This is a genomic window from Nesterenkonia pannonica (assembly GCF_019575955.1).
Lineage (GTDB): Bacteria > Actinomycetota > Actinomycetes > Actinomycetales > Micrococcaceae > Nesterenkonia > Nesterenkonia pannonica.
In genome coordinates this window covers 978,093-1,087,594 of sequence record NZ_CP080575.1, presented here as the reverse complement: position 1 = coordinate 1,087,594, position 109,502 = coordinate 978,093, and the positions used below count along the sequence as shown (strand labels likewise).

111 protein-coding genes, 1 tRNA gene, 1 other RNA gene and 42 pseudogenes are annotated in these 109,502 nt (G+C 66.4%); 80 read left to right on the top strand and 75 right to left on the bottom strand.

Annotated features, from left to right (window positions below; translation table 11 throughout):
• Window positions 1-49: 49 nt before the first annotated feature.
• The 6 genes and pseudogenes from K0H76_RS07995 to K0H76_RS07970 all read right to left on the bottom strand — a co-directional run bounded on the left by K0H76_RS07995 (window position 50) and on the right by K0H76_RS07970 (window position 4,427).
• On the bottom strand, window positions 50-898 hold the full coding sequence (locus tag K0H76_RS07995) for a type II secretion system F family protein (RefSeq protein WP_258935061.1): 849 nt from the start codon (window positions 896-898) through the stop codon (window positions 50-52).
• Between the two features lie 93 nt (window positions 899-991).
• A complete protein-coding gene (locus tag K0H76_RS07990; protein ID WP_258935060.1) occupies window positions 992-1,264 on the bottom strand; it encodes a hypothetical protein in 273 nt (90 codons plus the stop codon).
• A 3-nt stretch (window positions 1,265-1,267) separates the two neighbouring features.
• Window positions 1,268-2,068, bottom strand: a complete 801-nt coding sequence (locus K0H76_RS07985; protein WP_258935059.1) for a type IV pilus twitching motility protein PilT — start codon at window positions 2,066-2,068, stop codon at window positions 1,268-1,270.
• A complete protein-coding gene (locus K0H76_RS07980) occupies window positions 2,026-2,478 on the bottom strand; it encodes a hypothetical protein (RefSeq protein ID WP_258935058.1) in 453 nt (150 codons plus the stop codon). Before K0H76_RS07980 ends, K0H76_RS07985 begins: the two co-directional genes overlap by 43 nt.
• Complete coding sequence (locus K0H76_RS07975) at window positions 2,475-2,885, bottom strand: hypothetical protein (protein WP_258935057.1); 411 nt, start codon at window positions 2,883-2,885, stop codon at window positions 2,475-2,477. The genes K0H76_RS07980 and K0H76_RS07975 overlap by 4 nt, the downstream gene beginning before the upstream one ends.
• Window positions 2,875-4,427, bottom strand: a pseudogene (locus K0H76_RS07970) (type II/IV secretion system protein). Before K0H76_RS07970 ends, K0H76_RS07975 begins: the two are co-directional and overlap by 11 nt.
• Before the next feature lie 271 nt (window positions 4,428-4,698).
• Here K0H76_RS07970 and K0H76_RS07965 point away from each other — a divergent pair.
• The 5 genes from K0H76_RS07965 to K0H76_RS07945 all read left to right on the top strand — a co-directional run bounded on the left by K0H76_RS07965 (window position 4,699) and on the right by K0H76_RS07945 (window position 8,300).
• Window positions 4,699-6,309 carry a DUF1684 domain-containing protein gene (locus tag K0H76_RS07965; protein ID WP_258935056.1) on the top strand — a complete coding sequence of 537 codons (1,611 nt, stop codon included), beginning with the start codon at window positions 4,699-4,701 and terminating at the stop codon, window positions 6,307-6,309.
• On the top strand, window positions 6,225-6,827 hold the full coding sequence (locus K0H76_RS07960) for a transporter substrate-binding domain-containing protein (protein ID WP_258935365.1): 603 nt from the start codon (window positions 6,225-6,227) through the stop codon (window positions 6,825-6,827). Before K0H76_RS07965 ends, K0H76_RS07960 begins: the two co-directional genes overlap by 85 nt.
• 35 nt (window positions 6,828-6,862) lie before the next feature.
• Window positions 6,863-7,387 (top strand): 1-acyl-sn-glycerol-3-phosphate acyltransferase, encoded by a 525-nt coding sequence (locus tag K0H76_RS07955; RefSeq protein ID WP_258935055.1) that lies wholly within the window; start codon window positions 6,863-6,865, stop codon window positions 7,385-7,387.
• Window positions 7,360-7,563, top strand: a complete 204-nt coding sequence (locus K0H76_RS07950) for a hypothetical protein (protein WP_258935054.1) — start codon at window positions 7,360-7,362, stop codon at window positions 7,561-7,563. Before K0H76_RS07955 ends, K0H76_RS07950 begins: the two co-directional genes overlap by 28 nt.
• A gap of 305 nt (window positions 7,564-7,868) precedes the next feature.
• Complete coding sequence (locus tag K0H76_RS07945; RefSeq protein ID WP_258935053.1) at window positions 7,869-8,300, top strand: hypothetical protein; 432 nt, start codon at window positions 7,869-7,871, stop codon at window positions 8,298-8,300.
• 17 nt (window positions 8,301-8,317) lie between these two features.
• On the opposite strand, the gene K0H76_RS07940 is transcribed toward K0H76_RS07945, so the two are convergent.
• From K0H76_RS07940 to K0H76_RS07925, 4 genes and pseudogenes are all read right to left on the bottom strand, one after another.
• Window positions 8,318-8,569, bottom strand: a complete 252-nt coding sequence (locus K0H76_RS07940) for an endo-1,4-beta-xylanase (protein WP_258935052.1) — start codon at window positions 8,567-8,569, stop codon at window positions 8,318-8,320.
• Between the two features lie 122 nt (window positions 8,570-8,691).
• Window positions 8,692-9,276 (bottom strand): annotated as a pseudogene (locus K0H76_RS07935) (endo-1,4-beta-xylanase); the annotation flags it as partial.
• A gap of 14 nt (window positions 9,277-9,290) precedes the next feature.
• Window positions 9,291-9,764: a hypothetical protein gene (locus tag K0H76_RS07930; RefSeq protein ID WP_258935051.1), complete on the bottom strand. Its 474-nt coding sequence runs from the start codon at window positions 9,762-9,764 to the stop codon at window positions 9,291-9,293.
• A 210-nt stretch (window positions 9,765-9,974) separates the two neighbouring features.
• Window positions 9,975-10,055, bottom strand: a tRNA-Leu gene (locus K0H76_RS07925).
• A 114-nt stretch (window positions 10,056-10,169) separates the two neighbouring features.
• On the opposite strand from K0H76_RS07925, the gene K0H76_RS07920 reads away from it, so the two are divergent.
• The 15 genes and pseudogenes from K0H76_RS07920 (at window position 10,170) to K0H76_RS07850 (ending at window position 16,817) form a co-directional block, all read left to right on the top strand.
• On the top strand, window positions 10,170-10,337 hold the full coding sequence (locus K0H76_RS07920; RefSeq protein WP_258935050.1) for a hypothetical protein: 168 nt from the start codon (window positions 10,170-10,172) through the stop codon (window positions 10,335-10,337).
• A 75-nt stretch (window positions 10,338-10,412) separates the two neighbouring features.
• Window positions 10,413-10,670 (top strand): hypothetical protein, encoded by a 258-nt coding sequence (locus tag K0H76_RS07915; RefSeq protein ID WP_258935049.1) that lies wholly within the window; start codon window positions 10,413-10,415, stop codon window positions 10,668-10,670.
• 2 nt (window positions 10,671-10,672) lie between these two features.
• A complete protein-coding gene (locus K0H76_RS07910) occupies window positions 10,673-10,843 on the top strand; it encodes a hypothetical protein (protein ID WP_258935048.1) in 171 nt (56 codons plus the stop codon).
• Entirely contained in the window at window positions 10,794-11,132 is a 339-nt protein-coding gene (locus K0H76_RS07905) for a hypothetical protein (RefSeq protein ID WP_258935047.1), read from the top strand. Before K0H76_RS07910 ends, K0H76_RS07905 begins: the two co-directional genes overlap by 50 nt.
• A gap of 2 nt (window positions 11,133-11,134) precedes the next feature.
• The gene (locus tag K0H76_RS07900) at window positions 11,135-11,578 is read left to right on the top strand and encodes a hypothetical protein (protein ID WP_258935046.1); all 444 of its coding nucleotides are present in this window, start codon (window positions 11,135-11,137) and stop codon (window positions 11,576-11,578) included.
• The gene (locus K0H76_RS07895; protein WP_258935045.1) at window positions 11,473-11,808 is read left to right on the top strand and encodes a hypothetical protein; all 336 of its coding nucleotides are present in this window, start codon (window positions 11,473-11,475) and stop codon (window positions 11,806-11,808) included. The genes K0H76_RS07900 and K0H76_RS07895 overlap by 106 nt, the downstream gene beginning before the upstream one ends.
• A 46-nt stretch (window positions 11,809-11,854) precedes the next feature.
• On the top strand, window positions 11,855-12,091 hold the full coding sequence (locus K0H76_RS07890) for a hypothetical protein (protein ID WP_258935044.1): 237 nt from the start codon (window positions 11,855-11,857) through the stop codon (window positions 12,089-12,091).
• Window positions 12,046-13,041 (top strand): annotated as a pseudogene (locus K0H76_RS07885) (DUF3418 domain-containing protein); the annotation flags it as partial. The gene K0H76_RS07890 and the pseudogene K0H76_RS07885, both read left to right, overlap by 46 nt.
• Window positions 13,042-13,252: 211 nt before the next feature.
• Entirely contained in the window at window positions 13,253-13,516 is a 264-nt protein-coding gene (locus K0H76_RS07880; protein WP_258935364.1) for a DUF3418 domain-containing protein, read from the top strand.
• A gap of 103 nt (window positions 13,517-13,619) precedes the next feature.
• A complete protein-coding gene (locus tag K0H76_RS07875) occupies window positions 13,620-13,973 on the top strand; it encodes a DUF3418 domain-containing protein (RefSeq protein WP_258935043.1) in 354 nt (117 codons plus the stop codon).
• 22 nt (window positions 13,974-13,995) lie between these two features.
• On the top strand, window positions 13,996-14,085 hold the full coding sequence (locus K0H76_RS07870; RefSeq protein WP_258935042.1) for a DUF3418 domain-containing protein: 90 nt from the start codon (window positions 13,996-13,998) through the stop codon (window positions 14,083-14,085).
• Window positions 14,086-14,190: 105 nt separating this feature from the next.
• A complete protein-coding gene (locus K0H76_RS07865) occupies window positions 14,191-14,367 on the top strand; it encodes a hypothetical protein (protein ID WP_258935041.1) in 177 nt (58 codons plus the stop codon).
• A 26-nt stretch (window positions 14,368-14,393) separates the two neighbouring features.
• Window positions 14,394-15,071, top strand: coding sequence for a zinc ABC transporter substrate-binding protein (locus K0H76_RS07860; protein ID WP_258935040.1), 678 nt, complete (start codon window positions 14,394-14,396; stop codon window positions 15,069-15,071).
• A 42-nt stretch (window positions 15,072-15,113) separates the two neighbouring features.
• A pseudogene (locus tag K0H76_RS07855) lies at window positions 15,114-15,943 on the top strand (ABC transporter ATP-binding protein).
• Window positions 15,944-15,975: 32 nt separating this feature from the next.
• A pseudogene (locus tag K0H76_RS07850) lies at window positions 15,976-16,817 on the top strand (metal ABC transporter permease).
• Between the two features lie 10 nt (window positions 16,818-16,827).
• Here K0H76_RS07850 and K0H76_RS07845 read toward each other — a convergent pair.
• A complete protein-coding gene (locus K0H76_RS07845) occupies window positions 16,828-17,184 on the bottom strand; it encodes a transcriptional repressor (RefSeq protein WP_258935039.1) in 357 nt (118 codons plus the stop codon).
• A gap of 126 nt (window positions 17,185-17,310) precedes the next feature.
• Between K0H76_RS07845 and K0H76_RS07840 the strand changes: the two genes are divergently transcribed.
• The gene (locus K0H76_RS07840) at window positions 17,311-17,742 is read left to right on the top strand and encodes an HIT family protein (RefSeq protein ID WP_146339266.1); all 432 of its coding nucleotides are present in this window, start codon (window positions 17,311-17,313) and stop codon (window positions 17,740-17,742) included.
• A 31-nt stretch (window positions 17,743-17,773) separates the two neighbouring features.
• On the opposite strand, the pseudogene K0H76_RS07835 reads toward K0H76_RS07840, so the two are convergent.
• From K0H76_RS07835 to K0H76_RS07825, 3 pseudogenes are all read right to left on the bottom strand, one after another.
• Window positions 17,774-18,838: pseudogene (locus K0H76_RS07835) on the bottom strand (hemolysin family protein).
• Window positions 18,828-20,232: pseudogene (locus K0H76_RS07830) on the bottom strand (hemolysin family protein). Before K0H76_RS07830 ends, K0H76_RS07835 begins: the two co-directional pseudogenes overlap by 11 nt.
• An 86-nt stretch (window positions 20,233-20,318) precedes the next feature.
• Window positions 20,319-21,630, bottom strand: a pseudogene (locus K0H76_RS07825) (IMP dehydrogenase).
• A 145-nt stretch (window positions 21,631-21,775) separates the two neighbouring features.
• Here K0H76_RS07825 and K0H76_RS07820 point away from each other — a divergent pair.
• Window positions 21,776-25,652, top strand: a pseudogene (locus tag K0H76_RS07820) (multifunctional oxoglutarate decarboxylase/oxoglutarate dehydrogenase thiamine pyrophosphate-binding subunit/dihydrolipoyllysine-residue succinyltransferase subunit).
• 93 nt (window positions 25,653-25,745) lie between these two features.
• Complete coding sequence (locus K0H76_RS07815; RefSeq protein ID WP_258935038.1) at window positions 25,746-26,363, top strand: GDSL-type esterase/lipase family protein; 618 nt, start codon at window positions 25,746-25,748, stop codon at window positions 26,361-26,363.
• A gap of 172 nt (window positions 26,364-26,535) precedes the next feature.
• Here the strand turns inward: K0H76_RS07815 and rsrA are convergent, their stop codons facing one another.
• Together rsrA and K0H76_RS07805 are read right to left on the bottom strand one after the other, a co-directional pair.
• The gene (gene rsrA, locus K0H76_RS07810; protein ID WP_146341827.1) at window positions 26,536-26,802 is read right to left on the bottom strand and encodes a mycothiol system anti-sigma-R factor; all 267 of its coding nucleotides are present in this window, start codon (window positions 26,800-26,802) and stop codon (window positions 26,536-26,538) included.
• A gap of 47 nt (window positions 26,803-26,849) precedes the next feature.
• The gene (locus K0H76_RS07805) at window positions 26,850-27,515 is read right to left on the bottom strand and encodes a sigma-70 family RNA polymerase sigma factor (RefSeq protein WP_246836269.1); all 666 of its coding nucleotides are present in this window, start codon (window positions 27,513-27,515) and stop codon (window positions 26,850-26,852) included.
• A 229-nt stretch (window positions 27,516-27,744) separates the two neighbouring features.
• Here K0H76_RS07805 and K0H76_RS07800 point away from each other — a divergent pair, with 229 nt between their 5' ends.
• The 19 genes and pseudogenes from K0H76_RS07800 (at window position 27,745) to K0H76_RS07710 (ending at window position 37,353) form a co-directional block, all read left to right on the top strand.
• The gene (locus K0H76_RS07800; RefSeq protein ID WP_258935037.1) at window positions 27,745-28,335 is read left to right on the top strand and encodes a DoxX family protein; all 591 of its coding nucleotides are present in this window, start codon (window positions 27,745-27,747) and stop codon (window positions 28,333-28,335) included.
• 76 nt (window positions 28,336-28,411) lie between these two features.
• Entirely contained in the window at window positions 28,412-28,729 is a 318-nt protein-coding gene (locus K0H76_RS07795; protein ID WP_258935036.1) for a hypothetical protein, read from the top strand.
• Entirely contained in the window at window positions 28,671-28,994 is a 324-nt protein-coding gene (locus tag K0H76_RS07790) for a hypothetical protein (RefSeq protein ID WP_258935035.1), read from the top strand. Before K0H76_RS07795 ends, K0H76_RS07790 begins: the two co-directional genes overlap by 59 nt.
• A gap of 2 nt (window positions 28,995-28,996) precedes the next feature.
• Window positions 28,997-29,197: pseudogene (locus K0H76_RS07785) on the top strand (3-phosphoshikimate 1-carboxyvinyltransferase); the annotation flags it as partial.
• A 145-nt stretch (window positions 29,198-29,342) separates the two neighbouring features.
• On the top strand, window positions 29,343-29,666 hold the full coding sequence (locus K0H76_RS07780) for a hypothetical protein (RefSeq protein WP_258935034.1): 324 nt from the start codon (window positions 29,343-29,345) through the stop codon (window positions 29,664-29,666).
• A gap of 4 nt (window positions 29,667-29,670) precedes the next feature.
• Window positions 29,671-30,710: pseudogene (gene rsgA / locus K0H76_RS07775) on the top strand (ribosome small subunit-dependent GTPase A); the annotation flags it as partial.
• Window positions 30,711-30,878: 168 nt separating this feature from the next.
• Window positions 30,879-31,693: pseudogene (gene hisN, locus K0H76_RS07770) on the top strand (histidinol-phosphatase).
• 306 nt (window positions 31,694-31,999) lie between these two features.
• A complete protein-coding gene (locus K0H76_RS07765) occupies window positions 32,000-32,671 on the top strand; it encodes a zinc ABC transporter substrate-binding protein (protein ID WP_258935033.1) in 672 nt (223 codons plus the stop codon).
• A 90-nt stretch (window positions 32,672-32,761) separates the two neighbouring features.
• Window positions 32,762-33,193 (top strand): ATP-binding cassette domain-containing protein, encoded by a 432-nt coding sequence (locus K0H76_RS07760; protein WP_258935032.1) that lies wholly within the window; start codon window positions 32,762-32,764, stop codon window positions 33,191-33,193.
• Window positions 33,193-34,005 carry a metal ABC transporter permease gene (locus K0H76_RS07755; protein ID WP_258935031.1) on the top strand — a complete coding sequence of 271 codons (813 nt, stop codon included), beginning with the start codon at window positions 33,193-33,195 and terminating at the stop codon, window positions 34,003-34,005. The genes K0H76_RS07760 and K0H76_RS07755 overlap by 1 nt, the downstream gene beginning before the upstream one ends.
• Window positions 33,990-34,112: a metal ABC transporter permease gene (locus K0H76_RS07750; RefSeq protein ID WP_258935030.1), complete on the top strand. Its 123-nt coding sequence runs from the start codon at window positions 33,990-33,992 to the stop codon at window positions 34,110-34,112. Before K0H76_RS07755 ends, K0H76_RS07750 begins: the two co-directional genes overlap by 16 nt.
• Window positions 34,112-34,285 (top strand): metal ABC transporter permease, encoded by a 174-nt coding sequence (locus tag K0H76_RS07745; protein ID WP_258935029.1) that lies wholly within the window; start codon window positions 34,112-34,114, stop codon window positions 34,283-34,285. Before K0H76_RS07750 ends, K0H76_RS07745 begins: the two co-directional genes overlap by 1 nt.
• Window positions 34,286-34,329: 44 nt before the next feature.
• Complete coding sequence (locus tag K0H76_RS07740) at window positions 34,330-34,977, top strand: metal-dependent transcriptional regulator (RefSeq protein WP_258935028.1); 648 nt, start codon at window positions 34,330-34,332, stop codon at window positions 34,975-34,977.
• Window positions 34,978-34,987: 10 nt separating this feature from the next.
• Entirely contained in the window at window positions 34,988-35,131 is a 144-nt protein-coding gene (locus tag K0H76_RS07735; RefSeq protein WP_258935027.1) for a hypothetical protein, read from the top strand.
• Window positions 35,128-35,514: a CrcB family protein gene (locus K0H76_RS07730; RefSeq protein ID WP_258935026.1), complete on the top strand. Its 387-nt coding sequence runs from the start codon at window positions 35,128-35,130 to the stop codon at window positions 35,512-35,514. Before K0H76_RS07735 ends, K0H76_RS07730 begins: the two co-directional genes overlap by 4 nt.
• Entirely contained in the window at window positions 35,511-35,849 is a 339-nt protein-coding gene (locus K0H76_RS07725; RefSeq protein ID WP_258935025.1) for a CrcB family protein, read from the top strand. The genes K0H76_RS07730 and K0H76_RS07725 overlap by 4 nt, the downstream gene beginning before the upstream one ends.
• 97 nt (window positions 35,850-35,946) lie before the next feature.
• Window positions 35,947-36,322, top strand: a transfer-messenger RNA (tmRNA) gene (gene ssrA / locus K0H76_RS07720).
• Window positions 36,323-36,481: 159 nt separating this feature from the next.
• Window positions 36,482-37,027 (top strand): hypothetical protein, encoded by a 546-nt coding sequence (locus tag K0H76_RS07715; RefSeq protein WP_258935024.1) that lies wholly within the window; start codon window positions 36,482-36,484, stop codon window positions 37,025-37,027.
• Entirely contained in the window at window positions 37,024-37,353 is a 330-nt protein-coding gene (locus tag K0H76_RS07710) for a S24/S26 family peptidase (protein WP_258935023.1), read from the top strand. The genes K0H76_RS07715 and K0H76_RS07710 overlap by 4 nt, the downstream gene beginning before the upstream one ends.
• Before the next feature lie 1,356 nt (window positions 37,354-38,709).
• On the opposite strand, the pseudogene K0H76_RS07705 reads toward K0H76_RS07710, so the two are convergent.
• Together K0H76_RS07705 and K0H76_RS07700 are read right to left on the bottom strand one after the other, a co-directional pair.
• Window positions 38,710-39,749: pseudogene (locus K0H76_RS07705) on the bottom strand (NAD(P)-dependent alcohol dehydrogenase).
• Between the two features lie 10 nt (window positions 39,750-39,759).
• A pseudogene (locus K0H76_RS07700) lies at window positions 39,760-40,817 on the bottom strand (TerC/Alx family metal homeostasis membrane protein).
• Between the two features lie 206 nt (window positions 40,818-41,023).
• Between K0H76_RS07700 and K0H76_RS07695 the strand changes: the two are divergent.
• The 6 genes from K0H76_RS07695 (at window position 41,024) to K0H76_RS07670 (ending at window position 43,022) form a co-directional block, all read left to right on the top strand.
• On the top strand, window positions 41,024-41,344 hold the full coding sequence (locus tag K0H76_RS07695) for a hypothetical protein (RefSeq protein ID WP_258935022.1): 321 nt from the start codon (window positions 41,024-41,026) through the stop codon (window positions 41,342-41,344).
• 32 nt (window positions 41,345-41,376) lie between these two features.
• Window positions 41,377-41,577, top strand: a complete 201-nt coding sequence (locus K0H76_RS07690) for a DUF2945 domain-containing protein (protein ID WP_258935021.1) — start codon at window positions 41,377-41,379, stop codon at window positions 41,575-41,577.
• Window positions 41,578-41,582: 5 nt separating this feature from the next.
• On the top strand, window positions 41,583-41,918 hold the full coding sequence (locus K0H76_RS07685) for a hypothetical protein (protein WP_258935020.1): 336 nt from the start codon (window positions 41,583-41,585) through the stop codon (window positions 41,916-41,918).
• 49 nt (window positions 41,919-41,967) lie between these two features.
• Complete coding sequence (locus K0H76_RS07680; RefSeq protein WP_258935019.1) at window positions 41,968-42,453, top strand: aldo/keto reductase; 486 nt, start codon at window positions 41,968-41,970, stop codon at window positions 42,451-42,453.
• Between the two features lie 99 nt (window positions 42,454-42,552).
• A complete protein-coding gene (locus K0H76_RS07675) occupies window positions 42,553-42,816 on the top strand; it encodes an aldo/keto reductase (RefSeq protein ID WP_258935363.1) in 264 nt (87 codons plus the stop codon).
• Window positions 42,813-43,022, top strand: coding sequence for a hypothetical protein (locus tag K0H76_RS07670; protein ID WP_258935018.1), 210 nt, complete (start codon window positions 42,813-42,815; stop codon window positions 43,020-43,022). Before K0H76_RS07675 ends, K0H76_RS07670 begins: the two co-directional genes overlap by 4 nt.
• Window positions 43,023-43,304: 282 nt before the next feature.
• Here K0H76_RS07670 and K0H76_RS07665 read toward each other — a convergent pair whose 3' ends face one another.
• The 11 genes and pseudogenes from K0H76_RS07665 to K0H76_RS07615 all read right to left on the bottom strand — a co-directional run bounded on the left by K0H76_RS07665 (window position 43,305) and on the right by K0H76_RS07615 (window position 48,877).
• Window positions 43,305-43,523, bottom strand: a complete 219-nt coding sequence (locus K0H76_RS07665) for a hypothetical protein (RefSeq protein WP_258935017.1) — start codon at window positions 43,521-43,523, stop codon at window positions 43,305-43,307.
• A gap of 97 nt (window positions 43,524-43,620) precedes the next feature.
• On the bottom strand, window positions 43,621-44,073 hold the full coding sequence (gene smpB / locus K0H76_RS07660; protein WP_258935362.1) for an SsrA-binding protein SmpB: 453 nt from the start codon (window positions 44,071-44,073) through the stop codon (window positions 43,621-43,623).
• A gap of 124 nt (window positions 44,074-44,197) precedes the next feature.
• Entirely contained in the window at window positions 44,198-45,103 is a 906-nt protein-coding gene (gene ftsX, locus K0H76_RS07655) for a permease-like cell division protein FtsX (RefSeq protein ID WP_258935016.1), read from the bottom strand.
• Window positions 45,104-45,117: 14 nt separating this feature from the next.
• A complete protein-coding gene (locus K0H76_RS07650) occupies window positions 45,118-45,750 on the bottom strand; it encodes a hypothetical protein (RefSeq protein ID WP_258935532.1) in 633 nt (210 codons plus the stop codon).
• The gene (locus tag K0H76_RS07645; protein ID WP_258935361.1) at window positions 45,747-46,031 is read right to left on the bottom strand and encodes an ATP-binding cassette domain-containing protein; all 285 of its coding nucleotides are present in this window, start codon (window positions 46,029-46,031) and stop codon (window positions 45,747-45,749) included. The genes K0H76_RS07650 and K0H76_RS07645 overlap by 4 nt, the downstream gene beginning before the upstream one ends.
• 101 nt (window positions 46,032-46,132) lie before the next feature.
• A pseudogene (locus tag K0H76_RS07640) lies at window positions 46,133-46,279 on the bottom strand (ATP-binding cassette domain-containing protein); the annotation flags it as partial.
• A 27-nt stretch (window positions 46,280-46,306) separates the two neighbouring features.
• Window positions 46,307-47,395 (bottom strand): annotated as a pseudogene (gene prfB, locus K0H76_RS07635) (peptide chain release factor 2); the annotation flags it as partial.
• A 57-nt stretch (window positions 47,396-47,452) separates the two neighbouring features.
• Window positions 47,453-47,878, bottom strand: coding sequence for a pilus assembly protein TadG-related protein (locus K0H76_RS07630; protein WP_258935015.1), 426 nt, complete (start codon window positions 47,876-47,878; stop codon window positions 47,453-47,455).
• Window positions 47,878-48,315 (bottom strand): hypothetical protein, encoded by a 438-nt coding sequence (locus K0H76_RS07625; RefSeq protein ID WP_258935014.1) that lies wholly within the window; start codon window positions 48,313-48,315, stop codon window positions 47,878-47,880. Before K0H76_RS07625 ends, K0H76_RS07630 begins: the two co-directional genes overlap by 1 nt.
• Window positions 48,293-48,628, bottom strand: a complete 336-nt coding sequence (locus tag K0H76_RS07620; protein WP_258935013.1) for a pilus assembly protein — start codon at window positions 48,626-48,628, stop codon at window positions 48,293-48,295. Before K0H76_RS07620 ends, K0H76_RS07625 begins: the two co-directional genes overlap by 23 nt.
• 63 nt (window positions 48,629-48,691) lie before the next feature.
• The gene (locus K0H76_RS07615) at window positions 48,692-48,877 is read right to left on the bottom strand and encodes a hypothetical protein (RefSeq protein ID WP_258935012.1); all 186 of its coding nucleotides are present in this window, start codon (window positions 48,875-48,877) and stop codon (window positions 48,692-48,694) included.
• A gap of 366 nt (window positions 48,878-49,243) precedes the next feature.
• Here K0H76_RS07615 and K0H76_RS07610 point away from each other — a divergent pair, with 366 nt between their 5' ends.
• Window positions 49,244-49,561, top strand: coding sequence for a hypothetical protein (locus tag K0H76_RS07610; protein WP_258935011.1), 318 nt, complete (start codon window positions 49,244-49,246; stop codon window positions 49,559-49,561).
• Window positions 49,562-49,854: 293 nt separating this feature from the next.
• On the opposite strand, the gene K0H76_RS07605 is transcribed toward K0H76_RS07610, so the two are convergent.
• Window positions 49,855-50,715 (bottom strand): type II secretion system F family protein, encoded by an 861-nt coding sequence (locus K0H76_RS07605; protein WP_258935360.1) that lies wholly within the window; start codon window positions 50,713-50,715, stop codon window positions 49,855-49,857.
• A pseudogene (locus K0H76_RS07600) lies at window positions 50,715-51,934 on the bottom strand (ATPase, T2SS/T4P/T4SS family). Before K0H76_RS07600 ends, K0H76_RS07605 begins: the two are co-directional and overlap by 1 nt.
• Window positions 51,935-52,843: 909 nt before the next feature.
• On the opposite strand from K0H76_RS07600, the gene K0H76_RS07595 reads away from it, so the two are divergent.
• The 9 genes from K0H76_RS07595 (at window position 52,844) to K0H76_RS07555 (ending at window position 57,273) form a co-directional block, all read left to right on the top strand.
• Window positions 52,844-53,149 carry a hypothetical protein gene (locus K0H76_RS07595; protein WP_258935010.1) on the top strand — a complete coding sequence of 102 codons (306 nt, stop codon included), beginning with the start codon at window positions 52,844-52,846 and terminating at the stop codon, window positions 53,147-53,149.
• An 11-nt stretch (window positions 53,150-53,160) separates the two neighbouring features.
• Entirely contained in the window at window positions 53,161-53,583 is a 423-nt protein-coding gene (locus tag K0H76_RS07590; protein WP_258935009.1) for a hypothetical protein, read from the top strand.
• Between the two features lie 47 nt (window positions 53,584-53,630).
• The gene (locus K0H76_RS07585; RefSeq protein ID WP_258935008.1) at window positions 53,631-53,849 is read left to right on the top strand and encodes a hypothetical protein; all 219 of its coding nucleotides are present in this window, start codon (window positions 53,631-53,633) and stop codon (window positions 53,847-53,849) included.
• On the top strand, window positions 53,798-54,319 hold the full coding sequence (locus K0H76_RS07580; RefSeq protein WP_258935007.1) for an FtsK/SpoIIIE domain-containing protein: 522 nt from the start codon (window positions 53,798-53,800) through the stop codon (window positions 54,317-54,319). Before K0H76_RS07585 ends, K0H76_RS07580 begins: the two co-directional genes overlap by 52 nt.
• Before the next feature lie 261 nt (window positions 54,320-54,580).
• Window positions 54,581-54,958 (top strand): hypothetical protein, encoded by a 378-nt coding sequence (locus K0H76_RS07575; RefSeq protein WP_258935006.1) that lies wholly within the window; start codon window positions 54,581-54,583, stop codon window positions 54,956-54,958.
• A complete protein-coding gene (locus tag K0H76_RS07570; RefSeq protein ID WP_258935005.1) occupies window positions 54,865-55,956 on the top strand; it encodes a hypothetical protein in 1,092 nt (363 codons plus the stop codon). Before K0H76_RS07575 ends, K0H76_RS07570 begins: the two co-directional genes overlap by 94 nt.
• A 70-nt stretch (window positions 55,957-56,026) precedes the next feature.
• Window positions 56,027-56,446: a hypothetical protein gene (locus K0H76_RS07565; protein WP_258935004.1), complete on the top strand. Its 420-nt coding sequence runs from the start codon at window positions 56,027-56,029 to the stop codon at window positions 56,444-56,446.
• Window positions 56,422-56,676 (top strand): PepSY domain-containing protein, encoded by a 255-nt coding sequence (locus K0H76_RS07560; RefSeq protein ID WP_258935003.1) that lies wholly within the window; start codon window positions 56,422-56,424, stop codon window positions 56,674-56,676. Before K0H76_RS07565 ends, K0H76_RS07560 begins: the two co-directional genes overlap by 25 nt.
• Before the next feature lie 108 nt (window positions 56,677-56,784).
• Window positions 56,785-57,273: a MarR family winged helix-turn-helix transcriptional regulator gene (locus K0H76_RS07555; protein ID WP_258935002.1), complete on the top strand. Its 489-nt coding sequence runs from the start codon at window positions 56,785-56,787 to the stop codon at window positions 57,271-57,273.
• A gap of 10 nt (window positions 57,274-57,283) precedes the next feature.
• On the opposite strand, the gene K0H76_RS07550 is transcribed toward K0H76_RS07555, so the two are convergent.
• From K0H76_RS07550 to K0H76_RS07520, 7 genes and pseudogenes are all read right to left on the bottom strand, one after another.
• Window positions 57,284-57,841 (bottom strand): SseB family protein, encoded by a 558-nt coding sequence (locus tag K0H76_RS07550; protein WP_258935001.1) that lies wholly within the window; start codon window positions 57,839-57,841, stop codon window positions 57,284-57,286.
• Window positions 57,842-57,920: 79 nt separating this feature from the next.
• Window positions 57,921-58,103, bottom strand: a complete 183-nt coding sequence (locus tag K0H76_RS07545) for a hypothetical protein (protein WP_258935000.1) — start codon at window positions 58,101-58,103, stop codon at window positions 57,921-57,923.
• Between the two features lie 84 nt (window positions 58,104-58,187).
• Window positions 58,188-58,935 (bottom strand): annotated as a pseudogene (priA, locus tag K0H76_RS07540) (bifunctional 1-(5-phosphoribosyl)-5-((5-phosphoribosylamino)methylideneamino)imidazole-4-carboxamide isomerase/phosphoribosylanthranilate isomerase PriA).
• Window positions 58,936-58,990: 55 nt separating this feature from the next.
• Window positions 58,991-59,626, bottom strand: a complete 636-nt coding sequence (locus K0H76_RS07535) for an imidazole glycerol phosphate synthase subunit HisH (protein ID WP_258934999.1) — start codon at window positions 59,624-59,626, stop codon at window positions 58,991-58,993.
• Window positions 59,623-60,238, bottom strand: a pseudogene (gene hisB / locus K0H76_RS07530) (imidazoleglycerol-phosphate dehydratase HisB). Before hisB ends, K0H76_RS07535 begins: the two are co-directional and overlap by 4 nt.
• Before the next feature lie 12 nt (window positions 60,239-60,250).
• A pseudogene (locus tag K0H76_RS07525) lies at window positions 60,251-61,379 on the bottom strand (histidinol-phosphate transaminase).
• A 117-nt stretch (window positions 61,380-61,496) separates the two neighbouring features.
• A complete protein-coding gene (locus tag K0H76_RS07520; RefSeq protein WP_258934998.1) occupies window positions 61,497-61,790 on the bottom strand; it encodes a hypothetical protein in 294 nt (97 codons plus the stop codon).
• A 174-nt stretch (window positions 61,791-61,964) separates the two neighbouring features.
• Between K0H76_RS07520 and lexA the strand changes: the two are divergent.
• A pseudogene (lexA, locus tag K0H76_RS07515) lies at window positions 61,965-62,707 on the top strand (transcriptional repressor LexA).
• A gap of 3 nt (window positions 62,708-62,710) precedes the next feature.
• Here lexA and K0H76_RS07510 read toward each other — a convergent pair.
• Window positions 62,711-64,764 (bottom strand): annotated as a pseudogene (locus tag K0H76_RS07510) (ATP-dependent DNA helicase).
• A pseudogene (gene hflX / locus K0H76_RS07505) lies at window positions 64,761-66,359 on the bottom strand (GTPase HflX). The pseudogenes K0H76_RS07510 and hflX overlap by 4 nt, the downstream one beginning before the upstream one ends.
• A 150-nt stretch (window positions 66,360-66,509) precedes the next feature.
• Here hflX and K0H76_RS07500 point away from each other — a divergent pair.
• From K0H76_RS07500 to K0H76_RS07490, 3 genes and pseudogenes are all read left to right on the top strand, one after another.
• A pseudogene (locus K0H76_RS07500) lies at window positions 66,510-67,112 on the top strand (class I SAM-dependent methyltransferase).
• 18 nt (window positions 67,113-67,130) lie between these two features.
• Window positions 67,131-67,337, top strand: coding sequence for a hypothetical protein (locus K0H76_RS07495; protein WP_258934997.1), 207 nt, complete (start codon window positions 67,131-67,133; stop codon window positions 67,335-67,337).
• A gap of 40 nt (window positions 67,338-67,377) precedes the next feature.
• Entirely contained in the window at window positions 67,378-68,340 is a 963-nt protein-coding gene (locus tag K0H76_RS07490) for a hypothetical protein (protein WP_258934996.1), read from the top strand.
• Between the two features lie 68 nt (window positions 68,341-68,408).
• On the opposite strand, the gene K0H76_RS07485 is transcribed toward K0H76_RS07490, so the two are convergent.
• The 17 genes and pseudogenes from K0H76_RS07485 to dapA form a co-directional block, all read right to left on the bottom strand.
• On the bottom strand, window positions 68,409-68,573 hold the full coding sequence (locus K0H76_RS07485) for a hypothetical protein (RefSeq protein WP_258934995.1): 165 nt from the start codon (window positions 68,571-68,573) through the stop codon (window positions 68,409-68,411).
• Window positions 68,540-69,867: pseudogene (locus K0H76_RS07480) on the bottom strand (AarF/ABC1/UbiB kinase family protein). Before K0H76_RS07480 ends, K0H76_RS07485 begins: the two are co-directional and overlap by 34 nt.
• A gap of 491 nt (window positions 69,868-70,358) precedes the next feature.
• Window positions 70,359-71,237, bottom strand: a pseudogene (dapF, locus tag K0H76_RS07475) (diaminopimelate epimerase).
• A 46-nt stretch (window positions 71,238-71,283) separates the two neighbouring features.
• Window positions 71,284-72,227 (bottom strand): annotated as a pseudogene (miaA, locus tag K0H76_RS07470) (tRNA (adenosine(37)-N6)-dimethylallyltransferase MiaA).
• A gap of 13 nt (window positions 72,228-72,240) precedes the next feature.
• A pseudogene (miaB, locus tag K0H76_RS07465) lies at window positions 72,241-73,756 on the bottom strand (tRNA (N6-isopentenyl adenosine(37)-C2)-methylthiotransferase MiaB).
• 26 nt (window positions 73,757-73,782) lie between these two features.
• Entirely contained in the window at window positions 73,783-74,463 is a 681-nt protein-coding gene (locus tag K0H76_RS07460) for a RecX family transcriptional regulator (protein WP_258934994.1), read from the bottom strand.
• A pseudogene (gene recA, locus K0H76_RS07455) lies at window positions 74,463-75,418 on the bottom strand (recombinase RecA). The gene K0H76_RS07460 and the pseudogene recA overlap by 1 nt, the downstream one beginning before the upstream one ends.
• A gap of 286 nt (window positions 75,419-75,704) precedes the next feature.
• A pseudogene (locus K0H76_RS07450) lies at window positions 75,705-75,925 on the bottom strand (DUF3046 domain-containing protein).
• Window positions 75,918-76,217 carry a helix-turn-helix domain-containing protein gene (locus K0H76_RS07445; protein WP_246836333.1) on the bottom strand — a complete coding sequence of 100 codons (300 nt, stop codon included), beginning with the start codon at window positions 76,215-76,217 and terminating at the stop codon, window positions 75,918-75,920. The pseudogene K0H76_RS07450 and the gene K0H76_RS07445 overlap by 8 nt, the downstream one beginning before the upstream one ends.
• A gap of 235 nt (window positions 76,218-76,452) precedes the next feature.
• The gene (locus K0H76_RS07440) at window positions 76,453-76,935 is read right to left on the bottom strand and encodes a CinA family protein (protein WP_258934993.1); all 483 of its coding nucleotides are present in this window, start codon (window positions 76,933-76,935) and stop codon (window positions 76,453-76,455) included.
• A gap of 1 nt (window position 76,936) precedes the next feature.
• Window positions 76,937-77,089, bottom strand: coding sequence for a hypothetical protein (locus tag K0H76_RS07435; protein ID WP_258934992.1), 153 nt, complete (start codon window positions 77,087-77,089; stop codon window positions 76,937-76,939).
• Window positions 77,086-77,669: pseudogene (gene pgsA, locus K0H76_RS07430) on the bottom strand (CDP-diacylglycerol--glycerol-3-phosphate 3-phosphatidyltransferase). Before pgsA ends, K0H76_RS07435 begins: the two are co-directional and overlap by 4 nt.
• A 66-nt stretch (window positions 77,670-77,735) precedes the next feature.
• Window positions 77,736-79,690, bottom strand: a pseudogene (locus tag K0H76_RS07425) (DNA translocase FtsK); the annotation flags it as partial.
• A gap of 27 nt (window positions 79,691-79,717) precedes the next feature.
• Window positions 79,718-80,116 (bottom strand): hypothetical protein, encoded by a 399-nt coding sequence (locus tag K0H76_RS07420; RefSeq protein ID WP_258934991.1) that lies wholly within the window; start codon window positions 80,114-80,116, stop codon window positions 79,718-79,720.
• Window positions 80,113-80,334, bottom strand: a complete 222-nt coding sequence (locus K0H76_RS07415) for a hypothetical protein (RefSeq protein ID WP_258934990.1) — start codon at window positions 80,332-80,334, stop codon at window positions 80,113-80,115. The genes K0H76_RS07420 and K0H76_RS07415 overlap by 4 nt, the downstream gene beginning before the upstream one ends.
• A gap of 430 nt (window positions 80,335-80,764) precedes the next feature.
• Window positions 80,765-82,396 (bottom strand): annotated as a pseudogene (locus tag K0H76_RS07410) (ribonuclease J).
• 95 nt (window positions 82,397-82,491) lie between these two features.
• A pseudogene (gene dapA, locus K0H76_RS07405) lies at window positions 82,492-83,344 on the bottom strand (4-hydroxy-tetrahydrodipicolinate synthase).
• A gap of 126 nt (window positions 83,345-83,470) precedes the next feature.
• On the opposite strand from dapA, the gene K0H76_RS07400 reads away from it, so the two are divergent.
• Together K0H76_RS07400 and K0H76_RS07395 are read left to right on the top strand one after the other, a co-directional pair.
• Window positions 83,471-84,049, top strand: coding sequence for a DUF1624 domain-containing protein (locus K0H76_RS07400; protein WP_258934989.1), 579 nt, complete (start codon window positions 83,471-83,473; stop codon window positions 84,047-84,049).
• 53 nt (window positions 84,050-84,102) lie between these two features.
• The gene (locus K0H76_RS07395; RefSeq protein ID WP_258934988.1) at window positions 84,103-84,684 is read left to right on the top strand and encodes a hypothetical protein; all 582 of its coding nucleotides are present in this window, start codon (window positions 84,103-84,105) and stop codon (window positions 84,682-84,684) included.
• 29 nt (window positions 84,685-84,713) lie between these two features.
• On the opposite strand, the gene K0H76_RS07390 is transcribed toward K0H76_RS07395, so the two are convergent.
• The 4 genes from K0H76_RS07390 to dapB form a co-directional block, all read right to left on the bottom strand.
• Window positions 84,714-85,454, bottom strand: a complete 741-nt coding sequence (locus K0H76_RS07390) for a substrate-binding domain-containing protein (RefSeq protein ID WP_258934987.1) — start codon at window positions 85,452-85,454, stop codon at window positions 84,714-84,716.
• Entirely contained in the window at window positions 85,412-85,633 is a 222-nt protein-coding gene (locus K0H76_RS07385) for a LacI family DNA-binding transcriptional regulator (RefSeq protein WP_258934986.1), read from the bottom strand. The genes K0H76_RS07390 and K0H76_RS07385 overlap by 43 nt, the downstream gene beginning before the upstream one ends.
• A gap of 79 nt (window positions 85,634-85,712) precedes the next feature.
• On the bottom strand, window positions 85,713-86,183 hold the full coding sequence (locus K0H76_RS07380) for a tetratricopeptide repeat protein (RefSeq protein WP_246836271.1): 471 nt from the start codon (window positions 86,181-86,183) through the stop codon (window positions 85,713-85,715).
• A 9-nt stretch (window positions 86,184-86,192) separates the two neighbouring features.
• The gene (dapB, locus tag K0H76_RS07375) at window positions 86,193-86,951 is read right to left on the bottom strand and encodes a 4-hydroxy-tetrahydrodipicolinate reductase (RefSeq protein ID WP_258934985.1); all 759 of its coding nucleotides are present in this window, start codon (window positions 86,949-86,951) and stop codon (window positions 86,193-86,195) included.
• A 201-nt stretch (window positions 86,952-87,152) separates the two neighbouring features.
• Between dapB and K0H76_RS07370 the strand changes: the two are divergent.
• From K0H76_RS07370 to K0H76_RS07330, 9 genes and pseudogenes are all read left to right on the top strand, one after another.
• A pseudogene (locus tag K0H76_RS07370) lies at window positions 87,153-87,284 on the top strand (galactose-1-phosphate uridylyltransferase); the annotation flags it as partial.
• A 146-nt stretch (window positions 87,285-87,430) separates the two neighbouring features.
• Window positions 87,431-87,589, top strand: coding sequence for a hypothetical protein (locus tag K0H76_RS07365; protein ID WP_258934984.1), 159 nt, complete (start codon window positions 87,431-87,433; stop codon window positions 87,587-87,589).
• Complete coding sequence (locus tag K0H76_RS07360; RefSeq protein WP_258935531.1) at window positions 87,541-87,750, top strand: hypothetical protein; 210 nt, start codon at window positions 87,541-87,543, stop codon at window positions 87,748-87,750. Before K0H76_RS07365 ends, K0H76_RS07360 begins: the two co-directional genes overlap by 49 nt.
• 225 nt (window positions 87,751-87,975) lie before the next feature.
• A complete protein-coding gene (locus K0H76_RS07355) occupies window positions 87,976-88,128 on the top strand; it encodes a hypothetical protein (RefSeq protein WP_258934983.1) in 153 nt (50 codons plus the stop codon).
• On the top strand, window positions 88,125-88,856 hold the full coding sequence (locus tag K0H76_RS07350; RefSeq protein WP_258934982.1) for an NAD-dependent epimerase/dehydratase family protein: 732 nt from the start codon (window positions 88,125-88,127) through the stop codon (window positions 88,854-88,856). Before K0H76_RS07355 ends, K0H76_RS07350 begins: the two co-directional genes overlap by 4 nt.
• Entirely contained in the window at window positions 88,798-89,082 is a 285-nt protein-coding gene (locus K0H76_RS07345) for a GDP-mannose 4,6-dehydratase (RefSeq protein ID WP_258934981.1), read from the top strand. Before K0H76_RS07350 ends, K0H76_RS07345 begins: the two co-directional genes overlap by 59 nt.
• Window positions 89,079-89,207 (top strand): annotated as a pseudogene (locus tag K0H76_RS07340) (galactokinase family protein); the annotation flags it as partial. The gene K0H76_RS07345 and the pseudogene K0H76_RS07340, both read left to right, overlap by 4 nt.
• Window positions 89,208-89,401: 194 nt before the next feature.
• Window positions 89,402-90,139, top strand: coding sequence for a hypothetical protein (locus K0H76_RS07335; RefSeq protein WP_258934980.1), 738 nt, complete (start codon window positions 89,402-89,404; stop codon window positions 90,137-90,139).
• Window positions 90,136-90,270, top strand: a complete 135-nt coding sequence (locus K0H76_RS07330; RefSeq protein ID WP_258934979.1) for a hypothetical protein — start codon at window positions 90,136-90,138, stop codon at window positions 90,268-90,270. Before K0H76_RS07335 ends, K0H76_RS07330 begins: the two co-directional genes overlap by 4 nt.
• Window positions 90,271-90,320: 50 nt before the next feature.
• Here K0H76_RS07330 and araA read toward each other — a convergent pair.
• From araA to K0H76_RS07270, 12 genes and pseudogenes are all read right to left on the bottom strand, one after another.
• Window positions 90,321-91,843: pseudogene (araA, locus tag K0H76_RS07325) on the bottom strand (L-arabinose isomerase).
• Window positions 91,840-92,572, bottom strand: a pseudogene (locus tag K0H76_RS07320) (L-ribulose-5-phosphate 4-epimerase). Before K0H76_RS07320 ends, araA begins: the two co-directional pseudogenes overlap by 4 nt.
• Window positions 92,569-94,275, bottom strand: a pseudogene (araB, locus tag K0H76_RS07315) (ribulokinase). Before araB ends, K0H76_RS07320 begins: the two co-directional pseudogenes overlap by 4 nt.
• Window positions 94,272-95,483 (bottom strand): annotated as a pseudogene (gene gguB / locus K0H76_RS07310) (sugar ABC transporter permease). The pseudogenes araB and gguB overlap by 4 nt, the downstream one beginning before the upstream one ends.
• A 2-nt stretch (window positions 95,484-95,485) precedes the next feature.
• Window positions 95,486-96,958, bottom strand: coding sequence for a sugar ABC transporter ATP-binding protein (gene gguA / locus K0H76_RS07305; protein ID WP_258934978.1), 1,473 nt, complete (start codon window positions 96,956-96,958; stop codon window positions 95,486-95,488).
• Window positions 96,898-97,038, bottom strand: a complete 141-nt coding sequence (locus K0H76_RS07300) for a hypothetical protein (protein WP_258934977.1) — start codon at window positions 97,036-97,038, stop codon at window positions 96,898-96,900. The genes gguA and K0H76_RS07300 overlap by 61 nt, the downstream gene beginning before the upstream one ends.
• 37 nt (window positions 97,039-97,075) lie before the next feature.
• Window positions 97,076-98,223: pseudogene (chvE, locus tag K0H76_RS07295) on the bottom strand (sugar ABC transporter substrate-binding protein).
• A gap of 214 nt (window positions 98,224-98,437) precedes the next feature.
• Entirely contained in the window at window positions 98,438-98,923 is a 486-nt protein-coding gene (locus K0H76_RS07290; RefSeq protein WP_258934976.1) for a molybdenum cofactor biosynthesis protein MoaE, read from the bottom strand.
• Window positions 98,916-99,206: a molybdopterin-binding protein gene (locus K0H76_RS07285; RefSeq protein WP_258934975.1), complete on the bottom strand. Its 291-nt coding sequence runs from the start codon at window positions 99,204-99,206 to the stop codon at window positions 98,916-98,918. The genes K0H76_RS07290 and K0H76_RS07285 overlap by 8 nt, the downstream gene beginning before the upstream one ends.
• A gap of 277 nt (window positions 99,207-99,483) precedes the next feature.
• Entirely contained in the window at window positions 99,484-99,921 is a 438-nt protein-coding gene (gene moaC, locus K0H76_RS07280) for a cyclic pyranopterin monophosphate synthase MoaC (protein WP_146341835.1), read from the bottom strand.
• Window positions 99,922-100,007: 86 nt separating this feature from the next.
• Window positions 100,008-100,811, bottom strand: coding sequence for a molybdopterin-binding protein (locus K0H76_RS07275; protein ID WP_258934974.1), 804 nt, complete (start codon window positions 100,809-100,811; stop codon window positions 100,008-100,010).
• A gap of 190 nt (window positions 100,812-101,001) precedes the next feature.
• Window positions 101,002-101,124, bottom strand: coding sequence for a hypothetical protein (locus K0H76_RS07270; RefSeq protein ID WP_258934973.1), 123 nt, complete (start codon window positions 101,122-101,124; stop codon window positions 101,002-101,004).
• A gap of 338 nt (window positions 101,125-101,462) precedes the next feature.
• Here K0H76_RS07270 and moaA point away from each other — a divergent pair.
• Window positions 101,463-102,490, top strand: a pseudogene (gene moaA, locus K0H76_RS07265) (GTP 3',8-cyclase MoaA).
• 365 nt (window positions 102,491-102,855) lie between these two features.
• On the opposite strand, the gene K0H76_RS07260 reads toward moaA, so the two are convergent.
• The gene (locus tag K0H76_RS07260; RefSeq protein ID WP_258934972.1) at window positions 102,856-103,107 is read right to left on the bottom strand and encodes a hypothetical protein; all 252 of its coding nucleotides are present in this window, start codon (window positions 103,105-103,107) and stop codon (window positions 102,856-102,858) included.
• 232 nt (window positions 103,108-103,339) lie between these two features.
• Between K0H76_RS07260 and K0H76_RS07255 the strand changes: the two genes are divergently transcribed.
• Window positions 103,340-103,636, top strand: a complete 297-nt coding sequence (locus K0H76_RS07255) for a hypothetical protein (RefSeq protein ID WP_258934971.1) — start codon at window positions 103,340-103,342, stop codon at window positions 103,634-103,636.
• A gap of 571 nt (window positions 103,637-104,207) precedes the next feature.
• Here K0H76_RS07255 and K0H76_RS07250 read toward each other — a convergent pair.
• Entirely contained in the window at window positions 104,208-104,648 is a 441-nt protein-coding gene (locus K0H76_RS07250) for a DUF6318 family protein (protein WP_258934970.1), read from the bottom strand.
• 372 nt (window positions 104,649-105,020) lie between these two features.
• On the opposite strand from K0H76_RS07250, the gene K0H76_RS07245 reads away from it, so the two are divergent.
• The 5 genes from K0H76_RS07245 (at window position 105,021) to K0H76_RS07225 (ending at window position 108,824) form a co-directional block, all read left to right on the top strand.
• Window positions 105,021-105,773, top strand: a complete 753-nt coding sequence (locus K0H76_RS07245) for a PAS domain S-box protein (RefSeq protein WP_258934969.1) — start codon at window positions 105,021-105,023, stop codon at window positions 105,771-105,773.
• Window positions 105,698-106,801 carry a diguanylate cyclase gene (locus K0H76_RS07240; RefSeq protein WP_258934968.1) on the top strand — a complete coding sequence of 368 codons (1,104 nt, stop codon included), beginning with the start codon at window positions 105,698-105,700 and terminating at the stop codon, window positions 106,799-106,801. Before K0H76_RS07245 ends, K0H76_RS07240 begins: the two co-directional genes overlap by 76 nt.
• Entirely contained in the window at window positions 106,723-107,046 is a 324-nt protein-coding gene (locus K0H76_RS07235; protein ID WP_258934967.1) for an EAL domain-containing protein, read from the top strand. The genes K0H76_RS07240 and K0H76_RS07235 overlap by 79 nt, the downstream gene beginning before the upstream one ends.
• A 106-nt stretch (window positions 107,047-107,152) precedes the next feature.
• On the top strand, window positions 107,153-108,541 hold the full coding sequence (locus tag K0H76_RS07230; RefSeq protein ID WP_258934966.1) for a glycosyltransferase family 2 protein: 1,389 nt from the start codon (window positions 107,153-107,155) through the stop codon (window positions 108,539-108,541).
• A complete protein-coding gene (locus K0H76_RS07225; protein WP_258934965.1) occupies window positions 108,534-108,824 on the top strand; it encodes a hypothetical protein in 291 nt (96 codons plus the stop codon). Before K0H76_RS07230 ends, K0H76_RS07225 begins: the two co-directional genes overlap by 8 nt.
• Window positions 108,825-109,502 lie beyond the last annotated feature (678 nt).

Here is a 109,502-nt window from a genome sequence, read left to right as displayed (position 1 = left end):
TTCGCCCGAGCTGCAGCGAGCTATTCCTCGCTGCCTGCTTGGACTCACATCATCTCCTCGAAGACGGAGAACATAGGGAGGTAGAGGGCGACGACCATGCCCCGATGACTGCCCCCACCACCACGATCATCAGCGGCTCGACCAGAGCGGTGAGCCGCTCCGCGGTGAGCTGAACCTCCCGCTCCATGAACTGCGCCACCTGCATCAGCATGGTGTCCAGGGCACCGGTGTCCTCACCGACCGCAGCCAGCTGCGACACAAGAGGCAGGAAGACCTCTTCCTTCTCGAGCATGGTCGCCATCGAGCGACCGTTGCCGACTCCCACTGCGACCCGGTCGACCGCTGCTTGCACCAGCGGCGAACCTGCTGTCTGCTTGACGATCATCAGCGACTGCATGATCGGCACACCGGCCTTCAAGGTGGTGGCGAGCGTCTTGGTGAACCGTGCGATCGCCACCTGTCGGAAGAACTTTCCGAATATCGGCAGCTTGTGCTTGAACTCGTCAACACGCACTGCCACTCGGGGATCCTGTCCATATTTGCGCCAGAGGAACCACCCGGCACCCCCGAGGGCGAGCAGGATGGGCATGATCCAGAGCATGTTGTTGGAGATGCTCACCAGCAGCTGGGTGAAGGCGGGCAGCTCCCCGCCCAGCCCTTCGAACATCTCCTCAAAGACCGGAACGATGAAGATCAGCATGCCGATCACCGCGAGCACCGCGATGGACATGACGATGAGTGGGTAGGCCATCGCCGATTTCACCGTGTCCTTGATCTTCAGCTCCGCGTCGAAGGCATCGGCCGCAGAGACCAGCGCCTCCGAGAGAAAGCCTCCTGTCTCCCCGGACTCCACAAGGTGCACCAGCAGCGGAGGAAACATGCCCGTCTGCTTGTTCATCGCGACACTCAGGAGCTTCCCGCTCGAGATCTCGCCGCACGGCGGTGAACACCTCGGAGAGCTTGGGGTTCTCCGTCTGCTGCTCCAGGATGCTCAGCGAGCGAACGAGGTCAGGCCTGCATCAAGCATGGTGGCCAGCTGCCGGACTGCCATGGAGATATCACGCAGACTCGGGGCCTGGAAGAAGGAGAACTCGATGTCCCGGGTCAGGAGCGTTCCGGACGATTCCTTGACCTCGACCACGACGAGGCCCTGATCCTGAAGCCGGCTGATCGCGTTGCCCCGCGAACCGGCGTCCATCGTGCCGCGGCGCTTCTTTCCCTGCACGTCCCGTGCGGTGTAGGAGAACGTCTTGATATCCGCCATGACTCAGCCCTGCCCGTTCCAGCCCTGGTAGCCGCTGTAGGACGGCGACCCGGGCATGGCCGCAGGCGGCTGCTCGTCCCTGCGGCCGCGGAAGACCGACTGCACCCGCTGACGGAACGATTCCTTGTCCGCCACCTTCTCCTCTGCATCACGAACGGTGATGGCGCCTGCCTCCACCAGTTTGATGAAGTGCTGATCGTAGGTGTGCATCCCGTGGGCGGCGCCGGACTGCAGGACACCCGGCAGCTGGTGCATCTGACCCTCACGGACGAGGTTCGCCACTGCGTTCGTCATCACAAGGATCTCCGTCGCAGCCACTCGCCCGCCGCCGATCTTGGGCACCAAGGTCTGACAGACGACTCCCTTGAGAGTCGAAGCCAGCTGAGCCCGGATTTGGTTCTGCTGATGCGGAGGAAACACGTCAATAATGCGGTCGATGGTCTGAGGAGCCGACTGAGTATGCAGCGTGCCGAACACCAGGTGACCCGTCTCAGCAGCGGTCAGCGCCACTTGGATGGTCTCCAGGTCACGCATCTCACCGATCAGGATCACGTCAGGGTCCTGACGCAGCACCTGTCGCAGCGCCCGCTGGAAGGACTCGGTGTCGTCCCCCACCTGCCGCTGGTTCACAATCGACTTCTTGTGGGGGTGGAGATACTCGATCGGATCCTCGACCGTCATGATGTGCTCGGATCGGGTTCGGTTGATCCGGTCGATGAGCGCGGCCAGAGTGGTGGACTTGCCCGACCCCGTGGGACCGGTCACCAGGACCAGTCCCTTGGAGAGCTTGGAGAACTCCGCCACAGCAGGGGCATGTTCAGGTCGTCGAGATTTCGGATCTTCGTGGTCACGTAGCGCATCACCGTCCCGACCGCACCGCGCTGCCGGTAGACGTTCATGCGGAACCTGGCCTGCGGCGACAGCTCGTAGGCGATGTCGAGCTCACCGTCGTGCTTGAACTTCTCCAGCTGATCGTCGCGCAGAAGCCCCAGCACCTCCTGCTCCACGGTCTCCTGATCCCACACCGGGAATCCGGGAATGGGCTGCAGGCTGCCGTGCTGCCGCATCATCGGAGGGAGGTAAGCGGTGACGTGCAGGTCCGAGCCTTCAGCGGCGACCACCATCGCGAGCGCGTCGCGGAGCGTCGTGGGACCGCGTCGCGTCGAAGGCGCCTGAGCGGCCTTCTGGGCGGCAAACTGGTCGGCTGCAGTCATGGGGCGTGATGGCTGAGCCCCATGCGCGGGCTGCCCGGTCCCGGCGGGCAGCTGGCGCGGGGCTCCGCACTCTTGCTCTGCCGAGACGCACGCGATGAGGGAGCTCCGGGGCGTCGCTGCCGCGGCGCGGCCGCAGGAATCGCCGACTGCGTCTGCGCAGGCGCCTGGGCAGGTATCTGCTGGGTCGACTCCATGTGGGAAGGACGCTCCTGCTGCGCAGGAAGGTCGCGCTGCGTGTCCTCCAAGTGGGACAGGCGCGAACTGCTCTGCGTCTGGGCCGGGACCGGGTGGGATCGGCCCACGGGACGGGTGTTGGTGATCCGCGCTGCCTCTTCGAGCTCACGCACTTCACGGCGGCTCAGCTGCTGGCCCGGACGGCCATATGCGGGACGGCGCTCAGACGACAACGCGAAGCACCTCCTCCACCGTGGTCAGCCCCTGGAGGACTTTGTCCATGCCGTCCTGGCGCAGCGAGCGCATGCCGTTCCTGGTGGCGACATCCTGGATCTCCATGCTCGACGCCTGCTGCACGGCCATCCGCGAGATTTCCGGGGTCACATCGAGAACCTCGTGGACGGCGGCGCGTCCGCGGTAGCCTGTGCCCGCACAGGCGGAGCATCCCACCGGCCGATATGCGTCGCCCTGCTCCAGCTGCTCCCACGAGAGCGCGGAGGACTCCGCCTCCTCCGGGGTCAGCTGGTGGGGCTCCTTGCACTGGCTGCAGAGGCGCCGCACCAGACGCTGGGCGACGACCACGTCAAGCGCCGTGCCGACCAGGAAGGGCTCGACGCCCATTTCGCCCAATCGGGTGACAGCCGACGCGGCATCGTTGGTGTGCAGCGTGGAGAACACCATGTGCCCGGTGAGCGCCGCCTCGATGGCGATGGTGGCCGTCTCCGCATCTCGAATCTCACCGATCAGAGCAATGTCCGGGTCGGAGCGCAGAATGGAGCGCAGCGCTTTGGCGAAGGTCAGTCCTGCCTGGTTGTTCACCTGAACCTGGTTGATGCCCGGCAGCCTGTACTCCACCGGGTCCTCGACCGTGATGATGTTGACGCCGGGGTTGGCGACGTCCTGGATCGTGGAGTAGAGGGTCGTCGACTTGCCGGACCCGGTGGGACCGGTGATCAGGGCCAGACCGTAGGGCTGGGTGTAGGCACAGTGGTACACCTCGAGGTTCCGCTCGGACATTCCCAGTGCTTTGATGTCCAGTGCGGTGGAGGACTGGTCGAGGATGCGCATCACGATCTTCTCGCCCCACACTGTGGGAAGCGTCGCGACACGAAGGTCGATCTTTCTCCCCGAGACTGAGACTGCCATGCGGCCGTCCTGGGAATCCTGCGCTCAGCGATGTCAATGCTGGCCATGATCTTCAGGCGGCTGATCAGGCCCGCCTGAATCTGCTTCGGAGCCGAGGGCATCTCCTGAAGCACGCCGTCGATCCGGTATCGGACTCTGACCTGATCTTCGGCGGGCTCTATGTGAATGTCAGAGGCGCGGTCGCGTATGGCCTGCCCGAGCACCAGGTTGACGAACCGAATGACGGGAGCGTCCTCGGATGCGTCGTCAGAGATCTGGATGGCCTCCTGCGCACCGGAGCCGTCTCCCGAATCCTCTTGGGCCATGGTGTCGGACAGCGATGAGAGCTCAGAGTCGGCGCGATGATGCCGGTCGATGAAGCTGTGGAGATCGCTCGGCGAGGTGAGGACCGGGTAGACCGGCATGGAGAACACGAGGGCGACGTCGTCCAGCGCCACCACGTTCTCGGGGTCGACCATGGCCACCTTGACGTGCGTGGTGCCGTAGTGGGCCACCAGCTCCAGCGCAGCCACCTCATGCTCGTGCGACATGCGCACTGAGAGCTTGTTGACGACCCGCGGGTCGGGCTCCTCCTCGTCCAGGCGGACGAAGGGAACGCCGAGCTGCTGGGCACGTGCCTCGTAGACCAATTCCTCGGGGAGAGTCCCTGTTTGGCCAGTTCTTTGAGTCGACCAAACTCGTCAGCAGTGCCGTTGAGCAGGTGCTCGGCGTTCTGCTGGGTCCAGGCTCCCCGGTCGATCAGGATCTGGGAAAGCGTTTCCATAGCGCCTCTCTGATGCTGAGAGCATCAATGCCGTACTGGCCGCCGAGGAGGGAAGCTCCGGCGGAAGAAGTATCTACGGCTCAGCAAGGTGGTAGGGCGCTGCGCTGAGCAGTCTAGCCCACAACGGCAGGGATGCGATGCCGGGTGCACGACCGCAGGAAATACCCGTGGACATCCCCGTAGAACCCCGGGGCGACGGGGCGGATCCCAGGCCTACAGTGAGCTCAAAGCCTCCCACCTCTACTCGCCCTAAGGCCCACCACCCACATGATGACTACCGCAGAGCCCAGTCGAGCACTCGACAGACCTCTCCCCGGCACGACGACGCCGAATCAGATGCCGAATCCGCCCGAGACGCTCGGCATGCACGCCGGGAGCAGGCACGCCGGTCCCCGCGCAGCCAGCTGGCGGCCACGGGTCTGTACTGGCTCAGCGGCACGCCGGAGCGCTTCAGCGGGGTCCCCGGAACCTGGTCCGTCGTCGGAACCGCGGCTCTTGTCCACCTCAGCCCGAGCGAATACCTCACCATCGACGGGCGGCACCTCCCCACCCAGCACCTCTTTCCTGCCCTGGAGGAGGGTGAGAGCATCACCATGGAGATCCCGAGGGGCCCCGGCCAGCACCAGCAGGTCACGTCCCTGCAGCTCATGCGGCGCGATGATGAGCACATCATTCGGCCGCTCATGGCCGATCATCCCTTCCTCACCGAGTACGCCGGCACCGAGCTCTACCCCTACCATCCCGGGTGGCGCGTCTGGGCCGACTTTGAGCGTCTCGCCGGGGATCGCAGCGGCCCCGTCACCCACAAGGACGCCGACCCGCGCATGTTCGGTGCCGTCGGAGTGGTGCGCTTCGAGGTCTTCGAGCACACGCAGAGCCTGCTCGTGTTCCCCACGGACACGCCCGGCATGATGCGTGCCATCTTCACCGACACGTCGAACGATCCCAACGACTGCCGCTCGGTGCGGGCCCTCCATGTGGCGGAGCCTGGCCCGGAGGACCCGGCCCTGCTCGACTTCAACGAATCGCACAACCTCCCGTGCACCTACACAGAATTGGCCAACTGCCCGCTTCCTCCCGACGGAGGGCGCCTGAGCGTGCCGATCGTGGCGGGCGAGACGCCCCGACCCAGCGCGTTCGGGCACGGGTGGGACGAAATGGGCTCACATGGAACCCGAAGGCCAGCTACGATATCCCTGGCGCATGAGGGTGGGCACAATTTCGGCTGCCTGCTGATGCTCAGCGCATTCAGACTTTTCTATTGGGGACGCGACACTGTGATTACTTTCAACACCTATGCCCGCCTGTCTCGACGAGCTATCACGGCTGCTGCGGCTGCAGGCGCCGCATTGGCCCTGAGCGCCTGCGACACCCTCCAGGCAGTCCCGTCGACTGAGGAGGCGGCTGTGCCGGACAGCGAAGCCGGTGCGAACTACATCAGTCCCGACACGGCCGATGAGCTGCTGGCAACGATCCGATCCGGCGGTCAGTCGGCCTCGCTCTCCTACGGAACCAGCTCCACTATGGGAGATCTCCGCCGCGCCAACCGCCTGCGCGTCGGGGTGAACTACGAGCAGCCGCTCTTCGGATTCAAGGAGTCCGGCACAGAGGCCCCGAGGGCTTCGAGATCGAGCTGGCACGAATCATCGCCGATGAGCTCGCTATCGAGGAGCAGTACATCGAATGGGTCGACGTCGGCGACGGCAGCCGCGAAGAGATGCTCAACGACGGCGAGGTGGACATCGTGATCGCCACCTACACGATCACCCACCAGCGCCGTGAGGAGCTGGGCTTCGCAGGGCCGTACTTCACTGCAGGCCAGTCCATCCTGACCGGGTGGTACAACGAAAGCCTGGTGCGCAGCGAGTACGACCTCATCGACGAGCCCGTATGCACTCTCGAAGACTCCGTCGCCGAGGAGGAGCTTCAGTGGATGGGTGCTGACGTCACGGCTCGCAGCAGCGTCGACGACTGCCTTGAGATGCTCGACGACGGCGACGTCGTTGCCTTCTCAGCGGACAACACCTACTTGGTAGGCGTCGTGCAGGAGAACCCGGGTGAGTACCGCATGGTCGGTGAGCCATTCACGTACGAGCCCTACGGAATCGCCATCGATGTGGACGACGACAACTTCCGCATGTGGCTCAATGACCTCCTCGAGACGGCGTACGACGACGGGCGCTACGAGCAGGCCTGGACGAGCACCATCGGGGACACCCTGGAGATCCCGGAGGAGGGACTCGAGATTGACCGCTACGTCCGCTGATCTCGGACCGACCGGCCGTCGACTAAGGTGATGCTGTGACGTCGTCGTTCTACATCAACGCCAAGCGCTTCGCCGTCGAACCCCTGGTCAAGACGGCATGGCGCCCCTGGGTCAAGGGCTTGGACAACATCCCTGAGGAGGGCGGCGCAATATTGGCCGCGAACCACCTCAGCTTCTTCGACTCCGTGCTGGTGCCGGTCGTTGTTCCACGACCGGTGAGCTACCTCGCGAAGAAGGACTACTGGGAGATGAAGGGCGCCTTCGGGGCCTTCAACCGATGGTTCTTCACCGCCACCGGCCAGATACCCATGGACCGCTCGGGCGGCGCTGCGAGCGCGGACTCTCTGCGGCATGGCGAAGAGGCGCTCAAACAGGGACACCTCCTCGGCATCTACCCCGAGGGAACCCGCTCCCCGACGGCAAGCTCTACCGAGGCAAGCTCGGCGTGGCCAAGCTCGCCCTGCGCGCCGAAGTGCCGGTCATACCGATCGCGCTCATCGGAACAGACAAAGTGCAGCCCATCGAGGACCGGGTGCCGAAGATCCGCCGCGTCGGCATGATCATCGGCGAGCCCCTGCACTTTGACTCCTACTACGCCATGGCTCCGGACCTCTTTGCCCAGCGCGCCGTCACCGACAAGATCATGTACCAGATCATGCGCCTCTCGGGTCAGGAGTACGTCGACACCTACGCCTCAGAGGTGAAGGCGAAGATGGAGTCCGAAAAGAAGAAGTAGCCGCAGCACACGGTCGACTCAATCACCGGAGGAACCGCTGCGACACGTCGCGGCACCCCGGCCCCACGTGTCGCAGCGGAGAAGGCCCCGCATCGCCGCCGGGAGCGCTAAGGTCATCAGCAGGGCTCCGAACTGCGCGCCCATCACGTCCTGCAGGCGCATGCGCCGAACAACAGAATCGGAGACCCTATGACTGTGGGTGCCGCCTCGCCATCTTCCGGCAGAGCGCCCGTAAGCGCGCGCCGCCTCCCCGCGCAGCGGGCTGGTCCCTCCTCGCTGCCGCCGCGCTGACGCTCCTGCTGACCATGAGCCTCTCCCTGCCGCTGGCCACGTTCTCCGGGTTCGGCGAATCCCGCGGCGTCACCTACTTCCACCCCAACGCCCCCACAGGCGAGGGCATCGGCATGCTCATCGGCTTCATCGTGGCAGGCGCCGCTGCTGTCACCGCCTTCCTCATGGCCGCACGCTGGCTACGCATCCTTTCCGGAGCGATCAGTGCCATGGTCGGGCTGTGGGCCTGCGTGAACGGCCTCGGCACCGCCGGCATGAGCTGCACGCAGGAAGCTTCATGGGCATCAGCGCCTCGCCGGGGCCCGGGGCCTACCTGCTCGGGGGCTCGGAGTGCTCCTGGTCCTATCCGCCGTGCCTTGGCGATCCTCCTCCCCGACAGCAGCGGCAGCACCCGGATGCAGAGCAGGGCCCCAGCTGAACTCATCAGCTGGGGCCCCTCGGCGTGATCAGCGCGGCTGAAGGATCACACGCTGTACTCCTCCAGGATGCCGCGGCACTCCTCGAACGCGGCCTCGTTCTCCCAGAAGTCCTCGTCTTCGACCTCGGTCACCAGCGTGCGCTGCAGGATGCAGTACTGGGGCTTGCGCTCCCATTCCTCGTTCTCGTCGAGGCGGTAGAGAGCAGCGTCGCCCTCACCCTCGAAGACGCCGGGGATCCACGAGTGCTCATCCAGTGTTCCCCAGACGGTGTACGAGTTGCAGGACTCAAGCTCCAAGCAGGCTTCCAGAACGTGTTCGTACCGCTGCAGCGCCCCTCGGTGTCCTCCTGAGACATTGAGCCGTCGTCCTCCACCATGCCGCGGACGTCGATCTCCGTCACTGCGGTCTCCAGGCCGAGATCCTCGAATCGCTGCAGGTTGTCCTGGTAGGAGTCGTCGAAGCCGTACTCCATGGACAGGTGGGTCTGCGCACCGAACCCGTGCACCGGAACATCACGGTCCAGCTGCTCCTCGATCAGCTCGTAGTAGGCGTCCGACTTGGCGTTCTCGCCGTCCACTGAGTAGTCGTTGTAGAAGAGCAGTGCGTCAGGGTCCTCCTCGTGGGCCCATTCGAAGACATCGTCGAGGATCTCTGGGCCCAGTTCGCGGATCCAGAGGTTTCCGGACTCGTCCGCGGGACCGTCCCGCAGCTGCGGCTCCTCCTCATCGTCGAAGATCTCGTTGGCGACGTCCCACTGCTGGATGCACCCTGCGTACCGGTCGACCACGGTGCGGACGTGCTCCTCGAGCATGTCGCGCAGCTCATCCTCGGTGTACTCGCCGTCCTCGACGGCCTCTTCGAGCCATTCGGGGTTCTGGGAGTGCCAGAACAGCGCGTGCCCGCGCATATCCATGTCATGCTCCTGAGCGAACTCCACGACCTCGTCGGCCGCCTCGAAGTCAAAGTCTCCCCATTCCTCAGGGTGGATGAACTCCCACTTCAGATAGTTCTCGTGAGTCAGCGAGGTGAACTCGGCAGCGAGCTGATCCCTGTACTCAGCGTCCTCAGGGAACGGGTCCGGGTAGTCCTCCTCCTCGTGGTGGCCTCCCCGGCCGCGACGTTGCCGATCCTCAGGTCAGCCTCCTGCGCCCAGTGTCCGAGCGAGTCCTCGTCGTAGCTGTGGTCAGCCTCTTCGTCGGGCGCGAACCGGCACTCTGAGGCCTGGGCATCGCCGTTCTCGGCCTCGGCCCCATTCTCGTCGCCGTTCTCCGCCTCATCCTGTGCGGCCTCGTCGTCTTCGGGGCTGTCGGCAGCCTCATCCTCGGCGTCACCTGCCTCCTCGCCTTCGGCAGCTGCGTCCTCCTCCGTCTCGGCGGCGGTGTCAGCCTCTTCGTTCTCGCCGTTCTCGCCGTTCTCCGCATCAGCGCAGCCGGTCAGCAGAAGTGCTGTGACACCGAGCCCTGCCGCTATTCGAGCACTCAGAGATGACATAGGGAACCTCCTCGTTCGATGGGTCGTCTGAACCGGACGCAGACGGCGACTCCCCAGCGTGCCGCGTCTGCAGAATCGCGAGAAGTACCACTTTGTCCTGCCGAAAGACTATTTGGGGTGCAAAAGTGTGTCAAGGATCACATTTGCATCGCGGCACAAAAACCCAGGTCAGCAGACGCCGACCTGGGATTCTTTGCTGCTTCAGCACTGTGCGCGAGGGGACTTGAACCCCACGCCCGTGAAGGCACTGGCACCTGAAGCCAGCGCGTCTACCTATTCCGCCACTCGCGCCGTCGCTCCCTGGAGAGCTGCGAACCGCCGAAACAGCGAAAACAAAGTTAACCTACGCGTGCCTCGGCTGTCTAATCGTGGCAGGCGCCGTCATTCCGATACTCTGTGGAGGCCATGGCTAGGGACAGACGCACGCGCAGCTACACCCGCCAGGACCTCAACTACCCCGAGCATCTCCCGGTCACAGGCGAGCGCGACCAGATCCTCGCAGCCCTGGAGGAGAACCAGGTCATCATCGTCGCTAAGCGAGACCGGCTCGGGAAAGACGACACAGCTGCCTAAGATGCTGCTTGAGCTGGGCACCCACCACCATGGGCTGGTGGGTCACACCCAACCCGGCGCCTCGCCGCCCGATCAGTGGCTGAGCGGCTCGCCGAAGAGCTGGAGACCAGCGTGGGCGACGCGGTGGGCTATCAGGTCAGATTCACCTCCGAAGTGTCGGCCGACACCGACATCAAGCTGATGACTGACGGCATTCTTCTCGCCGAGATTCAGCGTGACCCTCAGCTGAAGAAGTACTCCGCCATCATCATTGATGAGGCCCACGAGCGGTCGCTGAACATCGACGTCATTCTCGGCTACCTGCGGCGACTGCTCCCCAGCGTCCAGACCTGAAGGTGATCGTCACCTCAGCGACCATCGACCCCGAACGCTTCGCTGAGCACTTCGGGCAGGCCGACGCGTCCGGCGGCAACGCACCGGCGCCCATCGTGGAGGTTTCGGGCCGCACCTACCCTGTTGAGATTCGATACCGCCCGATGGTGGCCCGAGTCCGAGATCGACGGTGAGCATGAAGCGGCCGATGAGGAGACGGATCCGCTCGAGGCGCTCAGCGCCGCCGTCGTCGAGCTCTCCGAGGAGGACTCAGGAGACATCCTGGTCTTCCTGCCCGGTGAGCGAGAGATCCGTGAAGCGGCAGAGTCTCTCCAGCAGACGGTCAGCGTGCACAGACGGCTGAGCGGCACAGAGGTGCTGCCGCTGTTCGGCAGGCTCTCCTTGGCGGAGCAGCGACGGGTGTTCAGCCCCGGGGCCGTCGCCGCATCGTCCTGGCCACCAACGTCGCGGAGACGTCGCTGACGGTGCCGGGCATCAAGTATGTGGTGGACACCGGCACGGCGCGCATATCCCGCTACTCGACCCGCTCGAAGGTTCAGAGGCTGCCGATCGAACGCGTGAGCCAGGCGAGCGCCGATCAGCGAGCGGGACGCGCGGGGCGGACCAGCCCCGGCATATGCATCCGCCTGTACTCGCAGGAGGACTTCGAATCCCGGCCGGAGTTCACCGACCCTGAGATTCTCCGGACCTCGTTGGCATCGGTGCTGCTGCAGATGTCCTCGATGGGAGTCGTCCGCACCCCTCCGAGCTCCTGGACTTCCCCTTCGTCGAGAAGCCCGACTCCAAAGCGGTCACCGATGCGGTGCGCCTGCTCGAGGAGCTGGGCGCACTGGACGGCCGAGGCCGCATCACCACCGTCGGGCGGCAGCTCTCGAACCTGCCGGTGGACCCGCGGATGGGCCGCATGATGGTCGAGGCTTACCGCAGGGGCTGCCTCACCGAGGTGACCATTCTGGTGGTAAGCCTGTCGATCCAGGACGTGCGGGAGCGGCCCGAGGCTGAGCGGGGCCGGGCTGATGAGCTCCATCGGCGCTTCCAGGACGATGCCTCAGACTTCTCGGCGCTGCTGAACCTGTGGAGGTACATCAGGGAGCAGCAGTCGGAGCTCTCATCGTCGGCGTTCCGTCGGCTCTGCTAAGCGCGAACACCTGAACTGGCTGCGCATCCGCGAATGGCAGGACCTCGTGACGCAGCTGGGTGAGGTCGCTCAGCAGTCCGGCCTCTCCGAGCGCCGGATCCGCATTCGCGACGAGATCGACCACGTGGCTGCGCATGACAGCGTCCACCAGTCGCTGCTGGCCTACCTGCTCTCCCACATCGGCCTGTACAGCCCCGCACCCGCGACTATCAGGGCGCGCGCGGCACCCGATTCGCGGTGTTTCCCGGCTCTGGACTCTTCAAGAAGAACCACACCCTGGTGATGGCCGCCGAACTGGTCGACACGTCCCGGCTCTGGGCCCGGACCGCGGCGAGGATCGACCCGGCGTGGGCCGAGGATCTGGGCTCCCATCTGGTCAAGCGCTCCTACTCGGAGCCGGTGTGGTCCTCGAAACAGGGCGCCGCGGTGGCCACAGAGCGGGTAACGCTGCTCGGGGTGCCTCTGATCGCAGACCGCAGAGTCCTGTACGCGAAGATCGATCCCGCCCACGCCCGTGAGGAGTTCATCCGCAGAGCGCTGGTGGAGGGCGACTGGAGTACCCGCCATCACTTCGACAAGCGCAACAGAGCTCGCCTGCAGGAGGTCGCGGACCTCGAGGACCGCACGGGTCGTCGCGACCTTCGCGCCGCCGATCACGAGCTGATCACGTTCTTCGACGCTCGCCTTCCGCGCAGCGTCACAGGCCAGCGAGCGTTCGACGCCTGGTGGAAGAAGGTCCGCCACGAGACTCCTGAGCTGCTGGACCTTCCTGAGGAGGCGGTGTACCGGCCCGAGGCCGACCAGGTGGACCTGGACGCCTTCCCCAGCAGCTTCGACCACGACGGTCTGGACCTGGAGCTCATATACGCGTACGAGGCGGGAGTGACCGTTAAGGTCCCTGTCCTCTTCCTCAACCAGCTCCAGCCCAACCGCTTCCAATGGTTCATCCCGGGACGGCGCACCGAGATGATCACTGCGCTGATCCGTTCGATGCCGAAGCAGCTTCGGAAGAACTTCGTGCCGGCCCCGACGTCGCCCGTCAGGCCAGGGAGCTCCTGGAGGCCGAGCACGACATTCCCGAGATCCCTTCGTGCCCGCGCTGACCTCAGCTCTTCGGCGCCTCAAGGGCGTCGTGGTGGATGCCGAGGACATCGATCTGCACGCGCTCCCGAGTCCCTGCGCTTCACGTTCGCGGTGACGTCCGAGAAGGGCAGAACGCTGGACAGCTCGGCGGATCTGGAGGAGCTCCAGGTGCGCTTCAGCGGGGAGAACCGTGAGGCCATCGGTCGGTCCGTGACCGGCGGGGGCGCCGGGGCAGCCCCTCGCCCTCTCCGAGCCCGCAGGCATCGGGCAGGGAGCGCTCCAGCCGGGGCGGGCCATCTGTCCCCGGGGCGGACACGACGACGCGCCATCAGAAGTCCTGGACCTTCGGGGACATTCCCGGATGGTCACGTCGACGGTGGACGGACACGAAGTCACCGGCTATCCCGCCCTGGCTCGAGACGAGGACGGCGTCCGGCTGAGCATCCAGGACTCGGAAGCAGCTCAGGCACGGTCCCACCGCGAGGGGCTCGTTGCTCTCCTGCGGCACGTGCTTCCGTCGCCTCAGCGCTATGTCGTCGATCATCTGTCGAACCGCGAGAGGCTGGCGTTCGGCCAGTTCGGGGAGATCGAGGGGTCGTCGCGGAATCCACCACGGCGACTCTGAGCCACCTGGTTCCGGGGTCATCCGAAAGCGCTGAGGAGCTGCCGTTCACGGCCGCTGACTTCGAGGCAGTCTCCGCCGCGCACGAGCCGAGCTCATCGAGGCGGTGCTGACGCTGACCGATGCTGTGGCCCAGGCACTCACCCTCAGGACGGAGGTCCGCGCACAGTTGGACCGCGTGAGCTCGAAGGCGCTCACCGCCCAGGTCAGCGATATGCGCGCACAGCTTGATCACCTCATCCATCCGTCCTTCATCACGGAGACCGGCTACCGCCAGCTGCAGCACGTTCCGCGCTATCTCAAGGGTGCCGCGGTGCGGCTGGACCGACTGAGCCAGGGGCGTCCGTGGCGAAGGACACCACAGATATGCAGGCGGTCCAGGAGCTTGAGGATGAGTACGACGCGGCGGTTGAGGCCGTGCCGCCCCAGCTGCCGGTGCCGGAGAGCCTTGCGGGGTTAAGTGGATGATCGAGGAGCTGCGGGTGAGTCTCTTCGCTCAGCAGCTGGGCACCGTGCAGACCGTGAGCGCGAAGCGGATTCGCAGGGCGATCAAGCAGAGTCGGCGCGCGTAGCCGCTGACCGAGCGGCTGAGGCCCGCGGCATGAGTTGAGAACGAGTCTCAGCAGGCGTACGCTGTCGGGGTTCCCGATACTGGTTCTCATCTGCAGGAGGTCCCCATGCGCACAGCCCGCACAGCCGCCGTTCTGAGCATCGCGGCCATGGCGCTTACAGCCTGCGCCGGAGACGGCACGGCGACGGATGAGGCTGCTTACGACGCCGATGTCGACGACACGGGGCTCACCGTAATCTCCAGCATCGACGTCTATGCGGACCTTATCGAACAGATTGCTTAAGCGGCAGCGTCGACTCGCAGGCGATCGTGGAGTCGACCGCTGTGGACCCGCACTCCTACGAGGCCACTCCTCAGGACCGCCTCGCCGTCGAGAACGCCGATCTGGTGGTGGCCAACGGCGGCGGATACGATTCGTTCATCACGCTGCTCGCCTCCTCCGCCGATATGGAGGATGACCTCTACCAGGTCATCCCCGGAGAGAACGAGCACTCCCACGAATGGGACGGAACCTTTGAGAACGAGCACATCTGGTACGACCTCCTGCAGATGGAGGAGTTCGTCCTCGACTTCGCCGACCGGCTGAGCGATGTCGCGCCTGAGAACGCCGAGGCCTACCAGGAGAACGCCGATGCCCTGGCTGCGGACATCCGGGAGCTGCACGAGCGCAACGAAGCATTGGAGGCAGAGGGCAGAAGCTATCTGGCCACCGAGGCGGTGTCGGGATACCTTCTGGACGATGCAGGCTTCGAGAACCGCACGGAGGAGGAGTTCCTGTCAGCGGTGGAGCACGGCGACGACGTCTCTCCCCGGCTGTACCAGGATTCGCTCGAGCTGACCGAAGAGATCGACCTCCTGAGCTACAACCCTCAGACCGAGACCCAGCAGTCGCAGAGGATTCGCAGCCAGGCTGAGGAGAACGGCGTCATCATCCGCGAGTTCACCGAGACGCTCCTGACGATGCGGCAAACTTCCAGGAGTGGATGAGCGCGAACATCGACACGGTCGAAGAGGCCCTGGCGGAGATGGATGGCTGAGCAGACGCCCATCGTGAGCCTGCAGGGAGCAGGCATCACCTTCGGCTCCCGCCCACTCTGGCAGGACCTGAACCTCGACCTCCGCGCTGGGGAGTTCCTCGCCGTGCTGGGGCCCAACGGATCCGGAAAGTCCACCTTTCTCAAGGTCCTGCTGGGACTTCAGCGGCTCACAGCAGGCACTGCGAAGATCAATGGCGCCCCCGTCAGACGAGGTTCCGCACGGGTGGGATACATTCCTCAGCAGCACCCACTGCCTGCGGACACGCCGCTGCGCGCCCGCGATCTGGTGGCTCTCGGCATCGATGGGCACCGGTGGGGCCTGCCGTTCAGGAGCCGTCGTACCCGCAGCACCGTGGAGTCCCTGCTTGAACAGGTCGGGGCTCGCTCCTACGCCGATCAGCCGGTGGGCCTGCTGTCCGGCGGCGAGCAGCAGCGTCTGAGAACCGCGCAGGCACTGGTAAGCGACCCCTCAGCTCTCCTCTGCGACGAGCCCTTGCCTCGTTGGACCTGCACCACCAGCAGGCCATCACGGAGCTGATCCGTCGGCAGGCTGTGGAGCGCGACACATCCGTCGTCTTCGTCACCCATGAGATCAACCCCGTCATTGAGCACGTCGACCGGGTCCTCTACTTCGCTCGGGGCCAGCATCGCATCGGCACCGTCGACGAAGTGATGCGCTCCTCGGTCCTCTCGGAGCTCTACGACGCACCTGTCGATGTCATCGAGCACAAGGGCCGCCTGGTGGTCATGGCGGAGCATCTCGAGGGCCACCATGGGCATCTCAGCGCTGAGGCCCGGCCGCAGGAAGGGATCATCCGGTGAGCGGCGTCGGATCCTCCTCAGCGCTCGCACTGGTGGACCGCCTGCGCGGCACCTACAGCCTGGACGGGTATTGGGACCTGTTCTCATTGGTGCAGAACTCAGTGATCACGGCAGCGGTGCTGGGCATCATGGGAGGGATCATCGGTGTCTTCGTCTCTCTGCGCCGCGCCGGACTGGTGGTGCACGGAATAGCTGAGATCAGCTTCGCTTACGCCGCACTCGCCCTGCTGATCGGGGTCGACGTGGTGGCCGGATCAGCCGTCGGCGCGGTCGCGGCGGCCACCCTCATCGGGATCCTCAGCATCAAGGATCGTGAGGTCAGCGCGGTCACCGCCGTGCTCATGCCCTTCGGAATGGGGCTGGGAATTCTGTTCCTGCACCTCTACCAAGGCCGCAGCGCCAACCAGTTCGGGCTGCTGACGGGGCAGATCGTGGGGTCGATGACATCCAGACTCAGACCCTCGTCACGGTGGCCGTCCTGATCTCATGCGTGCTGGTGCTGGTCTGGCGGCCTCTGCTCTTCGCCTCGGTGGACCCTGAGCTCGCAGCCGCCCGCGGCGTGCGGATCTCGGCGGTGTCCATCGGCTTCATGGTTCTGCTGGGGCTCGCCGTGGCCATGAGTGTTCAGGTCGTCGGCGCACTGCTGGTCCTGTCGCTCCTCGTAGTCCCCGCTGCAGCCGCACTGAAGATCAGCCACCGCCCGCTCACCGTGGTGCTGCTCTCCATGACCTTCGGTGTGACCAGCGCCGTCGCCGGAATCATGATCGCCATCACCGGCACCATCCCCATCAGCCCCTACATCACCACGATCAGCTTCCTCATCTACGTGGTGTGCCTGCTCATCGGACGGCGCCAGAAGGCCAAGCGGCGATAACTGGGGCGGACTATGCCTGGGCCGAGCACTTCTGGCAGAGGCCGAAGATCTCCAGCGTGTGCTGCAGGTCGGTGAAGCCGTGCTCGGCTGCGAGCTCTGTGGCCCAGGACTCCACGTCCGGCGCCTCAAACTCCACGGTGACTCCGCAGCGCCGGCAGACCAGGTGGTGGTGGTGATCCTCACGCTCGCAGAGGCGGAAGATTGCTTCGCCGTCGTCGGGCCGCAGAACATCCACGGTGCCCTCGTCCTGATGGGACTGCAGCACCCGGTAGACCGTGGCCAGGGAGACCTTCTCGCCGCGCTCGTTGAGAATGCGGTGCAGCTCCTGGGCCGAGACGAAGTCCTCAAGGAGCTCAGCGCAGCCCACACTGCGCGCTTCTGACGGGTTGAACGGCCCTTGGTGGGAGGTGACGTCGTCTCACTCATGGTCCAAGAAGGGTAACAGTGCAGATCTGCTCTGCACCTCGGACGTTCGCCGCCTTAGGCTGGGAGCATGGCCACTGTGTTCAGCAAGATCATCGCCGGTGACATCCCCGGCAGGTTCATCTGGAGCGACGAGACCTGCGTCGGATTCCTCTCCATCAGCCCTCTCGCCTATGGGCACACCCTGGTGGTGCCCCGGCAGGAGGTAGACCGGTGGACCGATGCTTCAGAGGACCTCGTGGCCCACCTGACGACCGTGGCCCACCGCATAGGCTCCGCGCAGGTGGAGGCGTTCGGCTCAGCCCGAGCCGGTCTCGCCGTCGTGGGCTTCGAGATCCCGCACCTGCACCTGCACGTGTGGCCGTCGAACTCGATGGCCGACCACAGCTTCGAGAACGCTCTCGAAAGCCCGGACGAGACGAAGATGGACCAAGCCGCCGCCACGCTCAGGGACGCACTGAGGGACCGAGGCTTCGGAGACAGCGTTCCTGCAGCAGAGTGAGCTGCCGCTGAGGCGCGGCCCCGCTCGCGGCTCACACCTGGTGCTGACGCCGGGAGTCTCTCGCCTGTGTGGCGTCGTTGATCTCGCCCACGAGGGTCTCCAGCACATCTTCGAGGAAGAGGATGCCGATGGTTCGGCCATGCTCGTCCAGCACACGGCCCAAATGGGAGCCGGATCGCTGCATGGACGCCAGGCACTCACCGAGATCATCAGCTGCGGAGAAGTTGGCCAGAGAGCGTACGGCCGTGACAGGCAGGGAGCTGTCGAATGCTGAGGCGCTCAGCGACATCACGTCCTTGAGGTGCACATATCCGGTGTGAGCGCCCTCGCCGTTGAGGACGACGAACCGGGAGAACCCTGTCCGGCCCACGGCCTTCTCCACCTGGCGGGGCGTCACGTCCTCCGGCACCGTCACCACCTGCTCCGCCGTCACCATGACGTCAGCCGCACGATAGCCGCCGAAGTCCAGGGCGCCTGCGATGAGGCCGGCATCATCGGTCACGGTGCCGCCGCGCTTGGACTCATTGACGATCGACTCCATCTCTTCGAGCGTGAAGGTCGATACGACCTCGTCCCGGGGCGTCACCCGCATGGCCCGCAGCGCCAGGTTCGCGAACGTGTTCAGCAGCCAGATCACAGGCATCGTCAGGCGGTACAGCAGCACCATGGGAGGAGCCAGCAGCAGGACCGCCCGATCAGCGACGGAGACCGCGAAGTTCTTCGGGATCATCTCTCCGAAGGTCACGTGCAGGAAGCTCACGAACAGCAGAGCCACGACCAGCGACACCGCGTAGGAGGCCTCATCGGGCAGGCCCGATGCCTCGAACGGCACCTCGAGGAGGTGGTGGATGGCCTAGCTCGGCGACGATGAGCAGAAGCAGGGAGCAGACGGTGATGCCCAGCTGGGCAACGGCCAGCATCTGCGAGACGTGCTGCATGGCATACAGGGCGGTGCGGGCCCGCGCCGAGCTTACCTCTGCCTTGGGCTCGATCTGGCTGCGCCTGGCCGAAAGCACTGCGAACTCCCCGCCACGAAGAAGGCGTTGCCCGCCAGGAGCACGACGAGCCACAGAAGTCCCATCAGGTCACCGGTCATCGCTGGTCCCCACGCTCTCCCGCTCATGCTCTGCGCGTTCCTTCGCCAGCCTCTCAGCCCGCTCCGCGGCTGCCTCATGGGCTGCCCGTCGAGCCTCCGGGTCAGGAATGAAGCGCAGTCGGTCGATGCGCCGACCGTCGAGCCCAGCCACCGCGAGCCGCCCTCCGACCACATCGACCTCATCCCCACAGCGGCCACCCGGCCGAGCCTGAAGAGCACGAAGTAGGCCGCAGTCTCATAAGCCGGGTCCTCAGGGATCGCGAGCTCGAGAATCTGGTGGTTGATCTCATCCGGCCGCTGCAGGCCTGGGAAGTACCAGTCGCCGTTGGCGGCCTGAAGCACACCCGGAGCGAGCCGGTCATGCTCGTCTGCGACCTCGCCGACGATCTCCTCGATCACATCCTCCAAAGTCACCACACCGGATGTGCCGCCGTACTCATCCTCCACAATGGCCGCCTGCAGAGGAGCATCACGCAGCTCGGCGAGAAGCACATCGACGTGGAGAGTCTCCGGAACGCGGGCAGCCTCCTCCGTCATCACGGTCGCTGCCACCAGGCCTTCGCGCTTGCTGCGCGGAACGGCGACCGCCTTCTTCACGTGTGCCAGTCCGCGCACGTCGTCGACTCCGCCCTCACCGAGCACCGGGAACCTGGAGTAGCCGGTGCGGCGAGCAGTGTCGATCAGCTCGACCAAGGGGCCTGCGCGTCGACCGTGACCATGCGCGGCCGAGGGGTCATGACGTCCGCGGCCGTCTGCTCGGAGAAATGCAGCGTCCGGTCCAGGAAGGCCGCAGTGTCCTCGTCGAGGGTTCCGAGCGACGCGGAGCGCCGCACCATGGACGAGAGCTCCTCGGGCGTCCGTGCTCCTGAGAGCTCCTCCTTGACTTCCAGGCCGACCCGGTGGAGCACCTTGTTGGAGAATCCGTTGAGGACAATGATCAGCGGCTTGAAGATCATGGTGAAGACCAGCTGGGGCCTGGCCAGCGCCCGGCCGACGGGGAAGGCCGCCGCCACCGCGAGGTTCTTGGGAATGAGCTCGCCGATCAGCATCGTCATGGCCGTGGCCACGAGCATCGCTGTGACGAGGGAGACGGCGCCCGCCGCTGCATCGGGAACCCTGATCGTTTCCATGGGGCCGGACAGCAGGCTCCCCAGAGCCGGTTCGAAGACGTAGCCGATCAGGAGGGTGTTCAGCGTGATGCCCAGCTGGCAGGAGCTCAGCTGGGTGGACAGCGACTTCAGACACCTCATCAGGGGCACCGCGCGCTTGTCGCCGGTGTCGATGGCATGCTGCACGGTGGGTTGGTCGAGAGCCACCAATGAGAACTCGACGGCGACGAAGAAGCCGTTGCCGAGGATGAGCAGCAGTCCTATGCCCAGGAGTACCCACTCCACTTAGCGGAGGCACCCCCAGCTGCGTTGTCGATACTCCATAAGGATCAGGATTCTAGCGCAGGAGACGAAGACGATGGTTCCCGCGATCACCAGCTGCTCGCGACAGGCTTGCCCTCGTGGAAGCCGGCGGCGGACTGGACTCCGACTGTTGCCTTCTCCCGGAACTCGGCCTGCGTGGAGGCGCTAAGCATATGTGAAGGCCGACCGCACGCCCGCGGCGATCTGGTCCACCAGGTCTTCGACGCTGGGCCGGGCCGGATCTATATACATCCGGGAATCGGATATCCCTTCCTCGAACAGGGCCTTGCGTGCCCGCGCGAACGCGCCCTCCCCTCCGTGCGGGCCTGCACGGCTCGTGCCGACGCCATGCCGAAGTTGACCTTGTACTGGCGTCCGGCGTCATCCGTGCGCAGCTCGCCGGGTGCCTCATAGGTGCCATGAACCATGAGCCGATCATCACAGCGGAGGCGCCCGCAGCCAGGGCAAGAGCGATGTCGCGCGGGTGGCGCACGCCGCCGTCGGCCCAGATCCGGGCACCTGCGGCATGGGCAGCCTCGGCGCACTCGATCACGGCACTCAGCTGGGGCCGTCCCACAGCCGTCATCATGCGGGTGGTGCACATGGCGCCGGGGCCGACTCCCACCTTGATGATGTCTGCGCCCGCCTCGATCAGATCGGCAGCGCCCTCGCCGGTCACCACGTTCCCGGCCACCAGGGGCACATCGGGGTAGGCGCGCAGCGCCGAGCGCACCGCAGCGACCGCATCCAGCGTCTTCTGCTGGTGACCGTGGGCAGTGTCCACCACCAGCACATCTGCTCCCGCAGCGAGCAGCGTCTCGGCCCGTGCGGAGACGTCGCCGTTGATACCGACTGCAGCGGCAGCCTTCAGCCTGCCGTCCCAGTCCAGGTTGGGCGTGTAGATCGTCGAACGCAGAGCACCGGCCGCAGTGAGCAGACCCTCGCCCCCGCCGCTGAGCGACACAGCGGCGCTCTGGGCATCTGCCTCGTGCATGCGCTCGAAGGCGCGCTGCAGCGAGGCCGCGTCGGCGATGTCGTCCTCCGTGAGCGTCAGCGCCGCTGCGTCGGCTCCGGCCTTCGCCGAATTCTCAAGAATGGGGTGCTGGGCCTTGACCCAGCGGATGGTCTCGGCCGCCTCAGCGACGGGCACATCCTGAGGCAGCACCCGAGCCCGCCGCGGCGAGCCATCGTCTCCAGCATCCGTGCGCCGGTCACCGCTGTCATATTCGAAGCCACCAGAGGCGTCGAGCAGCCGGTGCCGTCGTCGGCGGCGAAGTCCACCTGGAAGCGTGAGCCTGCGTCGGAGAACGACGGAATGAGGAACGCGTCGGAGTAGGTGAGATCGTGAGCGGGGCATTGAGCAGTTTCATCGCGGGACACGATACCGGCGCCGGTGGAATCCCGGTGGCGAAACTCACTATGCTGTACCTCGCACCTCAGACGGGCGGCCAAGGCCCGCTCGCACAGATTAAGCACAGCGACGTGCCGGGAGCACCCCGAGCCGATAGGGAAGAGGCGTATCCACGTGCCAGAACTGACCTCCAGCCGACTTGCAGAAGAGTTCCCCGGGAACGAGTGGCTGGTCGCCGACATCTACGAGAAGTACCGGGATAACCCCGAGTCGGTGGACCGCAAGTGGGCCACGATCTTCCAACGGCTGGAGAGCGAGGGCGCAGAGTCCCAGACCTCGACGAGCGGCTCCTCCGGCACGCAGAAGGAGAGCGCCTCCGACACGAAGGCCGCTCCCAAGGAGGAGGTGACCTCTTCCAAGTCATCCTCCGCCGACACTGAGCCGGACGCCGCCAACCAGCGACCGTCCAAGGCAGAGACCACGCCCAGCACAGCCAAGCCTGCCGAGCCGGAAGCGGCTCAGCGCACTGCCCAAGTATCCCAGCAGACGTCGAGCCAGGGACGGCCCACCGCTCCGACTCCCACCACCCGCAAGGCCGAGACCGGCGCGCAGATTCCCTCTGAGCCGGTGCGCCAGGCAGCCCCCGGCGACAAGTCCAGCGGCGCCGAGGACAAGAAGACCCCCTGAAGGGCATCTCCAAAGCTATCGCCGCGAACATGGATGCCTCTCTGGAGGTTCCCACGGCCACCACCGTCAGGGCTGTTCCGGCCAAGCTGCTGATCGACAACCGCACCGTGATCAACAACCACCTCAAGCGGACTCGCGGCGGCAAGGTCTCCTTCACCCACCTGATCGGCTACGCCATGATCAGGGCGCTGCGGAAGCACCCTGAGATGAACGTCACCTACGACGTCGTCGACGGCAAGCCGACCATGATCACCCCGGCACACGTGAACTTCGGCCTCGCGATCGATATGCCTCGCCCGGACGGCACCCGTGCCCTCGTCGTTCCGAACATCAAGGGTGCGGAGCAGATGGGATTCGCCGAGTGGTGGGCCGCCTACGACGATGTGGTCAAGCGCGCCCGCGACAACAAGCTCACCCCGGCGACTACGCTTACACCACCGTCTCGCTGACCAACCCCGGCGGCATCGGCACTGTTCACTCCGTTCCGCGGCTCTCCAAGGGCAGGCGGTCATCGTGGGCGTCGGCGCGCTTGAGTATCCGGCAGAGTTCCAGGGCGCGGCAGAGAAGACCCTGAACAAGCTCGCCGTCTCCAAGATCATCACACTGACCTCGACCTACGACCACCGTGTCATCCAGGGCGCTTACTCCGGCGAGTTCCTGAAGACGATCCACGAGCTGCTTCTGGGCAAAGAAGGCTTCTTCGAAGAGGTCTTCGAAGCGCTGCGCATTCCGTACAAGCCCATCCAGTGGTCCTCGGATGTGCAGGTCAACCCTGAGGACGAGGTCAACAAGGTCGCGCGGATCCAGCAGCTGATCCATGCCTTCCGCGTCCGCGGGCACCTGATGGCTTCGGTCGACCCGCTCGAGTACAAGATGCGCACCCACCCGGACCTGGAGATCGAGACCCACGGCCTGACCCTGTGGGACCTGGACCGCGAATGGCCCACCGGCGGATTCGGGGCAAGGACACCCTGACACTGCGCCGCATCCTCGGCGTGCTGCGGGACACCTACTGCCGCAACACCGGCATCGAGTACATGCATCTTCAGTCGCCCGAGGAGCGCGACTGGTTCCAGGAGGAGATCGAGCACCCCTACTCGAAGCCCAACCGCGAGGAGCAGTTCCGCATCCTGGGGCGGCTGAATGCGGCCGAGGCGTTCGAGACGTTCCTCCAGACCAAGTTCGTCGGCCAGAAGCGCTTCTCCCTCGAGGGCGGGGAATCGCTGATCCCGCTGCTCGACACCATGCTCTCCGAGGCCGCTGACGAGGGCCTCGACGAGGTGGCCATCGGCATGGCCCACCGCGGCCGCCTGAACGTGCTCACCAACATCGCGGGCAAGACCTATGCTCAGGTCTTCCGCGAGTTCGAAGGCCGCGAGGCCGGGACCGGCTCGGGCGATGTGAAATACCACCTGGGCACCCGCGGAGAGTTCACCTCCGACCGCGGAAACTCCACCCGGGTCTACCTCGCTGCGAACCCCTCCCACCTGGAGGCCGTGAACCCCGTCCTCGAAGGCGTGGTCCGCGCCCAGCAGGACAGGCTGAACCAGGGCAGCGACAGCCTCAGCAGCTTCTCAGTGATGCCCCTGCTCATCCACGGTGACGCAGCCTTCGCTAACCAGGGCGTAGTGGCGGAGACGCTGAACATGTCCCAGCTGCGCGGCTACCGCACAGGCGGCACGGTGCATGTGGTGGTCAACAACCAGATCGGCTTCACCACAGCGCCCTCCGCAGCGCGGTCCATGACGTACTCCACGGACATGGCGAAGGCCATCCAGGCTCCGATCTTCCACGTCAACGCTGATGACCCAGAGTCTGTGGCGCGCGTGGCCCAGCTGGCCTTCCGCTACCGTCAGCGGTTCAACAAGGACGTCGTCATCGACCTGGTCTGCTACCGCCGACGCGGACACAACGAAGGCGACGACCCGTCGATGACGCAGCCGAAGATGTACAACCTGGTCGAGGCCAAGCGCACTACCCGTCGTCTCTACACGGAGGCACTGGTGGGACGCGGTGACATCACCCAGGAAGAGGCGGACCAGGCTCTGCAGGACTACCGTCAGCGCCTGGAGCGCGTCTTCACCGAAACTCACGCGGCGCAGACGCAGCCGGTGACGACGGTCGAGAGCGGCGAGCGGTCGACGAGCCCGGATCTCGCTCCCACCGCTTCGCAGGAGGAGACCGACACTCCGGAGAGAAGCTCGACGGACACGGCAATCTCCGAGGACCAGCTGGCACACATCGGGGAGGTCCACACCAACATCCCCGAGGGCTTCACCGCGCACCAGAAGCTCAAGGCTCTGCTGGAGCGTCGGGCGAAGATGGCCCGCGAAGGAGGCATCGACTGGGGCTTCGCGGAGATCGCCGCCTTCGGCTCCCTGCTGATGGAGGGCACCGAGGTGCGCCTGTCCGGCCAGGACTCCCGCCGCGGCACCTTCGTGCAGCGGCACGCCGTGTTCCACGACCGCGACACCGGTGATGAGTGGTACCCCGTGAAGAACCTCACGGAGGACCAGGCACGGTTCTTCATCTACGACTCGCTGCTCTCGGAGTACGCAGCTCTCGGCTTCGAATACGGCTACTCCGTGGAGAACCCCAACGCGCTGGTCCTCTGGGAGGCGCAGTTCGGCGACTTCGTCAACGGCGGCCAGATCATCATCGATGAGTTCATCTCCTCCGCGGAGCAGAAGTGGGGCCAGCGCTCCTCGCTGGTCATGCTGCTGCCTCACGGCTACGAGGGCCAGGGCCCGGACCACTCCTCGGGACGTCCGGAGAGGTTCCTGCAGCTCTGCGCTGAGGACAATATGACCGTGGTGATGCCCTCCTCCGGCGCCAACTACTTCCACCTGCTGCGCCGGCAGGCTGTTGCTCGACCGCGGCGTCCCTGATCGTGTTCTCGCCCAAGCAGCTGCTGCGCCTGAAGGCCGCTGCCGATTCGGTGGATGCTTTCACTCAGGGAACGTTCCAGGAGGTCATCCCTGATGATGCGGTCGAGCCCTCGAAGGTCAAGCGCGTGCTGCTGGTCTCCGGTCGTCTGTACTACGACCTGCTGGCGACTCGGACCAAGCGGGACGACAGCACCACAGCCATTGTGCGGCTGGAGCAGCTCTACCCGATGCCGGTCGAGGCGCTCAGGAAGGAGCTGGGCAGGTACCCCGCCGAGGCCGAGGTCGTCTACACGCAGGACGAGCCCTCCAACCAGGGGCCGTGGCCCTTCTTCGGCATGAACTTCGTGCCGCAGCTGGACCACGACGTGCGCCTGATCTCGCGGCCGTCCGGGGCGGCGACGTCAGTCGGGCAGGCCAAGCGTCACGCCAAGGAGCTTGAGGATCTGCTCGGTGAGGCGTTCAGCCACCTGGACTGACCCCGCCCGCTCAGGGGCCCTGCGCCTAAGCCCTTCAAGCAGCGCTTTCAGCCCTCGCCTTCTGCGGAAGGCGAGGGCTGTAGTGTTTCCGATATGGAGGATGTACACGAGACCCGGCAGATGCGTCTGGTGGCCGTGGGCGATGAGCAGCTGACTGGCCCCGGAGACCCACGAGGCCTGGGATGGTTCGGACGGGTCATATCGAAGACCCCGCTGTCGTCCGTGAATCTGCAGCACTTCGTCCTTGCTGTGCCCGATGAGGGCGTTGAGGCGCTCTCCCAGCGGTGGCAGGAGGAGGCGAGCCGCCGCTTCGGCGAGCAGACGGAGAATTACCTTCTGGTGACACTGAACGCCCGCGACCTGAGCTCAGCGACCACGTCCGCGCGCGCACGCCTGAACCTGGCCAACATATTGGACCGCGCAGCCCAGGAGGAGGTGCGGTGCCTGGTGCTCAGGCCTGTGCCGACGCTCGACGACGCTGTGAACCAGCAGATCGCCGAGCTGAATCGCGCCTGGCAGGATGTCGCCACACGACGCTCCCACACCTACGTGGACGCCTTCACGCCGCTGGTCAGCCACGGCCAGTGGAGGGAGGACCTCGCCGCCAACGATGGGCAGCCTGGGCAGGCCGCCTACTCCCTGATTGCGTGGCTGGTGATGCACAGAGGCTGGTACCGCTGGCTGGGCATACGGGAGCCCCTGCCGAACTGAGTTAGACTGATGCGGCTGTCTATTGAAGGAGGTCTGCTATGAGCAAGCGCGGACGCAAGCGCAGGGACCGCCGCAAGAAGAACGCCAACAACGGCAAGCGGCCAAACACCTGAGCAACAAGCCAGAAGAAGCCCCGCAGGGCAAGATCCTGCGGGGCTTCTCTCTGTTCGGATCAGTGTCCGGAGTCGATGCGGATGGTGCTGATCCGCTGCAGGATGGTGACCTTCAGCGTCTCCGGCGCCTCCTCGGTGCAGCAGCGCCGAACGGTGTCCCGGATGACGCACTCGAGGTCGTAGTTGGAGGCGCACTCAGGACAGCCCTCCAGGTGCGACCGCACCTCGCGGATGTCGTCGTAGGACAGCGCCCCGTCGAGGTACTCGTAGATGCGCTCCAAGCGCTGCTGGGCCTCGTCGTCGTCACAGTTCAGGCAGTCCGTCATGGCCTCCGCAGCGCGGGCGGCCTTCTCGGGATCGATGCTCTCACCCATCATTTGCCCTCCTTTCGGCTGAATCCGCGCTCACGGGCGTAGTCGGCCAGCAGACTGCGCAGCAGCTTGCGGCCGCGATGGAGTCTGGACATGACCGTGCCGATCGGGATGTCCATGATCTGAGCGATCTCCTTGTACGCAAATCCTTCGACATCGGAGAAGTAGACCGCTAAGCGGAACTCCTCCGGAATCTTCTGCAGGGCCTCTTTGACGTCGCTGTCGGGGAGGTGGTCCAGCGCTTCGGCCTCCGCCGAGCGCAGCCCTGAGCTGGTGTGCTCGGCGGCCTGCGCCATCTGCCAGTCCTCGACGGTGTCGGTGTTGGCCTGGTGCGGCTGGCGCTGCTTCTTGCGGTAGATGTTGATGTAGGTGTTGGTGAGAATGCGGTACAGCCACGCCTTGAGGTTCGTTCCAGGCTTGTACTGGTGGAACGCCGAATAGGCCTTCGTGTACGCCTCCTGGACCAGATCCTCGGCATCCTGGGGATTGCGCGTCATCCGCATGGCAGCGGAGTAGAGCTGGTCGACGTACTGCATAGCGTCGCGCTCGAATCGCACCCGCCGGGCACGGTCGCTCTCCGCTCCGACGTCGAGCTCCGCATTCTCCGGCGGTTCGGAGTCGATCTCGACGGTCCGGGCGTGGGCGGCGTCAGCTTTGGACTCACTCATCACATCCGAGTCTACTGGCCCGAGCGCACCGTCAGGCTTCTCCAAGGTGGCCACTGTCATATGGGGACAACGACGACGCCCCGCATGTCATTCCTGTGCTCTTATGGGTAGATTGGGGACGGAGTTGGACAGATCACCTACTGTCGCCGCCGAATTCTAGGAGGATTCCGATGTCCCTGGTCCGCAAAGCTGCCCGCCCCTGCTGGGAGCCGTCTTCATAGCAAACGGCGTGGACCGCCTGCGCAACGCGGACGAGGCGGCCGAGCAGCTGAAGCCCGTCACCGAGGAGGTCGCTTCGATCGTCCCGCAGGCGGAGGCCGCAGCGCAGAATCCCAAGATGGCCAACTATGTGATCGCAGGCGTCGAGATCACCGGCACGGCCCTTGCCATCGGCAAGTTCCCACGGCTGTCCGCGCTCGCGCTCGCCAAGGTCCACGCCCTGGAGGCCTACGCGGAGTACCGCACGGCCTCGCTCGAGACATCGGACGACGTCACCGCGCAGCGCAAGTCTCTGGTGAAGAACCTGGGCATCCTGGGCGGTCTGGGCCTGGCCTCCGTGGATCTCAACGGCAAGCCTTCCCTGGCATGGAGGGCCGAGCACATCGCGAAGAGCTCCAAGAAGAAGGGCGCGCGCTTCGGCGAGAAGACCGTGAAGCGGGCTGAGGGTCTGGGCGCCGATGCCTCCAAGGCGCTGAAGTCCCTGGAGAACGACGCCAAGAAGCAGTTCAAGGCGGCCGAGAAGAAGGCCTCTCAGACGGCCCGCTCGGCGGCGAAGAAGGCCGAGAAGGCCGCGAATACCACGAAGAAGCGGGTCTCCTGAATTTGAAGGCTGCTGCTCACACCCCGGTGCCCCCGTTCTGGAATGCTCCCAGGCCGGGGCACCGGTGCGTGGGCAGGTGTCTGTTCCGGCGTCGAAGTCGCTGACGAACCGGTTCCTTCTGCTCGCAGGCTTGGGCCGAGGCCCTGCCACCGTGATCAATCCGCTGAGGTCGCGGGATTCGGATCTCATGCTCGCCGGGCTGGAGGTGCTGGGCGCCTCGGTCGAGCGCATGCCGGACACGGAGGGTGAGGAGACGCTGCGGGTCTCCCCATCGTGTGGGACGCCCCCGATGATGGCAGTCCGGCCGAGATCGACTGCGGACTCATGGCACCGTCATGCGCTTCCTTCCGGCGGTGGCGGCTCTCACGGGCCGGGCAGTGCGCTTCGACGGTGACCCTGAAGCGCGCGTTCGCCCGATGGGAGCGGTGCTCGACGGCCTGCGCGCATTGGGGGCAGAGATCGAGGAGCACGGAGAGCCCGGGTTCCTGCCCTTCACGGTGCATCCCCGCAGGGGCGTCGTCGGCGGCGAGGTCACCATCGACGCCTCTGCCTCCAGCCAGTTTGTCTCCGGGCTGCTCCTGGCCGCGCCCCTGTTCCGCGAGGGCTCACGCTGCGCCATTCGGGTGCGCAGGTTCCCTCGCTCGAGCACGTGGAGATGACGATGGCGGTTCTTCAGGAGGTGGGTGCTCGCGCATCGTCTCCGGCCCCGTTCGCCTGGCGGGTGGATCCGGGCGAGATCACCGGCTTCACAGTGCGTGTGGAGCCTGACCTGTCGAACGCGGGCCCCTTCCTCTGCGCGGCAGCTCTGACGGCGGGCGAGGTCTCGATGGAGGGCTGGCCGCTGGAGTCGACGCAGATCGGTAAGCGCTGGCCCCGGCTGCTGGAGGACTTCGGCTGTGAGACGACTCTTGCACCTACCTCGGAGAGCACCGGCACCCTGACGGTGCACGGCCCCGAGGCTGGTCAGCCCAGGAACGGTCGACGGCACCGCCGAGCTGACCCCGACGGTGGCTGCTCTGGCCGCCGCGGCGGACGGCGAGACGACGTTCACCTCGGTGCAGCACCTCCGAGGCCACGAGACAGACCGGCTTGCGGCGCTCGTGGCGGAGATCCGTCGCCTGGGCGGATCCGCGGAGGAGACGGAGGATGGATTCCGCGTCACGGCCCCCGCGCAGCATGGTGCTCTGGTTCATGCCTACGCGGACCATCGCATGGCGACCTTCGGCGCCATGATGGGCCTCGTTCTCGATGGTGTGGAGGTCGACGACATCGGCACCACAGCGAAGACGATGCCAGATTTCCCCGCCCGCTGGGCGGCGTTGATCAGCTGACGCTATGAGCAAGTGGGACAGCTGGGATGAGTCTCGGGCCAGGATTCGGCCCAATAAGAAGGATCCCGCCCGCGCACGAAGGACGCCCCTTCGCATCTCGATGCTGAGCTGGGCAGGGTGGTCCAGGTGGACCGCGGCCGGTACACCGTGTCGATGCTTGATGACTCCCGCCCGGTCACGGCCATGCGCGGCAAGGCCATGCGTCGCTCGGCGGAGGGCCGGACGCCTGTGGTCGCGGGTGACGTGGTGGGGTTGGTCGGCGACACCTCGGGCAACGAGGGCTCGCTGGCACGTCTGGTCCGCATCGAGGACCGGTCCTCGCTGCTGCGCCGCTCCGCAGACGACACCGACGATGCGGAGCGAGTCATCGTGGCCAACGCCGATCAGCTTCTGATTGTGGTGGCTGCGGCTGACCCGGAGCCGCGGACCGGCTTCATCGACCGCGCTCTGGTGGCGGCCTTCGAGGCTGGCATTCGACCGGTCCTTCTCGTCACGAAGGGCGACTTGGCGGAGAGCGCCTCGGATCCTGCAGGGCTGGTGAGCCACTACGGGGACTGGACCTGGAGATCGTGGTGTCCGCCCGGTCGGGTGCTGACGAGGCGGAGAGCGATGGGCTCGACCCAGCCTCCGTCGCGTCTCTGCGTGAGCTTCTGAGCGGTCATGTGACCGCACTGATCAGGCATTCGGGGGTCGGCAAGTCGACGATGGTGAATGAGCTGACGGGGGCGGATCGGGCCACCGGCGGCGTCAACGCCGTCACCGGGCGCGGTAAAGCATACGAGCTCAAGCGCGGTGGCTCTCACACTGGGCAGCACGGGCCTGGTGATCGACACTCCCGGGGTGCGCAGCTTCGGGCTGGCTCATGTTGACCCTGACGATGTGCTGTCCGCCTTCGAGGATCTCGTGGAGGGGTCTGTCGACTGCGAGCCGGGCTGCACGCATGAGTCTCCCGCCGGGGTGCGCCCTGGATGCCTATGTGGAGCAGGGCGGTGCCGGGAGCATGGGCCCGCTCGTCTGGCGAGCCTCCGGGGCCTCCTGAGTTCGCTCATGCCGGCGCAGAGGAGGGCCCGGCGGAGAAGAGGCTCGGCGCCTGAGCGCCAGGTCCGCATCACACAGTCTCTGCTGCCCTACTTTGGCCCTGAGGGAGGCGAATCGCCCGCCGTGGGGCCCAAATATCTTAAGCTGGTGCAGGTGTCGACGTAGCCTGAGCTCATGAGCATCGCCTCCAGCCCCTACACCGATGACCTGCGCCTGGCGCATATGATTGCCGACTCTGTGGATTCGCAGAATATGTCCTACTTCAGGTCGCTGGACTTTGAGGTGGAGACCAAGCCGGATCTGTCTCCTGTGACGGTCGCGGACCGGCAGGCCGAGGAGCTCATCCGCAGCCAGCTCGGCCGGGTGCGCGGACGCGACGCGGTCTACGGCGAGGAGTTCGGCGAGTCAGGGTCCGGGCCCCGGCGTTGGGTGCTCGATCCGATCGACGGAACGAAGAACTTCATCCGGGGAGTCCCGGTCTGGGCAACGCTGATCGCCCTGCTGGATCATGGTGAGCCTGTGGTCGGTGTGGTCTCCGCGCCTGCGCTGGGGCGCCGCTGGTGGGCTGCTCAGGGCGGCGGCGCATATACGGGAAGTCGCTGGCGCAGGCCAAGCAGCTCAGCGTCTCGAAGGTCTCGGCTGCGCAGGACGCATCCTTCTCCTACTCCTCCCTGGACGGCTGGAGAGACCTTGGCCGCTCGCGCAACTTCTTAGAGTTCACAGAGACCGTGTGGCGAACGCGTGCCTATGGGGATTTCTGGTCCTACTGCCTGGTCGCGGAGGGCGCGGTGGACATCGCGGCGGAGCCCGAGCTCGAGCTCTATGACATGGCGGCACTGGTGCCGATCGTGACGGAGGCGGGCGGGCGCTTCACCTCGTTGGACGGAGACCCTGGGTGCAGCGGCGCGAATGCTCTGGCCACCAATGGCCTCCTCCACGAGGCGGCTCTGGCAGCGCTGGCACCCGACGCGGCCACACCCATCGCCTGAGCCGAACAGCTGATCGGTAGACTTTTTAGTCACCACTAAACTAGAGTTTTTCTATGCTGCACTCAACGAGGCCCGCGCGATGCGCTCCACGCGCAGCGGTCCCAGCAGCTCTGCTCGCATCGGCCCTGACTGTCACCTCCTGCGCCGGTGAGGACGGCTCCGAGGCCGACTCCCAGAACCCCTTGGTGCTGACGACTTTCAGCGTGCTGGAGGATATAACCGCTCACATCGCCGATGACGCTGTGCAGGTGCAGTCGATCACCCCGGTGGGGCCGAGGTGCATGAGTACGACCCCTCCCCTCAGATGTGGCTGCGGCAAGCGACGCCGACCTGGTCATCGAGAACGGCTTGGGACTCGAGGAATGGTTCGATCAGTTCATCGCTCAGGGTGACGCACCCGTGGTCACTGCCACTGACGGCATCGACGCGCACCCCATTACGCGCGTCCCCGGCCATCCCGATGATCAGGGCGACTCAGCGGAGATGCCCACTGACCCTCACGCGTGGCTCTCTCCGGAGAAGGCCCTGACCTACGTCGACAACATCGAAGCTGCTTTGGCGGATCTGGTTCCCGAGGAGGCCGAACTCTTTGAGGACAACGCGGACGAACTGCGGGGCCAACTCGAGGCTGTCCGCCAGTGCCCAGGAGCGCGCCCAGAGCGTCGGCTCAGAGATATTCGTCGTCTCCTGCGAGGCGCCTTCAGCTACGCCGCGGAGGATCTCAGGCTCACGGAGCACTACCTGTGGCCCCTGAATGCCGAGGATGAGGGCTCGCCCCAGCAGGTGGAGGCTCAGATCGAGTTCGTCCAGACCCACGACGTCGACACGATCTTCTGCGAGTCCACGGTCAACGACGGCCCGCAGAGACAGGTCGCTGAGGCCACAGGAGCCCAGCTCGGCGAGACCCTCTATGTCGACTCCTCACCGAGGCCGACGGCGTCGCACCCACCTACCTCGACCTGCTGGAGCACAACATGACCACCATCCTCGAGGCCGCTGAATGACCTCTGCAGTAGGCCCTGGGCATGACCCCGCGGTGGTGTCTGCCCTGACGGTAAGCTATTCGGGGTGACCGCTCTGGAGGACATCTCCTTCAGCCTCCGCCCGGGGAGCATCACAGCACTGCTCGGAGCCAACGGCTCAGGCAAGTCCACGCTCTTCAGCGTCCTGCTGGGCTTGGTGACTCCCTCTGCCGGGGAGGTGCATCTCTTCGGCGAGCGCCCTGCGGCGGCACGGCGGCACAACCGGGTCAGCTATGTGCCGCAGCAGGATGCGGTGGACATGGCTTTTCCCATCACCGTGGAGGAAGTGGTGATGCAGGGTCGTTTCGCCCATCAGGGCCTGACCCGTCGGCCCTCCGCGGCGGACCGCGCCGCGGCGGAGCAGGCGCTGGCGGATGTGAGCCTTCTGGAGCTCCGTCAGCGCGGGATCGGTCAGCTTTCCGGGGGCAGCGCAAGCGGGCATTTGTGGCGCGCGCCCTCGCGCAGGAGGCACCTCTGATGCTGCTGGACGAACCGTTCGCGGGGTCGACCGCGGATCGGAGGAGCTCATCACGCGCGTGCTGCGGCGACTGCGCAGCAGCGGTGCCGCAGTGCTGGTGTCCACGCACCATCTGGAGGGTGCGGGCCCTGGCCGATGAGGTGCTTCTGCTCCATCGCCGGATCCTGGCCTCGGTAAGCCCGGGAGGTCCTGACCGAGACCAACCTGGCGCTGGCCTTCGGCGCCGCCATCGGCGGAGAGCTCGGGTCAGCGCAGTGATGGAGGCCATTCTCACCCCTCTGCAGTACCCCTTCATGCAGAATGCGCTGCTGGTGGCCGTCGTCGCCTGCGCGGTCTGCGGCATGCTTTCGTCATGGCTGGTACTGATGGGCTGGTCGCTCATCGGCGAGGCTGTGGCTCACTCGATCCTTCCTGGGGTGGTCCTCGCCTTCATCATCAGAGTGCCCCTGGGGGCAGGCGCCTTCGTCTTCGGGATGCTGGCGGTGGTGCTGACCGGTGCGCTGGGCCGAACCACTCGGCTGAAGCAGGACGCAACGATCGGCGTGGTGTTCACCTCGCTCTTCGCCATAAGCCTGGTCCTGATCTCCACGGTGACGACCTCCACCCACTTGCAGCACATCCTCTTCGGCAATGTCCTGGGCACGTCCCGCACCGACCTCTACCAAGTCGCTGCACTGGGGACCCTGACCGTGCTGGTGCTGCTCCTGAAGCGCCGCGACTTCACCCTGGTGGCCTTCGACCCGACCTACGCCCGGACAGTCGGCCTGCCGGTGGGGTCCTGCATGGGGTCCTGCTGGTGCTGCTGGCCCTGACAGCGGTGACGTCCCTGCAGACGCTCGGGGTGATTCTGGTGGTTGCGATGCTGGTGATTCCGGGGCGGCGAGCTTCCTGGTCGCCCGGCGGTTCACCACCATGCTGATGCTCTCCACGGCGGTGGGCGTCATCTCGGCGGTGGTGGGTGTGTATGCGAGCTACTGGCTGGACGTCGCCACGGGCGCCTCGATCGTGCTCGCCGCCTCCGCTCAGTTCGTCATCGCCTACGGACTGGCGAGTGTGCGCAGGCTCCGCAGCCGCCGGACCCCGGCGTCGTAGACTGGGCATCATGCCGCGAACCTCTGCCCAGGGACAGTCCACGCATGCCCCCGCAGCCACCACGAGCGTCGAGGACTACGCGAAGACGATCTACGGCATCGCCGAGTGGGAGGGCTGCCGTCACTGCCAGCGCACTGGCCAAGAAGCTCGGGGTCTCCAACCCGTCAGTGACTCTCATGGTCAAGAAGATGGCGGAGCTGGGCCTGGTGGACCATCAGCCGTATGCCCCCATTCGCCTGACCCACGCGGGGCACCGGCTGGCGCTGGCGATGGTCCGGCGCCACCGACTCATCGAGACCTGGCTGGTCAATGAGCTCGGCTACGGCTGGGACGAAGTGCACGAAGAGGCGGAGCGCCTGGAGCATGCCGTCTCCGAAGTATTTGTGGACAGGCTCGATGAGCGGCTCGGACGTCCTGCCTCGGACCCACACGGCGATCCGATTCCCGCGAAGGACCTCAAGATGCACTACCCCTCGACGACTCGCCTGTGCCAGGTGCCGGGCCGGACGCAGGCCGTGGTGGAGCAGGTCGACGACGCCGTGCCCGAGGCCCTGCGGATCCTCGCCGAGCAGCAGGTCACGATCGGATCATCGGTGCAGGTGCTGGAGGCCCTCGATGGTGAGGTGACGCTTGCGGGCGGAGCGGGATCCGGATTCTCGCTCTCCACGACGTGGCCCACGCTGTGCGGGTGAGCACTGCCGCATGAGTCGAAGCGGTGCGATGAGGACTGCAGCCCTGGTCCTGGCGGTCGCGGCCGCTGGGGCAGCCGGAACGCTGCTGCGACTGGCTGCCGGGCAGCTGGTCGGCGAGGCTGAGATGCGATTCCGTGGACGACGTTCGCCGTGAACATTGCAGGCTCGGCGGGACTGGGCCTGCTGGTGGGCATGATTCGTGTCCGTCGCCCAGGAGACTGGGTGATGCCGGTGCTCGGCACGGGGCTTCTGGGATCCTTCACGACCCTCTCGGCGGTCATGGTGGTGGCTGGCCCGTCGCTCCTGGGCGGGAGCTTCGCTGAGGGTGGCCCGAGTCTGATCCCTGACCCTCTGGAGATGATGGCCTACCTCATCATCGCCATGCTGTTCGGCACGGCGGCCGCCGGGTGCGGGATCACCGTAGGCCAAGCCATCTTCGACAGCGTCCCCGAGCCGACTGATGAGAACGAAGTGATCGACCCTCGCGAGGGGACGCCGAAGCTGGATGATGATGCGCGTCGGGAGGCTTCCGAATGACCGCTGCTGTGGTGCTGGGAATAGCTGTGGGCGGCGCATTCGGCGCGGCCGTCCGCTATCTGCTGGATCGGTACCTGCCCGCCGGTCTGCTCGCAGCGAATGCTCTGGGCTGCTTCGGCGCGGGGATCCTGTACGGGCTGCTGGTCTCCGGGAGCGGGCTGGACGAGCAGCTGGCGACGGTGCTCGCAGTGGGCGTCTTCAGCGCTCTGACGACATTCGCGACGGTGTCCCTGCGGTCGGCGCTGCTGTGGCTGGACGGGCGACGCTGGGCGGCTGTAGGCATGTGGGCCGCCCATGCTGGGGCCGGACTGGGAGCGGCGATGCTGGGGTCCTGATCACCGCTTAGCGGTAAGCGGGAATGTTGCACGCGGATTCGCGGTTATCCTATAGTGACGGTCTCCGGGAACCGGGGCCAGTTTGGCAACAGCATATGGGGACGATCGGTTTCGACGATCTGAGTTGAGCATGGGGAAGCGTGTCGTGGATGCCAAGCGACCACGTTAAAACCGTTTGTGCAACCTAATAAGTGCCGAATCTAAGCGCACTGACTTCGCCCTCGCTGCATAACAGCAGCGACCGCGAGTCTGTCAGCCTGAGTTTGCTATCGACTCAGTGCCTGGCATCAGCTAGATAGCCACTGGGATGAGGACCTGGCCGCAGGGTCCGATTCCGACAATTTATGCGGCTGGACCTGCTCAGGCGCTTGTCAGTATGACGCCTGAGGTCGAGATGCGATGAGCTGACTACACACGTAGAAGCCCATGCAAAGCCAGATCGGACGCGGGTTCGATTCCCGCCGTCTCCACAGTGAAAGAGGGGCTGGGCACTTTGTGCTCAGCCCCTCTTTGTGCCCCCAACGTCTCGTATGAATTCAGTTTTACTGTCACTGAGAGCGGCAACTTGACGGATTGGAAAGCTGACTATTTACTAAGCGAGGGTCATCTTTGACCTGCATCACATTCGCACTGTGAAAGGCCAGCACTTTGACCTCAATGCTTCTCCGTCGCGCACGAGAAAACGTTTTATAAAAGGCGGCGGCGCGCTCCTTGCCGTGGGAGTCCTCGGAGCGGCGGCATCTCTCACAGCCTCGCAGTGGACGAGCCAGGACAGTATCCGCGGTGACGTCTCCGTGGGCTCCTTCTCGCTAGTGATCAGCGAGGAGGACCTTGCATTCGAGCAGCTTGTACCGGGCGAACCGCAGGTCTCGCTCCACACGCTGTCGAACAATTCGACGACGCAGGCGGACGTCCGGCTCACCACTGAGGCGATCCCGAAGGAAGTCGATTTTGACGTCACAATCTACGACGACAACGCTGCTTACCTCAGCGGAGACTCACGTCAGACCTTCGGAGCCGACGAAATTCTTTCGATGGACGTGGGAGAATTCGTAGCCGTTGCGATCACCGCAGAAGTGGATTCGTCCGCTGAAGCCATGGGCAGGACCTTCGAAGGACTCACCTTCACGTTCACCGGCACCCAGGTGATCGATGCTGACACCGCTCCGAGCGGATGAGCGGGGCGCGTCAGGCACGCGCGGCGCTCTCAGGGCTCATCGGACTGGCTGTGGTGCTCCTCGTCGCACTGGCCCTGAGCGCTCAGTTGGATCTTGTTCAGCTACGCGCCGTGCAGTCCAGCTCCATGGAGCCTGAGCTGAGCGTTGGGGACCTGCTGCTCAATCGAACCGTGGATGCCTCTGAAGCTCACGAGGGTGAGATTGCCACGATCACCCACCCGGACGGGCACCTCGTCACACACCGCGTCATCTCCAACGAGCCCGGGCCCTCCGGCGAGCGGCTGATCGAGATGCAGGGGACGACAACCCCACTGCCGACGCGGTGAAGTATGCGGCCCGCACCGCCGAAGTGATGGTGCTCAGAGCCCCTGGGTCGGCCAGCTCGTCCTGTGGTTCGGGAGCCGATCCAGTCTCTGGCTTCTCGTGGTAAGCGTAAGCGCCTAATGATTCTCGCTGCGCTGCTGCTGCCTCGGCGAGGCGCTCCCGAGGCATCCGAGGAGCAGGAGCTGTGACGGCGGCGCGCCGACTGCGGACCACCTGTGTGACGCTGGCCGCAGCGACGGCCGTGTTCGCATCCTCCGTCCCCGCATTCGCGCAGGAGACGGTCACCTCTCACACCGACGAATCGCTGAGAGTGACATACCCGGACGGGCCGCTGCACCTCACTCTGCCTGGTCCCGGCACCTTCGACACCGGCCGGGCTGCCGTGACGAACACAGCTCCGGGGCCGATGGATGTCACGATCACGTCCTCGTGGCCGGATACCCGAACTGCGGCCGCCGGGGCCGAGGCTCTCCGCGACATTCTGCCGGGCATCAGCCGGCCCAGGAAAGCTGCGGCGAGAATGCGCTGCGCGCAGACTTCAGGTCGGACCAGTGCCTCACGCACACCCTCCAATCCGGAGAGGTCTGGGATGTCGGCTTCGTGGCGTCCCTTCCCCCGGTGCCCCGGAGACCGCTCAGGGGATTTCGTCGTCCTTCGAGGTGGAGTTCGGTGCCACAGCGGGCAGCCCCTCCCGAGTGCCCCGGAGAGCACGCAGCCCGTGAACTGCCCGAACACTCCCGCCGAACCGAGCCGCGGCGGTGCCAAAGCCTCCGAGGACGGAGACCACGCCGCACCCCCTGCGCTGCTTCAGGAGGAGCGGGCTCCGCCCCGGAGCAGAGTCCCACGTCAGAACACGACTCTGATGGGCATGACGCGGCATCAGGCGGACGCGGAACCCCGAGCCTGGGCCTCGCCGACACAGGGTCTGCTCCGGCGCTCCTGCTCGCCCTCAGTGCGCTTCTCACCGCGGCGGGCATCATGGCGAAGAGTCGGCACCGCAGACATGGGGGTGCGCTGTGAGCCGCTGCCTGCGCCCGCACACCGCTGCGGCCGCTGCATGCGCGCTGGTAGGCCTGATGACCCTCCAGGCGGTGGCTCCACGCACTCTCAGTGGACCGACCAGGCAGTCATCACCGGGACGGTCTCAGTGGCTGGGGACGCCGACAGCGAGAGCGCCCCTCCGCCAGAGCCTTCCGGTGAGGCGAGGCACGGCCTGGATTAGAAGTCCCGCATGGAGTACGAGTAGCCGAACCCGTAGATCACGAGCGCGAGCGTCACCGCAGCGGCGACGGCTGCGGCCCATAGGGCGTACCTCAGCACTCTCACGGGCACACCCTTGGACCTCGGCCGCTTTCTGTTCACGGAACGATGACCGCCCGGCCGCGCAGCTCACCGTCGTGGAGTTTGCGGTAGGCCTCCGGGGCGTCGTCGAGACTGAACTGTTCGGTGTCGACGGTCAGCTGGCCGGTCGAGCCAGTTCGATGACTTCCATCAGCTCAGGACGCGAGCCCCAGTACGGTGCGCGCAGGCGTGAGCCGAAGGGCTGGCCGAGCAGGCCGACCGGGCGGGTGACGGCGTAAGCGCCGACCAGCACAATGTCAGTCCGCGGTCCGCTCACGGCATCGACGATCTTCATGACCGGCTCATTGGTGACGAAGTCGAAGACTGCGGTCACGGGCTCACTGGTGACGTCGCGCCGCAGCGCCTCCGCAGCGTTCTCGTCGGAGAGGTAGGCGTAGTGCGCCCCGACCTCTCGGGCGAACTCCAGCTTGCTCTCGGTGACGTCCAACGCCACCACAGTGGCCGAGGTCAGGCGACGCAGCAGCTGCACGGCGATGTGCCCGAGCCCGCCGACCCCGATGACCACAGCAACGCTGCCTGGAACGAGCAGATCCAGCGACCCCTTGATCGCGTGGTATGGAGTCAGTCCGGCGTCAGTCAGCGCGACGCTCTGGACGGGATCGAGATCGCCCAGGGGCATGAGCAGACGCGGATCGGAGACGATCATGTACTCAGCCATTGAGCCGTCCACACCCAGGCCCGGGGCACAATGCCCATACCGGCCGCATGGGGGCAGTAGTTCTCCTGGCCCTCAGCGCACGCATGGCAGCGGCCGCAGCCGCGGGGTCCGTAGACGGCCACGGACTCGCCGACCTGAACGCCCGTGGTGCCCTCGCCCAGCGCGTCCACCACGCCCACACCTTCGTGGCCGAGAGTCATCGGCAGCGGGTACCCGAACGCCTGGTACTGCTCCTCGGTGAGGCTCATGACGAAGCTGTCGGGTGGCAGGCTCCGGCGGCGGTGATGCGCACGCGCACCTCCCCGGCCCGGGATCAGGCGTGGGCACCTCATGGATCTCAGGGGCCTGGCCGACGGCGACGTAGCGGAGTGCCTTCATGTCTCTCTCCTCAAGCTGTGGCCTGCGGCGCTGTCACAGGAGCGCGCAGGCGCATCGGTGTCGAATCCTGTGCCTCCCTCATTCTGCCACCGTGGGGCATCCAACGAGTGGCGACGATCGATGCGGCCATCGTCACGATCAGCACCCCGACGATGACCACCAGGGACATCGTCGTGCTCACCTGCGGGACGGGCACATGCTGACCGCCGTTGATGAAGGAAAGGGTGTTCTCCCCCAGCGCGTGCAGCACCAGCTTCACACCGATGAAGCCCAGGATGGCGGTGAGCCCGTAGGAGAGGAAGACCAGACGCTGCACCAGCCCGTCGATGAGGAAGTACAGCTGGCGCAGGCCCATCAGTGAGAACGCCGTGGCGGCGAAGACGATGAAGGGCTCCTGGGTGAGTCCATAGATCGCCGGGATCGAGTCGAAGGCGAAGAGCAGATCAGTGCCGCCGATGGCCAGCATGACGATCAGCATCGGGGTGGCGACCCTCTTACCGGCCTCGCGGACGGTCAGCCGGTGCTCATCGAAGCGATCCGTCATCGGCACCCAGCGGCGCAGAGCCCTGACCGCAGCCCTCTCGCTCGGTGGGGCGTGGGAGGACTTGGGGCCGACCTCCCGCCGCAGCATGTTCGCTGCGGTCACGATGAGCACTGCCCCGAAGAGGTAGAAGACGCCGCTGAACGCCTCGATCAGTCCCGCCCCAGCAGGATGAAGACGCTCCTGACGATCAGCGCCAGGATGATGCCGAACAGCAGCACTCGCTGCTGGAGCCTGCAGGGCACGTTGAAGGTGGAGATGATGACGAGGAACACGAAGAGGTTGTCCACCGACAGCGCCTTCTCCGTGATGTAGCTGGCGTAGTAGGTGGCTGCCGCGTCGGGGCCCAGGAGCGGGATGAGCAGCACGCCGAAGAGCACGCCCAGTCCGATGTAGACGCCGCTCCATATCGCCGCCTCACGAAGCGTCGGCTCGTGGGAGTGCCGCACGTGGGCGAAGAAGTCGAAGATCAGCAGGCCGACAACAGCAGTGCCGGTGAGGAGCCATACCCAGATCGGGATGTCCATGGAGTACGCCTTTCGAGGTCACGACGACGCCGAGCATCGTCGCGAGTCTCTCCACCGTGCTCTGGCCTGAGCCGAGTAAGCCGCTGCGCCCGGCGGATGAATGGCATCCGCGTGCTGTCGTCCGCAGCGCGTCGGGGATACTCCCTCGCTGCCCTGAGTGTACTCCTCTCAGGCGGTGCTTCAGTGTGATCTGGCAGACTGAGCCCATGTCGGGACACCAACCGCCTCAGGACGTCGCGCACGCGGCGCAGCGCGCAGTCGACTGGATCAATGACGGCAAGGCTGGCTCAGGCTTCACCGACACGGGCCATAAGCGCGCCCAGCAGCTGGCCGAGCGTGAGCCCGTGCCCGAGGGCGACATCAAGAAGATGCAGCAGTACTTCAAGCGCCACGCCGTGGACAGCGACGCTGAGGGCTTCAACCAGGGCGAGCAGGGCTACCCCACCCCGGGTCGCGTGGCGTGGGACGCCTGGGGCGGAGACCCAGGCCGGGAGTGGGTCAGCCGCGAGAAGTTCAAGAACCTGTAAGCAGCCGCGCGCACGAGCAGAAGGGCTCATCGATGTCATTCAAGAAGGGCCAGAGGGTCAGCTGGAGCACCAGCCAGGGAACGACCTGCGGAACCGTCGTCTCCAAGCACACTGAGGATCTCACGTTCGCCGATCAGACGTTCCGTTCCTCAGCTGACGATCCCGTGTACATCGTGGAGTCGGAGAAGACCGGCAAGCAGGCGTCGCACCATGAGAAGGCCCTGGAAGGCTGAAGCCGGTGAGCGTCCGCGCGCGGGTGACCAAGATCGTCTTCGATGAGCTGGAGCGCCATCCCGACGGGATGCAGTGGGCCGATCTGCTTCGCGCGATCCAGGCGGAGGACCCGGACATCCATCCCAAGACCGCGAACGGGATCGTCTGGAAGCTGGTCGAAGACCACCCCGAGACCGTGCACAAGCCCGCCCGCGGCCGGTTCCAGCTTCTGAAGTACGCGAACCGCCCGGAGGGCTCCCATCAAACGGCTCGGACTGATCTGGAGCTTCCTCCAAGCCTGCGGGTGTGTGGTGGTGCAGTGACGTTGAATGCACCGATTCGCATCAGGAGAACTCTGTGACCGCTTCCGAACCTTTCTACCGCCCGCTCTCCCCACGTGCGGCCTCCGGGTGAGTCCGCTGGCGCTGGGCACGCTGACCTTCGGCCGGGGCGAGGAGCTGACCCACATGGGCGATCTCGACGCCGACGGGGCGGCCCGCCAGCTCAGCCGTGCCCGTGATGCAGGGATCAACCTCATCGACACCGCCAACCTCTATGGCGCAGGGGTGGCCGAGGAAGTCGTCGGCGAGGCACTGCAGAGGATCGAGAGCCCCGAGAACTTTCTGGTGACCACAAAGGGGCGTCTGGTGATCGGCGACGGCCCCAATGACGGCGGCGCCTCACGATGGCACCTGCGGCGGGAGGTGCACCGGTCGCTGAAGCGCCTGCGTCGGGACCATATAGACCTCTATTACCTGCACCATTGGGACGGTGAGACTCCGCTCGAGGAGACCTTGGAGACGATGGACTCCTTGGTCCGCGAGGGCACGATCCGCTACTACGGGGTCTCGAACTACACCGGCTGGCAGCTGCAGGAAGGCTCTGCGCGTCTGTGAGGCCAACGGCTTGGTGAAGCCGGTCTCCCAGCAGGTTCACTACTCCCCTATGCTCGCGAAGCCGAGTATGAGCTCATTCCTTCTGGCCTCGACGCAGGCATCGGCTCACAGCCGTGGTCCCCGCTGAGCATGGGCCTACTGACCGGCAAGTACCGTCGGGGTCAGGAGCCGGAGTCCCCTGCACGGATGAAGGACGGACCGGGCGTGGAGGTGCGCGTCGGCGACTGGGAGAAGCTGTACAGCGTCGTCGATGTGCTCGAGGCCGTTGCGGGGCGCCGTGGGGCGACGATCCCGCAGGTCATTCTCGCCTGGCTCCTGGTAGGCCCGGAGTGCACAACGTGGCTGTGGCCGCTCGGACGATGAATCAGCTTGAGGATCTTCTGGGCTACTCGTCGGTGGAGCTGACGGAGCAGGACACGCGCGAGATCGACGATGTGGGCCGTCCCGGTTTGGCGTACCCCTTCTGGCACCAGGCCGACATGGCCTCCGAGCGGCTCGATCAGGCGTCCGCGTCGATCGTGGAGTCCCAGCAGCGCAGCATCGCGGAGCTGTTCGGCGGACCGCGCTGAGCGCTCTCGAGCGATTCCCAGGGTGCATGAAGGATCTGTGCACCTGACCTGCAGTTTTCGTCCCTACCCTATGGGGACACGTTGACCATGAAGAGGTGAAGGACGCGATGAGCACCAACCCAGAGGACACCCCGAAGCACCAGCAGGAGCCGGAGCCGCACGCACCGGGCGGACCGCTTTCTCCTGATACGCAGGGCGACGGCAGCAGCCGGACGGAGAATCCCTCCCCGCGCCGCAGGAGACGACGGAGCAGGCCGCGCATGCTGGACCTGACGAGGCCCGCTACGGGCGCGACGAGACGGACCGCAATCCCAACGCGGACCCGGACCCGGGCGCCGAGCCTGCGATCGAAACGGACCTTGCTCCCGGGGAGACTCCTCCTGACTCGAACTCGGCGACGGCCACTCCGCCGCATGAGGCTCCCAGCACCCCTCCGAAGTCGAACGCGGTCATGATCGCCGCGGTGGCTGCGGTGGTGGTCCTGCTGCTGCTGTTCTTCATCGGCTACATCGTGGGCATCCTCGGCTGATCGTCGAGGCCTGAGCATGAGTGAGGAGCCCCAGTCGGGGCTCCCCTCACTCATGCGCCGTGGATGCGGTCAGGCGGCGGTGCGGTTGCGGTAGCGCATTTCGCGGTGCGCGTCGCGGGCGTCCTGCTTCTCGCGCAGGGTCTGCCGCTTGTCGAATTCGCGTTTGCCGCGCGCGATACCGATCTCCGCTTTGGCTCGGCCGTCTTTGAAGTAGAGGCTGAGGGGACGATGGTCAGTCGGGGATTCGATCTGGCGCGAGATCTTGATGAGCTCTTTGCTGTGGAGAAGCAGTTTGCGCTTGCGGCGGGCGGAGTGGTTGGTCCACGTGCCGTTGAGGTATTCGGGGATGTGGACCTGTTCGAGCCACAGTTCGTGACTGTTGTCGAAGGCCGCGAAGCCGTCGGTGAGTGAGGCTTGGCCTTCGCGCAGGGATTTGACCTCGGTGCCTGTGAGCACGAGACCGGCCTCGTACTTGTCGAGGATCTCGTAGTCGTGCCGTGCTCGCCTGTTGTGGGCGACCATGTGGTTGTTGGGATCGCGTTCGCCGCGCTTCTTCTTCTTGACGTTGCTGCTCTTCTTAGCCACTGGTCACCTCCTGGGGCGTGCGGGATCGGCAAAAGGCCAGGAGTTCACTATACCGGCCGCGTCAATGCTCAGACGCGGAGGTACCGGCGCACAGTGAGCCAGGAGGACAGCCCGGCCAGCGCGACGGCGATGAGCAGCAGGCCCGGCATGAGCACGAAGGAGTCAGGCCTGTGATGAAGAGGACTCCGGTGACTTGGGTGGGCAGCCACTGTCCGAGGAGGAATTCGGCGATCACCCAGGTGGCCGCGCATGCCAGGAGGGCCCCGAATATGGCTGCGATGACGCCTTCGAACACGAAGGGTGTGCGGATCATGGACTTGGAGGCGCCGACCATGCGCATGATGGATGTCTCTCTGCGTCTGCTGAAGGCGGAGAGCCGGATGGTGGTGGAGATCAGCAGGATGGTGCAGAGGATCATGACGGCGGCGATGATCAGTGCGACGACGGTGAGTCCGTTGAGTATGCCGAAGATCTGGTCGAGCACCTCCTGCTGGTCTGCGACGTTCTCCACTCCGGGGACTCCGGCGAAGAGTTCGCTGACGATGGGATGCTCTTCGGCGTCGAGGAGGTTGATCCTGTAGGACTCGGGCATGTCCTCGGGGGTCAGCGCGGCTGCTCTGACGCTCTCTTCACGCCCTTCGACGAAGCTCTCGAGTGCTTCTTCCTGGGATTCGTAGCGCCAGGTGTCGACGTATTGGCTAGCGGCTCCGTCTTCGAGCATCTCTTCGACGGTCTCACGCTGCTCGTCGGTGACTGCGCCGGTGGGGCAGTTCGCTTCGGCTGACTCTTCGGTGCAGAGGAAGAGGCTGACTTCGAGCCGGTCGTGGAAGTCGTCGGTCATGTGGTTGACCTGCAGCTGCATGAGGGCGGCTGCGCCGACGAAGCTCAGGGAGATGAATGTGACGAGGACGAGGGAGGCGACCATGGCCACGTTCTTGCGCAGGGATCCGGCCGTTTCGCGAAGCATGTATGGGAGCTGGCTCATGCGTCGTTGCTCCCGCCGGGGTCGCGTCGGAAGCTGAATCTTTCGGATTCCTCGGATTCGGCGGCGGCTCCCCGAGGCGCGGCTTGGGGTTTCGTCGGTTCCGCGGCTGAGCCAGCCGAGGCGCGGTGCGTGGGGACGCTCCTCGGCTGGGGCCGCTGATTCTTCGGGTGTGTGCGTCGGCGCCCGGGGTTGGGTGCGGTGTCAGGTTCGACGTCTTCTTCGGGCAGGACTCTTTCTTGGAAGTGCTCGTCGTCGGTGTCGTCGCCGGGCCAGGTGACCCGGTAGATCGCTTCGGGGCGGGCAGCGGGGTCGGCCTCTTCGGCGGAGGGCGCGCTGGTGGCACTGGGCTCTGAGGCGGCGGGGTCTTGCTCTGCGACGGTGGGGACGGCTTCGGTACGCAGCGGGATGGGGTCCTGGGCGCGCAGCCCGGAGCTGGACTCTTCGGCGACGAGGGCTCTCCAGGCGCGGGAGCCCACGGGCGGGTCGTAGGTGCCGGGCTGCTCGTCGCGGACGAGTTCGCCGCGGTGGAGCTGGACGACGCGGCGGGACATGCTGTCTACGATGGCGCGGTCGTGGGTGGCCATGATGACGGTGGTGCCGGCGTCGTTGATGCGCCGGAGGATGTTCATGACTTCCTCTGATGCCCGGGGTCGAGGTTTCCGGTGGGCTCGTCGGCGAGGAGGATGGAGGGTTTGTTGACGACGGCGCGGGCGATGGCGGCGCGCTGCTGTTCGCCTCCGGAGATTTCGTGGGGGTAGCGGCGGGCGAGGTGCTCGAGCCCGACTCGCTGCAGGGTCTTGGTGACGCGTGGGCGGATGTGGGTGCGCTTCGCTCCGGTGACGCGCATGGCGAAGGCGACGTTTTCGAAGATGGTCCTGTCGGGCAGGAGGCGGAAGTCTTGGAAGACCATGCCGATGGAGCGCCGGTATTGGGGACGCGCCGTTCGAGCATCATGGCGAGGTTCTGGTAAGCGACGGTGACTCTGCCGCGGCTGGGGAGACCTTCGCGCAGGATCATGCGCAGGAGCGTTGATTTGCCGGAGCCGGAGGCGCCGATGAGGAAGACGAAGTCTCCGCGCAGGAATTCGACGGAGATGTCGTGGAGCGCGGGCTTCTCCCCGGAGCCGTAGGTGCGGGTGACCTGGTCGAACCGGATCACTCGACTAGAGTCCTCTCCGCCCTGTCCGCGCCAGCGGATTCCTGCTTCGATGAAGCCTTCGAGTTCGCCGTTGAGCACTTTGTCGGCGTTTCCGGTTTCGTGGCCGGTTCGGAGGTCTTTCACCATTTGGTAGGGGTGCAGCACGTAGGAGCGGATCTGGTCGCCCCAGGATGCTTTGATGTCGTAAGCGAGCTCTTTCTTCTCGGCTGCCTCTTCTGCCTTCTTGAGGAGGAGCAGGCGGGATTCGAGCACGCGCATGGCGGCTGCGCGGTTCTGGATCTGCGACTTTTCGTTCTGCATGGAGACCACGGTGCCGGTGGGCAGGTGGGTGATGCGTACGGCGGAGTCGGTGGTGTTGACTGACTGCCCGCCGGGGCCTGAGGACCGGTAGACGTCGATCTTGAGGTCATTCTCATCGATGTCGATGGAGTCGGTGCCTTCGAGCAGGGGATGACTTCCACGGCGGCGAAGCTGGTCTGCCGTCGGCCTTGGTTGTCGAAGGGGCTGATGCGCACGAGCCGGTGGGTGCTTAAGCTTCCACGGAGAGGGTGCCGAAGGCGTAGGGCGCCTTGATTTCGAAGGTGGCGGACTTCAGTCCGGCTTCTTCGGCGTAGGAGGTGTCCAAGACTTTGACGTCCCATTCTCGCGTCTCGGCCCAGCGGGTGTACATCCGCAGCAGCATTTCGGCGAAGTCTGCCGCGTCCACTCCCCGGCGCCGGAACGGATGGTGACGACGGCGTCGCGCTCGTCGTACTCACCGGACATGAGGGTGACGACTTCGAGCGAGTCGAGGGCTTTCCGGATGCCTGCGAGTTCGTTGACGGCTTCCGCGCGGGTGTCTTCGTCAGCTTCTTCGGCGGCCATCTGCGCCATGATCTCGACGTCTTCGATGCGTCCGCCGAGTCTGTCGACGCGGTCAAGGTGAGCCTGTTTGTGGCTCAGCTGGGAGTTGACTCGTTGGGCGTTCTCCTGGTTGTCCCACAGGTTGGGGTCCGCTGCCTGCTGCTCGAGGTCTGCGACCTCAGCGCGCAGCGCCTCCAGGTCGATGACCTCGGTGATGCGGCGCAGGGTGTCGCGCAGGTCGGCCAACTCGGCGGGAAAGTCTGTCTCTGCCATAACGTCACCACACTACCGGGCGGACGGGCCTTAGACGTGACACCAGGCCGCCGCGCCTCATCGGTCTACCTCGATGCGCGCGTGGGACTCCTGAACGATTTCCACGCGGGCCGGAAGAATCCGGTGCACGAGGGCAGCTCCGCGTGGGCTCCAAGACGCAGGTGCGCTGTCCGTCCGTCGGCACCCGACCATGCCGCCACGACCGTGAGCCCCTCGTGGCGACTGTGCGCCCCGTAGCCTCCAAATGCTCCTCCGCACTGCTTCTGATCTGCTGGCTCGACAGGCTCGGAGCCGATCCGGGGCGACGGCGTGCTGCTCCACGGCAGCGGATACGGCTCCGTCCGCAGCGGCCAACAGGTGGCGTGCCTGCAGGTTGACGGCCGTTGCACCGAGCACCACGGCGCAGACCATGAGCAGCAGTGCGAAGAATCCGAGGGTCAGGATGCTGATCTGCCCCTCATCGTTGGGGCTCGGGCGGCTCATCAGGGCTCCTTGAGCACGTGTGCGGCTGTCGAGGAGACAGTCATCATGTGGGAACGGCTGCCGAGAAATTCGGGCGCCGCGGGAAGCGGCACGGCAATGTCGACCGTGTAGTGCACCACGGCGCCGGGCTCACAGGATGCGGAGCAGCTGCGTCGAAGGTCGGCGGCCTCCGGGGAATGGCCGAAGTCCCGGAGCACTGCGCCCGCCGCTTCCGCGGCCAGGGCCTGGTCTCCTGACGCAGCGTAGACCTTGGCCGCCTGGTCAGCGGCTGCCGTCGCTGCATACGCAGAGGCCTGCAGCGACGCCGCGGCTGTGATCAGCCACACCACCGGGAGCAGCAGAAGAAGAGTCAGTGCTATGAACTCGATGAGGGCCGAGCCCTCATCCGCGTTCGACTGCGCGGTCGAGCGGCGATCAGGGCTCAATGATGCGGGCACTGCCGACCACCTCCCATTCCTCAGCATCGACAGCCCAGCTGATGAGAGGGACCTCGACTGCCACCCGCACCCGCAGAATCTCTCCCTGGGGCGTGAGCAGGGACTCTGACGTCACCCCGTGGACGAACTGTGATGCCACAGACGAACCAAGGAGGTCACGTGCTCGTTCGGCTCCGTCCTCGGGCGTTCTGTCTGCGAGGGCTCCGAAGCGCGCTCCAGCGCTGGCCGCGTCGATCATGGTGTTGCGCACATGGAGGGCCAGTCCCAGGTGGACTACGGCCAGCACCACGATGACGACGAGTGAAGCCACCATGGTGAACTCGACCGGGGCGGATCCCTCCTCATCGCGCAGGCGGACTGGTGCTTGCATCGAGAGTCAGGGGCGGACTTGGCTGATCGCGTTTTCGAAGAGCTCGCCCAGGAGGGGCTGCGCCAGGGCGAGCAGGTAGGCTACGAGCATTGCTGACATCGCCGCGATCATCACCCAGCCGGGAATGTCGCCTCGCTCGTCCCGATACAGGTCCTCGGCCAGTGCTCTTGGTGCGGCGTTGGTGCTCATCATCTTTCTCCGTTCGTTGCTGTTGGGCTGTGATCTTCTGCGGTGAGTGTCTGGGAGCAGGCAGGCTCAGAAGGAAAGCAGGGCCGCCCCGGGAAGACGGCGAATAGGACGGTGAGGGGCATGATGCCGAAGACCACGGGGCCAGCATTCCGATCTCTTTGCGTCCGGCGGACTCCAGCAGCTCTCTCTTGGACAGCTCTTGCACGTCAGCTGCCTGTGCACGCATGACGTCGGCCAGGGCGTACCTCGTTCGACGGCCACGAGTATCCCGTCGATGAAGCGTTTGAGGGCGGCAGATCGAGTAAGCGGCTCAGGTCTCGGCACGCATGGGAGAAGCTCGCTCCGGATCGTGTGTGATGGAGCATTCGTGTGAACTCTGCGGCCAGTTCGCCTCGGCTCAGCTTCACTACCCGTTCGAAGGCCGCAGGCGCCGATTCGCCAGCCCCTACGGAGAGCGCCATCATTTCTGCGATGGTGGGAAACTCCTGGAGCATGGCGGCCTTTCGCCGTTTGATGCGACTGACCAGCATGTGGTCGCGCAGCGCGACGCCCGTGACTGCCCCATGCGGCCACGAGCAGCACGCTCAGCAGCCCGTCGAAGGCCCCGGAGACGGCCAGGAACGCGGCGGCCGCCATCGCGACTGCCCCTCCGCTGCCGCCGCCGCCACCTGCTGCAGCCGATACTGACTGACGGTGGTGTTCGAGGCAGCCTGGTCAAGCCGTTGGGTCAGCTGCTTCGTGCCGATGCTGAAGCGCTCCAGCTGAGCTGTCGCGACGTTCAGAAGAGGTGTGAAGATGCTCGCCGCGCCCCGCAGGGCCGAGAGCTTCTCACGGCTTGCTGGACCGGGGATGCACTGCGCAGATACGGCGCAACGCGGTCGACCAGCTGCGGCTGATTCATCGCCGGACTTCCTGCCACGATGAGCATAAGGTGGCGCTGAGAGCGAGGCCCGCTCCGAGGGCCATGAGGAGGGACGCTGTCATGCCAGAACTCTCTTCTCCTGCGGCAGGGCCCCGAGACGCAGCATGAGCCGGTAGCAGATGACGGATACAGCCAGACCGGACAGCAGGACAGCGGTCCCCGCAGCCCCTGCATAGGCTTCGGCGGCCGATGGCTGTGTGGAGAGCAGCAGGACGACAGCCCAGGGCGCAGCCGCAGCCAGCCGAGCACCATTGACGGTCCACGATTGCCGCGCTTCCAGCTCGTTGCGCGTCCTGGCCTGGTCGCGGAGGAATTCGCTCAGCGTGCTGAGCACACGCCCCAGGTCGTTTCCTCCCACTTCTCTGGTGATCTGCAGGGCGGCGACGATTCTGTCGGCAACGGGGTCGGCAAGCCGACCCTTGAGGCGCAGGAGCGCAGTCTGCAGCGTCTGCCCGGCTCGCCAATCGCGGCCGAACTCTTCGAAGTGCGGTCGCAGAGGATCCGGCCCCTCGGAGGCCAGTCGCATCAGGGATTCAGGCAGGCTGAGCCCTGACCGCACTCCGGCTCTGATGTGGTCTACGGCATCCGGCCAGAGGTCGAGAAGCTGGGCCCGACGTCGAGCTGCCTGCCATCGGAGGGCAGCCCAGGGAACGGCCGCGGCGAACAGGGCGAAGCAGCCCGCCAGCGGAAGAGCTGCGGTGATGCCCACTACCAGGAGGAAGACTGCGAGCGCCCCGGCGAATGCCGCGACAACGACCGCGGCGGGCTGAATCCGGGAGTGCCCCGCCTCGTCGAGCAGCCGTCGTAGAGGGCCCGCCCGACGAGGTCGTGCACCGGTGCGCGGCGGACGAACCCAGAATGAGCAGAGAATGAGAACAAGGTAGGCTGCCAGCGCAGCTCCGAGCAGCGGCGCGAGCATCACCGGTGCGCCTCTCTCAGGAGCTGGGCGGCTGCTTTGGGCAGCCGGGGGTGGTCGAACAGCGCCGTTCTGCTGGGGCGAAGATCGTCGCCGTCATGCAGAAACAGGCTGCACGTCTCGATCGTGTCTCCTTCGAGGCGGCCGGAGACGCCCAGAATCTCCTCAACGTGCCGACGACCCGAACTCGTGCGCGCGCAGTGGACGACGAGGTCGATGCAGGAGGCGACGGTCGGCACGATGAAGCTTGAGGAGATGTTCTCTCCAGCCAGCATGGGCAGAGTGCAGATCTTGGTGAGCGCATCCTGCGCAGAGTTTGCGTGGACGGTGGCGGCCCCGGCAGGCCGCTGTTGAGGGCTATGAGCATGTCGAGGCTCTCCGCCTCCCTCACCTCTCCTACGATGAGGCGATCCGGGCGCATGCGCAACGCCTCCTTGACGAGTCGGCGCAGCGGTATCTCACCAGTGCCTTCAAGGCTGGACTGGCGGCACTGCAGCCCCACCACATCTCGCTGAGGTATCTGCAGCTCGAAGATCTCCTCGACGCTCACGATGCGCTCCCGCGGCCCGGCCGCAGCGCTGAGGCAGTTGAGCATCGTCGTCTTGCTTAGCCTGAGTCGCGCCGGATACGAGGACATTCATCCCGGCCCCTACTGCGAGGCTGAGGAACTCGGCTGCCTTCGGGCTCAGCGAGCCGTACGCGACCAGGTCCTCCAGACTGGCGGCTCGCGAGATGAACTTGCGAATATTGACCGCCCAGTGGCGTCGCGTGATGTCAGGATGACCACGTGCAGCCGCGATCCGTCTGGAAGGGCAGCATCCACAAAGGGAGACGAGACATCCAGGCGGCGGCCGCTCGTCTTCAGCATCCGTTCCACCAGATCACGCATCCTGGTGTCCGACAGGGTGACGGAGGTCAGCTCCGATCGACCGCCGCGGCTGCAGAAGATCTCATGGGGCCCATTGGCCCAGATCTCTTCCACCTCCGGGTCGTCCAGGAGCGGCTGGAGCTCGCCGAATCCTGCCACGCTGTCGTAGATCTCCGCCGCGATGTGCTCGCCGGAGTGGAGAACCGGCAGAGGAGCGAGAAGAGATCTGCGCTCATAGTCAGCGACTGAGCTCTCCACCAGCCGACGCACTTCGGCCGGATCCGAAGACGGATCTATCCCTCGTGCGCGAATGATGTCGCGCACTTCCGACTCGACAATGCCAGCAGCATCCATAGATTCCCCACAGGGCACACTTCTGCCCCAGCAGAAAGTGCGCACTGAAATTCGTTCCGTCCATCCCATTCGGCGCCGGGCTGCCCGTTACAGAGTCCGACGCTGGGAATACAGTAGCCCATTCTGCAGGACGCCGAAGCGGCTATGTGGAGAACTTCGCTGCCGACGCCGCAGGGAGCCAGTTCTCCACAGGGCCGCAGCGCGCGCAGTCCGTTCTTGTCACGCCACCCCTAGTCTTCCTGCCCATGAGCCTCACTCTGATCCTGGTGCGAACGCCGGATGCGCTCAGCCCTGAGGAATGGGGCTCTCTGCACAGCCGCGCCCCGGGCACTTCGCCTGAAGAGGTGCTGCTGCAGGTAGATGCAGCGGGAAGCGGGACCGACACTTCGGGCACGGAGCTCGCCGGAGCTCTGCGCAGCCTGCCGGAGCTCCATGCGTGCGCACTCTCGTGTGCTGGGCGCAGGCTCGAGGATCTCGAAGCGGGAAGCATCCACATTCATCCGGGCATGGTGGTGGTTGCGGGCGATGTCCCCGCGGTTCTCCGCGGGGCGCGCGGGAGTTGGCGCTGTGCGTGGACACCGGTCGGATGCGGGCCGGATCCTGCCCCCTCAGGCGAGGCCGATACACCGTCGGAAGAGGGCAGAGCAGTGTGCGGGTTGCTGACCTTGCGGTCTCGAGGCACGAGGGGATCCTGGACGTCGGGAGGACTTCCGTGCGCTACCTCACGGATGAGGGCGAGCGCACCCTCAGCACGCACGACACGCTGAGTCTGGGGCGAGCTCGCTGCGGCTGGTGCGTACCGCGCCCGAACCGTCGGGACGCACCACGTGGCCTCCCGCCCCGGGGCGCACGGAGGAGAGACCGCCGGAGGAAGCACAGAATGCTTCTTGCCATGGCGTGCATCCCCTGGTGATCGGGATCGTGATGGTGGCGGTGACCGGGATGTGGTTCTTCCTGCTGTTCTCTGCGGCAAGTGCGCTCGTGGCCGGGGTCGTCGTGCTGCATGCCGGGCGCCGCGGACGCAGGTTCCGCGCTGCAGTGCGGAACTCGGCGGAGGATTGGGGACGCCGCACTGAGCGTGTCCTTCGCCCGGCAGGCTTGCTGAGCTCCTTGCCGAGGAGCCGGAGCTCCACACGGTTCAAGCAGGCGGGGTGCACGACGTGCCGACCGGACGAGCAGCTCACACGTCAGGTGCGTGTCCAGCAGTCCGAATAGGCAGGGGCAGGATGCACGCCCTCGTCGATTTCGATTCGCCCAGCACAGAGGCCCCTCAGGTCCTGCTTGAGACGCAGGGCATAGCGGCGGTGCCCCTGAATCCGGGCGAGGTGACGACATTGGTCGGCGAGCGGCGCGACACGGAGCGGTGCATGCGCTGGCTTCTGCTTCAGCTGCTGCTCAGCTTTCACCGCGTCCCCATTGCTGTTGCGCAGGACGCGTTCTCCGCTCTGCCGGAGGAGACCGGCCGGGCCAGGGGCGTGACGCTGCTCCGCAGCCACGAGGGCTTCAACCTGGACCGCAATGGACCGTCGGGCATCCTTTTCGCTGACGGTATGGACCCCGAACACCTGGAGTCGGCTCTGAGCGCGGACTGGCACGTCATCATGCGCAGGCCGTCAGGCACAGCACCCCGGGGCGACAGGCAGATCTGAACACCCGCACCATCCTCCGCCAGGAGAATGAGCAGACCACGAAAGAGGTGTGGAACCTCGAGTTCGACGGCATGGCGCCCGAGACCCTGCAGACGCTGCTGCGCCGAGCCCTCCCCACTCGTGGGCAGGAGGCGCAGGCGCGGGCGAGCTGCCCGAGACGTGCAGGACCAAGCTCCCACCTGACCTGTTCGCCGAGAGCGCGCAGGAGCACCTGGTGGCCGAGCTGGGCCAGGGTCGCAGCGGACCGACGACGCTGGACCTCGTAGGAGACGGACCGCACCTGCTCATCGGGGGCACGACCGGGTCAGGAAAGTCTGAGCTGGTCAAGACGCTCATGCTCAGTCTCGCGTGCCGCTATGGACCCGAGGAGCTGAACTGCATCCTCTTCGACTTCAAAGGCGGCGCCACCTTTCACCAGCTCAACCAGCTGGAGCACTCACTGGGGCTGGTCACCGACCTGTCGCAGGCTCAGGCAGAACGGACCCTAGAGTCGATCCGGAGCGAGCTGATTCGTCGGGAGAAGCTGTTCCTGGACGCCGACGCGGGAGACTACGGCGAGTATCGGAGCCTGCGCCCAGAGCTGCCTCTGGCCCGGATCGTGGTGGTGATCGATGAGTTCCGGATCTTCGCGCACGAACTTCCGGAGACGATGGACGAGCTGATGCGGATCGCAACCCTCGGCAGGTCACTGGGGCTTCACCTGATCCTCTCCACTCAGCGTCCGCAGGGGTTGTGACCGCCGATATCCGGGCGAACATCGGCACGACCATGGCCCTCAGGGTTCGGTCCGATGACGAGTCGCGCGAACTCATCGGCGCTCCGGACGCGGCAGCCATTCCGTCCTCCCTTCCGGGAAGGGCCATGCTGCGACGCGGCGGTGCGGCTGCGGAGCCCTTTCAGACGGCCCAGGTATGCCCGCCCGACGAGAGAATGCGAGCAGCACCGGCCTCTCAGGCGTCGCTTAGCGCAGAGCCGAGGAACTCCCGTCCGCAGCATCGTGGCGCACCTGACATCGCAGCTCGCCGCTCAGGGCAGGAGACGTCAGCACAGCCCTCTGCTGCCCCCATTGGAGTGCGCTCTCGCGGCAGAAGACGGCAGGTCCGCTGCGCAGCTCGGCCTGGTCGACCTTCCTCTGCACCAGCGGCAGGAGCCTCTGGTGCTGGACCCGCACGAGGCGCAGACATTCGGCATCACCGGTGAGCCCGACGCGGGCGGGGTCGAACCCTGGTTGCGGCCGCTCGTCAGCTGGCTCATCACCCCGCCGGACCGGAGCTGCACCTGGTGGACGGAGACGGCACTCTGGCGGACCTGGCGGACCATCCAGCCGTCGCCTCATACACGACGCCGGAGACCATGCCGGAGACGGAACGCCTGATCCATGAGCTGCGTGCACTGATGAGCGCACTGCGGCTGGAAAGCGACTCCAACGGGCCCCCACTGGTACTGGTCATCAGCGGATACAGCCAGCTGCACCCTCTCCTCCAATCAACCGGAGCGGAGCACGAGCTGCTCACCCTGGTAGGCGAAGGTCCTGCTGCGGGACTGTCAGTGCTGGTGTCGGGCGGACGCGAGCTCGTCATGGGAAGCTGGGAGCACGCCTTTCCACGATGGTCTACCTGCCGTTCGGAGCCAGTGAGGACACGCGCTACCTGTGGCCCAAACTGCGCAGCGTCGACCCGCAGCCAGGAAGGGGTCGTCATCGACCCGATCACTCCGTCACCAGGTGTGGAGATTCAGCTCGTCAACGACGCGGCCCACCTTTCCGAATCCGCACCGCCGCTGCACCAGCCACGGGTGAGGATCAGACCGCTGCCCGACAGGATCGGCCTCGACGAGGTGGGGCACCGTCAGGCGCCTGGCGGCCCGCTCACCATCGGCGTCGAGCAGTTCACCCTGCTTCCGGCCCATATCGAGTTGGGTGCGGTGAATCTCGTCATCGGATCGGCAGGGACTGGAAAGACCTCCGTCCTCCGCCTGCTCGCCGCTCTGGACCCTGGCGCGACACAGCTCCAGGGCGGAGCTCCATGGGAGCTGCCGCAGGAGGCGGGCGGAGGCACACTGGTGGTGGACGATGCTGACCGGTGCACACCCGAGCAGCACGCCCTGCTGCAGCAGGCTGCAGCGGCTGGCACCCGCATCATCGCCTCATCGCTCCCCAGCCCCACCGTCTTCAGCAGGCTCCCCTGGGCGCACACGGCCAGAGCGCAGGGCGCCAACCTTCTGCTCAGCCCCGTCCACCGCTCCGAAGCCGACGCGTTCGCCGTGAGCGTCCCTCTCCTGGCCAGACCCATACCTGGGCGCGCCGTGCACCTGCGCCCGCAGGGACCACGCGTCATACAACTGGCCCACCTCAAGAACTCGCAGACGCAGTGAGCATGTGGTCAAGCATTTGTTCAGGGATTCACAGGTGCCTCTGCAGAAACGCCGCGTAGGAATTGTGCCCATGGACATCAGGAACACAACCTTCGGCATTCTGTCTGCCGCCGCAGCCACCACCCTGGTTCTGGCCGCCTGCGCCCCCGATGAGGAGAACCCCGGCCCGGGCGAAGAGCAGGACGCAGACAGCAACGGCGAAGCGGAGTTCGAAGAGACAGAGACCACCGACGACGACGGAACGATGGACGACGCTGAGGACGCCGACGCGGACACAGACGGTGCCGCCAATGAGGCCAACGGAAACGGCGAGGAGCAGAGCGACGGTGACGCCCCGCCTACCAGGCGGCGGAAGCCATCGCCGAGGAGTACCCCGACGCCGTCGTCAGCCAGTTCGAGGTGGAGCAGGACGAAATCGAAGTGGACCTCCTGGACCCCCAGGCGAACACTGAGCTCGAGCTCGAGATGGACCCAGAGACCTACGAGGTGACCAACGAAGAGCAGGACGACCTCGATTCCGACGACCTGCAGAAGGCTGAGGCCGTCGAGATCGACTTCGTCGACGCACTTCGCACCGCAGAGGACGAAGGCGGAGCCGAACCTGAGGACGCCGAACTGGACGACCACAACGACACCATTGTCTGGGAGATCGAACTGGTCGACGGCACCGAGGTCTACGTCGATGTCACCAGCGGAGACGTCGTCGAAACTGACAGCTGACCCGTCAGCCGCCTGCGTGCGGGCCTGCCCCTCCTCCCCGGCAGGCCCGCACTCGACCATGCCGATATACTGGACGGTCCGTAGGATTCGCACGAATGAGGAGAGCCCGTGAGCGCCGAGAGCCGTCCCGATCAGGAGCGCGGCCGCAGCCTCACCGGCTACTCGCCCAAAGCCAAAGCATGGCGGTCATTCTTCGAAGCCTCGGCCCTCATGACCCAGCACATCGAGAAGCGCCTGCACACCGCCACAGGCCTCAGGCTCACTGACTACAACCTGCTCCTCACACTCACCGAAGCGCCCAACCAATCGCTGCGCATGGGCGAGCTGGCCGAACAGATGATCTTCTCCCCCTCACGACTCTCCTACCAGGTGAAGGTCCTCTGCGAGAAAGGACTCGTCGAGCGGTCCAACAGCTCCGAGGACAAGCGGGGCATGACCGCCCGACTCACCCCGGCAGGGCACGAGGCATTCGACGCCGCCTCCAAAGTCCACGCCCAGCACATCCGGGAGCTCTTCCACCCCGCACTGGACGACCCAGAGGCCGACCAGCTCCACCTGATCGCCGAGAAGCTCAAAGCGCACCTCGACATCGCCTGAGGGCAGAGCGCTACTCAGTCTCTGCGGCCACAACTTCCACCGAATCCGCACGGCGACGCAGCACAGCCGCCTCCTCCAGGCCAGCCGACACCGCCGCAAGGGCGAGCCGCCTGCCGACATCGTCGGTTCCTGGCTCAACCACCACACCGATGCGCAGCTCCGGCCCCAACCCTCCACCGAGCACCCTCGCCCCATCAGAAGCGAACGAGACAACGCCCGGACCCGGCTGAACCAAAAGCTGAACCACCCCAGGCGCTCCGTCGGCCAGCTCCTGCAGCTCAGCCGCGAGCTGCGGATCCTCATAGGCAGGACGCCACACCTCGCCGCTCGCCACCGCTTCCACCGCAGGGCGACGAACTACGAAGGTCAGGGCAGGAGCCTCGCCCACAGCCGGATCTGCGGGCCCGGGATCCAGAACCACCAGCTCCGCGCCCTCGGCAAGGGCCGCCAGGAACACACGCTCGGTCTCCGCGGCCACGGGCCGCGCCTCAGGGTGCCACGCCGTGAGCGCCTGAACCGAGGTGAACACCGGCATGGCCGCGCGCCCATCCGAGGCCGTGAGCGTCACCAGGAGATGTCCGCCTCCTTGTCGCCATGCTCCGCATCACCCTGACCGGTCGCGATGACCGGGGCGAACAGCCGCTGGCCTAAGCCAGGGCACGGACGAAGCCGGCCTCATCAGCGGCACCGGCGATCAGCGCCTCGCGCGCCTCCGCGACGGCGGGGGCAGTGAGACCATCGTCTCCATCGAACGTGTGCAGCGGGTTGTCTTCTCCGGAGAGGTCCCGACCCTCCCACGGGATCTTAAGCAGAATCGGCAGGGCGCCCACCTGCGCTGCGGCGGCGGCTGTCGAGAAGATTGGCAATATGCGCCGGCAGCTCTTTGGACTCTGCACGCTCAGCCATACGAACAATCAGGCGCTGCTGCGGGCGGTCTCGAGCGCCTCCGGCAGAGTGAAGCGGCCCGCGTACAGGGCCTTGCCCATGATCGCGCCCTCCACACCGGTGGAGACCAGCTGGGCCAGGGCGGCGATGTCCTCGAGGACGAGATGCCCCGGAGGCCACGACGGGCTTCTCCGTACGGCGGCAGACCTCCGCGAGCAGGTCAGTGTTCGGGCCGCGCAGCGTACCGTCCTTGGTCACGTCGGTGACCACGTAGCGCGGGCAGCCTGCATCCTCCAGGCGCTGGAGCACCTCCCAGAGGTTACCGCCCTCCTGGGTCCATCCGCGGGCTGCGAGCGTCTCGCCGCGGACATCCAGTCCCACGGCGATCGCGTCGCCGTGCTTCTCGATGACGCGCGCGGTCCATTCCGGGTCCTCCAGTGCCGCGGTGCCGAGGTTCACCCGTGCTGCGCCGAACTCCAGTGCGCGCTCCAGCGACTCGTCGTCACGTATGCCGCCGGACAGCTCGATCCGGACATCCATCTGCTCGACGACGCGCTTGAGCACATCGCGGTTGTGCCCTCGCCCGAAGGCAGCGTCGAGGTCCACGAGGTGGATCCACTCGGCCCCCTCCTGCTGCCACTTCATCGCCGCCTCCAGCGGGTCCCCGTAGCTGGTGGCGGAACCGGCCTCGCCCTGCACGAGGCGAACAGCGTGGCCGCCCTCCACATCAACAGCAGGCAGAAGCTCGAGGGTGCAGGCATCGGAACTCACTTTCATCGTCTGGACAGGTCTGTGCGCCGACGGCCGTGTGGGCGGCCGCTGGTTCAGTTTTTCAGGAGCGGACCCAGTTGCGGAGCAGCTTCTGCCCGGCTTCCCCGGACTTCTCGGGGTGGAACTGGGTGGCGGAGAGCGGACCGTTCTCCACGGCCGCGACGAAGTCGGCCCCGTGGTGGGCCCACGTGACAGCGGGCGCGCGCATCTGCGGGATGGACTGGTCGAAGTCCCACTTCTGAACCGCGTAGGAATGCACGAAGTAGAAACGTTCGTCCTCGATGCCCTCGAAGAGGACGCTGCCCTCAGGAGGGGTGACGGTGTTCCATCCCATGTGCGGGACCACCACGTCCTCGGGCAGGGAGGTCACCTCGCCGGGCCACTCCCCAGACCCTCTGCCGCGATGCCGTGCTCGACGCCGCGCTCGAAGAGGACCTGGTGGCCCACGCAGATGCCCAGCACGGTAAGCCCCCGCTATGCGCTGACCGATCCAACGGGGTGCCTCTGAGGCGTTGAGAGCGTCCATGACCGCAGCGAATGCGCCCACGCCCGGCACGACGAGGCCGTCGGCGCTGAGCAGCTTCTGGCGGTCCTGGGTGAGCTCCACGTCTGCGCCGGCGCTCTCCAGCGCACGAACGGCCGAGTGAACGTTGCCGGAGCCGTAGTCGAGGACGGCGACGGTGGGCCTGGCGCTCACAGGGCTCCCTTGGTGGATGGGACCTCGTCTGTGCGCGGGTCCGACTCCACGGCCTCCCGCAGAGCGCGCGCGAAGGCTTTGAACTGCGCCTCCACGATGTGGTGCGGATCCCGACCGCCGAGCAGCTGCATGTGCAGGCAGATGCCTGAGTGGTAGGTGATGGCCTCGAAGACGTGGCGCGTCATCGACCCGGTGAAGTGACCGCCGATGAGGTGGTACTGCTGACCCTCCGGCTCGCCGGAGTGCACCAGGTAGGGCCTCCCGGATACGTCGACCACCGCCTGCGCAAGGGCCTCGTCCAGCGGGACCATGGCGTTGCCGAATCTGCGGATCCACGCTTGTCCCCAGCGCGGTCCGGAGGACCTCGCCGAGAACGATGGCGGTGTCCTCCACCGTGTGGTGCACGTCGATGTGTGTGTCCCCCTGCGCCTGGATGTCCAGGTCGATCAGTGAGTGACGGCTCAGCGCGGTGAGCATGTGGTCGTAGAAGGGCACACTCGTCGAGATGTTGGAGGTTCCGGTTCCGTCCAGATCCATCCGCACCTGCACCTGCGATTCGCTGGTGGTGCGCTCCATACGGGCGACGCGGCCCTCAATCAGTTCAGCTCCCATAGGCTTCCCAGTCTACCGGCCGACGAAGGTGCGCAGTGAGTCGAGGAACAGGGTCGTCTCCTCCTCAGTTCCGGCAGTGACGCGCAGGTGGCCGGGGATTCCCACATCGCGGATCAGCACCTCATCGGCCAGGAGGTGCTTCCACGCTGCCTTCTCATCGGTGAGGCCCCGAAGAGCACGAAGTTCGCGTCCGAGGGACTGGGGTTCAGCCCCATGGAACGCAGCTCCTCCATGATGCGGTCCCGCTGGACTTTGATCTTCTCCACGTTGGCCATGAGGCTCTCGGCATGGTCGAGTGCGGCGGACGCGGCAGCCTGGGTGTAGACCGACAGGTGGTACGGCAGACGCACGAGCCTCAGCGCGTCGGTCACCTCCGGGGCCGCGGCCAGGTATCCCAGTAAGCCCCAGCCATGGCGAATGCTTTGGACATGGTGCGGGTCACGACCAGCAGCGGTAGGCCTCCAGCAGCTCCACCGCAGAGGGGACGCCGGGCTGGCGGAACTCTCCGTAGGCCTCGTCGACGATCAGCAGCGTGTTGGACTCCGCGGCCGCCTCGTAGGCGGCGCGCACTACGTCCAGCTCCAGCGCGGTGCCGGTGGGGTTGTTCGGCGAGGTGAGGATGACGACGTGCGGGCGATCGCGGCGAATCTGGTCGGCCACATCGTCCGCGGACTGCGTGTAGTCAGCGTTCCGCGTACCCGCGATGTAGTCGCTGTAGGTCCCTCTCGCGTAGAGGGTACATCGAATACGTGGGAGGGAACGCCATCACCGACCGCCCCGGCCCGGCGAAGGCCTGGAGGAGGTGCTGCATCACCTCATTGGACCCGTTGGCCGCCCACATATTCTCCGCCGAGAGGCTGCCGCCCGGCAGGTCGCGGCTCAGAAAGTCGGCGAGCTTCTGCCTGAGCTCGGTGAACTCACGATCCGGGTACCGGTTCATCTGCGAAGCGGCCGCATGGACCTGCTTCGTAATCGCTTCCACCACGTCCGCCGGCACCTCGTGGGTGGTCTCATTGACGTTGAGCATGGCACGCACCGTCAGCTGGGGCGCACCATACGGCTCCTGCCCGTGGAGCTCCTCGCGGATCGGCAGAGCGGCCAGGCGGTCAGCGCGTTCGTTCGAAGTCTGAGCGTCAGTCACCGCTCCATCCTACGATCGCTCGGACTCACCGAGCTCAACCGCTAGGAGGCGCCGAGCTCAACGCGTATTACTCGGTCGGCAGATACAGGCTTTGGCCCGCCTCGACCTGCGAGGAGCTCAGACCATTGATCTCGGCGATTCGAGCGATCGTCTCCTGCACCGGCGCCTCACTCTCGGCCTCGTGGGCCAAGTCCCACAGGGTGTCCCCAGGGCGACCGTCACCTCAACCGCCTCGACTCCGGTGACGTGCTCCGATGATGCCTGCGCCTGATTCATCAGGCCGGTGATGCCGAAGATCAGGAGAGCCGCCACGGCCACTGAGGCAAGCAGGGACGGCAGGCCGAGCAGGACGAGCCTGCCACGGCGGGTCAGGTGGATTCCTGAGCTCTGCGGTGCGGTGCTGGTGGTCATGACGTCCTCCTTGTGTGAGCTCGAACTGCTATTCGAACATCTGTTCTATTCTTAGCACATATCTTCGAACGCCTCCACCTTCACTCGAACACAATGATGGAAACTGTGTCCGAACTGTCGTAGGCTTCGAACCAACATTCGAAGACGAGCACCATTCAACGGCGGGGGTATGACATGGAGAACGACGCAGCTGCGCTGACGGAGCGTCAGCGACGAATCGTCGAGATCATTCAGCAGGCGCTGGCCGAACGCAGCTATCCCCCTCCATGCGTGAGATCGGCGACGCCTGCGGCCTGGCTTCGCTCTCCTCAGTGACGCATCAGCTGGGTAGGCTTCAGCAGCTCGGGTACATTCGGCGCGATCCGGGGCGACCGCGTGCCATGGAGGTCCTCCGCGACTCCTCCGGCCGGGTCCTTGCCGAGCCCATGGGCGCAGAGACGCCCCATGCCGAGAGCTCCTCCTCAGGGGCGGGGACTCCTGAGGTGCGGGACGAGCCTGCCGGCGTGGTGGACCTCAACGCGTACCGCCAGCAGGCGGACTCACGCATCTCCGAGGTGCCGCTCGTGGGCCAGATCGCCGCCGGAGGCCCCATCGTCGCCGAGCAGAACGTCGAAGACGTCATGGCTCTGCCGCGTCAGCTCACCGGAGAGGGCGAGCTGTTCATGCTTCAGGTTCGCGGAGACTCCATGATCGAGGCAGGCATCTTCGAGGACGACTGGGTGGTCGTCAGGCAGCAGGCCGCGGCGGAGAACGGCGACATCGTGGCAGCGCTGCTGGACGAGGAAGCAACGGTCAAGACGCTCAAGCGGCGCGACGGCCACCAGTGGCTGCTCCCGCAGAACCGGCACTACGAGCCGATCCTGGGCGATGAGGCCACCATCATGGGCAAAGTGGTGACCGTGCTCCGCAGCCTCTGAGGGCTACGCCTCGGCGAGGCGCCGGAGGGCGCCTCTGGCCACGTCGCTGTCCGTCGTGGCCCAGAAGTCCGGCATCGACTTCTTCAAGTAGGACCCGTACTGCTTGGTCGCCAGCCGGGAGTCGAGTACGGCGAGCACGCCGCGATCCTCGGAGGTCCGGATGAGACGTCCCGCACCCTGTGCCATCCGGACTGCTGCGTGCGCGGCGGAGACCGCCATGAAGCCGTTGCCACCTGCGCGTCCCACCTCCTGGGTGCGCGCATTCATCAGCGGATCGTCCGGCCGAGGGAACGGGATCCGGTCGATCGCCACAAGTAAGCATGACCGTCCCGGAACATCGACGCCCTGCCACAGGGACATCGTGCCGAACAGGCACGTCTCCTCATCCTCAGCGAACTCCCGGACCAGCGCAGACATGGTCGCGTCGCCCTGACAGAGAATCGGCACGTCCAGCGTCTCCCGCAGCTGCTCGGCCGCCTCCTCCGCGGCCCGGCGCGAGGAGAACAGAGCAAGCGTCGCGCCGTTCGAGGCTTCGATGAGCTTCCCTAGCTCCTCCCGCTGGGCGTCCTGAGTCTTCAGAGACGGGGCGGCAGGTGCTTGGCCACATAGAGCATTCCTTGGGACGGATAGTCGAAGGGCTCCCACATCGACGCCGTCCCATCGGGGCGCGCGAGGGCCTGAGAGCCCCAGCTGGTAGGCGACCGCGTCGAAGCTGTCCCCACCGTCAGCGTGGCCGAGGTCAGCACCACCGTGCGCGAGCCGAACAGCCCTTCGCGCAGCCGTCCCGCCACGGAAGTGGGCGCCACATAGATCAGCGGCGGCTCCGAGGGATCGGCCTGCGTGTACCCCTGACCCGGAGTGAAGGTTCCAGGTAGCTGAGCCATACGACGTCAGGGGTCTCGTCGGCCTCGACGATGCGGTTGGCCACATCGTAGACGGCCTGCAGGCGAGCACGTGCGGTGGTTCGGCCCGCATCCGCCTCGCCTCCGGTGCCGTCGCCCGAGGGCTTGGAGTCTGACAGTGCGGTTCGGGCAGCGTCGCGTGCGGCCTGCACCGCCGAGAGCTGCCGTTCGTTCAGTCCCGTCGGCTTCCCATTCGTCTTATGGAGCAGCCCGTCTTCGATGCTTAAGCGAAGGCGGCCTCCAGAGCGTTAGCGGCCTCCTGCAGGGGCTCGACGCGGATTGCCGTATGCCGACGGGCGGAGGATGCCGCAGCCTGGAGCATGCCAGCCGACAGGTGGACCGTGACCGCCGACGTCACCCGTTCTGCCAGCTCGTGGCCCTCATCGATGATCACCGCGTCGTGGTCCGGGAGCACCTCAAGGCCCTCGAAAGCATCGATGGCGAGCATCGCATGGTTCGTGACGACGATGTCGGCGTCGACCGCCTGGGCCCGCGCCTCCTCGGCGAAGCACTCCTCGACCATGGGGCACTTTCTGCCCAGACAGTCCACCGCGTTGACCGAGACCTGACGCCAGGCCTGATCGGTGACGCCCTCGGGCAGGTCGTCCCGGTCGCCGGTCTCGGTCCGTTCAGCCCATTCACGCAGCATCACGACCTGCTTGCCGAGCTTCGAGGTCGGCTCGTAGGCGGTGACTCCCGGAGGGCTCCGCCGCCACGGAGAAGAGGGCCTCCGCGTCGTCATCATCCTCCGGGAAGCCGCCGGCGAGCTTCTGCTTGCACAGGTAGTTCGCGCGGCCCTTGACCAGAGCCACGTTGACCGGCCTCTCAAGCTCCGGCTCGAGGCTCTCCAGGAGTCGCGGGAGGTCGCGGCCCATGATCTGGGCCTGCAGAGCCAGCGTGGCCGTGGAGACCAGCACCGGCTTCTCCGCGGCGGTCGCGTGGGCGACGGCGGGCACCAGGTAGGCCAATGACTTGCCCGTGCCCGTGCTTACCTGGACCAGCAGGTGCCTAGCCTCGGTCCAGGGCACCAGCGACCCGGCGCGCCATCTCCTCCTGACCCTCACGGCGGGTGCCGCCGAAGGCCTCCACAGCGGTTCCGAGAAGCTGCTGAGCCTTCTTCCCGGCAGCAGGCGCGTCAGCGGTCGCCGAGGTCATGCGGGGCGGTCCTGCACCCGGTACTGCTGCAGCTCTGCCGCCAGCGGGCCGCGCACCCTGACCTTCAGGCGCGTGCCCTCCTCCTCGTACTCGGTGTGCAGGATCTCCGCGTCCGCCGCGTGAAGCCGGGACACGACGTCGCCGCATGGAGTACGGCACGAGCAGATCCATATCGATGTTGGGCCGAGGGATGGAGTCGGCAATCCGCTGCTTCAGCTCCTCGATGCCCAGGCCTGTGTGGGCGGAGACCACCGCAACATGGGGCTCGCGGCGCCTGATCCGGTCGATGACGTGGTCCTCGGCGGCATCAGCCTTGTTCAGCACAATGATCTCGTCGACCTCGTGCGCGTCCACGTCGGCGAGCACCTGCCGCACCGCGGCGATCTGCCCTCAGGCTCAGGGTGCGAAGCGTCCACCACGTGGAGGATGAGGTCTGCCTCGGCGACCTCTTCGAGCGTGGACCGGAAGGCCTCGACCAGCTGAGTGGGCAGCTGACGGACGAAGCCCACGGTGTCCGAGAGCGTGTATCCGATGCCGTCCGGGGTGACCGCCTTGCGGGTGGTGGGGTCCAGTGTGGCGAACAGAGCGTTCTCCACCAGGACTCCCGCGTCGGTGAGGCGGTTGAGCAGACTGGACTTGCCCGCGTTGGTGTAGCCGGCGATGGCCACGGACGGGACCGCGTTGCGCCGACGATTGGCCCGCTTGGCCTCACGCGCGGGCTTCATGCCCGCGATCTCGCGGCGCAGCTTCGCCATGCGCTGATTGATGCGACGCCTGTCCAGCTCGATCTTGGTCTCACCGGGGCCGCGGGAGCCCATGCCGGCGCCGCTTACCGCCTGACCGCCAGCCTGACGGGACATGGAGTCGCCCCAGCCGCGCAGGCGCGGCAGCAGGTACTCCAACTGGGCCAGCTCCACCTGCGCCTTGCCCTCCCGGGACTTGGCGTGCTGGGCGAAGATGTCCAGGATGAGGCCGGTGCGGTCGATCACCTTGACCTTGACGATGTCCTCAAGCCCGCGGCGCTGAGACGGCGCCAGCTCGGAGTCCACCACGACGGTGTCCGCGCCGAGCTCCGCGACAGCGATCCGCATCTCCTCGGCCTTGCCCGACCCGAAGAACGTTCCGGGGTCTGGAGTGGCGCGCCGCTGCAGGAAGCCGTCGAGCACCGTCGAGTAGCCGTCTCAGCCAGCGCTGCGAGCTCCCGGAGCGAATATTCCGCCTCGGCGGTGCTGCTGCCGGTGTAGAGGCTAGGCGAGCACCACTCGCTCAAGGCGCAGCTGCCGGTACTCGACCTCGGTGACGTCTTCGAGCTCCGTGGAGAGGCCCTCCACGCGTCTGAGGCTGCGGCGCTCGACCAGGTCGAACTGGTCGCCGTCGTGCTCGGTGTGCTCGCCGAGGTCCGCGAGCTCCCGGGCCCGGCCCTGAAGGACGGAGCGGCGTGCGGAGGCACGGTTCGCGTCAGCGGTCTCCGCATCATCCTCAGCCTGGGTGAAGGTGCTGGCCTCGGTGCTGCGGGCGGTGTCGTCGGCGGCGAGGATGCGGGCGATCGTCTCGTCGATGGACGCGTCTGAGGGGTGATTGTTCTGTTCAGTCATGAATGTCCTTGGGAAGTGTTCTGGGCGTGAGGCTCAACCGCAGTAAGCGGAAGCAGGGCGGGAGCAGGTTCTTGCGAGGTGCAGTTCAGCCGCGGAGGCGGACGAAGCACGTACGGGCCCAGATCTTCATACGTACTACCCTAGCAACTCGTGAGCACCGCGCACTATTTCTCGTCAGATCCTGAAGGGCCCTTCGAGCGCAGGAGAATCAGCGCTGTGCTCAACGGCGCAGAGGTGGCGGTGTCCACCTCCGGGGCATCTTCTCCCCGACGGCCTCGACAAGGGCACTGCCGTGCTCCTCAAGCACGTGCCGGACCCGTCCCCGGAGGGCGAGCTTCTGGACATCGGCTGCGGATGGGGGCCCATCGCCCTGACCATGGCTCAGCGCTCCCCGACGCCCGAGTGTGGGCGGTGGACATCAACGCCCGCTCTCGGACCCTCTGCGCCGAGAACGCGGCCTCGTTGGGCCTGAGCAACGTCATCGCAGCGGCTCCGGAGGAGGTGCCGACGGACCTGCGGTTCAGCACCATATGGTCCAACCCGCCGATCCGGGTGGGCAAGGCTGCGCTCCACGACATCCTGCTGAGCTGGCTGCCGCGCCTCGATGCCGACGCAGAGGCGTGGCTTGTGGTCCAGAAGAACCTGGGCGCCGACTCGCTGCAGAAATGGCTGGCCGCCTCACTGCCGGCCGAGCATTCCGTCGACAGGCCCGAGACTGACAAGGGCTTCCGCCTGCTGAGGGTTCGTCGGTGAGCACGCTCGAAGACCTCCATGCGGCTGCCCACGGCCGACCTGGAGGAGGCGGTCGTGTTCTCCGAGTGGAGGCGCCTGAGGCACACCTCCGCCCGCTCGCTGGAACGGACCGCCGAGCTCATGGCCGCCCTGGGACACCGACCGTCTGAGCTGCGGTTCCCGTGCTGGGGGTCGTCGGCTCCAAGGGCAAAGGAACCGCGGCCGCCTACGCCTCAGCCGCGCTGACCGGCCTGGGGCGACGCGTGGGGACGGTGATGAGCCCGGGGTGCTCAGCAACGCCGATCGGATCCGCATCGACGGGCGCATGGTGGATGAGCAGACGCGACGGGCAGCGCTGATCCGCATCGAGGAGGCGCGCCGTCGACTGCCCGCGGCCGACCCGGACACCGGCTATCTCGCGCCGACCGGTCTGTTTCTGCTGATGGGGCTGCTGATCTTTGACGAGCTGGCTGTCGATGCTGCGGTGGCCGAGGTAGGCATCGGCGGCGCATCCGATGACCTGAGCCATTGGCCGCTGGAGGCTGTGGTGCTCACCCAGATATTCGGCGAGCACCTCGACATTCTGGGGCCCACCGTGAGTGATGTGGCCGAAGATAAGGCCGCAGTCATGGGAGCCCGCACCCGCTTCTGCGTCAGCCTGGCCGACGAGCATCCGGCCGTTCCGCGCGGGCTCGGGCCACGGGCACGGTGCTGCTGCAGCCCACCCCTGAGGCCTTCGAGCTGGTGCGGCATATGCCGGAGGGGTTCCAGCGGAGCAATGCGGCCAGCCGGCGTCACCGCGGCTCTGCGGATGGCCGGAGGCGCTCACGCCCCTTCGGAGACGGCCGAGGCGCTGCGGACGGTGAACTATCCCGGGAGGCTCTCCGTGCATGAGGCCCCGCAGGGCCGATGCGTGGTGGACTCGGCGGTGTCCGGCCCAGGGCTGGAGGCAGCACTGCGGTTCGCCGAGGACCAGATGGGCGGCATTGACCAGGTGCTGGTGTGCCTGCCCCCGGCAAGGACATCGAGGGCTTCATCGACGCACTGGGCGAATTCCGGGGCACGACGCTTCGTCGAGCTGCCGGGCGCGTACACCGGCACTCCCCGCGGCAGGTGTGGCCCTGGGAGTGGGTCACGCTGCATGACCTGGGGCCGGACGTCCATGAGGCTCCCGGGTCGGTGCAGATGGAGGAGCTGCTGCGCGGTCGCCGCACCTTGGCAGCAGGCACGGTCCTGTTCACCGCACTGACGCTGCGAACGCTGGACGCAGATGCTGCCGCACTGTTCGTGGCTCCGGGGCCGGAGCGCTAGCCGCTGCTACACGACGGAGCGTTGGAAGATGCGCACAATGGAGCGCAGAGCCAGCAGGCACCCGCTGAAGGCGAAGCCGACCCCGAGCACTTCGTAGAGGCTCAGCGGGCCGAGCACGTCGGTGCCGTCCTCGGTGGTCAGCAGCAGCGCAGCCACCAGCAGGGCCGCCACCGCGATGATGGCGCCGATCCCGTCGTCGACCAGACCCCTGACGTAGGCGCGGTCCCCGCTCCATGCGAAGGGCCGGGCGTCGACGGTGAGACGCCCCTCCGCAAGCGCTGAGGTGACCTCTTCCACCCGCATCGGCATGCGGCGGGCGATCGCGGAGGACACCGCCGCTGTGCCGAGCGACTGGGCAGCCAGCCGCCCGGGGAGTTGAGACGGCGCATGATGCTTCCCATGCGGCCTCGCGCCGCTTCGAGCAGCGACATGTTCGGGTTGAGCAGCAGCAGTGAGGACTCGACGGCGGCCAGGCTCCTGAACGCCGCCGTGAACCCCGGAGGCACACCGATGCCATGGTCTCGAGCAAGTTCGAACAGCCGTCCGAACAGGCCTGCGTCGACGTCGTAGCTGCCCTGGACGAGCGCGATCTCCCGGCCGATGTCTCGCTGCAGCTGCGTGTGGTCGACGTCGTCGGGGACGTCGAAGCCGAGCACGAACGCGTTGGCGGCGGTGACGGCGTCGTCGTTGACGATCCCGTAGAGCAGCGTGGCCAGCACCTGCCGCGCCTCCGAGTCCAGGACCCCGATGGAGCCGAAGTCCAGCAGCCCGAGCGTGCCGCTGTCCAGGAGCATGATGTTGCCGGGGTGCAGGTCTGCGTGGAAGATCCCCGGATGAACACTCCTTCGACGAGCGCCGAGACGAGATCGTCCGCCAGCTGCTCCCTCACGTCGGTGTCCAGCCGCTCAATGCGGCCATGCGCCTCACTGATGGGGATGCTTACCAGCCGGGAGACCACCAATACTCTGGAGGTGGTCAGCTCGGGGACGGGCACGGGGGTGCCGATGCGGTCGACGTCCCTCAGTGCGTGCTCCAGGGCGCGGGTGTTGGTCAGCTCCTCGCGGTAGTCGAGCTCCCGCCGGATAGTCTCCATCAGCTCATCGACGAGGCTGGTGAGGTGCATGTTCCGCGCCCATTCGAATCTCTGCGACGCGATCTTCGCAGCGTGGCGCAGCACCGCGATGTCGTCCCGCACCTGTGCTCGGGCGGCTAACCGCTGCACTTTGACGACCACCTCCCGGCCGTCGTGGGTGCGCGCCGCGTGGATCTGGGCGACGGAGGCTGCGGCCATCGGCTCGGGGGTGAAGCTGGCGAACAGCTCCTCGGGGTCCGCGCCGAGCTCAGTGCGTATGACCCGGCGCACCTGCTCCAACGGGATGGGTGAGGCGTGGGCCTGGAGGGAGGCCAGGGTGCGGGTGACGTTGTCCGACAGCAGGTCCTGACGGGTGGCGAGGAGCTGGCCCATCTTCACGAACGTCACCCCTGAACGGTTGATGGCCGTGACGAGGGAGTCGGCGAAGTCCTGGTGGGCCGGTCCTGTGCGCAGCACCCGGGTCAGACCTGAGGAGGAGGCGATCTTGGCCAGCTGGGCGATTCTGCGGGTGCGTCGGATCCGCGAGTAGGTGCGGCGGGCGAGCTGCGGCAGCGAGGGCACGGAGGCTGTGGGGACCAGGGCCTCGAGCGCCACCAGCAGGATGAGTGAGGCGACTTGGATCCACAGCAGGGCCAGCAGCATCGATGCCAGCAGGGCCGGTCCGCTTGGCGTCCCATACGCCCTCGTCGTCCACCAGCCCGAGGGGCCGAGCGAAGAGCAGGCCCAGGGGCCACAGGCTGATCACCGCCGCCAAGCAGGAGATCGCGGTTCGGGTCAGCCCTGTCTTGGTTCCCAGGGCGCGCCGCGTGGAGAGGATGAGCCCCGCGGTGAGCAGCAGCCCGGTCACCGCCAGCGCGATGATCTCAACGACAGTCACGGCACCAGCTCCCCGTGAAGACAATCGTCGCCGGACCCGCAAGAGTGACCTCTTCGGCCCCGTCCTGACGCGCGGCGAAGCTCACGGTGAGCTCCCCGCCGGCTGAGGCGACCTTCCATGCGTCGACGCCCTCATCGGCGGCCCAGACCCTCGTCGCCGCGGCCGCGGCGCAGGCTCCGTGCCGCAGGAGAGGGTCTCGCCGACGCCCCGCTCGTGGACCCGCATCCGCACGTGGCCGATGCCGTCCTGCACGAGCGGGGACCCCGGGACGACGAACTCCACGTTGGTCCCGTGCGGCGGCGTCGGCTCGACGGTGGGTGCGCTGGTGAGGCTCAGACGATTGAGGGCAGCGTCGTCGGGCAGGGCCACGACGGTGTGCGGGTTACCCATGGAGATGCTGAGGGCGGGGCGGGGCTCTGCCTCGCTGGCGGCTTTGACGAGCGAGTCGCTGGCCTGCTCGGCGGCCATCTCGGGGTCGATGAAGGACCAGACGCCCATTCCCACCGCGTATCCCTCCTCCACGCGCCGGACGGCTCTGAGCCCGGATCGGGTCATGATGGGCAGCTCGTCACCCTCCGTGAGCGTGACGAGGCCTTCGGCGACGAGGAAGTGGACGAGGGCGCGGACTGCGTTGCCGCACATCTGCGCCATGGAACCGTCGCTGTTGACGTAGTCCATGAACCACACCGGTGCGTCGACGGTGCTGGTCATCGAGTGCTCGTCTAGGAGTCTGCGCCCTTTTGCCATGAGGTGGTAGCACCGCCCGGATCAGTCCGTCGGCGCCCACTCCGAGGTGTCTGTCGCATACTGCGGTGACGAAGCCGTGGTCCAGGTCCATCTGGCCTGCGGGGTCGGCGAGGAGCACAAAGTCGTTTCCGTGGCGTGGGCCTTGGTGAACTGCATCCTTCTACCTAACCATGGGCGGCGGAGCTGATGATGCGCATCGCCTGCTCAAGGCGGTCCGTCTCCAGCGCCGGAACCCAGGCGATGCGCCGGTCGGCGCGGAACCATGTGTCTTGGCGGCGCGCGAGCTTCCGGGTGGCGTTGATGGTCTGCTCGACGGCTTCGGCGTGGGTGTGCTGGCCGTCGAGGACGGCGAGGAACTGCTGGTAGCCGATGGCGCGCGAGGCGGTTCTGCCGTGACGCAGCCCTTCGTGCTCCAGTGCGCGCACCTCATCCGCCAGCCCGTGGCGCACCATGTCGTGCACGCGCTGACCGATCCGTTCTCTGAGCACCGGTCGGGGCACGTCGGTGCCGAGCTGAACGACCGGCTCCACGGAGGGCTCGTACCGGTGCGGGGGCATGAAGGCGGTGAAGGTGCCTCCGGTGATGCGCACCACTTCGAGGGCGCGGATGAGGCGGCGGTCGTCACGGATCACGGCCTCGGATGCGGGGTCTTTGGCGCGGAGCTCCTCACGGAGGGCCTCGCTGCCCCTGTCGGTGAGCTCCTGCTGCAGCTGGGTGCGGACCGTGTGGTCGGCAGGTGGGAAGTCGATGATGTCCATGGCTGCCCGGACGTAGAGGCCGGAGCCGCCGACGAGGATGGGGTGCCGCCCCGGCTCCGGATCTCGGCGATCTTCTGCCGCGCCAGCGGCTGGTACTCGGAGGCTGCGGCTTCCTGTGAGACGTCGAGGATGTCGAAGAGGTGGTGGGGTATGCCGCGCATCTCGTCTTCGGTGACCTTGGCGGTCCCGATGTCCATGCCGCGGTAGAACTGCATGGAGTCTGCGTTGATGACTTCACCGGGCGCGCCCGTCTCGGCCAGCCGGTGGGCGAGCTCGACGGCGAGTCCCGACTTTCCGGAGGCGGTAGGGCCCACCACCGTGATCAGGGGTGCGGTCACCGCGGCGCTCAGACTCGGACGCTGCTTAAGCAGGCGGGAGACTGGGCATGCCCAGGGAGACGGAGGCCGGTTTGGTGCCGTCGACCTGAGTGGTGCCCACTCCGCACGATTCGGCCTGCCAGCGGTCCCAGGCCTCGCCTGCGCGGGAGCGGCGCAGGGCATACTCCTCGGGCTGGGGATCGGCGATGAGGTGCGCTTTTCCGCCCTGGGTGATGGGCACGGTGACGAAGTCGCCGGGGCGGGGCTCCGGGCTGCCCGTGGGGACGGCGAAGTGGACGAGCCGGTTGTCTGCCGCACGCCCTGTGAGACGGGCGGTCTGGGCGGATTTGCGTCCGGAGTCTGCGGTGACGAGAAGCTCCTGGCGCGTGCCGACGAGCTTTCTGTTCTCTTCTCCGGAGATTCGGTTCTGCAGGGCGATGAGTCGCTCGAAGCGCTCTTGGACGACTTCTTTGGGGAGCTGCTCGTCGAACTCGGCGGCGGGGTTCCGGGCCGCGGGGAGTATTGGAACGTGTAGGCGCTGGCGAAGCGGGCCTCCTCGACGACCCGCATGGTCTCTTGGAAGTCCTCTTCGGTCTCACCGGGAACCCGACGATGATGTCGGTGGTGACGGCTGCGTGGGGCATCCGGTCCCGCACCTTCTCCAGGATGGAGAGGAACCGGCTGGAGCGGTAGGACCGGCGCATCGATTTGAGGATCCGGTCTGAGCCGGACTGCAGGGGCATGTGCAGCTGGGGCATGGCGTTGGGCGTCTCTGCCATGGCGTCGATGACGTCGTCGGTGAAGGAGGCCGGGTGGGGGCTGGTGAAGCGCACCCGTTCAAGACCTTCGATGTCGCCGCAGGCTGCAGAAGCTTGGCGAAGGCTCCGCGGTCGCGGAATTCGACGCCGTAGGTGTTGACGTTCTGGCCGAGCAGGGTGACCTCCACGGCGCCGTCGTCGACGAGCGCCTGGACTTCGGCGAGGATCTCGCCGGGTAAGCGTCCTTCTCCTTGCCGCGCAGTGAGGGCACAATGCAGAAGGTGCATGAGTTGTTGCACCCGACTGATATCGACACCCAGCCCGAGTGCACGGATTCGCGCTTGGTGGGCAGGGTGGACGGGAAGGTGTCGAGGGATTCGAGGATCTCCAGCTCGGCTGCGGCGTTGTGCCGCGCCCTTTGGAGGAGCGTGGGAAGGGATCCGATGTTGTGGGTGCCGAAGACCACGTCGACCCAGGGCGCCTTCTCCAGGACCGTGTTCTGGTCCTTCTGGGCGAGGCACCCGCCGACGGCGATCTGCATCCCTGGCTGCACGTCCTTGGTGCTCTTGAGCTGGCCGAGGTTCCCGTAGAGCCGGTTGTCGGCGTTCTCCGCACTGCGCAGGTGTTGAAGACCACCAGGTCAGGGCTCTGCCCCTCCTGCGCCTCGACGTAGCCGGAGCTTTCGAGGAGGCCGGAGATCCGCTCCGAATCGTGGACGTTCATCTGGCAGCCGAAGGTGCGCACTTCGTAGGTGCGGACAGCGCCAGCGGTCGGTGCGGAAAGGTCCTCGAGGGTGTCTGTCATCGGCTCTGCTCAGGTGGGGTGGCGGGTCAGGAACAAGAGGAGAGTCTACGCGGCGCGGGTGTCCAAGGCATCCCTGACGACCGTGAACGCGGCGCCCGGGCTGTGGCCGCGTCGGGCGAGCATGTCCACCAGTAGGCGTGTGATCTTGTCCGCTCCTTGCGATCCTCCGGCGCGTGGCCGGAGGGCACTGCGACTCCTCGCAGCTTATTCTCCACGAGTTCGCGCGCTGCCGCTTCCTGGTCCTCCACACTGAGCTGGTCGAGGGCGGCCTCGATGTTCTCAGGCTCAATGCCTTTGTCCTGCAGCTCGCGGCGCAGCGCGGAGGCGCCGAGGCCTTTGAGCTCGTGGCGTGTGCGCACCCATGTGTGCGCGAACGCTTCATCGTCGATCAGTTGGACGGCCTGCATTCTGTCCAGCACGCTGACGATGGTCTCTTCGGGAATTCCTTCTCGCGCAGAGCCTGAGCCAATTGATGGCGGGACTTGGGCGAACCGGTGAGCTTCCTCAGCACCACTGCGCGGGCTTTCGAGTACTCCGAGACCTCTTCGTGAGCCTGGGGCTCCTGCCGACTCCTTCCCGGAGTCGGCAGGAGCCTCAGCGGCCTTCGCGTCGAACAGGTCGGAGCGAAGTTCTCCAGACTCCAGCTTCTCGAGAGTCTGGCGGAGCTTGTCCAGCTTGTCTGGCTGTGCACCCTCAGGGTCAGCCATCAGACGGCCTTCAGCTCAGGGCCCGATTCCTCGCCTTCGGTCTTGATGATGCCGAGCTTCTCCTTGATGCGGCGCTCGATCTCATCGGCGAGGTCGGGGTTGTCCTTGAGGAAGTGGCGGGCCTTCTCCTTGCCCTGGCCGAGCTGATCCCCTTCGTAGGTGAACCAGGCGCCGGACTTCTTGACCAGGCCGTTCTCCACGCCCACGTCGATCAGGCCGCCCTCACGGGAGATGCCCTCTCCGTAGAGGATGTCGAACTCGGCCTGCTTGAACGGCGGAGCCATCTTGTTCTTCACGATCTTGGCCCGGGTGCGGTTGCCGACGGCGTTCACACCCTCCTTCAGAGTCTCGATGCGTCGCACATCGACACGGACTGAGGCGTAGAACTTCAGGGCCTTGCCGCCGGACGTGGTCTCCGGGGAGCCGAAGAAGACTCCGACCTTCTCGCGGAGCTGGTTGACGAAGATCGCTGTCGTCTTGGTCTGCGCCAGGCGGCCGGTGATCTTTCGCAGCGCCTGCGACATCAGGCGGGCCTGCAGGCCCACGTGCGAATCGCCCATCTCGCCCTCGATCTCAGCGCGAGGCACCAGTGCGGCCACGGAGTCGATGACGACGATGTCCAGCGATCCGGACGAGACCAGCATGTCCATGATCTCCAGAGCCTGCTCACCGGTGTCCGGCTGGGAGACCAGCAGAGCGTCGGTGTCCACGCCCAGCTTGGCGGCGTAGGCGGGGTCGAGCGCGTGCTCGGCATCGATGAACGCCGCAATGCCGCCGCTCTTTTGGGCGTTGGCAACGGCGTGGAGGGCGACCGTCGTCTTGCCGCTGGACTCGGGGCCGTAGATCTCCACGACACGGCCGCGGGGAACCCGCCGATGCCCAATGCGGCATCCATGGAGATCGATGAGGTCGGAATGGCCTCGATAGGAGCGCGGGTGTCATCGCCCAGACGCATCACCGAGCCCTTGCCGTACTGCTTGTCGATCTGGGCGAGGGCCGCTTCAAGGCCTTCTCGCGGTCAGGGCTTGCTGCCATGATTCACCTCACGGGGTTGTGGTCTGTGGGTACGCGATCGAGACTACGGCGGACCTATGACACGTGCTGTGTCATCACCATGACAAGGTGCGGTAAGCGCGGCCGCCATCGCGACGCTGCGTCACTGCAAGACTCTAGTCCCGGATCGAACACATATTCGAACCAACACGCCGACCGCGCCGTCGTCGGATCCGGGGCAGGTCGGCTCAGTCGCGCTTCAGCGGAACATCCGCGCCGAGAAGTCGCTCCTCGGGCACGTCCTGCTGCCTGCACAGCGCCTCCCACACACGGCGTGGCTCGACCCCGGCCCTCAGCGCCTGCTGCGCGGTGAGCTGGTACTCACTGATGACCAGCTCACCGGCGAGCACGGGGCGTAGCCCGCGCCGAACTCGCCCTCCATGAGGGACCAGAACCTCGACTCACGCACCGATGAGCTCGTCGGTTCCAAACTCCTGCTGAAACTCAGCGGGGACGGTATCGGGAATGGTGATGCCTTCGGCCACTGCGATGCGCTCGGCGACCTGGAAGAGCATGACGGCCAGAGGCACGTTCAGCGCAGCGCAGATCGACGCCAGAAGCTCCGAGGAGGCTTCCTTCTGACCGCGCTCCACTTCGGAGAGGTAGCCCAGCGAGACTCGCGCATCATGGGAGACGTCACGCAGTGTGCGTCCCTCCTCCTGGCGGATGCTGCGCAGCACATCACCGATCTCCTGGCGCATCGTCACTCCCTTGGACTCTGGGGCTTCTGCTCGGGGAGCTGCTCCTCGGCGTCCTTCCACCGGGTGACTCCGTTGACGGTGACTGGCTGTCGCACCATGTGCTGACTCCTTGCTGAGCGGCTGCGGCTGAGGCTCGGACTTTTTCGGACTGACCTAGAACAACGGAAGGGGCGGCTGACTTGTTCCCACAGTAGCCGCAATGGGCTGAGAGCAGGAGCCCCGCGGGGCTTGGGGCTCACGGCTGGTCCGTCCCCACGATCCCCTCAGGTTCGGTGAGGAGCAGATCGTAGGTCAGCTTCAGGGCCCCCTCCAGGGAGGCGTCCCTGATGTGCTGGCGCGTGCTGTCCACGTCGTCGTCGGGGGCCAGGTCGAGCAGGAGGGCGCCGGTGAGCCAGTCGCCGTCGAGCTCGTGGGGATGGGCCTCCGGCGGCAGCGTCAGGCTCAGACGCGATGCTGTGTCCTTATGGAGTGCGAGGCCCAGGTACACGGTGCCGACGTCCTTGCCCTCGTGGGGAGCCGGACCGGCCACCCCTGTGGTGGAGACTCCCAACTGTGCCCGGCATCTGCGGGCCGCACCGCGGGCCATGTAGGCGGCGACCCGGCCGTCCACGGCTCCGCAGTCCTGCAGAACCTCGCGCGGGACCTCCAGGACCTCTTCCTTGACCAGGACGGAGTAGGAGACGATTCCACCCTGAAGCACCTCTGAGGCTCCCGGCACATCAGCGATCCGCGCGGACAGAGAAGCCGGCCGTCAGCGACTCGGCGGTCGCCAGGGTGATTCCGCGGTGGGCGCATCGCTGCACCAGCTCCACCGGGTCCTGCCTGCGGCTGGCGTCCTCGGCCACGTGGACTGCCGGCCCCTGCACGGTCATCGTGCTGCGCGCCTGATGCGCATCGCCTGGACGACGTAGTCGATGCCTGTGACCACAGTGACCACGGCGGCGACGATGACGATCCACAGGGCCACGGTGCTCAGCCATCCGGCGATGACGGCCAGGGGCAGAAGCATCAGCTGCAGCCCCGCGGCCTGGAGCACCGTCTTGAGCTTGCCGCCCCGGGAGGCGGGCATGACCTGGGTGCGGATCATCCACATGCGAAGCAGGGTGACGCCGACCTCGCGCACGAGAATGACGATGGTGACCCACCAGGGCAGCTCCCCAGCACGGAGAGCATGACGAGCGCCGACCCGATGAGCAGCTTGTCGGCGATGGGGTCCGCGATCTTGCCGAAATCCGTCACCAGATTACGTGCGCGCGCGACGTCGCCGTCGATCTTGTCGGTGATGACCGCGAGGGCGAAGACCGCAGCCGCGACCCACCGCCAGATGTCCTCCTGGGGCTCGAGGCCCTCCGCGTCCAGCAGCAGCGCCGCCACGAAGACCGGCACCAGAGCTATGCGCAGCATCGTCAGCACATTGGCGATGTTCCACAGCGGTACGCGGCGATCATCCATACCTGCGACTCTACAGCCTCGACCCCTCAGATTCCTGGCAGATAGGGCCTGCTCAGCCCCTGCAGCTCAGCCTCTTCCGGTGAGCTCCCACGCGTCCTCGGCACCGTCGGAATCGTGGCCGTCGTAGTAGTCGGCTGCCTTCGGGATCTGCTGGGTCCGTTCGGCCAGATCGGCGGCGATGAGGTCCTGGACCTCGCCGGTGTGCACGGTGCCTGTGGTGCCTCCTGGGGAGGTGCGCTAAGCCGGGGCCTGCTGCGGCTCGGGCACCGCCGTGCCCTGTGCCGTCTCCACGCCGACGGCCGCCCCGTTGTAGGGCTCCTCGTCCTGCGGAGCGTCCTCGCCCTTGATGGTCGCCAGCACATCAGGGAGCTCGTCCGGGGCACGAGGACGTCGCGGGCCTTCGACCCTTCGGAGGGGCCGACGACCCCGCGCGACTCCATGAGGTCCATGAGTAAGCCCGCTTTGGCGAAGCCGACCCTGAGCTTGCGCTGCAGCATGGAGGTGGAGCCGAACTGCGTGGTGACCACCAGTTCGGTCGCGGCCAGCAGCAGCTCGAGGTCATCGCCGATGTCCTCGTCGATGTCCTTCTTCTTCGGCTCCATGGCCTTCACAGCATCGTCGACGTACTGCGCCTTCAGCTGCGACTTCACATGCTCAACCACCGCATGGACTTCGGACTCGTTGACCCAGGCGCCCTGCACACGCATCGGTTTGGAGGCGCCCATGGGCAGGAAGAGGGCGTCGCCCTGGCCGAGCAGCTTCTCCGCGCCGACGGAGTCCAGCACCACGCGGGAGTCGGTGGCAGAGGAGGTGGCGAAGGCCATGCGGGAGGGCACGTTGGCCTTGATGAGGCCGGTGACCACGTTGACCGAGGGGCGCTGGGTCGCCAGCACCAGGTGGATGCCCGCAGCGCGCGAGCTGGGTGATGCGCACGATGCTGTCCTCGACATCCCTGGGGGCGACCATCATCAGGTCAGCCAGCTCGTCGACGATCACCAGCAGGTAGGGATACGGGCGGAGCACGCGCTGGGAGTCGGGCGGCAGCTGGATCTTTCCGGCGCGCACCGCCTTGTTGAAGTCGTCGACGTGCTTGTAGCCGAAGTGGGCGAGGTCGTCGTACCGGTTGTCCATCTCCTTGACGACCCATTCCAGCGCCTCGGCGGCCTTCTTGGGGTCGGTGATGATGGGCGTGATCAGGTGAGGATGCCGTCGTAGCCGGTCAGCTCGACCCGCTTGGGGTCCACCATGACCATGCGCACCTCATCCGGGGTGGCCCGCATCAGCACGGAGGTGATCATCGAGTTGATGAACGCTGACTTGCTTAGCTCCCGTCGCACCGGCGACGAGCATGTGGGGCATCTTCGCGAGGTTGGCCACGACGTAGCCGCCCTCGACGTCCTTGCCCACTCCCATCACCATCGGGTGCTCGGTGCGGCGTGCTGCGTTGGAGCGCATGACGTCGCCAAGCGCTACGACTTCCTTGTCCCGGTTGGGGATCTCGATGCCGATCGCTGACTTGCCGGGGATCGGGCTGAGGATGCGCACCTCGTTGGATGCCACGGCCAGGAGATGTTCTTCTCGAGGCTGGTGACCTTCTCCACCTTGGTGCCAGGGGTGAGCTCGACCTCGTAGCGGGTCACGGTGGGCCCGCGCGAGAAGCCGGTCACCTGCGCCTCGACCTTGAACTGGTCGAAGGTGTGGTTGAGCGCCTCGACGATCTCGTCATTGGCGGCCGTGTGCTCCTTGGGCACCGGGTAGGCGGGCAGAAGCTTCTGGTCCGGCAGGGTGTAGGTGACGTCGCCGGCGAGCTCCAGCTGCTCCGAGCGGACGGGGAAGTCGGTGATGGGCGTAAGCTTCTCCGGCTCGTTGGTCATGGGGATCGATCCCGCAGACGACGAGGCGCCGTCCTTGGGCGCCGCGGCCGCCTTCTGGCCGACCATCTCCTCATAGTCGTACAGGCCCGCGGCCTCCTTGGCCGCCTGGATCTCGCGCTGCTGCTTGGTGGGCCGCTTGGTGCCGGGCTTCGGAGCCGACTCATCGTTCTGCGCCTACTCCACCTGCACGGGCGAATCGTAGGCACCCTCTGGGGCGCTCTCCGCAAGGATCTCGGTGGCCTGGGTCTGCGCGGCCTCGTCCTCTTCAGAGTCGCTGCTCCCGATCTTGGAGAAGAAGCCGGGGCGCTGCGACTTGGCCTTGGTCTTGGACTTGGGCGCCTGCGGGCTCACGCCGGTGTACTGGGCGGTCTGCTGCTGCGAATCGCCGCCGGAGGGCATCTGCTCGGCGTCGGCGTCCTCGGAGCGGGCAGGGCGCGGCGCCGCCTCGCCGATCAGGTAGTGGCGTGCCACGTCGATCCGCTCGGGGATGCGGCGGACGGGGGTGTCGGTGAGCACCAGGATCCCTGCGATGAGGATGGCGCTGAGGATGAACCACACCGGGTAGGCCGTCACCAGGAGGCCATCGGCACGGCCACGAGGTAGCCGATCACACCGCCGGAGCTGAGCATCTGCTCGAAGCCGTAAGCCTCTCCCTGCTCGAAGGTCTCGTTGATGCTCGGCAGACCCGCTGCGAGGTGGGCCAGGTAAGCGCCCGCGGCGAGAATGATCGCCAGGCCCAGCGCGACGCGCCCGTTATTGTCATGGGCCTGCGGCGTGCGGAAGAGCCGCACGCTGGTGATGAGCAGGGCAAGGGAAGGATCACGCTCGCCCAGCCCAATGACCCCGCAGTCAGCCGATGGATGAGCTCGGGGACCCAGTGGTCCCAGTGCCGGGCGCCCCACCAGTCGACGACGGCGGTGAGTGCGGCCAGCAGCAGAAACACCAGGCCCGCCGCGTCGCGACGGTCGTCGGGGTGGATCTTCACCTGCCGTCCGACCCCGCGCACACTGGTCCCGACAGGGGTCGCCAGTGCCATCCACAGGGCCGTGAGAATGCGCGCGGGAAGCGGCACCTGCTCCTCAGCAGGCTGCTGCTTCTTCTTTCCAGACGTCGTCCCGCGGCCGGAGGAGCTCTTCTGTCCGGACGACCGCGAGGGGAAGTACGTGTCGCCATACCCCCAACCTAGCGGTGAGGAGCCGACTTGACGTGTATATACGCGGCTCAGGTCTCCACGACGACAGGAACGATCATCGGTTTGCGGCGCAGCTTGCGGCTGACCCACGACCCGATCGTGCGCCGCACCACCTGCTGGAGCTGGTGGGTGGTGTGCTCCTTGTTGGACTCGATCGCCTCGATGAGAGCCTTCTCGATCTTGGGCTTGATGCCCTTGAACACGGCGTCCTCCTCGGCCACGCCGCGGGCGTGGATGTCCGGCCCGGAGACGATGGTGCCGGTCTGACGGTTCACCACCGTGATCACCGAGATGAAGCCCTCCTCGCCGAGGGTGCGGCGGTCCTTGAGGTCGGTGTCGGTGATCTCGCCGATGCTGGAGCCGTCGACGTAGACGTAGCCGCACTCGATCTGGCCTGTGATCCGGGCCTGCCCGTCGCGCAGATCAACGACGGATCCGTCCTCGCAGAGCAGGACGCTGTCCGGGAGCACACCGGTCTCCTCGGCGAGCCGACCATTGGCGATCAGGTGCCTGGTCTCACCGTGCACCGGCATGACGTTTCGAGGCTTCAGGATGTTGTAGCAGTACAGCAGCTCGCCCGCCGAGGCATGCCCCGAGACGTGCACGTTGGCGTTGTCCTTGTGCACCACGTCGGCGCCGGTCTTCATCAGACCGTTGATCACCCGGTACACGCTGGTCTCGTTGCCGGGGATGAGCGAGGAGGCGAGGATGATGGTGTCGCCCTCGCCCACCTGGACCTGGTGGTCGCCGTTGGCCATCCGTGACAGGGCAGCCATCGGCTCGCCCTGGGATCCGGTCGACATGAGCACCAGCTTGTGGTCCGGCACGTCGTCGACCTTCTTGATGTCGACGAGAAGACCCTCAGGCACGTCCAGGTAGCCGAGCTTGTCGGCGATGCCCATGTTGCGGACCATCGAGCGCCCCACGAAGGCCACCTTGCGGCCGTGCTTGTGGGCCGCGTCGAGCACCTGCTGCACCCGGTGGATGTGCGAGGCGAAGGACGCCACGATGATGCGCCGCTCAGAGTCGCGGAAGTAGGACTCGATGACCGGGCCGATGTTCTTCTCCGGCGCGGTGAAGCCCGGCACGTGGGCGTTGGTGGAGTCGGAGAGGAACAGGTCCACACCCTCCTCCCCAGACGGGCGAAGTGCCGGAGGTCCGTGATCCGGCCGTCCATCGGCAGCTGGTCCATCTTGAAGTCGCCGGTATGGAACACGTTTCCGGCCTCGCTGCGGATGAACACGGCCAGGAGTCGGGGATGGAGTGGTTGACTGCGACGAACTCGCACTCGAAGGGGCCGAAGCTCTCCACGCCCCCTCTTCGACGGTCAGCGTGTAGGGCTTGATCCGGTGCTCGGCGAGCTTGGCCTCGATGAGTGCGAGGGTGAGCCTCGAGCCGATGAGCGGGATCTGGTCGTTCTTGCGCAGCAGGTAGGGCACGGCGCCGATGTGGTCCTCGTGCCCGTGGGTGAGCACGAGTCCGACGACGTCGTCGAGCCGGTCTTCGATGTAGCTGAAGTCCGGGAGGATCAGGTCGACTCCGGGCTGCTCCTCCTCGGGGAAGAGCACGCCGCAGTCCACGAGCAGCAGCTTCCCGTTGAGCTCGAACACGGTCATGTTTCGGCCGATCTCACCGAGCCCTCCGAGCGGCACGATGCGCATCGTTCCGCTCTTCAGCTTGGGCAGGGTGATCAGTGTCTCTGTTGTCACAGGCGACTCCTCAAAGTCTCAATAGCGGCACGGGGTCGACGGCAGCCTCACAGCTGCCAGTAAACTCTCCGCAGGTCGTGGAGGATGAGCTCCTGCTCAGCCTCATTTGCCTGCACCAGGGGCAGGCGAACGTCAGTGCGGATGGGGAATCCGATCCAGTTCAGGGTCAGCTTGGAGGCCACGCTGCCCTGCACGCGGGTCATCATGGCGCGGATCACGGGGCCCAGCTCGCCGTGAGCGATGCGGGCGTCCTTCAGCTGATAGTTCAGCAGCGCGTCGATCATGCGCCGGAAGGTCGGGAGGCCACATGGCTGGTGACCGAGACCACGCAAGCGGCGCCCATCGCCATCCATGCGAGCACGTTCTGGTCATCGCCCGAGTAGATCTCCAGCTCGGTCTTGGTGAGCACCTCAGTGGTGGCCGTGATGTCGTTCTTTGCGTCCTTGAGCGACATGATGCGCGGGTGCTCGGCCAGCCGGAGGATGGTCTCGGTGGCGATCGGGATGCCGGTGCGCCCGGGGATGTCATAGATCATCAGCGGCAGGTCCGCCGCGTCCGCGACGGCCCTGAAGTGGGCGAGCACGCCGTCCTGGGAGGGCTTGTTGTAGTACGGGGTGACCACCAGCTGGCCGTCGGCTCCCGCTCGCTCGGCCTTCGCGGCCATCTCGAGGTCGTGGCTGGTGTGGTTGGTGGAGGTGTAGGCGATGATCTTGGCCCGGTCCCCACCGCGGATTTGGCGGCGCGGACCAGGTCAGCCTTCTCGTAGTCCTCGAGGGTGGATGTCTCTCCGGTGGTCCCGGAGACCACCAGCGAGTCGTTGCCCTCCTCGACGAGCTTGTGCGCCAGGGCCTCGAACGCCTCGAAGTCGACCCGGTCATCCGCGGTGAAGGGTGTGACCATGGCAGTGGCCAGGTGCCCGAAGTAGGGGTCGGTCTGATCAGGGTGCTTGATCTCCCCTCAGCCAGATAGGGGTCGAACTCGCGGGTGGTGTCCTGGTCGCCGGTCATACAAAGTACTGTAACGCGTGTGAAGTCTCGCACCGGCACCGAATCTCGGAGAGCCACCGGACGTCTCCTCGGCGTGGATGCCGCTCGCGGGGCCGCACTGATCGGCATGATGACTGTGCACGTGATCAGCAGCCAGAACCCGGACGGCACCGCCTCCACCGCAGGCCTGGTGCTCTCCGGCCGCTCCGCGGCCCTCTTCGCGGTGCTGGCGGGAGTGGGACTGGCCCTGATGAGCTCGCGCACCTCGGATGCGCTGACGCTCTCGTGGACGCGTCGTGCCGTGGCGGTGCGCGCCGGGCTGATCATCGTGCTGGGCGCCTTCCTCGCCCTGATGAATCACGGCGTGGCGGTGATCCTGGTCAACTACGGGCTCATGTTCCTCCTAGCGCTGCCTTTCCTGCGGCTGGGCGCCAAAGCCCTGGCTGGACTCTCGGCGGGCTTCGCACTTCTGGGCCCTGCGGCCCTCTACCTGTGGCAGAACGCATTGCGGGAGACGCTCAGCAGCCAGCCGGAGCGGCTCTGGCACTCCCCACCTTCCTGGACCTCTCGGACAGTCCGGAGACCTTCGTGGATCCGGGCACCCTGGCGCTGGACCTGACGGTGACCGGCTACTACCCGCTGCTGGTGTGGTAGGCGTACTTCTTCGCGGGCATGGCCATCGGCCGCCTGAACCTGCGCCGCCTCTCCACGGCGGCCGCCCTGGCCGCCGCCGGTGCTGCGGGCGCTGCGGCCACCTACCTGATCGGGTGGGCGACGGTGGAGACCTCCGGCATGTTCGGCCACCTCCAGCAGCTCTCCGGCTATGAGCCGCACGAGGTGCAGGGCGCCCTGGAGACCAACGACCACCTGCTGCCCTTCATCACCCACCCGGCCTGGTTCGGCCTGGTCACCCCGCATCAGGGATCCCCGGTGGATCTCATCCACACGCTGAGCACCTCGATGCTGACCCTCGGCGTCCTCCTGCTCATCGCTGCGGCCCTCCCCTGGCTCACCGCACCCCTGGTAAGCGCCGGCGCGATGCCGCTGACGCTCTACACCGCCCACCTGCTGGTGCTGGCAGTGTGGCATCCCAGCGAAGACCTGCAGGAGACGGTCACCCCACCGATGCTCTGGACGGGGTTCATCGTCGCGTTCCTGGTCCTGGGTCTGGTGAAGGTGCTGGTGAAGAGGCGAGGGCCCCTGGAGGCCGCGACGGCAGGGGCAGCGCACGCCCTGGTAGGCCCGAAGCCCTGACCATCGCGTGAGCGCAGCGTCTCAGCGGGTCAGGATGTGCGGACGATGAGCTCAGGGGCGATGAGCGAGTAGGACTGCTCCGCACCGTCGATCACCGCGAACAGGGCATCCAGCGCAGCCTCTCCGGCGGCTTCGAAGGGCTGCCGGATGGTGGTCAGCGGCGGGGAGAAGAAGTCCGAGGCGTCCACATCGTCGAACCCCACCACCGCTACGTCCTCCGGGACCCGCAGGCCCCTCTCGGCGAGTGCACGAATGATGCCGAGGGCCATGTAGTCGTTGGCGGAGAACACGGCCTCCGGCGGCTTCGCCCCTCCGAGCAGACGCTGGGCGGCCTGGTAGCCGTCCTCAGCGTTCCACCCGCCGCGCACCAGACGCGGCAGCTCCGCGTCGGTGCTCAGCATGCGCTCCTGCCAGCCCGAGGCGCGCTCGCGCGCGTCGAACCAGGCGCTGGGGCCGGAGATGTGCGCGATGTCCGCAAAGCCTCTGCCGAGGAGGTGGTCCACGGCCAGCCGGGCACCCTCCTTCTGGTCGATGCCGACCACGTGGCGACCGTAGCCGGGCGCGATGCCGGAGCTGATCACCACCACCGGCAGCTGCTCGGCCATCTGCAGGGCCGCCTCGGCGACGGGGTCCTGGTGGGCGATGACGACGATGCCGTCGACCCCGTGCTCGGCGAAGAAGTTCATGGCGGCGTCCACTGTGGGCTTCGACGCCTCATCCACCACGGTCATGATGGTGGCATAGTGGTGGGCCCTGGCCGCCTGCTCCACCGCCTGAGTGGTGCGCGCGGGCCCGAACGTCCGGTCCCCGGGGCGACGACGCCTATAGTTCGGGTGGACCGGGTGCGCAGGGAGCGTGCCGCGTTGCTGCGCCGGTAGCCCAGCTTCGCGATGGCACGCTCCACCCGGCGCCGGGTGGCTGATCGGACGGCCTCCGGCTCGTTGAGCACGCGGGAGACGGTCTGGTGGGAGACGCGGCCTCCCGCGCCACGTCGGTCATCGACGGAGGCCGGGCGTCCCCACGGTGCTTCATCGCCGGCCCGGACCCTGACCTCGGGCGCGTGCGGCGCGCTCCATGTCGATGGCCCGGCGCATCGACTGCCGCGCACGGGTGCGATCCCCGGCGGTGTCGTAGGCCATGGACAGGCGGAACCACGATCGCCAGTCGTCGGGCTTGGCCTCTGCCTGGGCCTTGTACTTCTCGAACTGCTCGTCGGCCTGGGACCTGTTCGCGCGTCCTCCCGGGGAGCGTTCGACGACGTCCTCGGGGAGGCCTCCTTCGCGGTGCAGCTGACCGCCGAGCCGCTCGATGCCGCGGCCGAAGCTGATCTCGCGGAACAGCACCCATGAGCCCAGAATGGTCAGGGCGATGGTGCCAGCGCCGATGAGCTGGGCGGTGAGGTCCCCTGTCCGCAGGAAGCGGATGCCGATGAGCCAGGATGCCACCAGGAAGATGCCCAGCAGTCCGACCATCAGGAAGGTGAAGAACTTCGATTTCACGGTGCCTCCTTACAGTCCGAGATCGAGGTAGCCGTCGAGGCCGTGCGTCAGGCCGGGGCGCCGGGCTGCCTGACGCAGTCCCAGCAGCACCCCGGGCATGAAGCTGCCGCGGTCGAAGCTGTCGTGGCGGATGGTCAGCTGCTCTCCCGCCGAGCCGAGGAGGACCTCCTGGTGGGCGACGAGGCCGCGCAGCCGGACCGCGTGCACATGGATGTCCTCCACCACCGCACCGCGGGCGCCGCCGGGGTCGGACTCCGTGGCGTCGGGCGAGGGTGCCACGCCGGCGCTGCGCCGCGCCTGGCCCATCAGGGAGGCGGTGCGGGCGGCTGTGCCTGAGGGGGCGTCCACCTTCTGCGGGTGGTGCAGCTCAACGATCTCCGCAGATTCGAAATACTGGGCCGCCTTGGCGGCGAAGGCTGTGGCGAGCACTGCTCCGAGCGCGAAGTTCGGAGCGATGAGCACTCCCACCTCGCGGTGCTGGGCCAGCTGGTCCTCGAGGGAGGCGAGCCTCTCCTCCGTCCACCCGGTGGTGCCGACCACTGCGTGCAGGCCGTTCTCCACGGCGAAGGAGACGTTGTCCTGCGTCGCACCGGGAACAGTGAGGTCCACGATGTGGCTTGCTCCGGACTCGAGGATGCGCTCCAGCGGATCGCCTCGGCCCAGGGTCGTCGCGAGTTCCATGTCTTCGGCAGCGTCCACGGCCTTCACCGCTTCCGAGCCCATTCGTCCTGAGGCGCCCAGTACGGCCACTCTGATGCTCTCGCTCATGGGTTCAGCCTATCTCTCCGCGAGCACCGCCTCCGTGCCAGAATGTGATCGTTAACACAACGCATGAAAGTGACTCCGCCCGTGAACCGCACCACTGCACAGCTGGCCGACGGCCGCGACATCTTCTTCTACGACGACGAGACCCGCACCCGCAGCGTCCACGACGGCCGCGACATCGCCCGTCCCGAGGGCGCCAATGAGATGCGATTCGACCCGCTGCTCGGCGAGTGGACGGCCGTAGCGGCGGCGCGCCAGAACCGCACGCACAAGCCCAGCGCCGACGCCTGCCCTCTCTGCCCCAGCACCCCAGAGCGGGCCACGGAGGTCCCGGAGGCTGGGTTCGACGTCGTCGTGTTCGAGAACCGGTTCCCCTCATTCCGCGGCGAGGCGCCCGTGCCGCCTGACGTGCTGGAGCATCTCGGTAGGCGGAGGAGGCGGGCGGGCTCGTCCGCCCTGGGGCGGGCCGGTGCGAAGTGGTGGTGTTCACCGACCAGCACACCGGGCAGCTGGCCGAGGTCCCCGCAGCGCGCATGCGCACCGTGGTGGACGCCTGGGCGGACCGCACCGAGGCGCTGATGCGCGAGCCGGGGTGGAGCAGGTCTACATCTTCGAAAACCGCGGCGAGGAGATCGGCGTGACGCTGCATCACCCGCACGGCCAGATCTACGGCTACCCGTTCCGCACGCCGCGGACCCAGAAGATCATGGCTCAGGCGGAAGGGTTCCGCCGCAGGCACGGCAAGGACCTCTTCGACGAGATCCTCTCCGCAGAGCCTCCCCAGGGCTCCCCGTCATTCTGACCGGCGAGCACTGGACCGCCATGGTCCCCCGTGGGCGCGCTGGCCTGTCGAGATCATGATTCTGCCGCACCGCAGCGTCGGTAGGCCCCGAGCTGACGGAGGCGGAGCGGACCGAATTCGCAGACCTGTACCTGGAGGTGCTGCGACGCGGCGACCGGCTCTTCGACGGGCCTCTGCCGTACATCTCCGGATGGCAGCAGGCCCCGCGGCGCCATGCGCGAGGACATGCGTCTGCACCTGCAGCTGTTCTCCATCCGTCGAGCATCGAACAAGCTGAAGTATCTGGCAGGCTCGGAGTCGGGCATGGGTGTGTTCATCAACGACATCGCCCCCGAGGACATGGCCGCGAGGCTCAGAGACGCAGGAGATGACGCATGAAGGTCCTGGTGACCGGCGGGGCTTACTACATCGGCTCAGTGGTGACGCAGCAGGTGCTGGCCGCCTACCACACGGTGGAGGTCATCGACGACCTCAGCACCGGCTATGCCGCGAGCGTGCCGGCCGGAGCGAGGCTGCACCGTCTGCCCATCGGCGAGGCCGGGCGGGTGCTGGACTCCAGCTTCGATGCGGTGCTGCACTTCGCCGCGAAGTCCCTCGTCGGGGAGTCCGTGAGCAGGCCTGAGCTGTACTGGCACGGCAACATCGTGCAGACCCTTCACCTGCTCGATGCCATGCGTGAGGCCGGGGTGCCGCGCATGGTCTTCTCCTCCACCGCTGCGACCTACGGCGAGCCTGCCGCGGACAGCATCACGGAGGACCAGCCGACCCATCCGACCAACCCATACGGCGCCTCCAAGCTCGCCATCGACCACATGCTCACCGCGGAGGCGGCAGCCCACGGGCTCGCGGCGGTGTCGCTGCGCTACTTCAATGTGGCGGGAGCGGCCTTCGTCGAAGGCGGCGGCGTGCTGGCCGAGCGTCACGATCCCGAGACGCACCTGATCCCCAACCTGCTGAAGGTGGCCGCCGCGAGCGCAGCTCGCGTCGATCTTCGGCACCGACTATCCGACCCGGGACGGCACCTGCATCCGGGACTACATCCATGTGGTGGACCTGGCCGACGCGCATGTGCGGGCGCTGGATGCCGCGGAGGCCGGGGTGCATGAGGTCTACAACCTGGGCACCGGCACCGGCACGAGTGTGCGTGAGGTGATCGGTGCGGTGCGGCAGGCCACGGGGCATCCGGTTCCGGCCCAGGAGCATCCTCGTCGGCCTGGGGATCCTGCGGTGCTGGTGGCCTCGGGCCGGAAGGCTGCGGAGGGCCTGGGATGGCGTCCGCGGCGAACGGTGAAGGAGATGGTGGAGGACGCATGGACGGCGCGGGAGCGATGACGCAGCACAGCGATGAGCGGATCCGGGAGCTGACGGAGGCTTTTCGCCGGGAATTCGGCGCGGATCCGGACGGAGTGTGGGAGGCGCCGGGACGGGTGAACCTGGTGGGTGAGCACACCGACTACAACGATGGGTTCGTGCTGCCGTTCGCGCTGTCTCAGACGGTTCAGGCTGCGGTGCGGCGGCGCGAGGACCGGACGGTGCGGATCCTGTCGGAGCAGCAGGAGGGCTCGGTGCAGGTGGACCTGGACGCTCTGGCGCAGAGCGATGCCTCGGCGCCGGGGAGAAGGGCATCCGGCTGGGCCGCGTACCCGGTGGGGTGCTGTGGGCCCTGGAGCAGGCCGGGCACCGACTGCAGGGCATGGATGTTCTGCTGGGCTCCTCCGTCCCCACCGGGGCGGGGCTCTCCTCGTCAGCGGCGCTGGAGTGCGCCGTCGGCCTGGCGGCCGCCGAGAGCGCAGGCATCGAGCTGGATCCTCTGGCTTTGGCGCGCATCGCGCAGCGCGCGGAGAACGACTACGTGGGCATGCCCTGCGGAATCATGGATCAGACGGCGTCGACGACGGGCAGGCAGGGGCATGCGCTGCTGCTCGACACCCGGTCGATGCAGGTGGAGCATGTGCCTCTGGAGCTCGAGCGCGCGGGGCTGAGCCTGCTGGTCATCGATGCGCAGGCGCCGCACCGGCTGGTGGACGGCGAGTACGCGGACCGGCGGCGCCAGTGCGAGGAGGGTGCCGGCACGCTGGGCATCGAATCCCTGCGGGTGCTGACCGATCAGGGCACCACCCCTGAGGAGCTGGACGTCTCGGTGGAGGACGAGGCGGTCCGGCGCAGGGTGCGCCATGTGCTGACGGAGAACGCGAGGGTGCTGGAGGCGGCCCAGCTGCTCAGGGACGGTGACCCTGCCGCACTGGGCGAGATCCTCAACGCGGCGCACCTGTACCAGCAGCGGGATTTCGAGATCACGGTCCCGGAGACGGACCAGCTGGTGGAGACCGTCATGAATGCGGGTGCGTTGGGGCGCGCCAGGTGGGCGGCGGCTTCGGCGGCTGCGTGATCGCCCTGGTTCCCCATCAGGCTCACGACGCGGTGGTCGATGCGGCCGCGTCGCAGGCTGCGCGCCGGGGCCTGGAGGCGCCGCTGATGCTGACCGCGGAGCCCGCGCAGGGCGCCCGTCGCACCGCCTAGCTGCCCGGGCGGCCGGGGCGCAGAGCCCCGCACCGCCCGGGCGTCAGGCTCTACAGGCCTTGGGCGAGGCGGTGGTATGCGGCGTTCCACCGCAGCTGCTGGGCGAACTGCCGCGGGCTGCTGGTCTCGTCGATGAGCGCCAGCTCCACGTCGGCGATGTCGGCGAGGTCCTCGAAGGCCTCCCTGCCCACGGCGGTGGACATCACCGTGTGGTGGGCGCCGCCTGCGCTGAGCCAGCACTCAGCGCTTGCTGCGAAGGAGGGCGCTTAAGCTCCCAGACGGCCCGCGCCACGGGCAGGTTCGGCAGGGGGCGTCCGGCTCCACCAGCTGCACCACGTTGGCGGTGAGCCGGAACCTCTCGCGCAGATCTGACATGGCCACCACGATGCCCGGGCCGGGGTCGGCGGTGAAGACCAGGCGCACCGGGTCCTCCCGTCCGCCGATGCCCAACGGGTGGACCTCCAGGGAGGGGCGGGAGGTGGTGAGGCTGGGGCAGACCTCGAGCATGTGGGCGCCGAGGATCTTCTCCTTGCCCGGGGTCATCTCGTAGGTGTAGTCCTCCATCAGGGAGGCGCCGCCGTCGAGCCCGTGGCCCATCACCTTCGCGGCCCGGACCAGCAGCGCCGTCTTCCAGTCGCCTTCGGCGCCGAACCCGAACCCGGCGGCCATCAGCCGCTGCACAGCCAGGCCGGGGAGCTGGCGCAGGGCCCCGAGGTCCTCGAAGTTGGTGGTGAATGCCGTGAAGCCGCCTTCGTCGAGGAAGCGCCGCATGGCGTGCTCCTGACGGGCCGCGTAGACCAGGGACTCTCTGCGCGCACCGTCGGCTCGCAGCTCGGGGGCGACGTCGTAGAGCTCCTCGTACTCCTTCAGCAGCGGCTCGACATCCGCGGCTGAGGTCTGCTCGACGGCTTCCGCCAGCTCGTTGACGGCCCAGGTGTTAACCGAGGCGCCCAGACGGATCTCGGCTTCGGTCTTGTCGCCCTCGGTGACGGCGACGTTGCGCATGTTGTCGCCGAACCGGCACACCTTCATGCCTCGCAGCGCCTGCCATCCTGCCGCGGCGCGCACCCAGGTGCCCACACGGCCGCGCACGGCCTCATCGGAGACGTGGCCGACCACCGTTTTGCGGGAGACGCCCATGCGGGTGGCCATGTAGGCGAACTCGCGGTCTCCGTGGGCCGCCTGGTTGAGGTTCATGAAGTCCATGTCGATGGACTCCCAGGGCAGGCCCGCCTCGGCCTGGGTGTGCAGGTGCAGCACCGGCTTGTCAGGGCTTCGAGCCCGGCGATCCACATCTTCGCCGGGGAGAACGTGTGCATCCAGACGATGACGCCCAGGCAGTCGGGGTCGGCGTTGGCGGCCAGGGCTGCGGCACGGATGGAGTCCCGGTCCTTCAGGATCGGCTTCCATGCCACGCCTGCTTAAGCACCTCGCCGGCGGCGTCGAGCCGGACGGCGATCTTGCGGGACTGGGCCTCCACCTGGGCGAGGGTCTCCTCGCCGTAGAGGTCCTGGGATCCGGTGAGGAACCAGACGCACTTGTCCGCGTAGGGGTCGCTGAGCTGGGTGTTCATGCTGTGGGGTCCTTCTGTCCGTAGACGTTCTGGTAGCGGGCGTAGAGCGCGTCGATGTGCTCCTGGTGCAGCCGGGGCGGGTCGCCGTACTGGCGGGCCAGGTGCACGGTGCGGGCGGTCTCTTCGCAGAGCACGGCGGCCTTCACGGCGGCGCGGGCGTCCTTGCCGATGGTGAAGGGCCCGTGGCCTGCCATCAGGACCGCCGGTGAGCGGGAGTCCTTCAGCGTCTCGACGATGCCTCGGCCGATGGAGTCGTCGCCGATCAGCGCGAAGGGCCCGACGGGGATGTCCCCGCCGAATTCGTCGGCGATCATGGTGAGCACGCATGGGATCGGCTCAGCGCGGGCGGCCCAGGCGGTCGCGTAGGGCGAGTGGGTGTGCACCACCCCGCCCACCTGCGGCATGTGCCGGTAGGTGTAGGCGTGGGCGGCGGTGTCCGAGGAGGGCTCAGCGCGGCGGGGGTGCCGTCGTCGATCTTCTCTCCGTCGAGGGTGCACACGACCATCCGCTCAGGGGTGAGCTCGTCGTAGGAGACCCCGGAGGGCTTGATGACGAACAGCTCAGGGCCCTGCCCGTCGTCGGGCACCCGCTGGGAGACGTTGCTTAAGCGGTCCAGACCACCAGCTCGTTGCGGGGCAGCTCCGCGTGCAGGGCGGCGACCGTCGCCCGGGCTTCGGCCACCCGCTTCTGCACCGGGCCGGGCAGCTCGGCCAGGACCACGCCGCTCATGCGGGCACCGTCTCCGGCTGCGTCTCGGCGGCGCCGGCGAGCGCCTCCCGGCGCAGTGCCTTGAGTGGCGCATGGCGTCGTTGCCGCCGCGGCCGAAGTAGTCGTGCAGCCGGGTGTACTCGGTGAAGAGCCGGTCGTAGACCAGCTGGGCCTGCGGCCGGGGGTGTAGGCCTCCCGGGAGCGTCCGCCCATGGCCTGGGCGGCTGCCCTGACGTCCGGGTAGGCGCCTGCGGCCACTGCTGCGTGGATGGCTGACCCGAGCGCGGGACCCTGCGCGGAGGTGATGGTGGAGATCGGCAGTCCGAGCACGTCGGCGTAGATCTGCATCAGCACCGGGTTCTTCAGCAGCCCATGCCGGCGACGACGAACTCCCGCACGGGCACCCCGGCGGCGTTGAACGCCTCGATGATGGTGCGGGTGCCGAAGGCGGTGGCCTCCAGCAGCGCCCGGTAGATCTCTTCGGGGCGGGTGGCCAGGGTCTGGCCGATGATCGCCCCGGAGAGCTCGTGGTCCACCAGCACCGACCGGTTGCCGGAGTGCCAGTCCAGGGCGATGAGCCCGTGGGCGCCCGGGGCTGCTCGGCTGCCTTCTCGGTGAGCAGCTCGTGCAGGCTGAGCCCGCGCTGCTGGGCTTCGGCCTCGTAGGCGCCGGGGACCTGGTTCTTCACGTACCAGGCGAAGATGTCCCCACGCCGGACTGTCCGGCCTCATACCCCCATGTGTTAAGCGAGGATGCCGCCGTCGACCACACCGCACATGCCCGGCACTTCGGCCAGCTGCGAGGAGGTCATGACGTGGCAGGTGGAGGTTCCCATGATGGCGACCATCTGGCCGTCCTCGACGGCGTCGGCTGCCGGGCTGGTGACGTGGGCGTCCACGTTGCCCACTGCCACGGCGATGCCTTCGGGCAGGCCTGTCCAGGCTGCGGCCTGGGCGCTGAGGACCCGGCCCGGTCCCGAGCTGGCCGATCGGGTGGTCGAGCTTGTCCTCGACGAACCCGGCGAACTCGGGGTTCAGCTCGGTCAGGAAGCCGCGGGAGGGGTATTCGCCGTCCTGGAGGATGCCCTTGTATCCGGCGGAGCATGCGTTGCGCACGTAGGTGCCGGTGAGCTGCCAGACGATCCAGTCGGCGGCCTCGACCCAGTGCTCCATGGCGGCGTAGACCTCGGGGTCCTCTTCGAGCAGCTGGAGGCCTTTGGCGAACTCCCACTCGGAGGAGATGAACCCGCCGTACCGGCTGATCCACGGCTCGGAGCGGCGGTGTGCCGCCTGGTTGATGCGGTCGGCCTGCGGCTGTGCGGCGTGGTGGCGCCAGAGCTTGGTGTAGGCGTGGGGCCGGTCTGCGAACTGCGGCAGCTCGTTCAGCGGTGTGCCGTCCGCGGTGGTGGGCACCATGGTGCAGGCGGTGAAGTCGGTTCCGACTCCGATCACCTGCTGCGGGTGCACGCCGGCGTCCCGCAGGGCTGCAGGGACGGCGTTCTTGAGAACGTTCACATAGTCGCCCGGATTCTGCAGGGCCCAGTCCGGCGGGAGCTGCTGGCCGTCGTAAACGGTGAGGGCGGAGTCCATGACCGCGTGCTCGTACTCGTGGACTCCGCTGCCGAGCTCGGCCCCGTCTGAGACCCGGACGACGACTGCGCGTCCGGAGAGGGTGCCGAAGTCGATGCCGATGGTGACGTCGTCGTGGCGGGCTGCCGCGCTCATCGCTCGATCCCCGCCTTCTTCTTGGCCCAGACGTCGAAGGCCACGGCCAGGACGAGGACCACACCGCGGACCACGTTCTGGGTGGACTGGTCGATGCCCATGATCTGCATGCCGTTGGACATCACGGCCATGATGAGTCCGCCGATGATGGCGCCCTGGACCTTGCCCACACCGCCGGTGACTGCGGCGCCGCCGATGAAGGCTGCGGCGATGGCGTCCAGCTCGAACATGTAGCCGGCGCCGGGCTGTGCGGAGTTGGATCGGGCCGAGTAGACGATGCCGGCGATGGCCGCGAGCACGCCCATGTTGATGAAGAGCAGGAAGTTGACCCGGCGGGTCTTGATGCCGGAGAGCTTGGCTGCCTGCAGGTTGCCGCCCATGGCGTAGATGTGGCGGCCGAAGATGGTGCGCTGGGTGACGAAGCCGTAGATGAGCACCAGGGCTGCCAGCAGGATCAGCACGATGGGCAGGCCGCGGGCGTTGGCGAGCCTCCAGGCGAAGGCGAGGATGACGGCCGAGACGAGCAGCACCTTCGCTGCGAAGAGCCAGATGGACTCCACCGGCTGGCGGTAGCGCACCTTGTGCTTAAGCGCACCCGCCACTGCTGCACGCCGAAGTAGGCGGCGGCGAGGACACCGATGAGGACGGTGAAGACGTCGTACCCGGCTCCGCCGAGCAGCCCGTTGAGGAAGCCGTAAGCGATCATCTGGTACTCGCTGGGGAAGGGCGAGAGGAGACGTTGTCGAGGACCTGCATGGTCATGCCGCGGAAGATCAGCATGCCGGCCAGGGTGACGATGAAGGCGGGGATGCCGACGATGGCCACCCAGAAGCCCTGCCACACTCCGACGAGCACACCGGTCAGCAGGGCGGCGAGGATGCCGACCCACCAGGGCATGCCCTCACGGATGACCACCACCGCGGCCACCGCACCGGTCAGTGCGACCACCGAGCCCACGGAGAGGTCGATGTGCCCGGCGACGATGATCATGACCATGCCGATGGCCAGGATCAGGATGTAGGAGTACTGCAGCACCAGGTTGGTGAGGTTGCCCGGTGAGAGCAGCGCGCCTGGGTGAGCACCGTGAAGAGCACCACGATCGCCACGAAGGCGATGTAGATGCCCGACTGGCGCAGGTTGCGCGTCATCAGCTCGAAGACGTTCGAGGTTCCGGCGGTGACGGCGCCGCCGCTGTTGTTCTTCAGCATGGTCAGGTCCTTGTCTCAAGCGACGGCTCGGCCGTCATCAGTTCCATCATTCGTTCCTGGGTGGCGTCCGCAGCGGGCAGCTGGCCGGTGATCCGGCCTGCGGAGAGCGCATAGATGCGGTCGCACACGCCCAGAAGCTCGGGCAGCTCGGAGGAGATCACCAGCACGGCCTTGCCCTGGGAGGCGAGGTCGTTGATGAGCGTGTAGATCTCGAACTTCGCGCCCACGTCGATGCCGCGGGTGGGCTCGTCGAGGATCAGCACGTCAGGCTCGGTGTAGAGCCATTTGCTCAGCACCACCTTCTGCTGGTTTCCGCCGGAGAGCTTGCCGACGGTGGTCATCACCGAGGGTGCTTTGATCTTCATGGAGGCGCGGTACTCCTCAGCGATTCCGATCTCCGCGTTGCCGTTGATCCATCCGCCTTTGGAGAGGCTCAGGTTGGCCGAGGTGATGTTGGTGCAGATGTCCTGGATGAGGTTCAGCCCGTACCGCTTGCGGTCCTCAGAGACGTAGGCGATGCCTGCGCTGATGGCCTCGGCGACTCCGGGCAGCTTCACCGGCTTGCCGTGCAGGTAGACCTGCCCGGTGATGTCCCGGCCGTAGGCGCGTCCGAACACGCTCATGGCCAGTTCGGTGCGGCCTGCGCCCATCAGCCCGGCGATGCCGACGACTTCTCCGGCACGCACGTTCAGGGAGGCGCCTTCGACCACGGTGCGGCCCGGCTGGGTGGGGTGCCCGACGTGCCAGTCCTCGATCCGCAGGACCTCCTCGCCGATCTCGACGTCGCGGTGCGGGTACATGGCGTCCATGTCCCGCCCCACCATCCCGCGGATGATGCGCCCGGTGATGGACTCGCCGCTGTCTCGCTGCTCCTGCATGGGGAACGTCTCGATGGTGGCGCCGTCACGGATGATCGTGGTGGTGTCGGCGACTGAGGCGATCTCTCCCAGCTTGTGGGAGATGATGATGCAGGTGATGCCCTCTTCGCGCAGCTCACGCAGCAGCCCCAGCAGGTGCTCGGAGTCGTCGTCGTTGAGCGCGGCGGTGGGCTCGTCGAGGATGAGCAGCTTCACGTTCTTGCTCAGGGCCTTGGCGATCTCGACCAGCTGCTGCTTGCCGACTCCGAGGAAGCCCACCGGAGTGGTGGGGTTCTCGTACAGGCCGACCCGGTTCAGCAGGTCGCCAAGCCTGGGCATTGACCGCGTTCCAGTCGATGATGCCCGCTCTGGAGCGCTCGTTGCCCAGGAAGATGTTCTCGGCCACGGAGAGGTGCGGAACGAGCGCCAGCTCCTGGTGGATGATGACGATGCCCTTGGACTCGGAGTCGTTGATGGACCCGAAGCTGACCGTGCTGCCGTCGTATTCGATCTCGCCCTCGTATGAGCCCGTCGGGTAGACCCGGAGAGCACCTTCATCAGGGTGGACTTGCCCGCCCCGTTCTCCCCGCAGATGGCGTGGATCTCTCCACGGGCCACCTGCAGGAGACCTCGGACAGGGCCGTCACACCGCCGAAGCGCTTGGTGATGCTGCGCATCTGCAGAATGTGATCAGTCATGGTGTGCGTCCTTACGCTGTCCTGGCGGGCCGGTTTCTCAGAGCTGGCCGTCTTCGACCTGCTCCTCGGTGTAGTAGCCGGAGTCCACGAGGATCTCCTCGTAGTTCTCCTCGAGCACCATCTCCACCTCGAGGAGGTAGGAGGGGACCACGATTTCGCCGTTGTCGTAGGTCTCGGTGTCGTTGGGCTCAGGCTCTTCGCCGTTGAGGTAGTCGTTGGCTGCCTCGACGGCCTGGTCGGCGAGCAGGCGGGTGTCCTTGAAGATGGTGGAGTGCTGCACGCCGTCGGCGATCAGGAGACGGTGGCGATCTCCGCGTCCTGGCCGGTGACGATCGGCAGACCGTCTTCGATGGAGTCGCCCCAGCCGTCGTTGCGGAGGGCGGTGATGATGCCGCGGGAGAGCGGGTCGGCCGGAGCCAGCACGCCGTGGAGCTCGGAGCCGTCGTTGTAGTGGGTGGTCAGGAGGTTCTCCATGCGCTGCTGCGCGGTCTCCTGCTCCCACCGCTGGGTGGCGGCCTGGTTGATGTCGGTCTGCTCGGACGGAACGTCGATGGTTCCGTCCTCCATGTAGGGCTCGAGGGTGTCGATCGCGCCCTGCCAGAACAGGTGGGCGTTGTTGTCGTCCAGGGAGTAAGCGAACAGTTCGACGTTCAGGGTCTCGTCCGGTGCGTCGTCGGTAGGCTCGAAGCTCTCGTCCAGCACGCCGAGCCCGTAGAGGAGGCTGTTGGCCTGGTTCACGCCGACCTCGTAGTTGTCGAAGGTGACGTAGAAGTCGACGTTCTCGCTGTTGGTGAGCAGACGGTCATAGGCGATGACGGGGATGCCCTCGGCCTCGGCAGCGTCGAGCTGGCTGGTCAGCGCGGAGCCGTCGATGGAGGCGACGATGAGAACGTCGACTCCGGAGGTGATCATCTGGTCGATCTGCTGGGACTGGGTGGGGATGTCGTCGTCTGCGTACTGCAGCTCGACGTTGTAGCCCATCTCCTCCAGGCCGTCTTCGACGGCTGCGCCGTCGTTGAGCCAGCGCTCGTAGGTCTGGGTGGGCATGGCCACTCCGACGGTGAGGTCTTCCGGGGCGGCGTCGGTGTCGACCTCGTCGGCACCTGCTCCCCCTCCCTCACATGCGGTGAGCGCCAGTGCTGAGACTGCCGCTGCGGTGAACATCATCTTCGATGCGGTGCGCATAATCCTGCTCCATCGTCAGGGCCCGCCTCTTCACGAGCCTCACGGACGGCTCCCCGGATTTCGTGACCTGAGTCACAAATAGGAGCCGCTCCGATGTTAACGTTCACAAAAGGATGCGCAAGCCCATCGTGCCGCAAGTGGCTGTTTAGCGACGGTGAACGGTCGTCCTCAGTGGGACTGGGCCTTCACCATGCGGCGGTGGAGGCGTTCAGACTTACAGGCCGACCCACTCCGAGCTGCCGGATTCGAACTCCTGCTTCTTCCAGATGGGGACCTCGGCCTTGATGGTCTCCACCAGCTCCGCGCAGGCTGCGAAGGCCTCCTGCCGGTGCGCAGAGGCGACGGCCGCCACCAGGGCGTGATCGCCCACTGTGAGGGGCCCCACCCGGTGGCAGACCCAGATCCGTACGGTCGGGAACCGCTCGGCGACGCAAGCGGCCACCTCGGTGAGCCTCTCCTCGGCGGTGGGGTGGGAGGAGTAGGTCAGCTGCCGCACCGACTGGCCCTGGTCGTGATCACGCACCACCCCGGAGAACACCACGACGGCGCCTGCCTTCTCGTTCAGCGCTGCCGCCTCCGCCTCAGCAGGGCTCAGCGCCTCGTGCGTGACGGAGGTGCGCACCAGCCGGTGCTCGGCAGGCTCGTGCGGCTGGTCCGGCTGAAGCCCCTCCCTGCTCAGGGGCTCCGGGGACTCACTCATCGGAGGCGGCCTTGCCGTCGGGCACCTCGGAGGTGGGCGTCTTGGTGCCCCAGTCCTCGTGGGCGCGAATGTCGGCGATCTGGTCGCAGAGGTGCGGCAGCAGCGGGGCGAGGACCTCCATGCCTTCGCGGACCGCCTTCGGCGAGCCGGGCAGGTTGATGATGGCGGTCCGGCCCGTCACCCCCGCGATTCCGCGGGACAGGGCGGCCAGGGGGTTCTTGGCCCGGCCGTGGGCCCGCACGGCTTCCATGATGCCGGGGATCTCTTTGTCGAGCAGCGGCACCGTGTACTCCGGTGTGAGGTCATCGGGGTCAGCCCGGTGCCGCCGGAGGTGATGATGACCTGGGGCTCAGTGTGCACCAGCAGCTCGGACAGCGCTGCCAGCACCCCTTCCCCATCGGGGATGATCACCGGGGGCGGCAGGCGAAGCCGATCTGCTCGGCGAACTCGGCGATGATGGGCGCCGATTCGTCCTTGCGCTCGCCGCTGCTTAGGCCCGGGTGGAGACGATCACTGGCGCGATCACGCGCATGGATGTCTCTTCGTCGTCGTAAAGCATGTCAGGCTCTCTCCCAATCGCCGGATTTGCCGCCGGACTTGGCCAGCACCTTCTGCTCGGTGATGGTTGCCCCCTTGTCCACGGCTTTGATCATGTCGTACAGGGTCAGGGCGGCCACCGAGGCTGCGGTGAGCGCCTCCATCTCCACACCGGTCTGCCCGGCAGTCTTCACCAGGGACGTGATGGTCACCGTGTGGGGCGAGGGCTCCCCCACCGTGAGGTCGACGGTCACTTTGGTGATGGGCAGCGGGTGGCACAGCGGGATCAGCTCGGACGTCCTCTTGGCGGCCATGATGCCGGCGATCCGGGCGGTGGCGAGCGCGTCGCCCTTGGGGAGGCCGCCTTCGGCCAGCAGGGATGTGACCTCTGCGGTGGTCTCGACCACGGCCTGGGCGCGGGCAGTGCGGGAGGTGACGGCCTTCGCGGAGACGTCGACCATGTGGGCACTGCCGTCCTCGCGGACGTGGGAGAGCTGAGGTTCGGTCACACAGCCAGCCTAGCGCCGTCGTCTACGGCCCGCCCAGGTCAGGGTGCGATGCGGCCTGGGAGCAGCAGTGCGCTGCGTGCCTCACCTGCGGGCACGTCGGCGTCGTCGGCGGTGAGCTCCAGCAGGGCGTCGGCGCGGGCGAGGTGGGCCAGCAGGTGGGAGCTGGGGCCTCCCATGGGGACGGCTTCGATGCTGCCGTCCTCGCTGCGGCGAAGGGTGACCCGGCGGTACTGGGTGATGCCGGGCGGTGAGCTCATCGGTTCGCTGAGGCTCACGGTCAGGCGCCGCTGCGGGGGCACTTCGGCGCTGATGGCGGCCAGGGCGGGCCGTACGAGGGTTTCGAGGCTGACGGCCGCCGAGACGGGGTTGCCGGGCAGGCAGATGATTCCGCTGCGGCGGGCGCCGGTGGTGATGGTGCCCCAGCCTTGGGGTCCGCCGGGCTGCTGGGCGACGGAGCCGAAGCTGACGCCGCGTGGGCCCAGGACGTGGCGGACCACTTCGAAGGCGTAAGCGCTGACGCCGCCGACGGTGACGATGAGGTGGGACTGGTGCTCACTGATGAGTCCGTCGAGCTGGGCTGCGAACGCCTCGGGCTGATCGGTGGCCACCTGGGCTGGGTGGACCTGGTGGCCGAATCCTTCGAGCACTGCGGTGAGCAGGGCGCCGTTGGCGTCGTAGAGCTCGCCGGGCTTCAGGGGTCTCCGGGCGGGCGGATCTCGTCGCCGGTGGTGATGAGCAGGGTGCGGATGCGTTCGTGCACGGGCACCTGGGCGACCCCGGAGTAAGCGAGCGCGCCGAGCAGGGCGGGGGTGAGCAGGTCTCCGGGGCAGCGAGCTGCTCACCGGCGGCGAGGTCTGATCCTGTGCGGCGGATGTAGGAGCCGGGCGCGATGTCTTTCTGAGTGATTCCGCGGAAGCGGATGGTGCGGTAAGCGGTCAGGTCGGCGAAGCCGTCTGCTGTCTTCTCCACGGGGATGACCAGGTGGGAGGCGGGGCCGTATCCGGGGCGTTCTCGGGCATGGGGCCCCGGTCATCACGGCGAGCGCGGTGCCGCGGGGTGTTCTTGGGGCGGGCTGCCGGCGGCGGTGACGTTTACCAGGGGCAGCTCGAAGTCTGTGGGGCGGGCGTCGTCGGCCCAGATGGCGAAGCCGTCCATTTGGGAGTTGTCGAACCCGGGAGGTTGGTGGGAGCGAGGATCTGTTGGGCCGCACTGCGCCCGACGAGGCCTGAGCTGGTGATCGGCAGGGTGTGCACGGCGCGGTCGCTGAGGCCGGTGAGGACGGCGGTGAGGCGTCCGATGTGCTGCTCGATGCTGGCTCGGGGCGCTGGGGCTGGTGGGTGACCGGAGGCGTTCCCGTGTTCACCCGGGGCGATGTCCAGCTGGTGTCCCTGTTCTGCAGAGCCTGGGTCCGTAGAATTGCTGGTCATGAAGACAAGCGTATCCATCATGCCGAAGGCGCCGGGGCTGAGCCGCCGCCTGCCTCTCCGCACTCGTTGGATGCAGGGCTGGTGGATCAGTTCGGCCGCCGGGCCACAGACCTTCGCATTTCTCTGATCGATAAGTGCAATCTGCGCTGCACGTACTGCATGCCGGAGAACGGGCTGCCGTGGCTGAAGAAGGAGCAGCTGATGAGCCTGGACGAGGTAGTCCGGCTTGTTCGCATTGCTGTGGAGACGTTTGGGGTGCGTGAGCTGCGGCTGACGGGCGGTGAGCCGCTGGTGCGCCATGATCTGGTGGATGTGATCGCTGCGATCCGCAGTGAGCATCCTGATCTGCCGATTGCGATGACGACGAACGCGATCGGTCTTGAGCGCAAGGCTGAGGCGCTGGCGGATGCTGGGCTGACGCGGGTGAATATTTCGTTGGATTCGATTCACCGGGAGACGTTTGCGCAGCTGACGAGGCGCGATCAGCTGGAGAAGGTGCTGGTGGGCGTGGAGGCTGCCGCGGAGGCTGGTCTGACGCCGCTGAAGGTCAATGCGGTGCTGATGCGGGGCATCAATGACGCTGAGGCGGGTGACTTGTTGGCGTGGTGCTTGGAGAATGATTTTGAGCTTCGGTTCATTGAGCACATGCCGTTGGATGCTGATCAGAATTGGAAGCGTGAGGGCACGGTCTCTGCTGCGGAGACGCGTGAGCTGCTGGGTGAGCGTTTCGATCTTGCTCCGACGGATGAGGATCGTGCGGTGCTCCTGCGGAGCGCTTTGATGTGTTTGATCAGGGCTCTGGCGCTTTGTTGGGCCGTGTGGGCGTGATTGCGAGTGTGTCTGAGCCGTTCTGTTCGGCGTGCACGCGCACTCGTGTGACGGCTGAGGGCCGTGTGATGAGCTGCTTGTTCTCGGCTGAGGAGTATGACTTGCTGCATCTGCTGCGTGATGAGCGGATGGGTGATGCGGATGTTGCTCAGCGGTGGGCTGATGCGATGTGGGCGAAGCCTGCGGCGCATGGGTCGTCTCAGGCTGGTTTTGAGCGGGAGGGCTTTTCGAGGCCGGAGCGTTCGATGAGTGCGATCGGCGGCTGAGGCTGTGCTGTCTGGTGCTGCGGTGAGGAGTTGGTGATGGCGACGGAGTCTTTTGCTCATACGGATACTGTGCTGGCGCGTGGTTTGTCGGTGCGGGTGCGGTTCTTCGCTGGTGCTGCGGATGCGGCGGGCGCTGAGGAGCTGAGGGTTCCTCTGCCTCGGACGGCGATGCCTTTGGGTCTGTTTGTGGATGAGCTTCCGGGTCTGATTCCTGCTTCTGGTGCGGAGGAGGGTGCGCCGTCGTTGGAGCGGGTGTGTGCTCGGTCGAGCTTTTTGGTGAATGGCACGCGGACGGGGCGTGAGTCTGGCGTCATCAATGATGGTGACGTGTTGGATGTTCTGCCGCCGTTTGCGGGGGCTGAGGTTTAGCAGCGGCCTGTTTCTTCGCACCATCCGTTGGTGGTGAAGATGTGGGGCGGGCTGCCGTTGAATGCTTCTCCGCATCCCCATTGGGCGCTGTGTTCGCAGTCGCCTGAGACGGCGGCGGAGCAGGTGCGCCAGATGTCGGATTGGCTGGGGTCTGCTTGTGCGGTGATGGTTCCTGGGATGGGTGTCCAGGGTCCGTTGTTGATCTGGTATTCGCCGGTGTAGGTGGTGGTGACGTTGACGTCGTACACGCCTGTTTCTTGGTAGGTGTGACTGGTGGGGTTTCGATGTATTGGTCGGTGGGCTGCCCGGTGCGTTGGGCGTAGTCGATCCGGTCCATGCCTGGGGTGGGCAGGGTTCTGGGTGGTGTGCCGTCTCCGTAGTCGAAGCTGAATTGTGTGGGAATGGCGCGGATGGTGACATCTGCGCCGAACATCTGCCGGGTGATGGTTTCGATGGTGCCGTCGACGTAGACGTTGAGGGGTGGTTCCGGTATCCGAATCCGAGCCCGTCGGCGTCGTGGCGGACGTCGCCGACGTCGATGCTCAGGCGCGCGAACTCCTCGATGACTTCCGAGTGGATGAGGACCGCAGGGTCGACAGCCTCTGCGTCGTCGGGCTCTGCTGCGGCCACCGGTTCTGCGTCCGGGGTGCTGCACGCGAAGATCCCGCTTACCATGGTGGATCCGCCGGCAGCCTGGAGAGATTCGGGCACTTCGGTGGGATCACCGCAGGTGTCGTTGAGCATGCGGACGCAGTCGAAATCGGCTTCGGTCTCTGACGTGATGCAGGGGTTCGACGAAATATGCGCTTGGCGGGGGTCCACAGGTACGCGGGCAGAGCCTCTTCCCACCCTTCTCTCCCGCTCCTCTGGAATCGGAGCGGTCACAACACCATCGTCAACCCGATTCGACGACGAAGACTCACCCCAATGCTCGCCCATCCGCCCCAATAGTTCGATGCCCACATCTCGAACTTGGCCGGAGAATTCAGGATCGGACGACCCTGTCTCGTCGGCGTAAGCCGCACCCTGAGCAGGCACCGCGACGAGTAGCAGGGTGCCACTCGCAACGAACAGTCTGGTGAATGACCGTACTCGCCTCACGCCTCCGCCTCCGCTTCCAACTGCTCGACCTGGTCAGGATTCAAGAGGTAGATCTCCTCCACTCGCCAGCCGCCGTCTGAGAAGACCTGGTGTGATCGCCAAGTCACGCCATCGAGAGCACCCTCCCCGCGCCGTCGTACTGGCCCTCCACATATACGTCGAAATCCCCTCGTCCAAGACAAACACCGAGGATGCGAGATCTTCCCCGTCGAGGCGAGTAAACATGTCCTGAATCTCGTGGGGTCCCCTACCCACCAACCGTCATAGTCGTCGTACAGTTGTCGGGTCTTTGAAATGTGCGCCTCGCAGAAGAGGCAGTTCGATGAAGAAACCTCCTCAAGGAGGCTCGTCTCCCCGTGATGCGGGCATGGTTCAGCACCTCCCACCAGTAGTGGAGCAGGGCTTCGGCGCCTTCTTCTGTCTCCTCGTAGATCCCGTCGGGGATCTCGGGTTCGGGCCAGTTTTGGGCGGGGCCGTCCGCGGAAGCGGGGATCGGCTCGCCGCTCTCCTCGTCCTCTTCTTCCTCTTCCTCGTCAGCGCTGTCCGCGCCTGAGTCGGAATCTGGGTCGGCGTCCGGCGAGGAACCGGTATCCGGCTCCGCAGAAGGATCCGCTTCGTAAGCCTGCTGATCGTCCCCGCAGGAGGAGACGAGCAGCAGGACGAGCGCAGAGGTACTTGCAGTGAGCACAGGCGTGCTGAGGGTGCGTGGAAGCACAGAAGAAATCCGTTCCGTTCAGAGAATCCGTTCGTGCGCCCGGGAGCAGAGCCCCTCCGTCCCGGTCGCCCGCAAGAGACTAGCCCGGGCGCCGCACGCATGCCACCCCCTCGCTCGGATCTGTGGACAAGGCACCTAAACCCCGGCCTCTGAAACCTGAACTGTCTGCGGCTTAAAGTCCCTGCGGACGTCCGCCAAGGTCTCACTATGAGAGATACGTCACAAGAAAGAATGGTTCAGACGACCCGCGCATGTTCTAATTATGAGTAACTAACGATAACTAGTAAAAGAATGGGTCAGCTCATGTGCGGAGACGACGCGTGCCTTCTCAGCTGCAAGAGTTGCTTGAACCTTTACCCGGATGCGGTCCTGGTGGTCGACGGCGGCGGAGTCATAGCGGAGGCCAACAATAGGGCCACGGAGCTTTTTGGGTACCCCAACGAGGAACTCGTCGGAATGCACGCCGGGCAGCTGGTGGCAGGCGGCGCGAGCACAGCAACGATCGCTGAAGCACTCACCGCTCAGCGCGGCCGGTTCTCACGGACCACGTCAGGCTCCGAACTCCTGGGCTGCCGCAAAGATGGTCAGGAGTTCCCCAGCGAGGTATCCACCTCGAAAATGGAGCTTGACGGCGAAAACTACACCGTGGCATCCGTGCGCGACATCACTCCCCTGCGCAAGGCTCAAGCCCAGCAGGAAGAAGCCGAACGACTGTTTGCCCTAGGCATCGACCACTCACCTATCGGCATCGTCCTGACTGATACCGAAGCCCGCCTCACACGCGTGAACCCTGCTGCCATGGCCTTACTGGACCGCCCCCGAGTCAGCTCCTGGGCCACCGACTCACGGACTTTATCCATCCCCTCCGCGGACGAGTCGACGCTGTTCGAGCAAGCCGTGAGCGGTGATAAAGTCCATCTCTGCAATGAACGCCGTTACCTTCGTCCTAACGGCGAAGTCCTCTATGTAGAGCAGGTCGTCGTTCTTTGCGTGATTCCGATGGTGCTCCCAGCACCTTCTATGTGCACCTGCAGGACATCACCGCGCGCAAGAGAGCAGAGCAGGAGCTCGAGCACCTGGCCATGCACGATCCGCTGACCGGACTCGCGAATCGACGGCTTCTCGTCGAATACCTGGACCGTTTCTTGGCGCGCGCGGGACGAGCTGGAAGCCAAGTGGCGGTCCTGTTCATCGATCTCGATCATTTCAAGATCGTCAACGACGCCCGCGGACATACTGCCGGTGACGCCATGCTCGTGGAACTGTCGCAGCGCCTGCGCCAGCTCACACGCTACAGCGATGTGCTTGCCCGCTTCGGAGGGGATGAGTTCGTCCTCCTCTGCGAAGATATGGAGTCTGAAACTGCCCACCAGCTCGCGGATCGGATCTCCGCGGCAATGGACGACCCCTTCCTGATCGATGGGGAAGAGATCTTCTCAAAGGTCAGCATCGGCATCGCGCTCTCCGAGACAGACGACACAGCTGAATCCCTTATTCGCAAGGCAGACACCGCCATGTACGCGGTGAAAGACCACCACCGTCGAAATTCTGTCGAGTTCGACGAGCTTATGCAGCAGAAAGTCTCTGAGCGAATGGACACGGAGTCGCAGCTGCGCGCTGCGATGCAGCGTGACGAGCTGCGGCTGCGCTTCCAGCCCATCATCAGCCTGGACACGGGCAGACCAGCCGGGTTCGAAGCGTTGGTGCGCTGGCAGCATCCAGAACGAGGCCTGCTCTCGCTTACTGATTTCCTGCCCGTGGCACACGCCAGCGGCCTCATCGTGGACATCGATTTATGGGTCCTTGAGCACGCCATGCGACAGCTGCGGGAATGGGAGATGAACCACCCCACCCTCCGTCGCCCTACGGTGGCGGTGAACCTCTCGACCCGCCACCTGAACGATCGCAGCTTCATCACACACACCCAGGAGCTGCTGGCTCAGACCGGCATCGACGCGGATCAGCTTCACTTCGAAATCACTGAAGTGGAAGAGATCGCTGACCTCGATCTGGCCATAGAGCATATGAACGAGGCCGCGGAATTGGGGTGTGCTTCGGCATCGATGACTTCGGGGCTAACCACTCCTCCCTGCGCTACCTGCACCGACTGCCGGTGCAGACTCTGAAGCTGGACAAATCCTTTGTCCAAGGCCTGGGAACTCCTGACTCACGGTCTGACCAGATCATTGGGGCGGTGATCAACCTCGCCCATGCTCTGGGCATCGAGGTCATCGGTGAAGGGGTCGAGGAGAAGCCGCAGCTCGACGAGCTGCAGCGACTCGGCTGCGACAAGGCCCAAGGGTTCTTCTGGTCGGAGCCGATGGACCCCAGCGAGGGGCCCGGATGGCTCGAACAGAACTGCGCGGGCTGAGGTCCGCAGACGACGTTTCATACTGAGGGGGCAGAACTCTGAGACGACTTCACCGGATGACGGGTGTGCTCATCGTCAGCACGACCGCGGCGATGGCCCTGTTCCTGTGGTTCGTCCTCGCAGAAGCTCAGGCCTGACTGCGGCTGAGCCGCGCGAGGCACTCATCGGCGGTGAGCTGTCTGTGCTCTACAACCCTCAGGCCCCGCAGTTGGGGTTTGTGCTCACCTCAGTGGTCCTGGTGCTGATGGTGGCTTCCGCCGTCTCTGTGTTCGACCGACGAGCCACAAACCGCTCCCGTCGTTCCTCGGATGAAGTCGCCACTCCCCTCGCGCCCAAGATCGTCATGGCCGAGACGCGCGGAGTCTTTCACGGACCCGTGACGGTGACGGTGCTCATCCCCGCGCACAACGAGGAGACGCCGCTGCCGCAGACGCTCTCCTCACTGGCTTCGCAGTCGCACCTGCCCGCACGTGTGATCGTCGTGGCCGACAACTGCACCGACCGCACTGCAGAGGTCGCCCGCGATGCAGGGGTCGAGGTCTTTGAGACGGTCGGCAACACCGAGAAGAAGGCCGGGGCACTGAACCAAGCGCTCAAAGAGGTCCTGCCCGCACAGGGGCCGAATGACGTGGTGATGGTGATGGACGCCGACACCTGGCTCGACGACGGGTTCCTCGAAGCGGCCGTGCACAAATTCACCCAGGACCGTGCACTGATGGCCGTCGGCGGGCTCTTCTACGGCGAAGAGGGCCACGGCCTGCTCGGCCAGTTTCAGCGGAACGAATACACCCGCTACGGCCGCCAGATCAGACGTCGCCGCGGACGCGTGTTCGTCCTGACGGGCACCGCCTCACTGTTCAGGCCCAAAGCGCTGCGCACGATCGCAGACCAGCGAGGAGACACACTCCCAGGACGGCACGGGGACGTGTACGACACCGCCGCCCTGACCGAGGACAACGAGCTCACCATCGCGATCAAGTCTCTGGGCGGTCTGATGATCTCACCGACCGAGTGCAGCGTGGTCACCGAGCTGATGCCGAACCTGCGCCTGCTGTGGAGGCAGCGTCTGCGCTGGCAGCGCGGCGCCCTGGAGAACATCGGGGCCTACGGGATCAACCGGCAGACATTCCGCTACTGGGCGCAGCAGCTGGGCATCGGCTACAGCGTCATCGCCCTGGGCACGTTCTTCCTTCTGATCTTCATCACGGTCCTCTCCGTAGACCGCTGGATCTGGTTCCCCTTCTGGCTCGGCATCGGTCTGCTGTTCGTCGTCGAACGGGTCGTCAGCGTGTGGCGAGGCGGCTGGCGGGCGCGACTGCTGGCGGCCACGCTCTTCCCCGAGCTGCTCTTCGACATGTTCCTGAACCTTGTGTACGTCAAAGGCGTCATCGACATCACCCTGGGCAAGAACGCAGCCTGGGGGAACACCACGGCAGAGACGCAGAGCCTCTCTCGCAGGCGCACGGACGAGTCGACAGTGACCGCTGATGCTTAGCCTCACTCTCACCCACGGCACACAGCTGGGCGTCCTCTTCTCTCCGGCGCTGCTGCAGTCGGCATGGTTCCAGACCCTGGCAGGCTTCGTGGCGATCAATACCGTCATGTACGTCGCCCTGGCCGTCACGAAGATCCTGCCGAAGGTCTACCTCAGCGACTGGCACGGAAGCCGAATGCGGCGCTCCGAAACACGCAGCATCCACCCCGACGGATCAGCCTCCCGTCCTTCCCACCGGGGCGGGACACCCCAGTGGCACAACGACAGGAACACGTCTCTATAGGCTTGAGCCGACCATGTCGCGTCGAACTTCGAGAAAGAGCCTAGATGTCTGAAAGCTTCGGATACGTGCGTGATGTGAGCCGCGGCGAATGGCTTCGCCCGCTGGAAGCCGAGCCTTTCGGCAGCATCCTGTCGATCGTGCCCCGGGGCTACGAGATGTACGCGCGCGTCTTCCATCCTCTGAAGCGCGACCGTCCGGTGCCCACCAAGACATGGCAGGGCATCGACGAAGCGACGTACTTTAAGGGTTTCGCAGACATCGACTCCTTGCTCGAATCTGAGCGCGCCACGTGGGCGCAGGCTGCGACCTCGTTCGGAACGACCATGCACCCTGAAGCCCAGTACGCCCGGCTAGTACCGCACGAATCAGATGTGGTGCAGCAAGCGATCGCTCCAGATGGGTGGCGCTACGGGGAGCCGCATGAGGGCAGCCTGGATGCGACCTCCCTCACGGCGACAGCGCGCGTGCTCGCCCGCCATACCTCCACGCCGGATGCCGGCATTGCGGCAATCTGGTCGGGATGGGGCGGCCTGGTCAGCTCAGTAGGCGCGGCACCGTTCCGACGACCAGTCATCACTCTGACTCCCTTCTGGTACGGCGTCGCGCAGCGCCTCAAGAGGTCGCTTGTCCCGTTCCGGCGCGCCTATTCGAGCCGGGGTCGGGCGCGCTCACGGCCGA

Excerpts from the sequence above, each read along its gene's own strand:
- K0H76_RS07995 (WP_258935061.1), bottom strand. The coding sequence starts at position 898 with ATGAACAAGCAGACGGGCATGTTTCCTCCGCTGCTGGTGCACCTTGTG.
- K0H76_RS07990 (WP_258935060.1), bottom strand. The coding sequence starts at position 1,264 with ATGGCGGATATCAAGACGTTCTCCTACACCGCACGGGACGTGCAGGGA.
- K0H76_RS07980 (WP_258935058.1), bottom strand. The coding sequence starts at position 2,478 with ATGACTGCAGCCGACCAGTTTGCCGCCCAGAAGGCCGCTCAGGCGCCT.
- K0H76_RS07965 (WP_258935056.1), top strand. The coding sequence starts at position 4,699 with ATGCCGGGTGCACGACCGCAGGAAATACCCGTGGACATCCCCGTAGAA.
- K0H76_RS07945 (WP_258935053.1), top strand. The coding sequence starts at position 7,869 with ATGAGCCTCTCCCTGCCGCTGGCCACGTTCTCCGGGTTCGGCGAATCC.
- K0H76_RS07930 (WP_258935051.1), bottom strand. The coding sequence starts at position 9,764 with ATGTCATCTCTGAGTGCTCGAATAGCGGCAGGGCTCGGTGTCACAGCA.
- K0H76_RS07920 (WP_258935050.1), top strand. The coding sequence starts at position 10,170 with ATGGCTAGGGACAGACGCACGCGCAGCTACACCCGCCAGGACCTCAAC.
- K0H76_RS07880 (WP_258935364.1), top strand. The coding sequence starts at position 13,253 with ATGGTCACGTCGACGGTGGACGGACACGAAGTCACCGGCTATCCCGCC.
- K0H76_RS07865 (WP_258935041.1), top strand. The coding sequence starts at position 14,191 with ATGCGCACAGCCCGCACAGCCGCCGTTCTGAGCATCGCGGCCATGGCG.
- K0H76_RS07840 (WP_146339266.1), top strand. The coding sequence starts at position 17,311 with ATGGCCACTGTGTTCAGCAAGATCATCGCCGGTGACATCCCCGGCAGG.
- K0H76_RS07815 (WP_258935038.1), top strand. The coding sequence starts at position 25,746 with ATGGAGGATGTACACGAGACCCGGCAGATGCGTCTGGTGGCCGTGGGC.
- rsrA (WP_146341827.1), bottom strand. The coding sequence starts at position 26,802 with ATGACGGACTGCCTGAACTGTGACGACGACGAGGCCCAGCAGCGCTTG.
- K0H76_RS07805 (WP_246836269.1), bottom strand. The coding sequence starts at position 27,515 with ATGAGTGAGTCCAAAGCTGACGCCGCCCACGCCCGGACCGTCGAGATC.
- K0H76_RS07790 (WP_258935035.1), top strand. The coding sequence starts at position 28,671 with ATGCGCTTCCTTCCGGCGGTGGCGGCTCTCACGGGCCGGGCAGTGCGC.
- K0H76_RS07755 (WP_258935031.1), top strand. The coding sequence starts at position 33,193 with ATGCTGCTGGACGAACCGTTCGCGGGGTCGACCGCGGATCGGAGGAGC.
- K0H76_RS07745 (WP_258935029.1), top strand. The coding sequence starts at position 34,112 with ATGCTCTCCACGGCGGTGGGCGTCATCTCGGCGGTGGTGGGTGTGTAT.
- K0H76_RS07740 (WP_258935028.1), top strand. The coding sequence starts at position 34,330 with ATGCCCCCGCAGCCACCACGAGCGTCGAGGACTACGCGAAGACGATCT.
- K0H76_RS07735 (WP_258935027.1), top strand. The coding sequence starts at position 34,988 with ATGAGTCGAAGCGGTGCGATGAGGACTGCAGCCCTGGTCCTGGCGGTC.
- K0H76_RS07725 (WP_258935025.1), top strand. The coding sequence starts at position 35,511 with ATGACCGCTGCTGTGGTGCTGGGAATAGCTGTGGGCGGCGCATTCGGC.
- K0H76_RS07710 (WP_258935023.1), top strand. The coding sequence starts at position 37,024 with ATGAGCGGGGCGCGTCAGGCACGCGCGGCGCTCTCAGGGCTCATCGGA.
- K0H76_RS07695 (WP_258935022.1), top strand. The coding sequence starts at position 41,024 with ATGTCGGGACACCAACCGCCTCAGGACGTCGCGCACGCGGCGCAGCGC.
- K0H76_RS07690 (WP_258935021.1), top strand. The coding sequence starts at position 41,377 with ATGTCATTCAAGAAGGGCCAGAGGGTCAGCTGGAGCACCAGCCAGGGA.
- K0H76_RS07670 (WP_258935018.1), top strand. The coding sequence starts at position 42,813 with ATGAATCAGCTTGAGGATCTTCTGGGCTACTCGTCGGTGGAGCTGACG.
- K0H76_RS07665 (WP_258935017.1), bottom strand. The coding sequence starts at position 43,523 with ATGAAGAACAGCAGCAGCAGGACCACCACCGCAGCCACCGCGGCGATC.
- smpB (WP_258935362.1), bottom strand. The coding sequence starts at position 44,073 with ATGGTCGCCCACAACAGGCGAGCACGGCACGACTACGAGATCCTCGAC.
- ftsX (WP_258935016.1), bottom strand. The coding sequence starts at position 45,103 with ATGCTTCGCGAAACGGCCGGATCCCTGCGCAAGAACGTGGCCATGGTC.
- K0H76_RS07650 (WP_258935532.1), bottom strand. The coding sequence starts at position 45,750 with ATGAACATCCTCCGGCGCATCAACGACGCCGGCACCACCGTCATCATG.
- K0H76_RS07645 (WP_258935361.1), bottom strand. The coding sequence starts at position 46,031 with ATGGTCTTCCAAGACTTCCGCCTCCTGCCCGACAGGACCATCTTCGAA.
- K0H76_RS07630 (WP_258935015.1), bottom strand. The coding sequence starts at position 47,878 with ATGAGCCGCCCGAGCCCCAACGATGAGGGGCAGATCAGCATCCTGACC.
- K0H76_RS07620 (WP_258935013.1), bottom strand. The coding sequence starts at position 48,628 with ATGGTGGCTTCACTCGTCGTCATCGTGGTGCTGGCCGTAGTCCACCTG.
- K0H76_RS07615 (WP_258935012.1), bottom strand. The coding sequence starts at position 48,877 with ATGATGAGCACCAACGCCGCACCAAGAGCACTGGCCGAGGACCTGTAT.
- K0H76_RS07605 (WP_258935360.1), bottom strand. The coding sequence starts at position 50,715 with ATGCTCGCGCCGCTGCTCGGAGCTGCGCTGGCAGCCTACCTTGTTCTC.
- K0H76_RS07590 (WP_258935009.1), top strand. The coding sequence starts at position 53,161 with ATGCACGCCCTCGTCGATTTCGATTCGCCCAGCACAGAGGCCCCTCAG.
- K0H76_RS07565 (WP_258935004.1), top strand. The coding sequence starts at position 56,027 with ATGGACATCAGGAACACAACCTTCGGCATTCTGTCTGCCGCCGCAGCC.
- K0H76_RS07560 (WP_258935003.1), top strand. The coding sequence starts at position 56,422 with ATGGACCCAGAGACCTACGAGGTGACCAACGAAGAGCAGGACGACCTC.
- K0H76_RS07520 (WP_258934998.1), bottom strand. The coding sequence starts at position 61,790 with ATGACCACCAGCACCGCACCGCAGAGCTCAGGAATCCACCTGACCCGC.
- K0H76_RS07495 (WP_258934997.1), top strand. The coding sequence starts at position 67,131 with ATGCGGCTGCCCACGGCCGACCTGGAGGAGGCGGTCGTGTTCTCCGAG.
- K0H76_RS07460 (WP_258934994.1), bottom strand. The coding sequence starts at position 74,463 with ATGGCTGACCCTGAGGGTGCACAGCCAGACAAGCTGGACAAGCTCCGC.
- K0H76_RS07445 (WP_246836333.1), bottom strand. The coding sequence starts at position 76,217 with ATGCGCCAGGAGATCGGTGATGTGCTGCGCAGCATCCGCCAGGAGGAG.
- K0H76_RS07435 (WP_258934992.1), bottom strand. The coding sequence starts at position 77,089 with ATGACCGTGCAGGGGCCGGCAGTCCACGTGGCCGAGGACGCCAGCCGC.
- K0H76_RS07395 (WP_258934988.1), top strand. The coding sequence starts at position 84,103 with ATGGCCATCGGCCGCCTGAACCTGCGCCGCCTCTCCACGGCGGCCGCC.
- dapB (WP_258934985.1), bottom strand. The coding sequence starts at position 86,951 with ATGAGCGAGAGCATCAGAGTGGCCGTACTGGGCGCCTCAGGACGAATG.
- K0H76_RS07355 (WP_258934983.1), top strand. The coding sequence starts at position 87,976 with ATGCGTCTGCACCTGCAGCTGTTCTCCATCCGTCGAGCATCGAACAAG.
- K0H76_RS07350 (WP_258934982.1), top strand. The coding sequence starts at position 88,125 with ATGAAGGTCCTGGTGACCGGCGGGGCTTACTACATCGGCTCAGTGGTG.
- K0H76_RS07300 (WP_258934977.1), bottom strand. The coding sequence starts at position 97,038 with ATGACTGATCACATTCTGCAGATGCGCAGCATCACCAAGCGCTTCGGC.
- K0H76_RS07290 (WP_258934976.1), bottom strand. The coding sequence starts at position 98,923 with ATGAGTGAGTCCCCGGAGCCCCTGAGCAGGGAGGGGCTTCAGCCGGAC.
- moaC (WP_146341835.1), bottom strand. The coding sequence starts at position 99,921 with ATGGTCGACGTCTCCGCGAAGGCCGTCACCTCCCGCACTGCCCGCGCC.
- K0H76_RS07270 (WP_258934973.1), bottom strand. The coding sequence starts at position 101,124 with ATGGACGGCTTCGCCATCTGGGCCGACGACGCCCGCCCCACAGACTTC.
- K0H76_RS07225 (WP_258934965.1), top strand. The coding sequence starts at position 108,534 with ATGCTTAGCCTCACTCTCACCCACGGCACACAGCTGGGCGTCCTCTTC.